The 114,798-nt window shown below is 60.7% G+C and carries 100 protein-coding genes and 4 pseudogenes (1 of these 104 running past the window's edge); 55 read left to right on the top strand and 49 right to left on the bottom strand.

What is annotated here, in order from left to right; translation table 11 throughout:
• A protein-coding gene (locus L6D81_RS11720) for a DUF2254 domain-containing protein (RefSeq protein ID WP_236179674.1) crosses the window boundary here: on the bottom strand, positions 1-1,024 show its 5' portion. 272 nt of this gene lie to the left of the window's left edge; only the first 1,024 of its 1,296 coding nucleotides appear in the window; it begins with the start codon at positions 1,022-1,024; its stop codon lies beyond the left edge, outside the window.
• 189 nt (positions 1,025-1,213) lie between these two features.
• Between L6D81_RS11720 and nhaA the strand changes: the two genes are divergently transcribed.
• Both nhaA and L6D81_RS11710 read left to right on the top strand, forming a co-directional pair.
• Positions 1,214-2,590 carry a Na+/H+ antiporter NhaA gene (gene nhaA / locus L6D81_RS11715; protein ID WP_373874300.1) on the top strand — a complete coding sequence of 459 codons (1,377 nt, stop codon included), beginning with the start codon at positions 1,214-1,216 and terminating at the stop codon, positions 2,588-2,590.
• Positions 2,591-2,961: 371 nt separating this feature from the next.
• Entirely contained in the window at positions 2,962-4,416 is a 1,455-nt protein-coding gene (locus L6D81_RS11710) for a TrkH family potassium uptake protein (protein WP_236179518.1), read from the top strand.
• 593 nt (positions 4,417-5,009) lie between these two features.
• Here the strand turns inward: L6D81_RS11710 and L6D81_RS11705 are convergent.
• The 8 genes and pseudogenes from L6D81_RS11705 to L6D81_RS11665 form a co-directional block, all read right to left on the bottom strand.
• Positions 5,010-5,411, bottom strand: a complete 402-nt coding sequence (locus L6D81_RS11705) for a hypothetical protein (RefSeq protein WP_236179516.1) — start codon at positions 5,409-5,411, stop codon at positions 5,010-5,012.
• Entirely contained in the window at positions 5,398-5,844 is a 447-nt protein-coding gene (locus tag L6D81_RS11700) for a hypothetical protein (RefSeq protein ID WP_236179515.1), read from the bottom strand. The genes L6D81_RS11705 and L6D81_RS11700 overlap by 14 nt, the downstream gene beginning before the upstream one ends.
• Positions 5,845-5,913: 69 nt before the next feature.
• Entirely contained in the window at positions 5,914-8,199 is a 2,286-nt protein-coding gene (locus L6D81_RS11695; RefSeq protein ID WP_236179513.1) for a TonB-dependent siderophore receptor, read from the bottom strand.
• A gap of 324 nt (positions 8,200-8,523) precedes the next feature.
• Positions 8,524-9,345 (bottom strand): AraC family transcriptional regulator, encoded by an 822-nt coding sequence (locus L6D81_RS11690; RefSeq protein ID WP_236179511.1) that lies wholly within the window; start codon positions 9,343-9,345, stop codon positions 8,524-8,526.
• 376 nt (positions 9,346-9,721) lie between these two features.
• Positions 9,722-10,372 (bottom strand): paraquat-inducible protein A, encoded by a 651-nt coding sequence (locus L6D81_RS11680; RefSeq protein WP_236179509.1) that lies wholly within the window; start codon positions 10,370-10,372, stop codon positions 9,722-9,724.
• Positions 10,369-10,965, bottom strand: a complete 597-nt coding sequence (locus L6D81_RS11675; protein WP_236179507.1) for a paraquat-inducible protein A — start codon at positions 10,963-10,965, stop codon at positions 10,369-10,371. Before L6D81_RS11675 ends, L6D81_RS11680 begins: the two co-directional genes overlap by 4 nt.
• A 209-nt stretch (positions 10,966-11,174) precedes the next feature.
• Complete coding sequence (locus tag L6D81_RS11670) at positions 11,175-11,672, bottom strand: DUF4381 domain-containing protein (protein ID WP_236179505.1); 498 nt, start codon at positions 11,670-11,672, stop codon at positions 11,175-11,177.
• Positions 11,669-12,238 (bottom strand): annotated as a pseudogene (locus tag L6D81_RS11665) (DUF58 domain-containing protein); the annotation flags it as partial. The gene L6D81_RS11670 and the pseudogene L6D81_RS11665, both read right to left, overlap by 4 nt.
• Positions 12,239-12,596: 358 nt before the next feature.
• Between L6D81_RS11665 and L6D81_RS11660 the strand changes: the two are divergent.
• A complete protein-coding gene (locus L6D81_RS11660) occupies positions 12,597-13,112 on the top strand; it encodes a cupin domain-containing protein (protein WP_236179503.1) in 516 nt (171 codons plus the stop codon).
• Between the two features lie 438 nt (positions 13,113-13,550).
• Here the strand turns inward: L6D81_RS11660 and L6D81_RS11655 are convergent.
• Positions 13,551-13,907: pseudogene (locus L6D81_RS11655) on the bottom strand (DinB/UmuC family translesion DNA polymerase); the annotation flags it as partial.
• Between the two features lie 232 nt (positions 13,908-14,139).
• Between L6D81_RS11655 and L6D81_RS11650 the strand changes: the two are divergent.
• The 3 genes from L6D81_RS11650 (at position 14,140) to dctM (ending at position 17,115) form a co-directional block, all read left to right on the top strand.
• Positions 14,140-15,135: a TRAP transporter substrate-binding protein gene (locus L6D81_RS11650; RefSeq protein WP_373874299.1), complete on the top strand. Its 996-nt coding sequence runs from the start codon at positions 14,140-14,142 to the stop codon at positions 15,133-15,135.
• Between the two features lie 67 nt (positions 15,136-15,202).
• Positions 15,203-15,835 carry a TRAP transporter small permease gene (locus tag L6D81_RS11645; protein WP_236179501.1) on the top strand — a complete coding sequence of 211 codons (633 nt, stop codon included), beginning with the start codon at positions 15,203-15,205 and terminating at the stop codon, positions 15,833-15,835.
• Entirely contained in the window at positions 15,832-17,115 is a 1,284-nt protein-coding gene (gene dctM, locus L6D81_RS11640; protein ID WP_236179499.1) for a C4-dicarboxylate TRAP transporter large permease protein DctM, read from the top strand. The genes L6D81_RS11645 and dctM overlap by 4 nt, the downstream gene beginning before the upstream one ends.
• Before the next feature lie 65 nt (positions 17,116-17,180).
• On the opposite strand, the pseudogene L6D81_RS11635 reads toward dctM, so the two are convergent.
• Together L6D81_RS11635 and L6D81_RS11630 are read right to left on the bottom strand one after the other, a co-directional pair.
• Positions 17,181-17,363: pseudogene (locus L6D81_RS11635) on the bottom strand (DUF1850 domain-containing protein); the annotation flags it as partial.
• A 303-nt stretch (positions 17,364-17,666) separates the two neighbouring features.
• Complete coding sequence (locus L6D81_RS11630) at positions 17,667-18,326, bottom strand: carbonic anhydrase (protein ID WP_236179497.1); 660 nt, start codon at positions 18,324-18,326, stop codon at positions 17,667-17,669.
• A gap of 434 nt (positions 18,327-18,760) precedes the next feature.
• Between L6D81_RS11630 and L6D81_RS11625 the strand changes: the two genes are divergently transcribed.
• Positions 18,761-20,224 carry an aldehyde dehydrogenase family protein gene (locus L6D81_RS11625; RefSeq protein ID WP_236179495.1) on the top strand — a complete coding sequence of 488 codons (1,464 nt, stop codon included), beginning with the start codon at positions 18,761-18,763 and terminating at the stop codon, positions 20,222-20,224.
• Between the two features lie 62 nt (positions 20,225-20,286).
• On the opposite strand, the gene L6D81_RS11620 is transcribed toward L6D81_RS11625, so the two are convergent.
• The 3 genes from L6D81_RS11620 to gabT all read right to left on the bottom strand — a co-directional run bounded on the left by L6D81_RS11620 (position 20,287) and on the right by gabT (position 22,866).
• Positions 20,287-20,775 carry an Lrp/AsnC family transcriptional regulator gene (locus L6D81_RS11620; protein ID WP_236179493.1) on the bottom strand — a complete coding sequence of 163 codons (489 nt, stop codon included), beginning with the start codon at positions 20,773-20,775 and terminating at the stop codon, positions 20,287-20,289.
• A gap of 45 nt (positions 20,776-20,820) precedes the next feature.
• Positions 20,821-21,477 carry an HAD family hydrolase gene (locus L6D81_RS11615; protein ID WP_236179491.1) on the bottom strand — a complete coding sequence of 219 codons (657 nt, stop codon included), beginning with the start codon at positions 21,475-21,477 and terminating at the stop codon, positions 20,821-20,823.
• Positions 21,478-21,573: 96 nt separating this feature from the next.
• Positions 21,574-22,866, bottom strand: coding sequence for a 4-aminobutyrate--2-oxoglutarate transaminase (gene gabT, locus L6D81_RS11610; protein WP_236179489.1), 1,293 nt, complete (start codon positions 22,864-22,866; stop codon positions 21,574-21,576).
• A gap of 286 nt (positions 22,867-23,152) precedes the next feature.
• On the opposite strand from gabT, the gene L6D81_RS11605 reads away from it, so the two are divergent.
• Entirely contained in the window at positions 23,153-24,079 is a 927-nt protein-coding gene (locus L6D81_RS11605; RefSeq protein WP_236179488.1) for a 2-hydroxyacid dehydrogenase, read from the top strand.
• A gap of 54 nt (positions 24,080-24,133) precedes the next feature.
• Here the strand turns inward: L6D81_RS11605 and L6D81_RS11600 are convergent, their stop codons facing one another.
• The 12 genes from L6D81_RS11600 to L6D81_RS11545 all read right to left on the bottom strand — a co-directional run bounded on the left by L6D81_RS11600 (position 24,134) and on the right by L6D81_RS11545 (position 38,215).
• Positions 24,134-25,213 carry a tartrate dehydrogenase gene (locus L6D81_RS11600; RefSeq protein WP_236179486.1) on the bottom strand — a complete coding sequence of 360 codons (1,080 nt, stop codon included), beginning with the start codon at positions 25,211-25,213 and terminating at the stop codon, positions 24,134-24,136.
• A gap of 27 nt (positions 25,214-25,240) precedes the next feature.
• Positions 25,241-26,698, bottom strand: coding sequence for an NAD-dependent succinate-semialdehyde dehydrogenase (locus L6D81_RS11595; protein ID WP_236179484.1), 1,458 nt, complete (start codon positions 26,696-26,698; stop codon positions 25,241-25,243).
• Positions 26,699-26,821: 123 nt separating this feature from the next.
• The gene (argE, locus tag L6D81_RS11590) at positions 26,822-27,979 is read right to left on the bottom strand and encodes an acetylornithine deacetylase (protein WP_236179482.1); all 1,158 of its coding nucleotides are present in this window, start codon (positions 27,977-27,979) and stop codon (positions 26,822-26,824) included.
• A complete protein-coding gene (locus L6D81_RS11585) occupies positions 27,976-29,130 on the bottom strand; it encodes an NAD(P)/FAD-dependent oxidoreductase (protein WP_236179480.1) in 1,155 nt (384 codons plus the stop codon). The genes argE and L6D81_RS11585 overlap by 4 nt, the downstream gene beginning before the upstream one ends.
• On the bottom strand, positions 29,127-30,503 hold the full coding sequence (locus tag L6D81_RS11580; protein ID WP_236179471.1) for an FAD/NAD(P)-dependent oxidoreductase: 1,377 nt from the start codon (positions 30,501-30,503) through the stop codon (positions 29,127-29,129). Before L6D81_RS11580 ends, L6D81_RS11585 begins: the two co-directional genes overlap by 4 nt.
• Positions 30,485-30,793: a (2Fe-2S)-binding protein gene (locus L6D81_RS11575; RefSeq protein WP_236179459.1), complete on the bottom strand. Its 309-nt coding sequence runs from the start codon at positions 30,791-30,793 to the stop codon at positions 30,485-30,487. The genes L6D81_RS11580 and L6D81_RS11575 overlap by 19 nt, the downstream gene beginning before the upstream one ends.
• Positions 30,790-32,631, bottom strand: a complete 1,842-nt coding sequence (locus L6D81_RS11570) for an ABC transporter ATP-binding protein (RefSeq protein ID WP_236179457.1) — start codon at positions 32,629-32,631, stop codon at positions 30,790-30,792. Before L6D81_RS11570 ends, L6D81_RS11575 begins: the two co-directional genes overlap by 4 nt.
• Before the next feature lies 1 nt (position 32,632).
• The gene (locus tag L6D81_RS11565; protein WP_236179455.1) at positions 32,633-33,508 is read right to left on the bottom strand and encodes an ABC transporter permease; all 876 of its coding nucleotides are present in this window, start codon (positions 33,506-33,508) and stop codon (positions 32,633-32,635) included.
• Positions 33,505-34,461 carry an ABC transporter permease gene (locus tag L6D81_RS11560; protein WP_236179452.1) on the bottom strand — a complete coding sequence of 319 codons (957 nt, stop codon included), beginning with the start codon at positions 34,459-34,461 and terminating at the stop codon, positions 33,505-33,507. Before L6D81_RS11560 ends, L6D81_RS11565 begins: the two co-directional genes overlap by 4 nt.
• 46 nt (positions 34,462-34,507) lie before the next feature.
• Positions 34,508-36,145 carry an ABC transporter substrate-binding protein gene (locus L6D81_RS11555; RefSeq protein WP_039768550.1) on the bottom strand — a complete coding sequence of 546 codons (1,638 nt, stop codon included), beginning with the start codon at positions 36,143-36,145 and terminating at the stop codon, positions 34,508-34,510.
• A gap of 94 nt (positions 36,146-36,239) precedes the next feature.
• Complete coding sequence (locus L6D81_RS11550; RefSeq protein WP_236179450.1) at positions 36,240-37,514, bottom strand: NAD(P)/FAD-dependent oxidoreductase; 1,275 nt, start codon at positions 37,512-37,514, stop codon at positions 36,240-36,242.
• A gap of 32 nt (positions 37,515-37,546) precedes the next feature.
• Positions 37,547-38,215, bottom strand: a complete 669-nt coding sequence (locus tag L6D81_RS11545; protein WP_085730903.1) for a haloacid dehalogenase type II — start codon at positions 38,213-38,215, stop codon at positions 37,547-37,549.
• A 593-nt stretch (positions 38,216-38,808) separates the two neighbouring features.
• Between L6D81_RS11545 and L6D81_RS11540 the strand changes: the two genes are divergently transcribed.
• The gene (locus L6D81_RS11540; protein ID WP_236179443.1) at positions 38,809-39,663 is read left to right on the top strand and encodes a GNAT family N-acetyltransferase; all 855 of its coding nucleotides are present in this window, start codon (positions 38,809-38,811) and stop codon (positions 39,661-39,663) included.
• 61 nt (positions 39,664-39,724) lie between these two features.
• A complete protein-coding gene (locus tag L6D81_RS11535) occupies positions 39,725-40,432 on the top strand; it encodes a cupin domain-containing protein (protein ID WP_236179442.1) in 708 nt (235 codons plus the stop codon).
• A gap of 2 nt (positions 40,433-40,434) precedes the next feature.
• On the opposite strand, the gene L6D81_RS11530 is transcribed toward L6D81_RS11535, so the two are convergent.
• Genes L6D81_RS11530 through L6D81_RS11520 form a run of 3 tightly spaced genes read right to left on the bottom strand, consistent with a single transcriptional unit; the run spans position 40,435 to position 43,522 of the window.
• Positions 40,435-41,823: an LLM class flavin-dependent oxidoreductase gene (locus L6D81_RS11530; protein ID WP_236179440.1), complete on the bottom strand. Its 1,389-nt coding sequence runs from the start codon at positions 41,821-41,823 to the stop codon at positions 40,435-40,437.
• A 35-nt stretch (positions 41,824-41,858) separates the two neighbouring features.
• Positions 41,859-42,704, bottom strand: coding sequence for an amino acid ABC transporter permease (locus L6D81_RS11525; RefSeq protein ID WP_236179438.1), 846 nt, complete (start codon positions 42,702-42,704; stop codon positions 41,859-41,861).
• Entirely contained in the window at positions 42,701-43,522 is an 822-nt protein-coding gene (locus L6D81_RS11520; protein ID WP_236179436.1) for an ABC transporter substrate-binding protein, read from the bottom strand. Before L6D81_RS11520 ends, L6D81_RS11525 begins: the two co-directional genes overlap by 4 nt.
• Positions 43,523-43,681: 159 nt before the next feature.
• Here L6D81_RS11520 and L6D81_RS11515 point away from each other — a divergent pair, with 159 nt between their 5' ends.
• The 6 genes from L6D81_RS11515 (at position 43,682) to tspO (ending at position 49,849) form a co-directional block, all read left to right on the top strand.
• The gene (locus L6D81_RS11515) at positions 43,682-43,948 is read left to right on the top strand and encodes a hypothetical protein (RefSeq protein ID WP_236179434.1); all 267 of its coding nucleotides are present in this window, start codon (positions 43,682-43,684) and stop codon (positions 43,946-43,948) included.
• A 54-nt stretch (positions 43,949-44,002) separates the two neighbouring features.
• On the top strand, positions 44,003-44,164 hold the full coding sequence (locus L6D81_RS11510) for a hypothetical protein (protein WP_236179433.1): 162 nt from the start codon (positions 44,003-44,005) through the stop codon (positions 44,162-44,164).
• A gap of 375 nt (positions 44,165-44,539) precedes the next feature.
• The gene (locus L6D81_RS11505) at positions 44,540-45,082 is read left to right on the top strand and encodes a DUF3833 domain-containing protein (protein WP_236179431.1); all 543 of its coding nucleotides are present in this window, start codon (positions 44,540-44,542) and stop codon (positions 45,080-45,082) included.
• Between the two features lie 25 nt (positions 45,083-45,107).
• Complete coding sequence (locus tag L6D81_RS11500; protein WP_236179424.1) at positions 45,108-46,646, top strand: cryptochrome/photolyase family protein; 1,539 nt, start codon at positions 45,108-45,110, stop codon at positions 46,644-46,646.
• A 157-nt stretch (positions 46,647-46,803) separates the two neighbouring features.
• A complete protein-coding gene (locus L6D81_RS11495) occupies positions 46,804-49,365 on the top strand; it encodes a PAS domain-containing protein (protein WP_236179422.1) in 2,562 nt (853 codons plus the stop codon).
• 37 nt (positions 49,366-49,402) lie between these two features.
• Positions 49,403-49,849: a tryptophan-rich sensory protein TspO gene (gene tspO / locus L6D81_RS11490; protein WP_236179668.1), complete on the top strand. Its 447-nt coding sequence runs from the start codon at positions 49,403-49,405 to the stop codon at positions 49,847-49,849.
• A 94-nt stretch (positions 49,850-49,943) separates the two neighbouring features.
• Here tspO and L6D81_RS11485 read toward each other — a convergent pair whose 3' ends face one another.
• The 4 genes from L6D81_RS11485 to L6D81_RS11470 form a co-directional block, all read right to left on the bottom strand.
• The gene (locus L6D81_RS11485) at positions 49,944-52,343 is read right to left on the bottom strand and encodes a TonB-dependent receptor (protein ID WP_236179420.1); all 2,400 of its coding nucleotides are present in this window, start codon (positions 52,341-52,343) and stop codon (positions 49,944-49,946) included.
• 68 nt (positions 52,344-52,411) lie between these two features.
• Positions 52,412-53,359: a FecR domain-containing protein gene (locus L6D81_RS11480; RefSeq protein WP_236179418.1), complete on the bottom strand. Its 948-nt coding sequence runs from the start codon at positions 53,357-53,359 to the stop codon at positions 52,412-52,414.
• Positions 53,359-53,868 carry a sigma-70 family RNA polymerase sigma factor gene (locus L6D81_RS11475; RefSeq protein ID WP_236179416.1) on the bottom strand — a complete coding sequence of 170 codons (510 nt, stop codon included), beginning with the start codon at positions 53,866-53,868 and terminating at the stop codon, positions 53,359-53,361. Before L6D81_RS11475 ends, L6D81_RS11480 begins: the two co-directional genes overlap by 1 nt.
• Before the next feature lie 99 nt (positions 53,869-53,967).
• A complete protein-coding gene (locus L6D81_RS11470) occupies positions 53,968-54,876 on the bottom strand; it encodes a helix-turn-helix domain-containing protein (protein WP_236179414.1) in 909 nt (302 codons plus the stop codon).
• A gap of 161 nt (positions 54,877-55,037) precedes the next feature.
• Between L6D81_RS11470 and L6D81_RS11465 the strand changes: the two genes are divergently transcribed.
• The 5 genes from L6D81_RS11465 (at position 55,038) to L6D81_RS11445 (ending at position 61,192) form a co-directional block, all read left to right on the top strand.
• The gene (locus tag L6D81_RS11465; RefSeq protein ID WP_007951306.1) at positions 55,038-56,396 is read left to right on the top strand and encodes a glutamine synthetase family protein; all 1,359 of its coding nucleotides are present in this window, start codon (positions 55,038-55,040) and stop codon (positions 56,394-56,396) included.
• A 73-nt stretch (positions 56,397-56,469) separates the two neighbouring features.
• Positions 56,470-57,558 carry a polyamine ABC transporter substrate-binding protein gene (locus tag L6D81_RS11460; protein WP_236179412.1) on the top strand — a complete coding sequence of 363 codons (1,089 nt, stop codon included), beginning with the start codon at positions 56,470-56,472 and terminating at the stop codon, positions 57,556-57,558.
• A complete protein-coding gene (locus L6D81_RS11455) occupies positions 57,555-58,856 on the top strand; it encodes an NAD(P)/FAD-dependent oxidoreductase (RefSeq protein ID WP_236179410.1) in 1,302 nt (433 codons plus the stop codon). Before L6D81_RS11460 ends, L6D81_RS11455 begins: the two co-directional genes overlap by 4 nt.
• 112 nt (positions 58,857-58,968) lie before the next feature.
• Positions 58,969-60,624, top strand: coding sequence for a PqiB family protein (locus L6D81_RS11450; protein WP_236179409.1), 1,656 nt, complete (start codon positions 58,969-58,971; stop codon positions 60,622-60,624).
• A gap of 16 nt (positions 60,625-60,640) precedes the next feature.
• Positions 60,641-61,192 (top strand): PqiC family protein, encoded by a 552-nt coding sequence (locus tag L6D81_RS11445; protein WP_236179400.1) that lies wholly within the window; start codon positions 60,641-60,643, stop codon positions 61,190-61,192.
• A gap of 14 nt (positions 61,193-61,206) precedes the next feature.
• On the opposite strand, the gene L6D81_RS11440 is transcribed toward L6D81_RS11445, so the two are convergent.
• Positions 61,207-62,052 carry a site-specific integrase gene (locus tag L6D81_RS11440; RefSeq protein WP_236179665.1) on the bottom strand — a complete coding sequence of 282 codons (846 nt, stop codon included), beginning with the start codon at positions 62,050-62,052 and terminating at the stop codon, positions 61,207-61,209.
• A 447-nt stretch (positions 62,053-62,499) separates the two neighbouring features.
• On the opposite strand from L6D81_RS11440, the gene arnB reads away from it, so the two are divergent.
• Genes arnB through L6D81_RS11395 form a run of 9 tightly spaced genes read left to right on the top strand, consistent with a single transcriptional unit; the run spans position 62,500 to position 71,899 of the window.
• A complete protein-coding gene (arnB, locus tag L6D81_RS11435; protein WP_236179397.1) occupies positions 62,500-63,648 on the top strand; it encodes a UDP-4-amino-4-deoxy-L-arabinose aminotransferase in 1,149 nt (382 codons plus the stop codon).
• The gene (gene arnC, locus L6D81_RS11430; RefSeq protein WP_236179395.1) at positions 63,645-64,667 is read left to right on the top strand and encodes an undecaprenyl-phosphate 4-deoxy-4-formamido-L-arabinose transferase; all 1,023 of its coding nucleotides are present in this window, start codon (positions 63,645-63,647) and stop codon (positions 64,665-64,667) included. Before arnB ends, arnC begins: the two co-directional genes overlap by 4 nt.
• A complete protein-coding gene (gene arnA / locus L6D81_RS11425; protein ID WP_236179384.1) occupies positions 64,664-66,670 on the top strand; it encodes a bifunctional UDP-4-amino-4-deoxy-L-arabinose formyltransferase/UDP-glucuronic acid oxidase ArnA in 2,007 nt (668 codons plus the stop codon). Before arnC ends, arnA begins: the two co-directional genes overlap by 4 nt.
• Positions 66,670-67,554 (top strand): 4-deoxy-4-formamido-L-arabinose-phosphoundecaprenol deformylase, encoded by an 885-nt coding sequence (gene arnD / locus L6D81_RS11420; protein ID WP_236179377.1) that lies wholly within the window; start codon positions 66,670-66,672, stop codon positions 67,552-67,554. Before arnA ends, arnD begins: the two co-directional genes overlap by 1 nt.
• Entirely contained in the window at positions 67,551-69,200 is a 1,650-nt protein-coding gene (gene arnT, locus L6D81_RS11415) for a lipid IV(A) 4-amino-4-deoxy-L-arabinosyltransferase (RefSeq protein WP_236179375.1), read from the top strand. Before arnD ends, arnT begins: the two co-directional genes overlap by 4 nt.
• Positions 69,197-69,541, top strand: a complete 345-nt coding sequence (gene arnE, locus L6D81_RS11410; protein WP_236179368.1) for a 4-amino-4-deoxy-L-arabinose-phosphoundecaprenol flippase subunit ArnE — start codon at positions 69,197-69,199, stop codon at positions 69,539-69,541. Before arnT ends, arnE begins: the two co-directional genes overlap by 4 nt.
• Positions 69,538-69,942, top strand: a complete 405-nt coding sequence (arnF, locus tag L6D81_RS11405; RefSeq protein WP_236179366.1) for a 4-amino-4-deoxy-L-arabinose-phosphoundecaprenol flippase subunit ArnF — start codon at positions 69,538-69,540, stop codon at positions 69,940-69,942. Before arnE ends, arnF begins: the two co-directional genes overlap by 4 nt.
• Entirely contained in the window at positions 69,939-71,318 is a 1,380-nt protein-coding gene (locus tag L6D81_RS11400; RefSeq protein WP_236179364.1) for a UDP-glucose dehydrogenase family protein, read from the top strand. The genes arnF and L6D81_RS11400 overlap by 4 nt, the downstream gene beginning before the upstream one ends.
• A gap of 53 nt (positions 71,319-71,371) precedes the next feature.
• Positions 71,372-71,899, top strand: coding sequence for a GNAT family N-acetyltransferase (locus L6D81_RS11395; protein ID WP_236179362.1), 528 nt, complete (start codon positions 71,372-71,374; stop codon positions 71,897-71,899).
• Here the strand turns inward: L6D81_RS11395 and L6D81_RS11390 are convergent.
• Positions 71,883-72,848: a LysR family transcriptional regulator gene (locus tag L6D81_RS11390; protein ID WP_236179360.1), complete on the bottom strand. Its 966-nt coding sequence runs from the start codon at positions 72,846-72,848 to the stop codon at positions 71,883-71,885. The genes L6D81_RS11395 and L6D81_RS11390 overlap by 17 nt on opposite strands.
• Before the next feature lie 308 nt (positions 72,849-73,156).
• Here L6D81_RS11390 and argH point away from each other — a divergent pair, with 308 nt between their 5' ends.
• The 11 genes and pseudogenes from argH to L6D81_RS11335 all read left to right on the top strand — a co-directional run bounded on the left by argH (position 73,157) and on the right by L6D81_RS11335 (position 84,871).
• Complete coding sequence (argH, locus tag L6D81_RS11385) at positions 73,157-74,584, top strand: argininosuccinate lyase (protein WP_236179349.1); 1,428 nt, start codon at positions 73,157-73,159, stop codon at positions 74,582-74,584.
• Between the two features lie 60 nt (positions 74,585-74,644).
• Positions 74,645-75,523, top strand: coding sequence for an amino acid ABC transporter permease (locus L6D81_RS11380; protein WP_236179341.1), 879 nt, complete (start codon positions 74,645-74,647; stop codon positions 75,521-75,523).
• A 10-nt stretch (positions 75,524-75,533) separates the two neighbouring features.
• Positions 75,534-76,298 carry an amino acid ABC transporter ATP-binding protein gene (locus L6D81_RS11375; RefSeq protein ID WP_039768627.1) on the top strand — a complete coding sequence of 255 codons (765 nt, stop codon included), beginning with the start codon at positions 75,534-75,536 and terminating at the stop codon, positions 76,296-76,298.
• Between the two features lie 38 nt (positions 76,299-76,336).
• On the top strand, positions 76,337-77,161 hold the full coding sequence (locus L6D81_RS11370) for an ABC transporter substrate-binding protein (RefSeq protein ID WP_236179320.1): 825 nt from the start codon (positions 76,337-76,339) through the stop codon (positions 77,159-77,161).
• 141 nt (positions 77,162-77,302) lie between these two features.
• Positions 77,303-78,151 (top strand): polysaccharide deacetylase family protein, encoded by an 849-nt coding sequence (locus L6D81_RS11365; protein ID WP_236179318.1) that lies wholly within the window; start codon positions 77,303-77,305, stop codon positions 78,149-78,151.
• Positions 78,144-79,034 carry a polysaccharide deacetylase family protein gene (locus tag L6D81_RS11360; protein ID WP_236179316.1) on the top strand — a complete coding sequence of 297 codons (891 nt, stop codon included), beginning with the start codon at positions 78,144-78,146 and terminating at the stop codon, positions 79,032-79,034. Before L6D81_RS11365 ends, L6D81_RS11360 begins: the two co-directional genes overlap by 8 nt.
• Positions 79,031-80,381 (top strand): annotated as a pseudogene (locus L6D81_RS11355) (MmgE/PrpD family protein). The gene L6D81_RS11360 and the pseudogene L6D81_RS11355 overlap by 4 nt, the downstream one beginning before the upstream one ends.
• 16 nt (positions 80,382-80,397) lie before the next feature.
• Positions 80,398-81,576, top strand: a complete 1,179-nt coding sequence (locus L6D81_RS11350; RefSeq protein ID WP_236179314.1) for an MFS transporter — start codon at positions 80,398-80,400, stop codon at positions 81,574-81,576.
• A 157-nt stretch (positions 81,577-81,733) separates the two neighbouring features.
• Entirely contained in the window at positions 81,734-82,420 is a 687-nt protein-coding gene (locus L6D81_RS11345) for an HPP family protein (RefSeq protein WP_236179312.1), read from the top strand.
• A 189-nt stretch (positions 82,421-82,609) separates the two neighbouring features.
• Positions 82,610-83,716 carry an enoyl-CoA hydratase/isomerase family protein gene (locus tag L6D81_RS11340; protein ID WP_236179301.1) on the top strand — a complete coding sequence of 369 codons (1,107 nt, stop codon included), beginning with the start codon at positions 82,610-82,612 and terminating at the stop codon, positions 83,714-83,716.
• 3 nt (positions 83,717-83,719) lie between these two features.
• The gene (locus L6D81_RS11335; RefSeq protein WP_039768643.1) at positions 83,720-84,871 is read left to right on the top strand and encodes an acyl-CoA dehydrogenase family protein; all 1,152 of its coding nucleotides are present in this window, start codon (positions 83,720-83,722) and stop codon (positions 84,869-84,871) included.
• A 37-nt stretch (positions 84,872-84,908) separates the two neighbouring features.
• On the opposite strand, the gene L6D81_RS11330 is transcribed toward L6D81_RS11335, so the two are convergent.
• The 6 genes from L6D81_RS11330 to L6D81_RS11305 form a co-directional block, all read right to left on the bottom strand.
• Positions 84,909-85,682: an enoyl-CoA hydratase gene (locus L6D81_RS11330; protein WP_236179286.1), complete on the bottom strand. Its 774-nt coding sequence runs from the start codon at positions 85,680-85,682 to the stop codon at positions 84,909-84,911.
• 14 nt (positions 85,683-85,696) lie between these two features.
• Entirely contained in the window at positions 85,697-86,824 is a 1,128-nt protein-coding gene (locus L6D81_RS11325) for an acyl-CoA dehydrogenase (RefSeq protein WP_236179274.1), read from the bottom strand.
• 9 nt (positions 86,825-86,833) lie between these two features.
• Complete coding sequence (locus L6D81_RS11320; RefSeq protein WP_236179272.1) at positions 86,834-88,024, bottom strand: acetyl-CoA C-acyltransferase; 1,191 nt, start codon at positions 88,022-88,024, stop codon at positions 86,834-86,836.
• 12 nt (positions 88,025-88,036) lie between these two features.
• Complete coding sequence (locus L6D81_RS11315; protein ID WP_236179271.1) at positions 88,037-88,798, bottom strand: SDR family NAD(P)-dependent oxidoreductase; 762 nt, start codon at positions 88,796-88,798, stop codon at positions 88,037-88,039.
• Between the two features lie 16 nt (positions 88,799-88,814).
• Positions 88,815-90,479, bottom strand: a complete 1,665-nt coding sequence (locus L6D81_RS11310) for an AMP-binding protein (protein WP_236179269.1) — start codon at positions 90,477-90,479, stop codon at positions 88,815-88,817.
• A gap of 219 nt (positions 90,480-90,698) precedes the next feature.
• Entirely contained in the window at positions 90,699-91,715 is a 1,017-nt protein-coding gene (locus L6D81_RS11305; RefSeq protein ID WP_236179267.1) for an AraC family transcriptional regulator, read from the bottom strand.
• A 179-nt stretch (positions 91,716-91,894) separates the two neighbouring features.
• Here L6D81_RS11305 and efeU point away from each other — a divergent pair, with 179 nt between their 5' ends.
• From efeU to efeO (L6D81_RS11285), 4 genes are read left to right on the top strand one after another with little or no spacing between them, the layout of a single operon-like run.
• Positions 91,895-92,734, top strand: coding sequence for an iron uptake transporter permease EfeU (gene efeU / locus L6D81_RS11300; RefSeq protein WP_236179265.1), 840 nt, complete (start codon positions 91,895-91,897; stop codon positions 92,732-92,734).
• Between the two features lie 8 nt (positions 92,735-92,742).
• Positions 92,743-93,942 (top strand): iron uptake system protein EfeO, encoded by a 1,200-nt coding sequence (gene efeO / locus L6D81_RS11295; protein ID WP_236179258.1) that lies wholly within the window; start codon positions 92,743-92,745, stop codon positions 93,940-93,942.
• A 17-nt stretch (positions 93,943-93,959) separates the two neighbouring features.
• Positions 93,960-95,258: an iron uptake transporter deferrochelatase/peroxidase subunit gene (efeB, locus tag L6D81_RS11290; RefSeq protein ID WP_236179256.1), complete on the top strand. Its 1,299-nt coding sequence runs from the start codon at positions 93,960-93,962 to the stop codon at positions 95,256-95,258.
• 25 nt (positions 95,259-95,283) lie between these two features.
• Positions 95,284-96,108, top strand: coding sequence for an iron uptake system protein EfeO (gene efeO, locus L6D81_RS11285; RefSeq protein ID WP_236179254.1), 825 nt, complete (start codon positions 95,284-95,286; stop codon positions 96,106-96,108).
• 63 nt (positions 96,109-96,171) lie between these two features.
• Here the strand turns inward: efeO (L6D81_RS11285) and pssA are convergent, their stop codons facing one another.
• Positions 96,172-97,515 carry a CDP-diacylglycerol--serine O-phosphatidyltransferase gene (gene pssA / locus L6D81_RS11280; RefSeq protein WP_236179252.1) on the bottom strand — a complete coding sequence of 448 codons (1,344 nt, stop codon included), beginning with the start codon at positions 97,513-97,515 and terminating at the stop codon, positions 96,172-96,174.
• Positions 97,516-97,755: 240 nt separating this feature from the next.
• On the opposite strand from pssA, the gene L6D81_RS11275 reads away from it, so the two are divergent.
• The 3 genes from L6D81_RS11275 to L6D81_RS11265 all read left to right on the top strand — a co-directional run bounded on the left by L6D81_RS11275 (position 97,756) and on the right by L6D81_RS11265 (position 99,837).
• The gene (locus tag L6D81_RS11275; RefSeq protein WP_236179237.1) at positions 97,756-98,322 is read left to right on the top strand and encodes a TetR/AcrR family transcriptional regulator; all 567 of its coding nucleotides are present in this window, start codon (positions 97,756-97,758) and stop codon (positions 98,320-98,322) included.
• 53 nt (positions 98,323-98,375) lie between these two features.
• Complete coding sequence (locus L6D81_RS11270) at positions 98,376-98,855, top strand: nuclear transport factor 2 family protein (RefSeq protein WP_007951263.1); 480 nt, start codon at positions 98,376-98,378, stop codon at positions 98,853-98,855.
• A gap of 202 nt (positions 98,856-99,057) precedes the next feature.
• Positions 99,058-99,837 carry a TSUP family transporter gene (locus L6D81_RS11265; protein ID WP_027611974.1) on the top strand — a complete coding sequence of 260 codons (780 nt, stop codon included), beginning with the start codon at positions 99,058-99,060 and terminating at the stop codon, positions 99,835-99,837.
• Here the strand turns inward: L6D81_RS11265 and nudC are convergent.
• From nudC to L6D81_RS11250, 3 genes are all read right to left on the bottom strand, one after another.
• The gene (nudC, locus tag L6D81_RS11260) at positions 99,805-100,635 is read right to left on the bottom strand and encodes an NAD(+) diphosphatase (protein WP_236179235.1); all 831 of its coding nucleotides are present in this window, start codon (positions 100,633-100,635) and stop codon (positions 99,805-99,807) included. The genes L6D81_RS11265 and nudC overlap by 33 nt on opposite strands.
• 6 nt (positions 100,636-100,641) lie before the next feature.
• Positions 100,642-101,454 carry a crotonase/enoyl-CoA hydratase family protein gene (locus L6D81_RS11255; RefSeq protein WP_085745575.1) on the bottom strand — a complete coding sequence of 271 codons (813 nt, stop codon included), beginning with the start codon at positions 101,452-101,454 and terminating at the stop codon, positions 100,642-100,644.
• An 82-nt stretch (positions 101,455-101,536) separates the two neighbouring features.
• Positions 101,537-102,310 carry a class I SAM-dependent methyltransferase gene (locus tag L6D81_RS11250; protein ID WP_236179233.1) on the bottom strand — a complete coding sequence of 258 codons (774 nt, stop codon included), beginning with the start codon at positions 102,308-102,310 and terminating at the stop codon, positions 101,537-101,539.
• A gap of 158 nt (positions 102,311-102,468) precedes the next feature.
• Between L6D81_RS11250 and L6D81_RS11245 the strand changes: the two genes are divergently transcribed.
• The 3 genes from L6D81_RS11245 to L6D81_RS11235 all read left to right on the top strand — a co-directional run bounded on the left by L6D81_RS11245 (position 102,469) and on the right by L6D81_RS11235 (position 104,302).
• A complete protein-coding gene (locus L6D81_RS11245; RefSeq protein WP_236179226.1) occupies positions 102,469-103,002 on the top strand; it encodes a tetratricopeptide repeat protein in 534 nt (177 codons plus the stop codon).
• A 62-nt stretch (positions 103,003-103,064) separates the two neighbouring features.
• The gene (locus L6D81_RS11240) at positions 103,065-103,550 is read left to right on the top strand and encodes an RNA polymerase sigma factor (protein ID WP_373874302.1); all 486 of its coding nucleotides are present in this window, start codon (positions 103,065-103,067) and stop codon (positions 103,548-103,550) included.
• Entirely contained in the window at positions 103,547-104,302 is a 756-nt protein-coding gene (locus L6D81_RS11235) for an anti-sigma factor family protein (RefSeq protein ID WP_236179224.1), read from the top strand. Before L6D81_RS11240 ends, L6D81_RS11235 begins: the two co-directional genes overlap by 4 nt.
• On the opposite strand, the gene L6D81_RS11230 is transcribed toward L6D81_RS11235, so the two are convergent.
• Complete coding sequence (locus L6D81_RS11230) at positions 104,286-106,553, bottom strand: hypothetical protein (protein ID WP_236179217.1); 2,268 nt, start codon at positions 106,551-106,553, stop codon at positions 104,286-104,288. The genes L6D81_RS11235 and L6D81_RS11230 overlap by 17 nt on opposite strands.
• Before the next feature lie 221 nt (positions 106,554-106,774).
• On the opposite strand from L6D81_RS11230, the gene pncA reads away from it, so the two are divergent.
• On the top strand, positions 106,775-107,401 hold the full coding sequence (pncA, locus tag L6D81_RS11225) for a bifunctional nicotinamidase/pyrazinamidase (RefSeq protein ID WP_236179204.1): 627 nt from the start codon (positions 106,775-106,777) through the stop codon (positions 107,399-107,401).
• A 59-nt stretch (positions 107,402-107,460) separates the two neighbouring features.
• Here the strand turns inward: pncA and L6D81_RS11220 are convergent, their stop codons facing one another.
• Together L6D81_RS11220 and L6D81_RS11215 are read right to left on the bottom strand one after the other, a co-directional pair.
• Positions 107,461-108,762, bottom strand: coding sequence for an ATP-binding protein (locus L6D81_RS11220; RefSeq protein ID WP_236179201.1), 1,302 nt, complete (start codon positions 108,760-108,762; stop codon positions 107,461-107,463).
• A gap of 4 nt (positions 108,763-108,766) precedes the next feature.
• Positions 108,767-109,468, bottom strand: a complete 702-nt coding sequence (locus L6D81_RS11215) for a response regulator (RefSeq protein WP_236179191.1) — start codon at positions 109,466-109,468, stop codon at positions 108,767-108,769.
• A 203-nt stretch (positions 109,469-109,671) separates the two neighbouring features.
• Between L6D81_RS11215 and L6D81_RS11210 the strand changes: the two genes are divergently transcribed.
• From L6D81_RS11210 to L6D81_RS11200, 3 genes are all read left to right on the top strand, one after another.
• Positions 109,672-110,829, top strand: coding sequence for an efflux RND transporter periplasmic adaptor subunit (locus tag L6D81_RS11210; RefSeq protein WP_236179184.1), 1,158 nt, complete (start codon positions 109,672-109,674; stop codon positions 110,827-110,829).
• Between the two features lie 15 nt (positions 110,830-110,844).
• On the top strand, positions 110,845-113,943 hold the full coding sequence (locus tag L6D81_RS11205; protein WP_236179157.1) for an efflux RND transporter permease subunit: 3,099 nt from the start codon (positions 110,845-110,847) through the stop codon (positions 113,941-113,943).
• A 114-nt stretch (positions 113,944-114,057) separates the two neighbouring features.
• Positions 114,058-114,699: a DUF1345 domain-containing protein gene (locus L6D81_RS11200; protein WP_236179151.1), complete on the top strand. Its 642-nt coding sequence runs from the start codon at positions 114,058-114,060 to the stop codon at positions 114,697-114,699.
• Positions 114,700-114,798 lie beyond the last annotated feature (99 nt).

The raw sequence follows: 114,798 nt of genomic DNA, 5'->3' as shown, positions 1-114,798 counted from the left end.
AGACTCGTTCGCACCCTGCATCCACTTGCTCCATCTTTTCTGGTGGCTTGCTCCAGCAGGTGAGACTCCTGACTCCACGGCTCAGTACGTCAATCGCAGTTCCGGGGTCATTGACAGCAGGCGACAAGGCCCTTGAGGCGATCTCCGACAGCACCGAAAGCCCGAACCGGGGGTCATGCTCAAAGGTTCGACGTACGCCAATGGTCAAGGCGCCAAGGATCTTCTGAGTACAGGCGTCCAGTTCGTCGATGCGTTCATTGCTTAAAATCGCGACCAAGGCCAGTCGCATGCCTTCATGCACAAAGGTGCCAGGAAGAATGTCGAGATAAATCTGCGTCCGGTGCTCTTGAGCAATTGCACCTAACGCACGCACGTCGATATGTTGGACATACCCGGTCTTGGGGCTGGTGATGGCTCTAGAGGAGTACGGAACAATACCGTCGGCAGGGTAGGGGGCTCCCCCCAGATAAGGCCTGTTGACACGATTGTTGATCGCATTGATGGTGGCTTCTTCGACGCGATCAATGGTTTCACCCACGCGTCCCAGTCTCGACAGATGATCGATCCAACGCAGAAGGGTGTACACGATCAAGATCACTACGACGATGGTCACCGCAAAAAGCAAAACCCTTCCCTGTGCACCGTAGGCACCGGTACTTAACGCAATGATCCCCACCAGGCTGAACAGAAATGAGCCGATAAAGGTGGCGAGGGCATTTTGGGTTGTGCGGTCTTCCATCACCAGCGTGGTGGCACGGGGTGTTACGCCACTGCTTGCGGCACCGTAGGCCGTCACCATTGTGCTGAGCGAAAAGGTGGTCACAGCGAGCATGCTGGAGGCGATGATGCCCAATATCTTGTCGACAGCGTCAGCGCCGATTCGCGCGGGCAGTGAGGCAGGGATGTAGTCTTTGAAGATGACGGCGAGCAATGCGGTCGCCACTCCCAGGACAGAAAACAAACTGGCTCTGAACCAAAGCCGTTTCGTCATCTGATGTAGCAGCCAGCGCCAGCGAGCGATCATCGTCAATACCTTCTGCAGCGACTTCATTGAGCCGCGACGCCTGTTCAGTCTGTCGATGCGGCCACCTGATTATCATCGATGGAGTGTAATTGTCGACGGAAGGTTCAGTGCCGGAGTCATTTGCTTCTCACTGGCAAGATACCTATCATCGTGCCGGGTGCGTTGCTGCATAAGGCACATCGCAGGTTAATGCTCAAGCGCTGGTCGGGCCGCCAGCGGAGAGTCAATGTGCCTGATAAAAACGCGACGTCCCCCTCCATTCCACGTCCCCAGTTGTTGACCGCCCGGGCGCTCACGGCGATCGAGCGGTTTTCCCATGTCGAAGCCGTCAGTGGTGTCGTGCTGCTACTCGCAGCGTTGGTTGCGCTGATCTGGGCGAACAGTCCGATTGCCGACTCCTACGAGCACTTCTGGAATACCCAGCTCACGTTGGGATTAGGCGAGTTCAAGATCGCTTGTTCATTGCACTTTTTGGTCAATGACGGGTTGATGACAATTTTCTTCCTCGTGGTGGGGGCGGAGATACGTCAGGAGATTCATAACGGCGCGCTGGCGAACTTCAAGTTGGCGACCCTGCCTCTAGGCGCCGCGTTGGGCGGCGTGTTGATGCCGGCGATCATCTACATGCTGTTCAATCATGGCACCGAGGGTAGTGCCGGTTGGGCCGTGCCGACCGCCACTGATATCGCATTTGCAGTGGGCGTTCTCGCGCTTCTGGGGAAGTCGATCCCGGGCGGTGTTCGTGTGCTGCTGTTGTCACTGGCCATCATCGACGACATTGTCGCCATCCTCATCATCGCTGCGTTCTATACCTCCAGCCTGGATTATCTCGGTTTGGTGGTGGCGCTGAGTGGGCTGCTGCTCGTGCTGGCTTTTCAGCGAATGGGGATCAGCAAGGCTTACGCGTACATACTGCCTGGCGCCATTGTTTGGTTTGGTCTCCTGAAGACCGGGGTGCACCCAACGCTCGCAGGGGTAATTCTCGGGCTGATGACACCGATCAGCTCCAAGCCCACAACGGAGCGTCCGCTGGACACCATCGGGCGTACGCTCCATGAACTGATGGATCGACTCTCCCAGTCCGGACATAGTCCGCAAGCGGTGGCGGCACCACTGAAACAACTCCGGCACGCCGAGCGCGAAGTGCTGCCCCCGGTACAGCGAGTACAGGCGGGATTGCATTCGTGGGTAGCGTTTGGGGTGATGCCTCTTTTTGCACTGGCGAACGCAGGGGTGAATCTGGAGGGCAACAGCCTGGGCGAAGCGGTTTCCTTGAATGTGTTCATTGGGGTTGTAACGGCACTGGTACTAGGCAAGCCTCTTGGAATCATTTTGGCCAGTGTCACCCTCGTCAAACTCAACATTTGTGAGCTTCCCGAAGGGGTGACGTGGGTGGGGGTCGGCCTGGTGGGACTGTTGGCGGGTATCGGATTCACCATGTCCATTTTCATTGCGTCGTTGGCCTTTCCAGATCCGGCGTTACTCTCAGCGGCAAAACTGAGTGTGCTTGCGGCGTCTGCCTTGGCTGCACTCTCCGGGTTGATGTGGGGAAAGTTGAAGTTCTAAGCATTTTTGCCATATGCCAGTTTCAGCGCTAATCACCACGGGGCAATGACAACCCAGCCATTGCCCCCGTGGTGATTACAAGCGCGCCCGACTTACAGCCAATCGTCGCAACCTCTTGGACGAGTCGATTGCTTTAAAAAACGGCCTTTGGCACTATCCGCAACCTGTGCTTCTTTGACCGTTCTCCATCCCTCGCAGTTGGAAGCTGTTCAAGAGCATGAGTAACCCGGCCCAGTGCCGGGTTTTTTGTTCGCTGCCCAAGACTTCGCAACTCAAAGCGCGGCTCCGGGCGGGTTGAATGAGCCAAGAACTGATGGAATTTGCGGTTGAGCGGCCGATTCTGCGCGGCGCTCATTTGACAGGCTATTTATATGTCCCTCGCGGCAATGCGACTTATCGGCTTTATCCTGGGTGTTTTTCTGATCACGCTGGCCGCCAGCATGGCGATTCCGATGATCACGCTCCTGATCTACGGACACAGCGATGATGTTCCCGCGTTTCTCTGGTCGAGTCTGATCACGTTCATCTGTGGTCTTTTGTTGGTCGTTCGTGGGCGTCCTGAGGCCGTGCAACTTCGCCCCAGAGACATGTACCTTCTGACGACGGGGAGCTGGGTAGTGGTGTGTGTTTTCGCCGCATTGCCCATGGTGTTCATCAGGCACATCAGCTACACCGACGCTTTCTTTGAAACCATGTCCGGTATTACCACGACGGGTTCAACAGTCTTGACCGGTCTGGATACGGCTTCGCCGGGACTACTGATCTGGCGTTCGATGCTGCATTGGCTGGGCGGTATCGGCTTTATCGGTATGGCGGTGGCGATTCTTCCCCTGTTGCGCGTTGGCGGCATGCGCCTGTTCCAGACGGAGTCGTCAGACTGGTCGGAAAAAGTGACGCCGCGCTCCCATGTGGCCGCGAAGTACATCTTGTTTTTGTACGTGGGGCTTACAGGCGCCGGGACTCTGGCGCTGTGGATCGCGGGAATGACACCGTTTGAAGCGATCAATCATTCAATGTCTTTAATTTCCACCGGCGGATTCTCCACGTCGGATGCCTCACTTGGGCACTGGACTGAGCCATCCATACATTGGGTGGCGGTGCTCATCATGATATTGGGCAGCCTGCCTTTCACCCTATACGTCGCAACACTACGCGGTCATCGCCGCGCGCTATTGAAGGATCACCAGGTGCGCGGGTTTGTCGGGTTCCTGATCGTGACCTGGCTGGTAATAGGGACCTGGCTGTGTCTACACAGTGATTACGGCTGGTGGGATGCCTTTCGCATCGTAGCCGTCAACGTGACATCGGTTGTCACGACAACGGGCGTCGCAGTGGGTGACTACACACTGTGGGGCAGTTTCTCCATGCTGTTATTTTTCTACCTGACCTTCGTGGGTGGATGTTCGGGTTCAACCGCCGGCGGCCTGAAGATCTTCCGCTTTCAGGTTGCTGCCGCGTTGCTCCTCAGTAGCCTGAAGCAACTGATCCATCCTCGCGCCGTGATCCAGAAAAAATACAACGGTCACCCCATTGATGAGGAAGTCCTGCGTTCGCTGTTGACCTTCTCATTTTTCTTCACTACCACCATTGCCGTGATCGCATTGGGCTTGGCATTGATCGGATTGGATTGGACGACGGCCCTGAGCGGGGCCGCCACCGCCGTATGTAATGTTGGCCCAGGGCTTGGCACGATCATTGGGCCGGCGGGCAATTTTGCTTCGTTGCCCGACACTGCCAAGTGGCTGCTGACCGTCGGAATGCTGCTGGGGCGGCTGGAAATTCTGACGGTGCTGGTGATTTTGACTCCTGTGTTCTGGAGATATTGATTGCTTTGCCTTTGCGTTTCCCGGACGCCCGTTTACCAGCCCTGGCGTCCGGATTTGCAATCTCAGTTGTGACAATTTCATCGTGTGCGTTAGCGAGAAGCCCAACTTGGTCCAGCTATCGAGTTTTAATAAATGTCCAAGTGGCTTGCCTTGATAAAGGGTGTATGGCTGCGCAATACTGCACCAAGACCAAAGGATTTGGTTCCCCTTCGACAGAAAGCCCGCCATGCGCGGGCTTTTTGTCGTCTGGATATTCGCAAGCCTGTCGGCGAGTACTGAATCGCCCCCGATTTTTTGGCCTGTTCTGGCGGGCAGCTATTGGTCCAGAGTGTGTATAAACGCTCATGGACCTGATCTCCACACTCACTGTTCACCTCGGGGCGATTTTTAATCCTCCGAACTGGCTTTGGAGTTTTGACACATTCTGGGCCGTTAGCCGCTCATGCACGCCCACACCGCACTGATACCTGATAATCACCCGCAAGTGCCACGGCCAACCTAATCGTTTTGCAAGAGCGAGTTCACGGCAATTTACCGGACGAAGTTTCCGAGAGTAAGGTTGTAGTGACTGGGTCCGTTTCAGTCATTCCCCCTCAGCGCCGATAGCTGCCACTCTTGCGCAGTAGTTCGTTTGCCATCTCTATGGCCTGTTCCCGTGAGGCTGCAAACAGCAGCGGGTAGCCCCAGACCTTGGCGAACAGGCCGGCAAAGGCCTTGAAGCCCACGCGCCTCGTCGTGCTTGGTTCAACCATGATCAGGGCCAGAACCAGGCTGCGCAGTTGCGCCTTGTGCTTCTTCATCCACAACGTGGTGCGTTTCTTTTCTTCTGGTGAGTGCTCATGGTCATCGCCAGGTGGCGTTTCGCTGAGCAGCACGAAGGGTTCGCCGCGCTGCAGGTTGGCTGCGAACTCGTCGAAGTCCTTCTGGGTATCGTGCCCGGGCTCGTGAGCGAAACTCATCCACACCAGCGGGAATTCAGTGCTATTCATCGGCATGGCGGGTTCCTTTGCGGTTGAGGTGACGCCAGCTGGCGGCGATGGCGCACAGGCCGGGCAGGGTGATGAAGAATACCGCCGAGAAGGCGACGTACCAGCCGTCGCGCAGCCCGTCACTGATTCCTCCGAGGGTATTGAGCAAGACAAGCAGGCTGCCGAAGATCAGGACAGCCCACTGGGTCTTGCGGGTTTCGATCAGGGCGAGGAGCACCGTGACGATCCAGGAACCATAGAAGGCGGGAAACACCCACAGCACGCCAGGCTCGAAGGTGATCGCCGGAACCGTGCCCTGTGCCCTCACGAAGTCGTTTACGTAGAAGAACAATTGGAAGGTCACGAAGAGCACCGCGCCAACGGTAGTCGTCAACCAGAACAAGGTGACCTTGTTCGAGTGGTGTATGGCCAATACTTCAGCCGGGTTTACGGTAGGCATGAGCATGTTCTCGATATTCAAGGTAGTAGGGACGCGAATCGCCAGCGGCGAAGCGCGTCCTGCGAGTAATCAGTAGCGGTAGTCCAGCGTGGCCATCAGGTTGCGCGGGGCGCCATAGGTCACGGTGTCGAAGTCCCCCTTCTGCAAGGCGTACTTCTTGTCGAGCAGGTTGTTGACGTTGAGGCCCAGGTCGATGTTCTTGCTGAGGGCGTAACGCCCCATCACCGAGGTCAGTGCATAGGCGCTCTGTTCGCCGCCCAGCGTGCTGGTGCCGACCCCCGGCACCTGGTAGAAGCGGCTCTGCCACTTCACCCCCGTGCCCAGGGTCAGCTTGTTCCACGCATCGGGCAGCCGATAAGTGGTGAAGAACTGGGCCGTGGTGCGCGGTAGTTGAGCATTCAGGCGCTCGCCATCGCCATCTTCGGCGGTGAAGTGGGCGACACCGGCGTAGATGTTCCAGCCATTGGCCAGCTCGCCCTGCAGGTCGAACTCGATACCGCGCGATTTGGTGCCATCGGCACCGGTATAGGCATTGGCTCCGCCTGGGGTGAACGCGCCGGGGACCAGTTGCGCGGCGTTGTCCAGCGTGGTCTCGAACACCGCCACGGCAGCATTCAGGCGCCCGTCCAGGTAGGCGGCCTTGAGGCCGACTTCCTTGGTCTTGCCCTTGGACGGTGTGAGCACGTTGCCGGTCGTGTCGCGGAAGTCGGTTTGCGGGTTGAAGATTCCCGTGTAGCTGACATAAGCCGAGTAGGTGCTGTCGATGTCGTAGACCAGTCCGGCGTACGGGGTGAATTCGTTGTTCTTCTTGTAGTGCAGCGTGCTGCCGTTGGCGTCGTCGTCGACCTCGTAATAGTTCAGGCGCCCGCCGACGATGAGCTTCAGCGGATCGGCCAGGGAGAAGCGGGCCGCGCTATAGATGCCGTTCTGTTTGATCTCGGTGCGGGTGGGGAGATGCGGTATGGCATCAAAGTTGGGCCGTGGCGTGCCTGGGCTCAGGGTATGGATGTTGATCGGCGTAAAGCCTGCGAAGAACGGCGCTACATCGTCCTGACTGGCCTTGCGGCGTGAACTTGTCGCTCCGACCACCAGATCGTGCTGGCGGCCGAGCATTTCGAAGGGGCCGCTGGCCATCACGTCAAAAGTGTTCTGGCGGCTACGCCCCTCGGACGCCAGTGCAAACGGGAAGGCGCCCAGCCCCGTGGCGGGGTCAGGCCGGCCACCCAGGGAGACCAGTTCGGCTTCGGTTTCGGTGCGGTACTGGTTGAACACGCCCTTGAGCGTCCAGCCATTGTCGAAGCGGTGCTCGACTTCGGCAAAGGCCGTCTTCAGGGTGTTGTCGAATTGGCTCCAGTCCTGCCCATAGCTCTTGGAGCGCGAATAATCGATCTGCGAACCGTTGCTGTACCACAGCGGCAAGCCGCCCCAGGTGGCACCCTTTGGCGTCATGTCTTGATAGTCATAGCCCAGACTCACCGTGGTATCGGTGGTCAGGTCGGCCTCGACGATGCCGTAGAATGCCTTGCGCTCGGGCTTGTATCCGTCAAGGTAGGAGTTGCCGTCCTGATAGGTGCCTACCAGGCGCGCGCGGATGCGGCCGTCCTCGGTCAGCGGTGTGGAGACGTCGCCCATGCCGCGATGGGTATCCCAGCTCCCGGCGCCGAGGGAAGCGGATGCCGCGAATTCAGGCGTTGGCCGTTTGCGCACCAGATTGATGGCGGCCGAAGGGTTGCCGGTGCCGCTCAGCAGGGCCGAGCCGCCACGCACCACCTCGACACGGTCATAGAACGCGGTGTCCAGGGCGCTGATGCCGCTGCCGTTGACGGTGTTGCCGATCACGGTGGGGATGCCGTCGTACTGCACGTTGTTAATCAGCAACCCTCGCGAATAGAAGCTGGTGCGCTCGCTGTCGGCCTGGCGCGCGGTGACACCATTGGTGTTCTCCAGCACGCTCTGCACCGTGTTGAGTTGCTGGTCGTCCATGCGCTGGCGCGTGATCACGGTCACCGCCTGGGGCGTTTCCTTCAGCGTCATCGGCAGGCGCGTCGCCGCTGCCGTCTCGCCGGTGGTGTAGGAGCCGGTTCCCTCGGTGATCGCGTTGTTCATTTGGCCTGTCACGCTGATTGCCGGCAGGGCCACTTCCTCGCGGGAGGAGTCTGCTGCCTTGTTCTGCGACTGCGCCGCCTCGACGGCAAGTGCGCCCGACGCATTGAGCAGTAGTGTTGCCGCAATCGCCGAACCAAAAGCGTTGCGCTGCGCGTTTTTGTAGCGCCCGGCGAGCGGCGAACAGGCGGCGGGATCGGCGTACAGAGAAATAGCCGAGCAGGACCTTCCTGTATTGGTTGACACTTTCATTTAGCAATACTCATTTGCATTTAGATATTGCATTTAACGACATCGGCAATGCGTCATGATGGTGAAATCAGGCCAGAGTGTTATTCGATTCGGCCAATAGTGAGCACGCCCGCTGCGTTGGCCGTTTTGAAAAAGAGATCTGGTTAATTGCGGCGGCTGGACCGGGTCCGGGAGGCTTGTCTAAAGCGGAAGCGGTCAGCGTGACGCGCGGCCATGTTGGCGTGGGCGGGCGGTAGGCGAACGGCGGCATCGCTATAAGCGCGATTTCTTGATAGAGCAGCGAGGTGGATTGGCTTAGAGTGCGATCAGGCCTGGGACCATGATTCAGTGCGCTGCAGCCGTCAGCGCGCCGCTGGTGCGATCCGAGAGGTAGCGGGCCGGCGGCTTGCCCACCGCTTTGCGGAACATGGTGACGAAGCCGCTGGCGTTTTCGTAGCCCAGTTCCAGCGCTACCGTTTGCACGCTGTCACCCTTGGTCAGTCGTTGCAGCGCCAAGACCACGTGCAACTGGCGGCGCCAGCGCCCGAAGCTCATGCCGATTTCCTGCAGAAGCAGCCGGCTCATACTGCGCTCACTCATGCCGATGCGCGTCGCCCAGACGGTCTTCGAGGTCTTGTCCGCCGGCGCTGCCAGAATCATTTCCGCGAGGCGACGCAGGCGTGGGTCGTGGGGCATGGGCAGGTGCAGGTCTTCCACTGGCGCCGCCACCACTTCGTCGAGCAGCACTGCCAGCAGCCGTTCCTCCCGTCCGCCCAGGGCGTACAGCTCGGGAACGGCAGTCGCCTTGAGCAGCAACTCCCGCAGCAGCGGCGATACCGAAAGTGTGCAGCAGGTGGGCGGCAGATGCGGCACGGCATCCTGCTCAACGAACAGGCAGTAGCACTCCACTTCACCGGAACCCCAGGCTGAGTGGGGCAGGTCGCCAGGGATCCACAAGGCGCACTGTGGCGGCACGATCCAGACACCATCTTCGATTTCGCAGTTAAAGATGCCGCGAACCGAGTAGATCAGTTGCGCCTTGCGATGCTGATGGGTGGCATTTTCCCAATCCTTGGCGACCAATGAGGCACTCACAGCCAAAACCGGCCGCAAGACACTGTCAACGTCAATGGTGGAGGTAAAATCGGTAACGGCAATGCTCGACATGAGGTGTAGAGACTCGGATGGAGAAGGGGGCCATGGCCTGGCTGGAAACTATCCCGAGCCATTAGTGTAACGACATCCGGCCATCGTACGCTTTTGGCCGATTCTGTTGAAAAAGTAGCTCCCCATGTCTGGCCTGCGACAAAATCTCGACGTTGGTCAGCAGGGAAGCACGAAGCATGATGGGACAGTTATCGAGTGGGCAGGAGCGACTGTTTTACTCGTTCAACCTTGAAGATCACATCCCAGCCAATCATCCTTCAAGAACGAGCGTTCGCATGTCACCAAAGCCAACACCATCATCTTCCGACCCAGACAGACCAACGATACGCCGAATCGACGCGTCTTGAGCAGGGCCTGTCCCGGGCTATGCGGCTTGTCATTGGTGGATGACTTCATCCATGAACTCCCTGTCTTGCCGATTTTGTGAGTCCCAGATAAGGCGAGGGTCGAAACTCATCGCCGAAAGCATGGTGAAGACCACCACCAAGCCAAAAAACAGAATGCCGGCACGTGGCTCGATGTCAGCCAGTGCGTCGAACTTCACCAATGACGCGACCAGTGCCACGACGATGACGTCGAGCATCGACCAATACCCGATGACCTCAACAAACCGGTACAAGCGGGAGCGCTCCTTGAGTGCCCATTGGCTTTCGCGCTGCACCGTGACCAGTAGCAGCGTGATGACGACAAACTTGATACCGGGCACGGCGATACTGGCAATGAAGATGATCAGCGCGATATCCCAGGCTCCGGCCTCCCAGAACTCCAGCACGCCGCTCATGATCGTGCTGTCAGCGCCGTTTCCGACCATTTTGGTATTCATGACCGGCAGCAGGTTGGCCGGAACATAGAACGCCAGCGCCGTGAACATATAGGCCCAGGTCCTCGTCAGCGAGTCGGGCTTGCGGCGATGCAGGGGAGCCCCGCAGCGTTCGCACTCATGGGGTTCGCCCGTCATGTCGCACGCCTGGCCGCAACTGTGGCAAAGACACAAGTTGAGGTCATTGGCATTGGGCGGCATGTTCATAGGATGTCCCACAGTTCGCGGATATCGCGTCCGGCGATGCGGATCATCATCAGGCTCAACACTGCGAGAGCGAACAGGCCAATACCCGGCAACACGTCCAGCAATCCGGCCAGTTTGATCACCGCGACCATGGCCCCAAGAAGGCAGACTTCAAGCATGCTCCAGGGTCTGAGTGTTTCCAGCCAGCGCATGCAGAAGCGGAAACCGGGGGAGCGCTTCGATTTCAGTGCGAAGCCCAGCACCCAGACCAGCAGCAGCAACTGGATAATTGGCGCAATGATCATGGCTACTGCGGCTACGAGTGCTATGAAAGTGATCGGCCCAAGGCTCAACGCCACGACAGAATCCCATAGCGTCGCACTGTTTTTCAGACCTTTGAGGCTGATGCTCATCACCGGATAAAAATTGGCGAAAATCCACACCACCAGCGCTGTAAGAGTCAGCGCCAAACGCTGCTCAATCGTCAGTCCGTTATAGCGCTGGAGCACGCCGCCGCAGCGCACGCACCAAGACTTCTGATTCTTGACGAGTACGCTGCGCTCATAAACGCCGTCGCAGTGCTCGCAAATGATCCATCCCTTGTCATTTCCCATCGGATACGCTCGGCGGACTTTAGAGACTGGAAAACTTCAATGAGGATAGAAGCGCTTCACGGTTCAGCAACTTTTTTTATTTCAGTATTTGATGAAAAGCATGAGATTTACTTCGATTGGCGATCAGGGTAAAAAGTTGAGCTATACATAAACAGCTCGTCTATTGGCTCATCAAAAGCCAGGACGTTTGCAGCCATAACCACGGATACTCAAACTGCCACATGATGTCGCTCCACCCAGAGTTTGCAGGTATCAAACATTGCATCGCGGCAGGGGGCGAGCAGGGTGGCGTCAGGGGCATAGGCCAGCGTTGCGAGCTGCTGCGCGAACTCGTCGGGGAGCTGTTGATCGACATGTGTTTGAAGGAAAGTCTGCCACTCAGAACTCTCCAACGTTGCAGCCGCGGCTCTAGAGGTGAGAGATTTTGGTCCCTGCATAGACAGTGCTACACGCTTGAGCAGTTCAGGCAGTTCCCGGAGCGCATGCAACTCGTCAATATTGGTGCGCAACTGCTCCAGCTGTGCCAGCGCCTCGCGCCGGTAGCGATCGCGACGCCATTGAATCAAGCGCCTGGTGCCAATGATTACGGCAGCCAGAAGCAGAATCGCCAATAGAAACCACCAACCCCAGGTTTGCGGTGAATAGCTGACGGGCAGGGGCAGCGCCAACTCCTTGAGTTGCGCGATACTCGGAACGTTCCCGCTCATGGTCGTCCCCCCGGTTGTTTGCCCAGCTCTGCCCGCAATTGAGTGAGCGACTCTTCGGCAGTACTGAACATCATCAACGGTACCCGGCTGCGGCGGAGCAGGGTGGCAACATCCTTGAGCCGTCCGCCGAGATAGTCACCCAGTGGTTGATGCACCTGACGGCGGCCCACCGCCAACTCCACCTGTAATTCGCCTTGAGTTACCAACAACCTGCCGTCGGTTGGCAGATTTATCGCAATCGGGTCATAGACTTGCATGGCAATCACGTCATTGTGTGCTGCCAGTTGCCGCATCAGTTGCAACGTACGCTCGCCCGCACCTGCGAAGTCGCTGACGATGCATATCAAGTGGTCATGGCCGGCCAACGCCAGGCAACGCTGCAGAACCTTGTCGAGTTGATCGGCATCTTCGGCATCGGGACTGGACGCATCAAGCTCCTGATTCTGCGCAGCGATACGACTGCATAATGCCTCCACGCGCTTGCGGCTGCGCAAGGGTGAAATGCTGTCGATACGGGAGTCGTTGAACACCAGGCCACCCACGCGGTCGCCGGCGTTGAACACAATACCCTTATGAAATGGAGGCTCAAGGCTTGCGCATTAACGAATCGTCGCAAACAAAGATAGGTCAGGAATTTGATCAGTGCCTGTGTATCGGAAAAATTGAGGCGGGTCATGACCCGGTCCGAATCTGCGCCTTAAACCCGCGGGAGCCGATCTGTAAGAAAAAAACAACATGGAGTGGTTCGAGCCAGGACCTCCGCTATGATCGCGATAGTGGGTTAGAACAATGTTTGGCTTGCAGGTGCAGGTGGGTATTCTTTAACTAATGGAAACAGTTAGTTTTAGGAAGCCTTCTATAGCTCAACTAAACGACCATTTAGTAGAGTTATTACGTAATGTATTAATTCCCACGGAGCAGGTCATGAATCCACGCCTGATTACTGCGTCGAATCTGGTTGCTGCATTGGACCTTGAGCCTCACGTCGAAGGGGGTTTCTTTCGCAGAACCTACCAGGCCGATCATCGGGACATGCTCGAAACCGAAGGTGGCCAACGATTTCTGATGACGTCGATCTACTACTTGCTGACTTCGGAATCGCCAGTCGGCCAGTTCCATTTCAATCATTCCGACATCCTGCATTATTTCCATCTGGGCGACGCCATCGAATACAGCCTGATCCTTGCAGACGGTTCACTGCAGACGATGGTCATGGGCAGCGATATTCTGGCCGGACAACAACTGCAATTGCACGTACCGGGCGGAATCTGGAAAGCCTCCAGATTGCTGAATGGCTCGAACGGGTTTGGTTTGATCAGCGAAGCGGTTTCACCAGGATTTGATTTCGCCGATATGGAAATGGGGAATCGACAAAAGCTCACAGCACAGTATCCGCAGCATCGAGCACTGATTGAAAAGCTGACGCGTGGTGAAGGTTGAGAGCCGCGTTTTTCAAACCGAGGGATCGGCAGTCATCAAGAAAGAGATCCTTTGGGAGCGATGCTGGAGATTGAAATGGTGTGCGCAACCGGGCGTGCTTCGCAATATCTTGTTACGTGTAATGTATATTATGTTAAACGAGGTGCTATGTTAGAAATGTTCATGAGCATCGCAAGGTCTTGATTCGACAAAACTGCTTCTGACGTCCACTCTGTCTGTGAGCGTTGAAAATAAAACGGAATCCTGTTGCATCACCGGAAACATTCCCTCCTCAACACGTTGCCCACCACAGCTCATGTGATACCTGAGATGCGATCCGGCCACTGACGGAATCAAATCGGAACATTTCGGCCTGAACCATGGACCCACCCAATGTAGCCTCTCGTTTTTCCAGTCCTGACCTGTCGTAAGTAAAACGGAAAAATGTTCAACCCCTCAATATTTGGCTTCCTCCGGATTGAACATGCCGGTACGAATGCTCACCCGAATCTTCTTGGACAATGACTGCTGAGCCCTGAGCTTCTCCGTGGCTCGCATCATGTAAGTTGCTACGGCCTCTTTGATCGGAGCAACATCCGTGAGACGTTTGCCGAACATTCGGCTGCAACAGATTTCCTGCTTGGGTGGGTCGGGCTCATCGAGTTCAAGGCAAGGTGTGCCTGCCAACTCCCGGGCCGTCTTTTCGATCACCACGCTGATTTTTTTGCGCAACATCCATGGATCGGTTCTGGAGAGATCCTAAGCTGTCTTGATGCCCATCCCCTCCAAGTGCAAAGTCATCTTCCGCCCTACTCCCCCAGCACCACGATGGGCGTCTTCGCTAGGTCTGGGCGGAAGACTCGCTCACAGCACGCTTAAACATCAATTGTAAGAGTTTATTTCCAAGGTGAAGAGCTTGATTTCTTACTACATTCAGCCATCACCCTCCAAATTCCAGTTTTCTGCCTAGACTTGTTCTTGTCCGCCGTACACATGCTTTTCAGAGCATGGAACTGTACGAAAAACGAAAACAAGAGGAATCCCCCCAATGTTCAAACCTATGTGGAAAGCAGTTGCGTGCGCCCTTGCCCTAGGCACCATAAGCATGGCCATGGCTGCAGATCCGGTAATTATAAAATTCTCCCACGTCGTTGCAGAGCAGACACCCAAGGGCCAGGGCGCCCTGTTATTCAAGAAACTGGTGGAAGAACGCTTGCCCGGCAAGGTCAAGGTCGAGGTTTACCCGAACTCCTCGTTGTTTGGCGATGGCAAAGAGATGGAGGCCTTATTGCTCGGCGACGTACAGATGATTGCACCGTCGCTGGCCAAGTTCGAGCACTACACCAAGACCGTTCAACTGTTTGACCTGCCTTTCCTCTTTGATGACATCACGGCGGTTGACCGCTTCCAACTGAGCCCGCAGGGCCAGGGACTGCTCAAGTCCATGGAAGACAAAAACATCACTGGACTGGCCTATTGGCACAACGGGATGAAACAACTGTCCGCGAACAAAGCGCTACGAGTGCCGGGTGATGCCCGTGGCCTGAAGTTTCGGGTACAGGCCTCTGCCGTGCTTGAAGAGCAGTTCAAAGTCATACGCGCCAATCCGCGCAAGATGAGCTTCGCCGAGGTTTATCAGGGCTTGCAAACCGGTGTCGTCAATGGCGCGGAGAATCCTTACTCGAACATCTACAGCCAGAAAATGCATGAGGTACAGAAGTACATCACCGAATCCAACCACGGTGTTCTGGACTACATGCTGATCACCAACACCAAGTTCTGGAACGGTTTGTCGCCGGAGCTTCGCAGCGAGCTGGACAAGATCCTCGTCGAAGTCACCGCTCATGTGAACAAAGAGGCCGAGAAACTGAACCAGGATGCCAAGCAGAGCATCATCGCGGCCAAAACCACCGAGATCATTACCCTGACTCCTGAGCAACGCGAACAATGGCGTGTCGCGATGAAGCCGGTGTGGAAAAAATTCGAAGGCGATATCGGCGCCGAGCTGATCACTGCCGCTGAAGCTGCCAACCAGGCCCAATGAGCGGTCGTCGGCAAGTGTTGCCGCCTTGGCAACACCTGCCTGTCGTCCGCTACAGGAGATGACATCCATGAATGCTCTTCGGCGCATCTGGGAACACTTTGAGGAAGGTTTCATCGTCTTCCTTTTGGCCGCAATGACGTTGGTAACATTCGTCTACGTTGTCCTCAACAACCTCTACACCCTGTTCTACCGCCTCGCTGAGAGCTGGGAAGGCGCCAGCGAATCGCTGTTCGCCATCGGCGACGGCGTCATGGGTCTGGCACAGGCAATGACTTGGAGCACCTCTCTGACCAAGGCCTTGTTTGGCTGGCTGATTTTTTTTGGGTTGTCGTACGGCGTCCGCACTGCAGGCCATATCGGCGTCGACGCCCTGGTCAAGCTGGCCAGCAAACCGGTGCAACGGTTCATTGGCATCATCGCGTGCCTTTTCTGCCTGTCTTATGCCGGACTGCTCAGCATTGCCAGTTTCGGGTGGATCCAGACCCTGATGATTGCGCGCATAGGTGCCGAAGACTTGGGTCAGTACGGGATCATGCAATGGCACATCGGGTTGATCGTCCCCGTAGGGTTCGCCTTGGTCTTCATCCGTTTCGCTGAAATTCTCGTGCGCATCCTGCAAAACAGGCAGACCGGCCTGGGCTTGGCCGATGAAGCCGCAGATGCGATGAAATTGACTGAACACGAGGATGACAAGTCATGACCATTGCCTTCCTGTTTGCATCACTGTTCGTGCTGATGTTGATCGGCGTTCCCATTGCTATCTCCCTGGGGTTATCGGGCTCACTGACCATCGTTTTATTCAGCCCGGACTCCGTGCGCTCACTGGCGATCAAACTGTTCGAGACGTCGGAGCACTACACGCTGCTGGCCATCCCGTTCTTTCTGCTCGCGGGGGCCTTCATGACCACCGGTGGCGTCGCTCGGCGGCTGATTGACTTTGCCAATGCCTGTGTCGGCCATATCCGTGGTGGTCTGGCTATCGCTGCCGTGTTGGCGTGCATGCTGTTCGCTGCCCTTTCCGGATCGAGCCCAGCCACTGTAGCGGCGGTGGGTTCAATTGCCATTGCCGGCATGGTCCGCTCCGGTTATCCGCAGGCCTTCGGTGCGGGGATCGTCTGTAACGCCGGGACCTTGGGTATCCTGATTCCACCCTCGATTGTCATGGTGGTCTACGCAGCCGCGACCGAAACGTCTGTCGGCAAACTGTTTATGGCGGGCGTGTTACCAGGCCTGCTGCTGGGGCTGGCGTTGATGGTCGCGATCTACATCGTCGCCGTGAAGAAAAAGCTGCCCGCCATGCCGCGCGCGACGTTCCGTGAATGGCTTAGCACGGCACGCAAGGCGATCTGGGGTCTACTGCTGATGTTAATCATCTTGGGAGGTATCTACTCCGGGATGTTTACCCCGACCGAAGCTGCGGCGGTGGCGGCCGTGTACTCGGCCTTCATCGCCTTGTTCGTCTACAAGGACTTAACATTCCGCGAAACGCCAAAGGTCCTGCTGGACTCGGCCAAGCTGAGCATCATGCTGATGTTCATTATTGCCAACGCCATGCTCTTCGCGCACGTTTTGACCACTGAGCAGCTACCGCAACAGATCACCGCGTGGGTGATCGAAGCAGGGTTGACACCGGTGATGTTCCTGCTGGTGGTGAACATTGTGCTGTTGATCGCAGGGGCCTTTATGGAACCCTCGGCCATCATCCTGATCCTGGCACCGATCCTCTTCCCCATCGCCATGAAGCTGGGTATCGATCCAATTCACCTGGGTATCATTATGGTGGTGAATCTGGAGATCGGCTTGATCACGCCGCCCGTGGGTCTGAACCTGTTCGTGACCTCTGCTGTGACGGGGATGACGCTGCCGGCAACCATCAGAGCCGCCATGCCGTGGCTAATGATTCTGCTCCTGTTCCTGATTCTGATTACCTACGTGCCTTGGATTTCCCTGTTTTTGCCAAACTGGCTGGGCATGAGTTGAAGCCCGCCTGTCCGGGTAATGGACGTTCATACCCGGACAGGGCTTTCGCGCTTGCTTGTGGCTACTTATTGTTGTCCCGAGTCCGTCCAGCAACTCCATAACTCCACTGAGGACGGATGGCTGACGGGTTGCCCTAGCCACTCGCTCATCTCGTGACATTGCTGTTGGAAGCATAACTGGTAGTCACCTGCTTGCGGGGTGCGTCCCAGACTCAGAGGCTGCAAGGGCGGCAGGTGACGTTGATGATGCGGCGGGCTTGCTTTCGAACATTACCGCATACTACGTCCTGAAGAATAAATTACACATTCTATCAATGGATGAATACGACCTTATTGCTAGCCTTGACAACAAGACAAAAAACAATAAACGCACGAGTTGGTGGTAGTGCCCAGGTGTGCGTTCCGGCGATGCCCCCAGGAGGCCTCCCTCTACGGGAGGCTTTTGCTGGCTTGGTCGTGAAGTTGATGGTGAGTCATCGGTGGGTCCTTTAATTCGGCCTGGGACCGATCGCCCGGAACGAAACTCTCCCCATTTCGATCTGTCTGTCGCCGTTACATCTGCCCAACGTTGCGCGCAGCGACAGCAACGGTGGTCGGTGAATCGGAAAGAGGAACGAAGCGTCGAGTGGCTCCATCCAGCGCATCGATGCAACCCGCCTCGATGTCATAGACCCAGCCATGCAAATTCAAGCGTCCTTGCTCAAGTGCAAGCGCCACCGATGGATGAGTCCGCAGGTTTGCCAGTTGGGCGATCACGTTTTCACGAACAAGGCCATCGAGCTTGTCGCGGGGCGTGTCGAACTCATGCGCCGCATTGATCGCTTTCGCGGCGTCCGAATGACGAAGCCAGTTGGCAACTGCCGGAAGATGATCCAGACACGTGCAGCGTGAAATCGCGCCCATCGCTCCACAATCCGAGTGGCCGCAGATCACGATGTCCCGTACGCCGAGCACTGCAACCGCATATTCGACGGTGGCCGAAACACCACCGGGTTCAGGACCATATGACGGCACGATGTTGCCGGCGTTGCGGATCACGAACAACTCGCCCGGTTCGCGCTGTGTAAGGAGTTCAGGCACTACACGACTGTCCGAGCAGGTGACGAACAACGCCTTTGGGTTTTGCTCTGTCGCGAGTTGCTTGAAAAGCTCCACGCGTTGTGGATACACCTCTCGCTGAAAACGCAGAAAGCCATCAATAATGTCACGCATAAAGTCCTCCAAAGCCTGATTCCGGATGCCGAGACGAATACTCGACATGCCTTCGCACTTCACTGGGTCGTCATTATCGCAGACGTCGCATGCATTAGCAGTCCCTACGACTGTCGAAGTCGCATGATCGCATCACGAAGTGCTTGTGCATGAGTGTCCAAGGTTTCCATCGCCAATTTGGGCATCGCGTTTTCAGCATCACTGAGCATTAGCTATCGGCTTTGAAAGGCTCGATCGCACAGAGATAACGTCAGCCCCCTGAGATACAGCAGATTATCCCTTGCCGACTTCAAGAACGGCATATTTCGGCTGGGTGCTTTTGCTAGCTTATTCAAACCACAGGGCACCGTATGTACAGGTGTCCCGGCGTTGCTCTGACCTCCCTCCGTCCCTGCTGTTAACAGCCACCATCAGTCCTCTAAGGAGCTAGTTGGATGACAACACAATCTTCTAATATCCACGCCGTGGATTCGCATTCGGCTCAACAGTTTTATATCAACGGTGGCTGGTGTTCGCCGGCAACGCCTGGCAGTTTGCCCGTGGTCAATCCGGCGACTGAAAGCGTGGTTGCCGAGGTTGCCAGCGGATCGGTCGAAGACGTTGATCGGGCCGTCGCTGCAGCACGTGCGGCGTTTCCTCGCTGGTCTGCGACCTCCGCCGAAGCACGCGCGGGTTTCCTTGGAAAGATTTACGACCTGATCCTTGAACGAAAAGAGCCGCTTGCGCAGGCGCTCTCTCAGGAAATGGGTGCTGCCATCGGTTTCGCCCGAGCGATGCAAGTGCCCTTGGCGGCCGAGCACGTTCGGATTGCCCGTGACCTGCTGTCCACCTATCGATTCCAGACGATTGAAGGCGCAACCGCGATTGAGCGCGAACCCATCGGCGTCTGCGGTCTCATCACCCCTTGGAACTGGCCGTTGTATCAAATCACCGCCAAAGTGGCCCCGGCGATTGCCGCCGGATGCACAGTGGTGCTGAAACCCAGCGAACTGTCACCGCTGAGCGCCCTTCTTTTCGCCCAACTGGTGCATGACGCCGGCCTGCCACCGGGCGTCTTCAATCTGGTCAATGGCACGGGCTCCGACGTCGGCGGCGCCATGGCTGCGCACCCGGATATCGATATGATTTCGATCACCGGTTCAAACCGTGCAGGTGCGCTGGTCGCACAGGCAGCCGCCCCAACAGTGAAGCGCGTCACTCAGGAGCTGGGCGGCAAGTCACCCAACGTGCTGCTGCCCGATGCCGACTTCGCCAACGTCGTGCCACTGGGCGTGATGACGGCGTTTCGCAATGTCGGGCAATCCTGCAGCGCACCGACCAGAATGATCGTACCAAGGGACAGGCTGGCGGAAGTCGAGGCGCTGGCCGCCGCAACCGCCAACGCGATCATCGTGGGGGATCCACAATCGGAAGAGACGGTACTTGGTCCGATAGCCAATGAGGCCCAGTTCAAGCGCGTGCAAGCCATGATCGAATCGGGCCTGAGTGAAGGGGCCAAACTCGTCTGCGGCGGACCAGGACGCGTGCCTGGTCATGAAACAGGCTTCTATGCCCGACCGACTGTCTTTTCCGAGGTCGACTCGAGCATGCGCATTGCCCAGGAGGAAATCTTCGGGCCAGTGCTGTGCATCATTGCCTATGAAACACTCGATGAGGCTGTCGCGATCGCCAACGACACGGTGTACGGACTGAGCGCCCACGTTCAATCCCGCGACCTTGATCATGCACGCGCCGTTGCCTCACGCATCCGCGCCGGACAAGTGCTGCTGAACCACCCGGCCTGGAATCCCATGGCCCCATTCGGTGGCTACAAACGATCCGGCAACGGTCGTGAATTTGGTGTCTACGGCTTTGAGGAATATCTGGAAACCAAAGCCATCGTGGGCTTTGGTGGCTAGCACACAATGGGGGACAGTCAGCTGTCCCCCTATTGGTTCGCGCCTGATGGATGTAGGGAACTTCAGTGCCGCAACAACTTGCGCAACGGCACACCGTCCTTGAGCACCGGGGATTTGATGACGATGTAGCTGAAGTACTTGGAAATGCCGATGTTTTTATCCAGCAGGCTTTCAATCACTTCCTGATAGTGCTGAATACTGCGCGTCATGAAACGCACCAGATAATCGTAGCCACCGCTGATCAAATGGCACTCGAGCACCTCATCCACCAGCCGAATGTTCGACTCGAACTTGGCGAAGTCTTCACGCTTGTGGTCACTCAGGGTGATTTCGGTGAAGACCGTAACCGATTCGGTGATCTTCGCCAGGTTCAGGTGTGCCTTGTAGCTGGAAATGTACCCGGCCGCTTCCAGCCGTTTGACCCGTTGCAGACAGGGGCTGGCCGACAATCCCACGGCATCGGCCAGGCTGACATTGGTCATGCGCCCGTCCCTCTGCAACTCAACCAGGATACTGATGTCGATGCGGTCCAGTTTGACTAAACCTTCCATTGCGAACCTCTTGACTGCCATTTGTAGGACAATCTACTAGCAAAATCAGCGCCGTAAACACTGCTGATGCTGTGCGACCAGGTCAGCCATGCTGTTGATGCAATAATCCGCAGCGCATGGGGTCGGCTGTTTGCCTCGTTCGCGACCGATAAGACACACATCGGTCAGCGCCCCCCCGCGCGCGGCCGGGCGGGTCACCCGCAGTATGTGCTGCGGCTTCAGCTCGTTGGCATTCAACCAGTTCTCGTCCCGCAGCGGATCGCTGGCCAGCGAAATAAAGTCATCGGCCACAATTCCCAGATGCTCGCACAACACGGCGCGATCCTCGGCATCCCGGTCACCCACGACCAACAGGCGATAAAACTTGCGCAAGTACAGCATCGCTCCCGGCGCGTCTTCGAACAGTGACCAGTTGGCAGCAGAGCGCGCGAAACTCATGCCCTCCTCCCAACTGGCGTTCAAGCTCCAGCGCTCGGCCAGCTGGCGATGGGCAAAACACAGCAATCCACTGAAGCCCAGTTCGGCAAAGCGCGGATAGAGCCCCTGCACCACCTCGCGAAATTCGCCCAGCACCTGTTCCTTGTCCGGGCGCCCGCCCCGGCTGTCGAGCAACGGCTGCAGCGCTGTCCAGACACCCGAATCACGGTCAACCAGGACTTCATCGCAATCGATGAGCAGTGCTCGATAATCAGTCAGCCCCATGGTGTACACAGCCTCCGATGATGCGTTTCATCAATCCGTGCGCCAAAAAGGTTCAGCGACGCTGGCCAGCGACCGCGCCGCTGAACCCGGCGGACATCAGTTCAATACCCGTGCCAATGCAGCCTGCAGAATCTGCAACGCTTCATCGATCTGCGCTTCGGTCGTCACCAGTGGCGCGAGGAAGCGCAAGACGTTGCGATAGACGCCGCACTTGATCACCAGCAAGCCACCCTTGCGCGCTTCATCGATCACACGCTGGTTCAGATCAGCGTCCGGGGAGCGCGCTTCATCGTTTTTGATCAGCTCGATGGCCAGCATAAAACCGGTGCCGCGTACGTCACCGATCTGCGGGTGACGGCGCTGCAACTGCAGCAAACCTTCACGCAGGCGCTTGCCCAATGCATCGCCGCGTTCGAGCAGTTTCTCTTCTTCATAAGCCTCGATTACCGCCAGAGCCGCTGCGCAGGACAGTGCGTTGCCGCCATAGGTGCCGCCGAGGCCTCCGGGCAATGGCGAATCCATGATTTCGGCTTTGCCGACCACGCCCGATAACGGCAGCCCCCCGGCCAGGCTCTTGGCGACGGTGACCAGGTCAGGCTGGATGCCGGCGTGCTGGAAACCGAACCACTTGCCGGTGCGGCCGAATCCGGTCTGGATTTCATCGAGGATCAGCACGATGCCGTGCTTGTGGGTCAACTCGCGCAATGCCTGGAGGAATTGTGCCGGCGCCGCAAGGAAACCACCGTCGCCCTGCACAGGTTCAATGATGATCGCCGCAACCCGCTCCGGCGCAACCTGAGTGGCGAGCAACTCGTCCAGCGCCTTGAGCGCCATCTCACTGGTGACGCCGCGATAGGCATTTGGATAGGGCGTGTGAAACACCTCCGGCGCGAAGGGTCCGAAGTTCTGTTTGTAGGGCTGGCTCATGCCGGTCAGTGTGGTGCCGAGCAAGGTGCGCCCATGGAAACCACCGCGAAAGGAGATCACCGCAGAGCGGTTGGTGTGAGCGCGCGCGATTTTGACCGCGTTCTCCACGGCTTCAGCCCCGGAGGTGAAGAACGCCGCTTTGTAGTGTTCCTCGCCACCTATCATTTCGCACAACCGCTGGGCCAGATCCAGATACGGCTTATAGGCCACCACCTGGAAGCAGGCGTGCGAGACCTTATGCAATTGTGCCTGCACCGCTGCAACCACTTTGGGATGGTTATGGCCGATGTTCAGCACGCCGATGCCGCCGACGAAGTCCAGATAACGCTGGCCGTCCACGTCCCACAATTCAGCCCCTTGGGCGCGATCAATCACCAGTGGATGAGCGGTGACGAGTCCGCGTGGCACGAACTGATCACGCTGACGGAGTAAATGAGGCGTTTGGTCGACTTGGCTGTTCATGGCATTTCCCTTCGTGAGTCCGGCAGCCCGGAGTGAATGCAGGAGGTGGTTACAGAGGGTCTTAAGATTAAGGCTTGCGCGAAACGAACTACGCCGAACTTGGTGCCTGAGAAATCCGGATCGACTGTTTTCACCCTGCAAAACGGCAGATTCCTTCAGGCCGCCGAATCTGCCGGGCGCGTGCGTATATGACGTGGCGCGCAGTGTTCGCAGCGCTGCTTTCGACAGATCCTGCTCTAGCGTTGGGCGATGATGGGAGCACCTTCAACCTCCTCAGGAATTGACCATGGCCCTGCTCTACAAAGCTGACCCCGTGCGCGGCGAACAGTGGAAAGCGCTGTTCGCCGAACATGCCCCGGATATCGAATGGCGCGCCTGGCCGGACATCGGCGATCCCACAGACATCAAGTACTTGGCGGCGTGGCAGGCGCCGGAGGATCTGCAGACGTTGCTGCCAAATCTACAGGTGTTGTTTGCGTTGTCGGCCGGCGTCGATCAACTGGATCTGAGCCGTATCCCGCCGAGTCTTCCGGTGGTGCGTCTGCTCGATCCCGGGATCACCCAAGGCATGTGCGAGTACGCCAGTTTTGCCGTGCTCGCTTTGCACCGGGACATGTTGCGCTATCGCCAGCAGCAGATGGCGCGGTGTTGGCAGGCGCACCTGTTGCAGCCGGCGCATCAGCGTCGGGTGGGGGTAATGGGCCTCGGTACTCAGGCGCAGCAGATTCTCGCCACCTTGCAGCCCCTGGGCTTTGCCCTCAAGGGGTGGGCGCGCAGTGTGCATCGGATTGCCGGCGTCGAGTGTTTTGCCGGTCGCGAGCAACTGCCGGCGTTTCTGAGCCAGTGCGACATTGTGATGTGCGTATTGCCGCTGACCGAGCAGACCCGTGGCATTCTCGACCGTGAGTTTTTTCGCCAATTGCCGCGTGGCGCGGCACTGATCAACATGGGGCGCGGTGGGCATCTGGTGGAAGAGGACCTGCTCGAGGCGCTGGACAGCGGGCAACTCAGCGGCGCGGTGCTGGATGTGGTGCTGAACGAACCGGCGCCGGCGGATCATCCTTTCTGGGGCCACCCGCAGATTCTGCTGACGCCGCATATCGCGGCAATGACCCAGCCGGAAAGCGCATTTGCTGTCCTGCTGGAGAACATCCGCCGCTTCGAACGCGGCGAGCCCATGAACGGTCAGATCGACCGCAACAAGGGCTACTGATTCAGACCCTCTGCATGAGCGAGCAGGCTCACTCATGCAGAGGATGACGATGCTTCAGAGGAATTCGGCGATGGCCCTGCCAACATCCTGGGTCGAGCCCTTCCCGCCCAGGTCCGGGGTGATCGGGCCCTCGGCGATCACCCGCTCGATCGCCTGCAGGATCCCATCGTGTGCTGCACGATAACGCTCATCACCGTTGCCCAGGAAATCGAGCATCAGCGCCCCGGACCAGATCATCGCAATCGGGTTGGCGATGTTCTGCCCATAGATGTCCGGCGCCGAACCATGGACCGGCTCGAACAGCGACGGAAAGCGTCGCTGCGGATCAAGGTTGGCCGACGGCGCAATCCCGATGGTTCCGGCACACGCCGGCCCCAGATCGGAGAGGATGTCGCCGAACAGGTTCGACGCCACCACCACATCGAACCGATCCGGTTGCAGTACGAACCGCGCGCACAAGATATCGATGTGCTGCTTGTCCCACGTCACCTGCGGGTACTGCGCGGCCATCAGCGCAGTGCGCTCGTCCCAATAAGGCATGCTGATCGAAATGCCGTTGGACTTGGTTGCTGCGGTCAACCGCTTGCGTGGCCGGGTCTGGGCCAGGTCGAAGGCAAACTTGAGAATCCGGTCGACACCCCGGCGGGTGAAGATCGATTCCTGCAGCACGAACTCATGCTCGGTGCCTTCAAACATCTTGCCGCCGACCGATGAATACTCGCCTTCGGTGTTCTCGCGAATCACCACGAAATCGATATCCCCCGGTTCGCGTCCGGCCAACGGGCATGGCACCCCGGGGAACAAACGCACCGGGCGGATATTCACGTACTGGTCGAAGTCGCGACGGAATTTCAGCAGCGACCCCCACAAGGAAATATGATCCGGCACTTTCTCCGGCCAGCCCACGGCGCCGAAGTAAATCGCGTCGAAATCCTTGAGCTGTTCAAACCAGTCCTCGGGCATCATCTGCCCGTGTTCCAGGTAATAATCGCAATGCGCCCAGTCGAGCACTTCAATGCTCAAGTCCAGCTGCCATTTCTTCGCGGCCTGCTCCAGGACCCGCAGCCCCTCGGGCAGCACTTCCTTGCCAATCCCGTCGCCGGCAATCGCGGCGATCTTGAAGACCTTGCTCATCAGTTGTGGCTCCCCGTTGTTGTGAAGTTACAAGCCGCCGATGTGGAAGGCTTTGACTTCAAGGTATTCGTCGAGACCGTATTTGCTGCCTTCACGGCCCAGGCCCGATTGTTTGATGCCGCCGAACGGCGCGACTTCCATGGAGATGATTCCGGTGTTGAGGCCGACCATGCCGAATTCCAGCGCTTCGCCGAAACGCCATGAGCGACGCAAGTCTTGAGTGAAGTAATAAGCGCCGAGGCCAAACGGCGTGGCGTTGGCCAGGGCCAAGGCTTCGGCTTCGTCGGTGAACCGCATCAGCGGCGCGACCGGGCCGAAGGTTTCTTCGTTGGCCAGGAGCATGCCGGCGTGGGCATCACCAAGCACCGTCGGTTGCACAAATTGACTGTCGCCCTCGGGAACGCCGCCGCAAAGCAGTTGCGCACCCTGGCTCAAGGCATCATTGATGTGTCGGGCCACCTTGCTCACGGCCGCCTTGTTGATCAGCGGGCCGATGGTCACGTTGTCCTGCAGGCCATTGCCGACCTTGAGTTTGCCGACCTCCTCGACCAGACGCTGGGCAAAACGCGGGTAAATGCCGTCCTGCACCAGAATCCGGTTGGCGCAGACGCAGGTCTGCCCGGCGTTGCGAAACTTGCTCAGCATGATCCCGGTAATCGCCTGCTCAAGATCAGCGTCGTCAAACACAATGAACGGTGCGTTGCCGCCGAGCTCCAGGCTCAATCGCTTGATGTGTTCGGCGCTTTGGCGCATCAGCAAACGGCCCACCGCAGTGGAACCGGTGAAGGAAATCTTGCGCACCGTCGGGTTGCCGGTCAGCTCTTCGCCAATCCCGGCGGGCATGCCGGTCAGCACATTGAACACCCCGGCCGGAATGCCGACGCGCTCAGCCAACACCGCCAATGCGAGGGCTGACAGCGGCGTCAGATCCGATGGTTTGACGATGATCGGGCACCCCGCCGCCAGGGCCGGTGCACACTTGCGGGTAATCATTGCGTTGGGGAAGTTCCAGGGCGTGATCGCCGCGCAGACACCCACCGGTTGCTTGAGGGTCAACAGTCGGCGGTCGCCGCTGGGCGCCGGCATGGTTTCGCCGTAAATCCGCCGAGCTTCTTCGGCAAACCATTTGACGAAACCCGCGCCGTAGCGGATTTCACCTTTGGCTTCATTCAGCGGCTTACCTTGTTCGCAGGTCATGATCAGCGCCAGATCGTCGAGGTTGTCGATCATCGCCTGATACCAGCGCTCCAGCAGCGCCGCACGTTCGGCGGCCGGTCGTGCCCGCCAGGCGGGCCAGGCCTGTTCGGCGGCGTCGATGGCGCGTCGGGTTTCCACGCCTTGCATGGCGGGCACGCGGCCGATCAATTCGCCGCTGGCCGGGTCGACGACATCCAGGGTCGCGCGGTCATCGGCGCCGATCCACTGGCCGTTCACATAAGCGAGTTCTGCGAGAAGACCGGGGTCTTTCAAACGGTTCTTGAGCATGGTCGAGTCCTGATCCGAGACAGCTTCCAGTCTAGGGAGACTCGACGGATAAGGATGCTGAAAGCGCGTAGCGGACAGTGTCGGCTGCTGAAATTGGCGGTGGAACAGCAGAACTGCTGTTTTCTATCGCTTCAGCGAACCGAGCAGGCCATCCAGAAAGCGCTCCCCCGCTTCCATCTGGCTGATCTCGATAAACTCGTCGGGCTTGTGCGCCTGTTCGATCGAACCAGGCCCACAGACAACCACCGGCACATCCAGACGCTGCTTGAACAACCCGCCCTCCGTACCGAACGAAACCTTGGACGTCGCAGTATCCGGCGCCGCGAAATTTTTCAGGAACCGTACCGCTTCGACGCTCGGATGGGTGTCCAGTCCGGGATAGACGTTGACCGTTTCAATCTCGATGGCCGCCACGCTCGAGAGCTTCTGCGCCTCGCGCACGATCACCTCGGCACGCGCCTGCATCTGCGCGAGGATCTGTTCCAGATCATCGGCCGGCAAATTGCGCACTTCAAAATCCACCGTGCACAGGTTCGGCACGATATTCAGCGCCCGGCCACCGCCGATCTGGCCGACGTGCACGGTGGTGTAAGGCACGTCGTAATCGGCATCCCGGGCGCCCTGCTCCTGCAGTTGGCGCTGGGATTCACGCAACGCTGCAATGAAATCGCAGGCCACGTGGATCGCGTTGACCGAGCGCGGCGCCAGCGAAGAATGCGCCTCCAGCCCCCGACAATAGGTGCGGTACGAGCCCTTGCCCTTGTGCCCCAGCACAAACTGCATGTTGGTCGGTTCGCCGATCAGGCACAGGAACGGCCGCACCGGCGCCAGATGCAGCACATCGAGCAAACGCCGCACGCCAACGCAGCCGATTTCCTCGTCGTGTGACAGCGCCAGCTGCAGCGGACGGCTGAGGGAATGTTCAGCAGCGTCAAGCATCGCGTCGATGGCCAGCGCGATAAAGCCTTTCATGTCGCAACTGCCGCGCCCGTAAATCCGCCCGTTCTGCTCCGTCACCTGAAACGGTGGAACCGTCCACGCCTGCCCCGCTGCTGGCACCACGTCGGTGTGTCCGGACAGCAGAATGCCCGGTTGGTCTTTCGGACCGGTACTGGCAAACAGATTGGCCTTCTTGCCGCTTTCGTCCTTGACGATCAGCGACTCGATGCCCTTGCTCAGCAGCAGCTCGCGAACGTACTCGATCAACGCCATGTTCGATTCCGACGACACGGTATCGAACGCAATCAATCGTTTGAGAATTTCCAGTACACGGGGTTTCATGAGGCTTTGCTCCGTTGCTCGGCCAAGGGGGCGAACCGGCGTATGGAAAAGGATTCAATCAACGTGGAGGTGCTGCCGGTGCTGATCAACTCAGCCATGACATCACCGACGCCCGGCCCCAACTGGAAGCCATGGCCACAGAAGCCGAACGCGTAATACAGGCCATCGACCGTACCGCTTGGCCCCATGATCGGCAGCGAATCCGGCAGATAGCTTTCGATGCCGCTCCAGACCCGAATGATGTTCAAATTGCCGACGCCCGGCAGCAGTCGGCGCATTTGCCGGATCTGGTTGAGAATGCTGCGCGGCTCGACATAGGCGCGGCGATTGACCATGTCCGGTTTGCTGCGATAGCCGCCGCCAATGATGATGTTGCCGCGCGGAATCTGCCGGAAATAAATGACTTCTTCAGGGATTTTGGTGAACACGCCAATCACCGTCGGCAAGGCGTACGGCACCGGTTCCGTCACCGCCATCTGCGGGCCATGGGTGTCCAGCGGTACCGGTTCGCCGAATTGCGCGGACAGTTTCTCTCCCCAGGCACCGGCGGTGATCAGCAGTTGTGCGGCGCGATATTGCCGGCCATCGGTGGTGGTGACGCTGAACTCGCCTGCGGTTTTCTGCACTTGGGCCACTTCGGTCTGTTCTTCGATACGCGCACCGATCCGCCGCGCCGCCCGGGCAAATGCCGGCGCTGCCAGACGCGGGTTGGCGTGACCGTCGTGCGGTGCGTAGGAGCCCCCCTTCACATCCGGCCCCAGAAACGGAAAGCGCCGGTGCAGTTCAGCGCCGCGATAGACCTGCAGATCCAGTTGGGCCGCCTCCGGTGCAGCGGCATACGCCTCGAGCTCGGCAATTTCGTCTTCGCGGTAACACACGCGCATGTGGCCGCTGGCGATGAATTCCAGATCGTCGTCAATCAGCTCCGGCAAGCGCTGCCACAGCGCAAACGAACGGTTGGCCAATTCCAGTTGCCCCAGATAACGACCCTGACGCCGTACGTTGCCGAAGTTGACGCCGCTGGCGTATTGGCCAATCAGGTCGCGCTCGAGCAGAGTCACGGAGTGCCCGCGCTGGCGCAGAAAAAACGCTGACGCCGCGCCCATGATGCCGCCGCCGATAATCAATACATCACTTTTCTGCGGGTTCATGACGGCTCCTCGATGATTACCATCGGCAACGGTTTGACGGGGGCCTGGCCGCGTTGGCGGCCGACCTGTTGCACACTGACGCCGGCCGCGGCGGCAATCACTTCGGCGCCGGCCTGCGAGCAGTAGCGGCCCTGGCACCGGCCCATGCCGACCCGACTGAAGGCCTTGGCCCGATTGACTTCACACGCGCCTTTTTCACTGACCGTACGGCGCAGTTCGCCCGCGCTGATCATCTCGCAGCGACAGACGACCGCCGAATCCGGCAAGGCTCCGGCCTGTTCGGCGGGCCAGGGAAATGCCTGCGCCAGACCGAGGCGGAACTGATCCATCACCGCCAATGCGCGCCGTTGCTCCGCGCGCAAACCGGCATCCACCGGTTGTTGCTGATCCTCCAGCAGCGCCATCGCCACCAGACGTCCGGCATGTTCAGCCGCATCGGCACCGCGAATCTTTGCGCCGTCACCGGCGGCATACACACCGCTGACCGAAGTGCGGCCCTCTTCATCAAGCGCCAGCCACCACTGGCCGGACGCCTCATCAAAACGCATGCGACACCCGGCCAGATCGGCCAGCTGGGTTTCCGGACGCAAGTGATACCCCAGGGCCACGGCATCGCAATCGATGTCCAGGGTTTCGCCTTTGGCTGAGCGCACGCGCACGCCGCTGACACCGCGGGTGGCATCTCCCGATATCTGCTCCGGCTTGATCCCCAGGTGCACCGGAATGTTCGCCTGATATAACTGGGCCAACAGTTTCATCCCGGTGAACAATACCCCGGGCCGCGCGAGCATCTTCGGCAGTGCGACGATGCGTTTGCGCAGTGGCGATGTATCAAGCACCGCGGCAACGTTGGCGCCGGCCTTCACATACTGACTGGCCACCAGATACAGCAGCGGACCGCTGCCCATGAACACCACGCGATGTCCGATGGAAACCGCCTGCGACTTGAGCGCGATCTGCGCCCCGCCGAGGCTGTAGGTGCCCGCCAGCTGCCAGCCCTCAATGGGCATCAAACGGTCAGTGGCGCCGGTGCACAGGATCAGTGCGTCGTAGTCCACCGTCGTATGCTGCCCCTGACTGACGCAGCACAACTGCCTGGGTACCAGATTCCACACCAGCGTGTCGGGACGGTAATCGATGTGTGGGCGCAAGCGCTCGAAACTCTCGTGCAGGTCGCGCGCCTTGGCCGCTTCAGTGCCGTACAGCGCGCGGTAGTCGCGGGTAAAACCTTCGGGTTGGCGCCGATAGATCTGTCCACCATCGCGGCGATTTTCATCGATCAGGACCGGTTTGAAGCCGGCCTTCACCAACGTCTCGGCGCAGCGAATCCCCGCTGGGCCGGCGCCGACGATAACTACCCGTGCAGTGGCCATGTCGCCTCCGGTTGTGTGGTGACGAGATCCAGCCCTTCACGGACTTCATTGGAGCACGCACGCAGACGTTCGCCGCTGCGCGTCCACACCCAGCAATCCTGGCAGGCCCCCATCAGGCAGAACCCGGCACGTCGACCGCTATCGAATTCCGACTGGCGTAGCGCATCGCCCTGAGTGAGCAATGCGACCATCAGTGTGTCGCCCTGCAACGCCTTGATGGGCACGCCATCCACGGTTAACCCGACGGTCACCCGGCCCTGCTCGGCCAGTCTCACAAAACGAGCGCTCATGCATAGGCTCCCTGATTGAAGGTGGTCACGTCCCGCTGGGTTTTCAGCAGTTCGACGCTGTCGTGGTGGCAAAGAATTTCACTGCCACCGTCGATGATTCGGCGGTTGGGTGCCGTACGGTTGCACAGGCCATCGACACGCACCGGGCAGCGATTGAGGAAGGTGCACAGCTCGGCGACATTCGCTTTGGGCCCGATGGGTGGCAGTTCCCCGCACGTCGTCCCGCAGGTTTCCAGCCAGCCCTGGCGCAGCTCCGGCACCGAGTGAATCAACAGATCGGTGTAGGGATGAAACGGTGCCTGCGCAAACGACTGGCGGCTGCCGGCCTGAACCTTGTGGCCGCTGTACATCACCACCACGTCATCGCACAGAGCACGCACGGTGGAGATGTCATGACTGATGAACAGGTAGGACACGCCAAGCTGCTGACGCAAATCGCGGAGCAATTCAAGAATCGCTGCACCGACCACGGTGTCCAGCGCCGAGGTCACTTCATCGCAGAGGATCAGATCGGGTTTGGCCGCCAGTGCCCGCGCCAGGTTCACCCGCTGCTTCTGCCCGCCGGACAATTCACTCGGGCGACGCTCGGCCAAGGCTCGCGGCAGGCGCACCAGATCCAGCAATTCGCCGATACGCTCACGCAACGCCGCGCCTTTGAGGTTGAAATACATCCTCAGCGGCCGACTCAGAATCGTGCTGATGCTGTGCATCGGATTGAGCGCCGTGTCGGCGTTCTGGAACACCATCTGGATCCGCCGGAATTGCTCGTCGCTGCGTTCGGCCAGACAACCGCCCAGCGGTTGCCCGTCAAAGGTCAGCCCGCCCAATGCCGGCGTGAGCAGGCCGGCCACCACGCGGGCCAGCGTTGACTTGCCCGAACCCGACTCGCCGATCACGCCAATCGCCTGGCCCCGGCGCACGGTCAGATCAATGTCTTCCAGTACACGAATGGCCGGCATGCCCTGGGTGTTCTTGTTGCCGTAACCGGCGGTCAGGCCACGAATGGTCAGCAGCGGGGTTTCTTCGGCCATACCGCCAGGTGGGCGAATTGTCGTGTCCGGCCGCGCGGCCGCCAGCAAACTGCGGGTGTATTCATGACTCGGGCCTTTGAGCAGCGCCGCCGTGGCGCTTTGTTCGAAGATCTGACCGCCATTGAGCACGACGATCTGATCAGCCATTTGCGCCACCACGGCCAGGTCATGGGACACATACACCGCTGTCGCACCACGGTCACGCACCACGCGCTTGAACGCACGCAACACGTCGATCTGGGTCGTCACATCGAGCGCCGTGGTCGGTTCGTCGAGGATGACCAGCAACGGATCACTGATCAGCGCCATTGCCGCCATCACCCGCTGCAGTTGCCCGCCGGACACCTGGTGCGGGTAACGCTGGCCGATGTGATCCGGGTCTGGCAGGGCCAAATCGCGGAACAGCTCAATGGCCTTGGCCTCAAGGGCGGCGCGGGTGCCGAGGCCGTGAATCAAGGCGCCCTCCACCACTTGGTCGATCAGCTTCTTCGCCGGGTTGAAAGCTGCCGCGGCGCTCTGCGCGATATACGACACCCGATTACCGCGCAGGCCCTGCAATTGTTGCTCGCTGAGCGCGAGCATGTTGTGCTCGCCGACCTGTACCACGCCGCCGGACAACCGACAGCCCCGTCGGGCATAGCCCAACAGAGCGAGGGCAATGGTGGTCTTGCCCGAGCCCGATTCGCCGATCAACGCCAGCACTTCACCTTGTTTCAGGGCAAAGCTCACGCCTTTGACGATCTCCGTTTCACCGTGCTCGCCGCACGCGACCACGCGCAAGTCTTCAACTCGAATCAATTGGGTCATTTCAATGGCCTCCGGTGCGGCGACTGCGTCGCGACGACACTCTGTCGATAAACAGATTCACGCCGATGGTCAGGGTACCGATGGCCAGCGCCGGGATGACGATGGCCGGAGCGCCCTGATTGAGGCCGCCGATGTTTTCCCGCACCAGCGAACCGAGGTCGGCATCCGGCGGTTGCACGCCCAGCCCGAGAAAACTCATGCCGCTGAGCAGCAGCACGATGAAACCAAACCGCAAGCCCAGGTCTGTGAGCACCGGGTTGAGCATGTTCGGCAGGATCTCCACGCACGCGATGTACAAGCGCCGCTCGCCACGGGTTCGGGCGACCTGCACATACTCCAGCGCTTCAATGTTCACCGCCATGCTGCGGGCGATACGAAACGCACCCGGGGCGAAGCTCAACACCGCCGTGCTGATCAACAGGGTCACCGAAGAGCCGAACGCCGAGACCATGATCAACGCGAGCATCTTGCTCGGAATCGAGATAAAGGCGTCCATCAAGCGGCTGATCACTTCGTCCAGCCACTTCGGCGACACCACCGACAGCAACGCGCAACCGGTGCCCAGTGCACTGGCCAGCACCGCCGCAATCAACGCCAGGCCCACGGTGAAGCGCGCGCCGACGAGCACCCGGCTGAGCATGTCGCGGCCCAGATAATCAGTGCCGAACGGGTACAACGCGCTGATGTTGTCGAACACGTTGCCCGAGACCACCTCACCGACCGGATGCGGCGCCAGCCATGGGCCAAATAACGCAACCAGCAGCCAGATAACGCAGAGGGAGGCGCCGATGAGTCCCAGCCACGCGGGCCCGTGAGACACCTTGCCGGCTGACAGATCAGGGGCTGCGGGCGTCGGTTTCACAATGAGATTGTTCATTGGTTTCTCAGCCTCGGATTGGACAGAATCGCGCACAGGTCGGCAATCAGCACCAGACCCAGATAAGCCGTACAGAACAACATGGTGCAGGCCTGCACCAGTGCCATGTCGCGGTTGGTCACGGCATCGACCATCAGGCTGGCGATGCCGGGATAGTTGAAGATGGTTTCGACAATCACCACCCCGCCGAGCAGATACGACAGGCTCAACGCAATCGCATTGGCAATCGGCCCGATGGCATTGGGCAAAGCGTGGCGCATTACGATGCGGATCGGACTGACGCCTTTGAGCCGGGCCATTTCCACATAGGGGCTGTCGAGCTGGTCGATCACTGCCGCGCGCGTCATCCGCGCCATTTGCGCAACGATCACGCAACACAGCGTCATCACCGGCAAGGCGTAGGTGCGCATGAATTGCCACGGCGAAGTGATGTCGCTGGCATAGGACAGCGCCGACAACCAGCCCAGGTTCACCGCAAAGATCAGCACCGCGAGGGTCGCCACCAGAAACTCCGGCACCGCGACCATGGCCAGGGTGGTGAAACTCAGAACACTGTCGATCCGCCCGCCCCGGCCCATTGCCGAGCCGATGCCGAGGACCAGCGCCACCGGCACTGACACCAGCGCTGTGGCGGCCGCCAGCATCAAGGTGTTGGGTACGCGCCCGGCCATCAGCTCAACGACCGGCATGGCGTTGGATACCGACACGCCCATATCGCCACTGAGCAGGCTCATCAACCAGTGCAGATAACGCACCACACCGGGTTGATCGAGCCCCAGTTTCAGACGCAGCGCCGCCACCTGTTCCGGGGTGGCAAACTGGCCAAGGGATTGTTGTGCCGCGTCTCCAGGCAGTACCGCCGTGATCGCAAACACGACCATCGATACGATCAACAAAGTCACGATCGCGGCGCCCAGCCGCCGTCCGATCAACCACAGTGTGTTGCTATTCATCGCCTACCTCCTGCACCTGGCTTGCCGTTCATGTCGACGGCTCTGTTCAAGCGTCCAGCCAGACCTGCTCGGCGAACATGTAACCCATGAAACCGCCGAGCGGGTTGCTGCCGTAGCCCTTGATCCGTTGATCGACGCCGTCGATGTTGCTGATGAACACCGGTATGCCGATGCCACAGTGGTCGTGCACCAGGGTCTGCATGTCCGCGTACATCTTGCCGCGCTTGGCATCATCGGTTTCGCCGCGGGCGAGCATCAGCAACTGATCGAACTGCTCGTTCTTCCAGCCGGACTCGTTCCACGGCGCCTTCGACTGGAAGAACTGCGAGAACATTACGTCGGCGTTCGGGCGTGGGTTGATGTTGCCGAAGCTGATCGGGTGCTTCATCCAGTGGTTGGACCAGTAGCCGTCGCTCGGCAGGCGCTTGACGTCGAGTTTGAGCCCGGCCTGTTTGGCCGACTGCTGCAACAGCACTGCGATATCGACAGAACCCGTTGCGGCAGGCGAAGCAAACAGCTCCATGCTGATATTTTCCATGCCCGCTTTTTTCAGCAGGAACTTGGCTTTTTCCGGGTCGTAGACGGTTTGCGGCAGGTCGCTGTTGTAGTAGCGCGAGCCAGGCGCGATCGGATGATCGTTGCCGACCACGGCAAAGCCACGAAACACCGCCGACTTGATCTGTTCGCGATCGAGCAGGTACTTCATCGCCTGGGTGAAATCGGCGTTCTGACCCGGCAGCTGATCCTGACGGATGATCAAATCAGTGTAGTTGCCCGACGGCGCATCAACGACCCGGTGCCTGGCGCTGGCCTTGATTCGGTCGGTGGAGCGCGGGTTGACCTCGTTGATCATGTGCACGTCGCCGGACAACAACGCGTTGACCCGCGACGGCTCGTCGCCAATGGCGATGAATTCGATTTCGTCGAGGTACGGCAGGCCAGGTTTCCAGTAGCCCGTGTTGCGTGCGGCCACCGAACGCACACCCGGTTTGAACTCCTTGACCTTGAACGGCCCGGTGCCAATGCCCTGGTTGAAGTCAGTAGTGCCTTCGGGAACGATCAGCAGATGCGAGACGGCCAGAATCGACGGCAATTCGGCGTTCGGTGCAGTCAAGCGAATCTGAACCTCGTTGGCGCCGGTGGCCTTGATTTCGGCGAACTGCTCCATCAGCGGCATGACCTTGGAGCCGGTCAGCGGATCCTTGTGTCGTGACAGCGAGAACACCACATCGGCCGCGCTGAGGGTTTTGCCGTTGTGGAACGTCACGTCCTTGCGCAGGGTGATCGTCCACAGGGTCGCGTCGGTGTTGTCGATGCGCTCGGCCAACTCCAGTTGCGGCACCAAGTGCGCGTCGAAACGGGTCAGGCCGTTGTAGAACATGTAGTGCCGCACATAGTCGGTGGACAGCGCGCCTTTGGCCGGATCGAGGGTGTCGGCGGTGGAGCTGGACATACCGGCGACTCGTATCCGCCCACCCTGCTTGCCTTTGCCCGGTGTCGCCGTGTCGTCGGCCAACAGCTTGCCGGCGGCGCCGAACAGGCTGCCGGCGCCGGCAGCCGCTACACCGGCCACACCGAGCATTTGCAACGCGTGACGGCGTGACATGCCGCGATTGAGGCCTTCGAACACCCGCAGGCTTTCTTCGCCCGAGATCAGCGGTGAGTCGTTCTTGTGATCAGTCATTTCAGTGCTACCTGTCGAAATTAAGAAGGCTCAAGTGTTCCGGTTGGCCGGAACGTCCTGGAAACGCAAACGACGGTGAAGCCACAACATCAGCTCAATGCAAATAGTCCTGAAAGCGGTAGTAGGCGCCCACGAAAGGCAGGAACCACGGCTTGCCGAAATGCCCGGGGATCGCCGGCCATTCGAGTTCACGCCACGGGTTGGCCTCGGTATTGCCGGCCATCACGTCAGCCATCACCTGCCCCATGTGCACCGACATCTGCACGCCGTGACCGCTGTAGCCCATCGAGTGGAATACGCCGCCGTGCTGACCGGCTCGCGGCAAACGGTCGGAGGTCATGTCCACCAGGCCGCCCCAGCAGTAATCGATCCTGACGCCGGCCAGTTGCGGGAACATCTGGATCATCGCCGCCTGCAGCACCTTGCCGCTCTTGGCATCGTTGACACTGTCGGACATGGCAAACCGCGCACGCCCGCCAAACAGCAGGCGGTTGTCCGGGGTCAGGCGGAAGTAGTTACCGATCATTCGGCTGGTGACATAAGCGCGGCGCCCCGGCAGCAACTGGTCGATCAACGACCGCGGCAGGACCTCGGTGGCAATCACGAAACTGCCCACCGGCACAATCCGCCGCCGATACCAGCCCAGACCACCGTGCTGACAGGCGCCGGTCGCCAGCAGAACCTGCCCGGCGTGCAGCGACCCCTTGCTGGTGTTGACCTGATAACCACCGGCTCGGGCTTTCCAGTCGAACACCGGGGTGCCCTGATGGATCAGCGCACCGTGACGCACCGCCGCTTCAGCCAGACCGACGCCGAAACGGCCGACGTGCATCTGCACGCCATTGCGCTGCAGCAGGCCGCCATGGAACTGCGCAGAGTTGACTTCGGTGCGGGTCTGCTCGGCAGACAGCAATTCAACATCGGCATCGACTTCGTTGCGAATCAGCTCGCAGGTGCGGGCCAGCCCTTCGTAGTGCAGCGGTTTTGCCGCCAGTTTCAGCTTGCCGTTGCGCAACAGGTCGCAGGCGATCTGCTCCTGTTCGACCAGCGACACAACGCTTTGCACGGCACTTTCGTAAGCCTGGTAATAGGCTTTCGCCCGGTCGGCACCGAGACTGGCACTGAGGCTGGCGTAATCCTGCGCCACCCCCGTGTTGCACTGCCCGCCATTGCGGCCCGAAGCCTCGCCGATCACGCGCCCCGCTTCCAGCACCACCACACTGGCGCCTTTGAGCGCCAGGGTCCGGGCTGCCGCCAGCCCGGTGAAACCACCACCGACGATGGCCACATCGACTTGCCCGGGCAAACCGCCGAGCTGTGCGCCGGTGAAGGCCGGTGCGCTGTCGAGCCAGTAGGATTCACTGCCCATGTTCAATCCCGCCTTTGCCAATGAGGATGTCGTTACAGGCCGACCAGTCCGGCCAGACCGCCGATGTCCGGGATCTGGTGGTAGCTGTAGAAGGCATTGCCCGGTACTTCGTGGCCGCGGGCAACGAAGGCCTTGTTCTTGATCTTCATGTCGTGCGCCGGCATCAGGTCGTAACGGAAGCTGGAGGACACATGCAAGATGTCTTCCGGGCCGCAGTTGAGGTTGTCGAGCATGTACTCGAACGCCGCCAGACGTGGCTTGTAGGCTTGTGCCTGTTCGGCCGTGAAGACTTTGTGAAAAGGTGCGCCGAGTTTTTCGACGTTGGACATGATCTGGCTGTTGCTGGCGTTGGAGAAAATCACCAAGGGAATCTTGTCGGCGATTTTCGACAGGCCGGCCGGTACGTCCGGGTGCGGCCCCCAAGTCGGAACGGCGTCGTAATACAGTTGGCCTTCTTCGCGGTATTCGATTCCCCAGCGCTTGCAGGTACGCGCCAGAGCGGTCTTGAGAATCTCGTCATACGGCATCCAGTCGCCCATGACCTGATCCAGGCGATACGCCGAGAAATCCTTGACGAACTGATCCATCTGCTCCGCGGGAACACGATCGGCAAAGAGTTCGCGGGTCATCGTGCCCATGTGGAAATTGGTCAGCGTTCCGTAGCAGTCGAAGGTAATGAATTTGGGGCGAAGAAAGCTCATTGAGTGCGTTCCTGAAGTTCGTTGAGGTCAATGGCGCTACAAGCATTTGTCTGGTTTGCGCAGTAGCGATGCAACGCTGCAGCACACCGTCATTACAACACCGTGAAATCAGCAGATGGCGTTAAAAGCGACCTCCGTTCGATACAAATCACCGTTTTGGTCACGCCGCTCAGCAGACTTTGCGGTGCGCTCCAGCCTTGGGCAAAGCCCCGGTTTATGCGCACTTATGGACCTTTATCAGCCGCTTTGGATTTCGGACAGCGACTTTGCCCGCAGAAACTGCGCCCCACCGCAGCCGTGGCGTCAGTTGCTGCGGCGCACGTCAGTCCGGTTCTTGATTGAAGCGATTGAAGGCGCATCCAGTGCCTTGAGCGACGAGGCTCGGCACAAGCCTTTTATAGGGTAAATAAGCCCAAGCATTTGCTGCCGGCAGAAGCCTCCGATTAAGTAGTAAGTGTGGTCTTCGGGACCGCACTTTGCGGAATCTGCCGAATATTCCCTGCCCCCTTGTCAGGCTTTCATCCAGATGGGATACAGGCGTCACCTCGCCGGCAAACCCGGCGCACGCGCACACTCTTGATCGGAGAATCGCCATGTCCACCCCGCGCCCTTCCTACGTCTATCGGCCGATGACTGCCGACGACCTGCCCAAGGCCCATGCACTGTCCGTGCAATTGAAGTGGCCCCATCGACTCGACGACTGGGCCATGCTGCAAAGGGTCAGCAAGGGCTTTGTCGTACTTGATGGCGAGCGTTTGATCGGCACCGCATTCGCCTGCCCGCAAGGTGATTTCACGACCATTGGCCTGGTCATTGTCAGTGACGATTATCAGGGCCAGGGCATCGGGCGAAAGCTCATGGAGCACGCACTGCAGGCTTGCCAGTCAAGCACGGCGATATTGAATGCAACCGTGGCCGGCGCACCGCTGTATGCCAGCCAGGGTTTTGTCGAGTTTGGCCGAATCCAGCAGCACCAGGGCCAGGCGCAAGCCCCTCTGCCTGGCGCATTGGCCGATGGTGAAGAATGCCGCCCACTGCGCGTAGCGGATCATGTGCGGGTGCTGGAACTGGCCAGTGCCGGGAGCGGGCTGGATCGGCAAGCGGTGCTCACCGATCTGTTCTCTGTCGTAGAGCATTCGGTGGGCATTGTGCGCGACGGTCAGTTGCGCGCCTTCGCCCTGCTGCGCCCGTTCGGTCGCGGTCGTTGCATCGGCCCGTTGATCGCCGAAAACCTTGGGCAGGCCCAACATCTGATCGCCACATTGCTGGCCAGGGTACCGGACGCCTTTGTGCGCATCGATATTCCAGCGGATTGTGGCCTGGCCGACTGGCTGGAAGCAGCCGGCCTGAAAAAGGTCGACACCGTGGCCCAAATGTCCCGCGGTGCCGCACCACAAGCAAACAATGGCGTTCGGCAGTTTGCCCTGGTCACTCAAGCCATTGGCTGACTATCGGGGTGGCGCTTGTCGCCTCCCAAGAAATTCCCTCAATACCTGGAGCGTCACCCGTATGTTCGAACCTTGCATCATGCTGTTGGCTCGCGCCGATGGCAGTCGCGTCGACACCTCTTTCCAACAGCAACCCTTGAACGCTGCAGACCCCTTCTCGACTGGACGTCTGGTCGCCTGGTCAGGGAGCGACGGCATATCTGCAGGCATCGTCGAAGCAGGCGAAGGCCTTGATATCGAGGACTTCCCGCACACCGAAGTGATCGTGGTTCACGCGGGGCGCGTGACGTTGAAAACCCGCGAGCGGACGCTGGAACTGGCCGTCGGCGCCAGCGCGATCATCGGCCGGGGCACGGCCCTGCGGATCGAAGCACAGACCGGCACCCGGTGGGCGTTTTGCGCCATGGCCACCGCAGCCGCGACACCCGGCCTGACCTTGCTCGACCCGCTGGCGCACCTGTCGCCCTCCGCCGCGCCGGAGCAGCAGATACTGATCGGTCCGACACCGCAATGCCGGTCACGTAATGCCTTCGAAGACGCCACAACCGATCTGCGTGTCGGCGTGTGGGACTCGACGCCCTACGAACGTCACGGTCGCCCGCACAAGCTCAATGAGCTGATGTATCTGATCGAAGGCAGCGTAACGTTGCAGACGTCTGAGGGCTTGAGCGTGACTGTCAATGCCGGTGACAGCGTATTTGTTGCGCGGGGTGCACAGTGCGCCTGGAAAAGCACGCGCTATGTACGCAAAGTGTACGCGGTCAAATAGCGTCAGCCATGAAGCGCCTTGTCAAAACGGAACGAAGCCCCATAGGCCGAGTCAGGCAGGTGGTTGGAATGATCTGCCCGTAACCGCGAGCGGAAAGTGCCGCTTTGCGGTTGAGTCCGGTACAGCCCACGCTTTTGCAGTTCTGGAATCACCCGTTCGACAAAGTCCTCAAGGCTGCCTGGGCTGATCAACGGGTTGAGCATATAGCCGCTGGTGCCGGAAATGCGCGCGTGCTCTTCGATGCGATCGGCGACTTGCTGCGGTGTACCGACGAGGATGAGGTCGCTGCCACGGGTAACGCTGGCGAAGCGCTTTTTGACATCACCCGCCGTCAGCGGCTTTCCACTGCCATCCGGGCGCATCACGTAAGAGGTCAGGCCTTCGGTGTGCGTCGAGAGCGCATCGCTGTCGGCGTAGCGGCTGATGTCGATACCGGTGTCGCCGGCGTAACTGACCAGTTGTGCCTGCAAGTGATAGTTGCTTTGCAACTCGTCGTATTTGCGCTGGGCTTCGATTTCGGTTTTGGCCGTGACGATGCGCAATACCGTCAACGATTTCACGTCTTCACGTTGACGCCCACGCGCCTGAGCCTGGGCCCAGATGTCTTCCAGACCCTGACGGATTTCCTGCGGGTTGGATTTGGCGATGAAGATCAGTTCCGCATGCTTGGCGGCGAACTCTCGACCGCGTCCCGACCAGCCCGCCTGGATCAGCAACGGTGTGCGCTGCGGGGACGGAGCGGTCAGGTGCGGCCCGGCCACGCGATAGTGCGCACCCTCGTGATTGATCGGTCGCACCCGGTCGCCTCTGGCATAGCGCTGGCGGGCCTTGTCGGCCACCACGGCGTCGTCGGCCCAACTGCCTTCCCAGAGTTTGTACACCACATCGAGAAACTCCTCGGCGCGTTCATAGCGATCGTCATGCTTGATCATTTGCTCCAGCCCGAAATTGCGGGCGGCGCTGGACAGGTAAGAGGTGACGATGTTCCAGCCCACTCGCCCATTGGTGAGGTGATCAAGCGTGCTGAAGCGCCGGGCGTGGGTAAACGGGTGCTCATAACTGGTGGTCACCGTGACACCAAACGCCAGGTTTTCCGTCACGGCTGCCAATGCCGGAATGATCATCAACGGATCGTTGGCCGGTGCTTCCACCGCCCACTTCATGGCCGCATCGGCGTTGCCGCCGAACACATCGTAGAAGCCCAGCACATCACCAAAGAACAACATATCGAGGTGCGCCTGATCGGCAATCCGCGCCAGGTTTGACCAGTAGCCCAGCGAGTTGATCGCCAGGCGTTCGTCAGCCGGGTGTGTCCACAGACTCGGCGCACCGCCACACCCGACACTGGCTTGTTCATAGAGTGCAAACAGCAGAGGTTTAGGATCGGACATCTTGGTTCCTGCAAGAAATCATTTAACGGAATGGCTCAGCGCTGATGCTTGAAGCCTCTGCCGTAATGGCGTTCGAGGCGATGCTGGATCAGTTCGAGACCGATGGATAACAGCCAATAGATGGCGGCTGCGGTGGTCAGCATTTCAATGTAACGGTAGGACGAACGCCCGTACGACTGCGCCAGAAACATCACTTCCCAAACCCCCATGACCGAAATCAGGGACGAGTCCTTGAGCATCGAAATGAACTGGCTGGTGGTCGGCGGAATGATCGTGCGCATGGCTTGCGGCAGGATGATATGGATGAATGTCGCGGCCGGTCTCAAGCCCAGTGCGGCGGCTGCTTCGCGCTGACCCGGGGCAACCGCGAGGATGCCAGCACGAAAAATCTCACTGAGATAAGCCCCGTAATTGAGCGACAGCGCGATGATCCCGGCGCTGATTGCACCTGGCACCACGCCCAGCTGCGGCAGCCCCAGATAGATCAACAGGATCTGGATCAACAGCGGCGTGCCGCGAAAGAACGAGGCGTAGAAGCTGGCGATACCAAACGCCACGGCGCTGCTCGACAGCCTGGCCAACGCGGTGACAAAGCCCAGCAATAACGAAAACCAGATCGAGCAGAAACACAGGAATATCGTCAGCGCGGCGCCTTGCAAGAATCCGTTCGGCCCCAGATGCAGGCCGACCAGGTTTGGCCACTTTTCCAGAATGATCGAAAACTTCAGATCGAAGCGCATGAAAAACCACACGCCCAGACCCGACAGCGCCGCCCACGTCAGATACAGGCGCGTGCGAAAGCCGAACAGCTGACGTGTCAGTGGCGGCTGCTTTTGCGGGCTGACAGCCGCTTTGGCCGGATGCGTATTGATGGCTGTCATTGGCTGATATCAGAACCGATCCACTTGCGGGATATTTTGCTCAACGTGCCGTCAGTCTTGAGTTGCGCAATGACCTCGGTGACTTTCGCATTCCATTGCGGATCGCCTTTTTCGACCGCCACCACGTTCGGTTCGGCATACAGTGAGTCCCCGGCAATCTTGAAGCGCGGATCCTGAGCGATGCGTTCACGCGCGGTGATGAGGTTGGTGACCATGGCATCCAGGCGCACGCCGATACCCAGTGCGAGATCCTGGAAGGCTACGGTTTCGTTGTCGTAAGGTGCGATCTGGACACTGTCGAACGGATAGCTCAACGGTTTGTCCTCGGCGCCTTCAATGACCAGATCCTTGTTCAGATAGGCCTCATAGGTCGATGCACTAATCACACCGACTTTTTTGCCGGACAAGTCCTTGCCACCGACAATCTCCTTGTCCTTTGCATTGACCACGATCACTGCCGGTGACTGGTAATACTCCACGGGGAAGTCGAACACTTCGGCCCGCGCCTTGCTCGGTGTCATCGAGCACACGCAGATGTCGTATCGACCGTTCCAATGCCCCGCAGCAATCACGTCCCAGGAAGGGGTTTCAAGTTTCAGCTTGACCCCAAGGCGCTCGGCGACAGCTTTAGCCACATCCACATCGAAGCCGTCGAGCTGGTTCTGGTCATTGAGAAAAGAGAACGGCGGGTAACTCTCCATCAGGACACCGGTGAGTTCACCTTTTTGCGTCACGCGATCAAGGGTGGGCCCCGCGAAGGCTGCAGCGCAACTGATGGCGAGCGCCAGGCCAAGTGTCAAATGTGTCGGGATCTTCAAGTGCGAATGCTCCAATCAGGAAAAGCCTGGTTAGATTAAAACGCACTATAAAATTAATATGAACTTCATTTAGGGAATAAAAGGCTACGCTTGGGCTATATGGATTCCTGCTCTCGATCGTTTCGTGAGTATCGAAACAATATTGCCGCGCAGCCAAGGATGCGCGGCATTCAATCCCTTTTGCTGGCTTCTGCCTCGCCGATGCGGCCTTCGGCCTTTCTCGATGAGCTCCAGAAATCCGGCGACTCCGTGCTGATTCACACCGCAGCCGGCGGTGTCGGCCCCGCCGCCGGGCAACTGGCGTATGCCACCGGCGAATGGAGTCGTCCGGTAATGCAGGGAAATCATCCTGACCATGCGTCCGGAAGATTCGCCGTAACACACCCGAAGCGTTCAAGGATGAACATTCGTTCATCGAAAACATGATTGGGAGCGTCTAGTCTGCTGGTTACGACATAGTGACTACAGGAGTAACCCACCATGTTCTCGCACGAAAGCATCCCGCTGATCATCCTCTTCACCATCCTGCTGCTTGGCGTACTGACTGCCGTTCTTCATCCCGTGCATGCGTTCTATAGTTGGCTCCAGAGGCGCAGGGAAAGATCCGCTGCCGAGGCTGCGAGCGAGGTGGATTCGCACTGATGTGCATGACTGGCCCGGAGGAATTCGGGCCTTTTTTTGCCTGCTGGCGACAGCACCGGAAACCGCAGTGAACACTATTCGCGCCCTCTCCCCGCTACCCAAGCAAGCCTTCAGCTTGTGATGTCAGTTCTGCGCATTTACACGAAAAAATTGCCGCTTGATTGTCAGGTGGCTTTTTTCCGCCTATCGTGCATAAAACCTATACAGAGCTACTATCTTCGTACAATAATTTTGGTTACTGATCCGCCATCCCGCGCAAGTCTGCCGCGACAAAGCGAAATTAGACGGCCACAACCCTGTACACCCGCCTCATGGCGTACAAGAAAGCGTTTCCAGCGCTGTCCCTCGACCCCCTCTGCCTCAGGGAGTAAAGCAATGACTCGATTAGTGCTGTTACTGACACTGATACTCAGCATCGCAAGCTGCACCAGCGTGGATGTCAGCCGTTATGCCGATCAACAACCAGCCCTCGATCTGCATCGGTTTTTCAGCCAGCCCGTCAAGGCCTGGGGAATGTTTCAGAAGCGCGGCGGCGAAGTGACCAAGCGTTTCGAAGTCAACATTGTCAGCCGTCGCGAAGGCAACAACCTGATTCTCGACGAGCGCTTTCTGTACAGCGATGGCACCCGCCAACACCGCGTATGGACACTGACGCCCGAGGGCCAGGGACGCTGGAGCGGCCGCGCCGGCGATGTGGTCGGCGTTGCCCAAGGCCAGGTGGCTGGCAATGCATTTCACTGGCGTTATCGGCTGAACGTGCCGGTCGACGACTCGACCTATGAAATGAGCATGGACGACTGGATGTACTTGATGGATGAGGACACGTTGATCAACCGCACCCGCATGTCCAAGTTCGGGGTCGAAGTCGGCCAGGTGACCTTGTTCTTCCGCCGCCAGGGCGCCGGAGCCAATCCGTGAACCGGGCGAACCGGAGCTTGATTGAATGAACATGACCCGCCGCTTGTGCCTGGTCCTGGGCGACCAGTTGTCCTTCGACCTGGCTTCTTTACAGGCACTCGACATTGAGCGCGATACGGTGCTGCTGGTCGAGGTCATGGAAGAAGCCAGCCATGTGCCCCACCACCCTCAAAAGATTGCTCTGATCTTCAGCGCCATGCGCCATTTCGCTCAGGCATTGCGAGACCAAGGCATACGTGTTGAATACGTCACCCTGGATGACCCGGAAAACAGCGGCTCGGTGCCGGGTGAGCTGCATCGCTGGCAAGCGCTGTTGCAGGCTGAGCAAGTGCACATCACCGAGTGTGGCGACTGGCGGCTGGAGCATTCGATCAAGGAATGCGGTTTGCCCATCCACTGGCACGCCGATGCGCGTTTTCTGTGCAGTCGCGAAGAGTTTGCCGCATGGGCCGAGGGCAAGAAACAGCTGCGCATGGAGTTTTTCTACCGTGAGATGCGTCGCAAGAGCCGCTTGCTGCTCAATGGCGACGGTTCACCAGTGGGTGGCGCGTGGAATTTCGATGCCGAGAACCGCAAGGCGTTGCCCAAAGGCGTGAAAGCGCCCTACCCGGCACGCTTCAATAACGACACCATCACCCGCGATGTGCTGGCACTGGTCAAGGCGCGCTTCAGCCAGCACTACGGCGTGCTCGATGACTTCAACTATCCCGTCACCCATGCCGATGCACAGGCGCTGTGGGCGTACTTTCTTGATTATGGTCTGGCGGGGTTTGGCGATTACCAGGACGCCATGGCCAGTGACGAGCCGTTCCTGTTTCATGCGCGCATCAGTGCGGCGCTCAACATCGGCCTGCTGGATCTGCGGCAGCTGTGCAGTGATGTGGAGTCGGCGTACTGGGCCGGCAGCGTTGCGCTCAATGCCGCCGAAGGCTTCATTCGGCAACTGATTGGCTGGCGGGAATATGTGCGGGGCGTGTACTGGCTGAGAATGCCGGATTACGCGCTGGGCAATTCGTTCGGCAACAGCCGGCCACTGCCTGAGTTCTACTGGACGGGTGACACCCAGATGAACTGCATGCGCCAAGCCATCGGGCAAAGCTTGCAGCACGCCTACGCCCATCACATTCAGCGGCTGATGGTCACCGGCAACTTCGCCCTGCTCGCCGGCATCGCGCCGAGCCAGATCTGCGAGTGGTATCTGGCGATCTACATGGACGCCTTTGACTGGGTCGAGCTGCCCAATACGCTGGGCATGGTGATGCACGCCGACGGCGGTTATCTCGGTTCCAAACCCTATTGCGCCAGCGGCCAGTACATCAATCGCATGTCGGATTACTGCCACGGTTGCGTGTACAAGGTCAGCGAAAGCACGGCGGACAATGCCTGTCCGTTCAACGCGCTGTATTGGCATTTTTTGATGCGCCACGGTGAGCGGCTGCGCGGCAATCAACGCATGAGCATGATGTACAGGAACCTCGACCGCATGCCGGAAGCAAAGCAACAGGCACTCTGGCAACGTGGCCAGGCACTGTTGGCGCGCCTGGATAACGGCGAATCGATTTAAAAAAGGGTTCGCCCGAAGCGACCTTGTTTCATCAGTGAAACTTAACGACGACGCAACCTGTCAACGGATGAGCAACCACAGCGCCACACCGCTTCGCGCTGATGATGGCACCTGACGGGCATACCCGCCCCATGAAAAACCTGACCAAGAAGGTGAGATGGACACCCTCAAACACCTTAGTCGTGAAGCGCTCGAGTCCGAGGTCAAGCGATTACGCGCCGCGCTGTCTGGCAATGAGGCCGACACGGAGCAACGTGTGGCGGCTGCGCTGCACGCCAGTCGCACCGCCCTCGCCCGCAGTGAGGAACGCTATCGACTGGCCGTCATGGCCACCAGCGATGCGGTGTGGGACTGGGACCTGCAAACCAACCAGATCATCTGGAACCAGGCGTTGCAACAGGCGTACGGTTTCCCGCTGGAGAACGTTGATCCCAGTGGTGACTGGCGGTTCGCCCGGCTCCATCCGCAGGATCAGGCGCGGGTGCAGGCATCGATCCGCGCCGCCATCGATGGCGACGGCACGACATGGAGCGCGGAGTATCGGTTCTGCTGTCAGGACGGCTCCTACGCCGAGGTGCTCGATCGCGGCCACCTGATCCGCAATCCCGCCGGCCAGGCCGAACGCATGATTGGCGCGATGCTTGACCTGACCCGCTCGCGCAGTGCCGAAACGGCGTTGCGCCAGAGTGAGGAACGCTTCAGTACCATCCTGGAAACCATCGAGTCAGCGTTCGCTATCGTCAAAGTCAAATTCGACGCCAGCGACGAGCCTGTCGACTACTACTTCGTCGAGGCCAACCCGGCGTTCGAGCGCCAGTGCGGGGTCAACCTGCGCGGTAAATGGGTCACCGAGTTCGCGCCCAATCTGGAGCGCTTCTGGTTCGAAACCTACGGCCACGTGGCCAAGACCGGCGAGCCGGCGAACTTCGAGAATTACGCCAATACGTTTGAGCGCTGGTTCGATGTGCGTGCGGTGCGGGTCGGTGACCCGGCCGACCGGCAGATCGCGATCCTGTTCAACGACGTCACCGAGCGGCGCGCGGCAGAAGACCGCTTGCGAGCCAGTGAGGCGATCGCCCGGGAAAACGTAGAGCGCGTGCAACTGGCGCTCGCGGCCGGCGCCATTATCGGCACCTGGCACTGGGACCTGCTCACCGACCGTTTTGCCATCGACGAAGGCTTCGCCCAGGTGTTCAATCTCGACCCGGCACTGGGGCGTGAAGGCTTAAGCCTCGAACAAGTCATCACCAGCGTGCACCCCGACGACCGCGATAGCCTGACCGCGGCCATCGACGAAGCCATTGGCCGCGGTGGCGCCTATTCCCATCAGTACCGCGTGCGCCGCGAGGACGGCAGATACCAGTGGATCGAAGCTAACGGGCGCGTTGAGTGTGCAGATGACGGAGTTCCCCTGCGCTTTCCCGGCGTGCTGATCGACGTCGAGGAGCGGCGCACCGTCGAGGCGGAGCGCGACCGGGCTATTGCCGCGTTGCGTTCGCTCAACGACACCCTTGAACAACGAGTGTCATCGCGCACCGCCGAGTTGATGCAGGCAGAGGAAAAACTGCGTCAATCGCAGAAGATGGAAGCGGTCGGCCAACTGACGGGAGGCCTCGCTCACGATTTCAACAACTTGTTGGCCGGCATTTCCGGCGCGCTGGAATTGATGGGTGCGCGGATCAACCAGGGCCGTTTGAACGAAGTCGACAAGTACATGGTGACCGCACAGGGCGCGGTCAAGCGCGCCGCCGCCCTCACCCACCGCCTGCTGGCCTTCTCCAGACGCCAGACCCTCGATCCACGACCAACCGACGTCAACACACTGATGACGGGCATGACCGAACTGATCCAGCGATCGGTGGGCCCGAGCATTCTCCTGGAAACCATTGGCTCGCCGGTGCTCTGGCCAACACTGGTCGATGCCAGTCAACTGGAAAACGCGCTGCTCAACCTGTGCATCAACGCCCGCGATGCGATGCCCGATGGCGGACGCATCACCATCGAGACGGCCAATCGCATCATCGACACCGAGATCGCCGGCGCGCTGGACATGCCCGAGGGCGAGTATGTGTGCCTGTGCGTGACCGATACCGGCACCGGGATGTCGGCCGATGTCATCGCCAAGGCCTTCGACCCGTTCTTCACCACCAAGCCGCTGGGCCAGGGCACCGGGCTGGGCTTGTCGATGATCTACGGGTTCGCCAAACAGTCCGGTGGCCAGGTGCGCGTGCATTCTCAGGTCGATCGGGGCACCACAATGTGCATTTATCTGCCTCGTCACAGTGGCAATCCCGTGCAGGGCCACGATGACAAGCACATCGCACCGGCGATGGTGCCCAAGGCCAGCGAAACCATTCTGGTGGTGGACGACGAACCGACGGTGCGCGCGCTGGTGGCCGACGTGCTTGGCGATCTCGGCTACAACTTGCTCGAGGCGGGCGACAGTGTTGCCGGGTTGAAGGTGTTGCAATCGAACGTGCACATCGACCTGCTGATCACAGACGTCGGTCTGCCGGGTGGCATGAACGGTCGGCAACTGGCCGACGCCGGCCGGGAGATCCGCCCGAACCTGACGACCCTCTTCATTACCGGTTACGCGGAAAACGCAGTGATCGGCGCCGGCCAACTGGGTCCCGGCATGCAGGTGCTGACCAAGCCCTTCGCGGTCGACACGCTGGTGGCGCGGGTCAGTGAACTGATGTGCTCAAGATCCGAATGAACGACCGCTGCGGCGTGCGGCCAAGGAGTATGAAATGGTGACTTTCCTGATTTTTCTGATCGCGTGCGGTGCGGCCGCAACCACCGGCATGGTTTTCAAGCCCGGCCAATGGTACGCGCAACTCAACAAACCGACGTTCACGCCGCCCAACTGGGTGTTTCCGGTGGCCTGGACGACGATCTATCTGCTGCTGGCCTGGGTTGGCTATCGCTTGACCCTGATTCCCGGCAGCGAACAGGTGCTGGCATTGTGGGCGGCGCAGATTGCGCTGAACACGCTGTGGACGCCGGTGTTTTTCGGTGCGCAGCGGATCGTTGCCGCGATGATCATCCTCGTACTGTTGTGGCTGGTCGTCGCAGCGATGGTGGTCCTGGCCTTGCGCCTGGATGTGATCACCGGGTTGATCCTGTTTCCTTATCTGGCCTGGCTGTGTGTCGCTGCGGCGCTTAATTTTTCGATCATGCGCAATAACCGGATTGGTTAGTGTGCGCCCGTCACGAGGATGACGGGCGCTTCAACTAGCGCGGGCTACGCCGGCTACCCGTGACCAATCCCGGCGCGCTCGCTGAATTTAACGCTCAGAAATCCACCGTCGCCGACAGCAGATAAGTTCGCGGCGTCGCCAGCGTCAAACCCGGCTCGCTGTCATCCGAAGCCCCGGCGGAGCTCCAGTAACGCTTGTCCGCCACATTCTCCACGTTGGCCCGCAGCGTGATGGTCTTTTCGTCGACCCTGAACGCGTACCGTGCGCCCACATCAAAGCGCTCCCAGGCGTCAATTTCCTTGTTGTTGGACTGATCCAGATACTGCGAGCTGGAATAGATCCCCCGCCCGGTCAATGTCAGCCCCTGCACGTTCGGCACGTCCCACTCGGCGCCCAGGTTGACGTTGTACTTGGGCGTCGCCGGTGCACGATTGCCGTCGAACGTGCCGTTGGTGGTATGGGTCAGTTCACTGTCGATATACATGACGCCACCCAGCAGTCGAAAGCCTTTGAGCGGTTCGCCGAACACAGACAGTTCCACACCGTCGTTCTGCCGTTTGCCGTTGGGGCCGAACACCCGCGTGACGGCATTGGTTTCGTAAGCCGGCTGCTTGATCCGGAACACCGCCGCGGTCAGGCCGAACGAGCCGGCGTCGTACTTGGCGCCCACCTCGACCTGGCGACTGATGAAGGGCGGGAAGATTTCGTCCTCGTTCACAGAGGTCGACGGTGCGATCTTGCCTTGGCTCAAGCCTTCCATGTAATTGGCGTACAGCGACAACCTGTCAGTGGCTTTGAACAGCAGGCCACCCGACGGAGAAACCTTCTCTTCATCGTAAGCCGTGTCGCCCTTGACGTTGTCGGACCAGTCATCAACCCTCACGCGTTGCCAGCGGGCACCAAGCGTCAGCAGCAGGCGGTCATCGAAGAAACCCAGGGTGTCGGCCAACGCCACGCCGCTGAAGCGGTTCTCGGTGTAGACCTCGGGGTCCTGTCGTGTTGGACGCACCGGTGTCGGCGTTTCCACCGGGTGATAGAGATTGCTCGGAGCCGCTGCGTAACGCGCGCCACCGTTTTCGAAGTCCATGTAGAAATAGCTGGCGGCCAGATTGATCTCGTGGCTCACGGGTCCGGTGTGAAACCAGTTGCGCACACCGGCCGTTGCCGTACGGACGTTTTCGTCACGGGTGAAATCCCGGGGCTGGACGCTGAAGTCTCCCGCATTGTTGGTCACCGAAACCGCGTGCCGAAGAAAATCGTGATTGCTTTTACGTGCGCCGACACCGCCGTACACCATCGTCGAATCGTTGACATCGAATTCGGCGTTGACCGTACCGAACGTATCCTTGGTACGCGCCTTGCTCCAGGGTTGCGCGTAGTTATGGCGCACATCACTGGCGCTCGGGATCCGCGCATTGGCGCCCACCTGAACACGCTCCTGCGGCGCATCGGTGTCACGTTCAGTGTGCCCGACATCAGTCGAGAGGCGCAGGCGCTCACCGCGAAAGTCCAGACCCAGCACCGCCATGTCACGATCGACACGTTGATGATCCCACTCGGTATCGCCGGATTGTTTCACGCCGTTGAAGCGCAGGCCGAACTGATTGTCTTCGCCAAACCGCCGGCCGACATCCACCGCGCCGCCGACCTGGTTGTTCGACGCGTAGTTGGCGGTCAATGAGGTGATCGGCGTGTCGGCCGCGCGTTTTGGCACGACGTTGATGCCGCCACCGACGCTGCCGCGCGGAGAGATACCGTTGATGAGTTGACTCGGGCCCTTGAGGATGTCGACGCGATCGGCCATTTCCATGTCGATCGTGTACGTCGGCAGCACGCCGTAGAGGCCGTTGTAGGCGACATCGCTGTTGAAGAGGCTGAAACCGCGAATGGTGAATTGCTCGTAGCGGCCGCCGGCCGGGTTGGTTGCGCGGACGGAGGGATCGCTGGCGATCAGATCGCCCAGGGTACGCGCCTGCTGATTCTTCACCGCCTCGCTGGTGTAGGTAGTCATGCTGAACGGTGTTTCCATGAAATCCCGCGAGCCCAGCAAACCTTGCGAACCCCGTCGTGCCACCTGGCCGCCGGCGAATACATCCCCTCCACCTGCGTCCTGGGTCCCAAGAATTGAGGTCGGCGCCAGTTGCAGGCTGCCGCCTTGAGGTGCCGGTACCAGAATGTAGGCTTGCTCGCCCACCGGTTGCAGTTGCAGGCCCGAGCCCGACAGCAGCCGGGCGAAGCCTTCTTCCACCCCGAAATCACCGGCCAGCCCCGAACTGCTGCGCCCGCTGACCAGCGCCGGGTCCACTGACAGATTGACGCCGGCCAGTCCCGCGAAACGGGTCAACGCGGCACTCAGGCTGCCGGCCGGCACTTGATAACTACGACGGGCGTCGTCGGCCCGGCTCTCGGACATCAACAACGGGCTGGTACTCAGACTCAGCATCAGGCTCAACTGCAACAATGGACGCATACGGCTGGGAAATACTGCGGACATGGGGAGAAGCTCTCGTTTTCAGTTCACTTGACTGAAATGACCAGCGAGGAGAAAAAAAGGGACAGGCTTCAACCGATATTTTTCCGTGGCACCAAAGTGACCCAGTAACGCGTACGAGATTGCACGTCCAGCGGCAAGCTCGCGGCCAGCAGGGCCAGCACGCGATCGGTGTTGTCGAGACGGAAACTGCCAGTGACACGCAGGGTTTCCAGCGCCGGATCCCAGCGCAGCAATCCGGATCGATACCGGCCCAGCTCACGCAGAAAATCCCCAAGCGGCTGGTTTTGCGCCATCAGAACACCGCTGCGCCAGTCCGGCAGCATGGCGTCGAACGTGCCAATCGGGCCAGCACCACTGGCTTGCAGGCTGATCCGTTGCCCCGTATGCAAGGTCAATCCCGGCCCTTGCAGGGGTTGCAGCTGCACAGCCCCGCTGACCACCGCAACCTGACAAGTGCGCTCGTCGAGCCGCACGCAGACTTCACTGCCGCTGACCGTGATCCGACCGTATGGCGAGCGGATCGCCAATGGCGCGCTGACCGACACCCTGAGCGCCATTTCACCGCGCACCAGGGTCAACTGACGGGCCGCGAGATCGACGTTCAGCGCACTGTCGGTATTGAGCTGCAGCGAGCTGCCATCGGCCAGCGGCCATTTTTTGCGTTCACCAGTACCGGTGTGCAAATCGGCGCGCCAGACATCCAGCGGCAATTGACGACTGATCAGCCAGGCCGCTGGCGCCAGTGCGGCAACACCGAGCATGCGTTTGAGCGCTGCACGCCGTGCGGGGTCTGGTCGGTCCAGGGTGGCCATCGCCAGCACCGGGGGCAGTTCGCAGAAGCGTTGACGCAACAGTTGGGCTTTTTGCCAGGCGTTTTCGTGACTGCTGTGACTGTTACGCCACGTTTGCAATCGGGCGTGATCGGCGTCCGTCGCCTCGCCGGATTCAAACAACGCCAGCCAGTGTGCAGCGGCCCGTGCGACCTCGCGGGCCTCGCTCGACGGTGCCGTGCGCATTACATGTCCACCAGCAGACAGTGTTCGTAAGCCTGGGCCATGTAGCGCTTGACGGTGCGTTCGGACACTTGCAGGCGTTCGGCAATTTCGCGGTAGCCCAGGCCTTCGAGCTGACTCCACAGAAATGCCCGGCGTACGGCGCGCGGCAGGCCATCGAGCAATTCATCGAGCGCCTGTAGGGTTTCCAGCAGAATCCAGCGCTGCTCCGGGGACGGCACGCAGTCTTCAGGGAACTGTGCCAGAGCATTCAGATAGGCCTGCTCGAGGCTGCGCCGGGTGTAGAAATTGCTAAGCAGGCGCTTGCCGACCGTCAGCAGATAGGCGCGGGGCTCACGCATATCGACGAGCGCTTGCGAACTGCCGAGCACCCGCAGAAACGTATCCTGACTCAGGTCAGCGGCATCCCACGCATTGCCCATGCGTCGGCGCAGCCAGTTTTCCAGCCAGCCTCGATGATCGCGATACAGGTCGTGCAGGCTGTGTTCCGGTGGCTTGGCCGCTTCAATCATCTCAACAGATCCTGCCTGAAGGATACAAATGAGAGTGATTCTAATTAATATGGTGAAGTGAAACCACGTTCTTTTCCGGCGATTTCAAGCAAGCACCTGTCAGGAGGCCGACGAGCGCTTCAACGTCTCGCTCGGCAACTCCTTGAACAACGCTCGATAACTGCTTGAAAAACGTCCCAAATGCCAGAACGACCAGTTCATCGCCACTTCCGCCACGGTGGTCTCTGCAGGCGAACGCTTGAGCAATTCACGCCGCGCACTGTTGAGCCTGCGCAACCGTAGCCAGTGGCTCGGCGACATCCCCGTATAGGCCTTGAAGGTCTGCTGCAACTGGCGCAGGGAAACCCCGGCGACCCGCGCTAACTCGAGCAGATTGAGGGTTTCTTCCGGCGAATCCGCTGCCCACTCGCCCACACGTTTGAGGGTGATTCGCTCTTCGGCGCGCCGCTGCAAACCACCGCCGTCCAGGCACACGCTCGCGTTGTCGAGGATGAACAGGCAGTCCTCCAGCAACTGTTGGGTCAGTGCTTCTTTGCCTGACTGATCAAGGGGTTGCGACAACCTGGTGAGGGTCGAGCTTAACCAACGGCTGAACAACCCGTTCTGCGCGCCATTGAGCGGCGCCATGAACAGACCTTCCAGCCTGGCCACGTCCAGACCGTTGCGCTGGACGAAGTCCGGGCCGAACACCACGGCGATTTCCTGGTAGTTCTCCGGGGTGATCCAGATGTTGCGGCTCTCTTCATTGAGCAGATAGAGCGCGTTGTCGCTGCGATCGAAACAGAACGCCAGCGCCCCTTGCGGCGCGCTGAAATTCTGCTCGACGCGGGTGTTCATCTGTTCTTCGTAAACCTCCACACCCTGCAAATCCAGATAGCGGATCTGCCCGGCGAAATGCCCCGGCGACATCTGCTGGTAATGCTGAACCCAACCCGGCGTGGCGCGGATTTGCTCGGTGACATCGGCGGTGTTGAACGCTTGAACCTGTAGCGGATTACACGTTGTCATGGGAGACCTTGCGCACTCTTTTGGTGCGCTTTGGTGCTGCTGAAAGTGGATAGATGGAACGGCAAGGCCCGCCCAAGATAGTCGTCAACGCGCCACAGGGGAAGCCTGCGAAAGATGAAATCGCATTCCCCCGCGTCAACAAAACCAACGACGAGGTCTTTATGAATGCCCCTTTCGATCAGCTGTTCACATGGCTGAAAGATCACAAGATTACCGAAGTGGAATGCGTGGTCAGCGACCTGACCGGCATCGCCCGCGGCAAGATCGCACCGACCAACAAGTTCCTGCATGAGCGAGGCATGCGCCTGCCGGAAAGTGTGCTGCTGCAAACGGTAACCGGGGATTTTGTCGACGACGACATCTACTACGACCTGCTCGACCCGGCCGACATCGACATGGTCTGCAAACCGGTGAGCGATGCGGTGTACGTGATCCCGTGGGCCATCGAGCCCACGGCCATCGTGATCCACGACACCTTCGACAAGTTCGGCAACCCGATCGAACTGTCGCCGCGCAACGTGTTGAAGAAAGTCCTGCAGCTGTACACCGACAAAGGCTGGAAGCCGATCGTGGCGCCGGAAATGGAGTTCTACCTGACCCAGCGCTGCGAAGACCCGGACTTGCCATTGAAGGCACCGCTGGGGCGCTCCGGTCGCGCCGAAAGCGGTCGTCAGTCGTTCTCCATCGACGCCGCCAACGAATTCGATCCGCTGTTCGAAGATGTCTACGACTGGTGCGAACTGCAAGGTCTGGATCTGGACACGCTGATCCACGAAGACGGCCCGGCACAGATGGAAATCAACTTCCGCCACGGCGATGCACTGGATCTGGCCGACCAGATCACCGTGTTCAAACGCACCCTGCGTGAAGCGGCGCTCAAGCACAACGTCACCGCAACCTTCATGGCCAAGCCGATCGGCGATGAGCCCGGCAGTGCCATGCACCTGCACCAGAGCGTGGTCGAGATCGCCAGCGGCCAACCGATTTTCGCCAATGCCGACGGCAGCATGAGCGACCTGTTCCGCCATCACATCGGCGGCCTGCAGAAGTACATCCCGAAAGTGCTGCCGATGTTCGCGCCGAACGTGAACTCGTTCCGCCGCTTCCTGCCGGACACCTCGGCACCGGTCAACGTCGAATGGGGCGAAGAAAACCGCACCGTCGGCCTGCGTGTACCGACCTCCGGGCCCGAGGCGATGCGGGTTGAAAACCGTCTGCCGGGCGCCGACGCCAACCCTTACCTGGCCATCGCAGCGAGCCTGCTGTGCGGCTACATCGGCATGGTCGAAGGCATCGAACCGAGCGCCGCTGTCGAAGGCCGGGCATACGAGCGGCGCAACCTGCGCCTGCCGATCACCATCGAAGAAGCCCTTACCCAAATGGAAGAGTGCGACACCGTCGCGCAATACCTGGGCAGCAAGTTCGTGCGCGGCTACGTCGCGGTGAAACGCGCCGAACATGAAAACTTCAAGCGCGTGATCAGTTCATGGGAGCGGGAGTTCCTGTTGCTGAGCGTTTAACCCAAACAAAAACAACCAACCCAACGATCGTTCCCACGCTCCGCGTGGGAAGATCAATCGAAGAGGTGTCGATATGCGTCTGTTGAAATCCCTGATCCCCGCCGCTCTGGCCCTGGCGTGCAGTGCCGGTGCCCTCGCCCAACCCCAGGTCAGCGTCTACAACTGGACCGATTACATCGGCGAAACCACCCTCGCCGACTTCCAGTCATCCAGCGGGATCAAGGTGATCTACGACGTTTTCGACTCCAATGAAACCCTCGAAGGCAAACTGCTTGCCGGGCGCACCGGGTATGACGTGGTGGTGCCGTCCAACCACTTCCTCGCCCGTCAGGTAAAGGCCGGCGCGTTCCTCAAACTGGACCGCTCGCAACTGCCGAACTGGAAAAACCTCGACCCGAAACTGCTGGCCCTGCTTGAGAAAAACGATCCGGGCAACGAGCACTCGGTGCCGTACCTGTGGGGCACCAACGGCATCGGCTACAACGTCGACAAGGTCAAGCAGGTGCTGGGCATCGATCACATCGACTCCTGGGCCGTGCTGTTCGAACCGGAGAACCTGAAGAAACTCAGCCAGTGCGGTGTGTCGATGATGGACTCGGCCGATGAAGTGTTCCCGGCGATCCTCAACTACATGGGCATGGACCCGCGCAGCGAGAAACCCGAAGACTACAAGAAGGCCGAAGAGAAACTACTGAGCATCCGGCCGTACATCACCTATTTCCATTCCTCGAAATACGTGTCCGACCTGGCCAACGGCGACATCTGCGTGGCCTTCGGTTACTCCGGCGACGTGTTCCAGGCCGCCAACCGCGCCAAGGAAGCCAAGAACGGCGTGAACATCGCGTACTCGATTCCCAAGGAAGGCGCGAACCTGTGGTTCGACCTGCTGGCGATTCCCGCCGATGCCGGCAACACCCAGGAAGCCCACGCCTTCATCAATTACCTGCTTGATCCGCAAGTGATCGCCAAGGTCAGCGCTTCGGTCGGCTACGCCAACCCGAACCCGGCGGCCAAGCAATACATGGATCCCGAGCTGGTCAACAATCCCGAGGTCTACCCACCCCAGGAAGTCCTCGACAAGCTCTACATCTCCTCTACCCCGCCCCAGTCGATCATGCGTCTGATGACCCGGTCCTGGAGCAAAGTGAAGTCGAACAAATGAATCAGTACACCCAGGAACACGCCCACTCCTATTACGCCGCGTCGGCCCGGGCCAGCACACCCTATCCGGAGCTGACGGGTGATCTGATCGCCGACGTCTGCGTGATCGGCGGCGGTTTCACCGGCGTCAACATGGCAATCGAACTGGCGCAGCGCGGGCTTTCGGTGATTCTGCTTGAAGCCCGGCGCATCGGCTGGGGCGCCAGCGGGCGCAATGGCGGGCAGTTGATTCGCGGGATCGGCCATGACGTGGAAGGTTTCTCACGGCATGTCGGCACTGAAGGCGTGCGCTACCTGAACCGCGCCGGGATCGATTCGGTGGAGCTGGTGCGCCAGCGCATCACCGACAATGGCATCGAGTGCGACCTGCGCTGGGGCTTTTGCGAACTGGCCAACACGCCAGCGCAGTTCGACGCCTTCAAGGCCGAGCAGGACAGCCTGGCGCAACTGGGCTACCGCCATGAAACGCGGCTGGTTGCCCCCGAAGACCTTCGCCGGCAGGTGGTGAACGCAGGTGTCTACAAGGGCGGCCTGATCGACATGGGCTCGGGGCATCTGCACCCGCTGGATCTGGTGCAGGGCGAAGCACGGCTGGCAGCCTCACTCGGGGTGCGGATTTTCGAACAGAGCCCGGTGCTGGAAATCCTCCACGGCCCGACCGCTCAAGTGCGCACCAAGGCCGGCACGGTGCGCGCCGGCAGTCTGGTGCTTGGCTGCAACGCGCACCTGGACGAACTCGAACAGCAACTCAGCGGCAAGGTCCTGCCCGCTGGCAGCTACATCATCGCCACTGAACCGCTGTCGGCGGAACGCGCCGCCGAATTGATCCCGCTGAATCTGGCGCTGTGCGACCAGAAAGTCGGCCTCGATTACTACCGGCTCTCGGCGGACCGGCGCTTGCTGTTCGGCGGCGCCTGCCATTATTCAGGACGGGACCCGGCGGACATCGCCGCGTACATGCGACCGAAGATGCTCAAGGTATTCCCGCAACTGGCGGATGTGCGCATCGACTATCAGTGGGGCGGCAAGATCGGCATCACGGCCAACCGTTTCCCGCAGGTCGGCCGACTCAAACAGCACCCGAACGTGTTCTACGCCCAGGGCTATTCCGGTCACGGCCTCAACGTCACCCACTGGTGCGCCAGGCTGCTGGGCGAAGCGATTCACGCCGGCCACAGTCAGGGCATGGACGTATTCAGCGGCGTGCCGCACATGACCTTCCCCGGCGGCCCGGCGCTGCGCTCGCCCCTGCTGGCACTGGGCATGTTCTGGTATCGCCTGCGAGAACTGCTGGGATGATGCCGACGGGCTAAAGCGTTTTGCACATTTGCTCTATCGCAAAGCACTTCTATATTGAGGAAGTGCTTTTGCGTTCCTGACGCTCAGTGCCCACACACCCTGGAGGTCATGGATGGAGTCGTCAGCTGTCGATCAACCGCGAGCGCCCGGCCAGGCACCGGTCAAGACCCGGCGTTTCAGCATTTCGCTGGTGTGGATCGTACCGATCGTCGCGGTTCTCGTGGGCCTCTCGCTGGTGGTGCACAACCTGATGCAGGAAGGCCCCACCATCACCGTCACCTTCAAGACCGGCAGCGGCCTGACCGCCAACAAGACCGAAGTCAAATACCGCAACGTGGTGATCGGCCAAGTCACGGACGTCGAACTGAGCGACGACCAGAAAAGCGTCAACGCCACGATCAAACTGGCCAAGCAGGCCGAGACCTTCACCCGCGAAGACTCGCAGTTCTGGGTCGTGCGCCCACGCATTGGTGCGGGCGGCGTCTCGGGCATCGACACATTGCTGTCCGGTGACTACATCGGCGCCGACATCGGTCAGTCCAACTCGCGTTCGAAGCACTTCAAAGGCCTGGAGAACCCGCCGCCAATTACCTATGGCGAACCGGGCAAACGCTTCAATCTGCACGCTTCGGATCTCGGCTCGCTGGACATTGGCTCGCCGGTCTATTACCGCAAGATCCCGGTCGGCCAGGTGGTGGCCTACGCGCTGGACGCCGATGGCAAAGGGGTGAACATCGAGGTGTTCATCCACGCGCCGAACGATGCCTACGTCACGGAAAACACCCGGTTCTGGAACGCCAGCGGGATTGATGTCAACGTCGGTGCCAACGGCTTTGCAGTGAAAACCGAATCGTTGTCGACCTTGCTGGTAGGCGGCATCGCGTTTCGCGCGCCGGAGTACAGCCCCAACGACGTTGCCGCCGCTGAAGAAAGGACTTACGACCTGTTCGACGACCAGCAAACCGCCCTCGCCCCGCCCAATGGCAAGGCGCAATACCTGAGCCTGCGTTTCGATCAGGCCCTGCGTGGTCTGAAAGTCGGGGCTCCAGTGGAATTCCTCGGCATCGAGATCGGCCGGGTGGTCAGCGTCAACCTGGATTTCGACGCGAAGAAACGCAGCTTCCCGCTCAACGTCGGCATCGTGATCTACCCGCAGCGCCTCGGCCAGGCCCATATCAAGATGCTCAAGGTACTCGACCACAATCCGGACGATGAAGCCGCTGCCGTGCGCCTGATCGGCACCTTTATCGACAACGGTCTGCGTGCCCAGGCTCGCAGCGGCAATCTGCTGACCGGCCAGTTGTACATTGCTCTGGACTTCTTCCCCAAGGCCGAAAAAGTCGCGTTTGATCCCGGTGCACGCCCGATCAGCGTTCCGACCGTCCCCGGCAGCCTCGAACAGTTGCAGGAAAAACTCGAAGCAATGATCGACAAGCTCAACAAGCTGCCGGTGGAACGGATTGCCGGTAACCTCGACAGCAACCTCGTGGAATTGCGCAAAGGCCTCACCCAGTTCAACGCCAAGACCCTGCCCGGCGTGCAAAACACCCTCGCCGACGTGAGCAAGACCCTGCAATCGGCCAGTTCAACCCTGGCCGAGGATTCGCCGCAACGCGAACAACTGTCCCAGACCCTCGACGAACTCGGGCGCATGTCGCGTTCGCTGCGTGAGCTGTCCGATTATCTGGGCCGTCATCCGGAATCGTTGATTCGCGGCCGCCCCGACAACGCCGCGCCGCTGGACCTCAAAGGGCCGCCGCGCAACTGAGCACAGGAGCTGTCCCATGGCTTTACCGCTGAAGTTCACCGTGCTCGCCATTGGCCTGCTGCTCGGCGCCTGCAAAAGCGCTCCGATCAGCTTTCATACCCTGACGCCGACGCAACCGATGGCCGGCCGCGCCGGTTCGGAAATCACCCTCGAAGGCATCAGCGTGCCGCCGCAGGTCGACCGGCCGCAGATCGTCATCCGCCAGGGCAACAGCGGCCTGGCGATCCTGGAGACCGAATGGTGGGGCGCCAGCCTCAGCGATGAGTTGCGCAGCGCGCTGGTGGATCAGCTCAGTAATGCCGGCGCCCCGCGTAAAACCTCGGTGCGCATTGATGTGCAACGCTTCGATTCGATTCCCGGGCAGTACGGGCTGATCGACGTCAAATGGCGCCTGCGCCAGGCCAACGCCGGGGACGACGCCCTGCTCGTCTGCCGCTCGCTGCTGCAAACCCCGTCCGGGCCGACCATCGACGATCTGGTGATCGCTCAGCAGACCAACGTTAAACGCCTCGCCGCGCTGATCAGCCAGGCGTCCACCGGCTCACGCGGCTGCCCGCCCGGCTCCTGATCGAAACGCAATGCCTACAAGTCGAAACGATCCACCGCGCGGCGCCGCTCGTTGTCGTCGCGCACGTCGTAGTTGGCGGTCGTCTGGATATTGCTGTGATGGGCCAGCTTCTGGGCGATCGACAGGTCGTGCTCTTCGATCACCCGGGTGATGAACGAACGCCGAAAATCATGGGGCATGATCTTCACCCCGACCTGGGTGCCGCGCTGGCGAGCGATGTAATAGATCGCGTGCTTGGTGATGCGCTCGCGGGTGATGTGGCTGCCACGGCGAATACGGTTGAACAGAAACGCGTCGTCACTCTCGCCTTCCTTGAGTTCCGAGCGACGAAACTCCAGCCAGGCATTCAGCTTGGCGAACGCCCAGGCCGGCGCGTACTTGATCAGCTGTTTGTTGCCCTTGGCGGTGACGCACAGACTGCGTTCGGTGAAATCCACCTGATTGAGGTCCAGATCCACCGACTCCGACTTGCGCATGCCGGTGCCGTACAACAACGCAATCACCGCCGCATCGCGCAAACCTTGTGGCCGTGGATCGGCCGCGCAAACGTCCATCAATTCATGAATCAGCGTGCGCTTCAGATTGCGTCCCTGAGACAGTCGCGTACCGCCAATGCCTTTGACCGAGCGCATTTTCAATAGATGGTCCTGGCTGATCAGACTCATGCGCCAGGCTTCGTTCATCACGCCGCGAATGGCGTTGACGTACAGCGAAGAGGTATTCGGTGCGTAGTTGTCCGCGCGCAACGCAGCGACCAGGGCCACGACATCTTCCGGTTGTAGCCCGTGCCAGGGAATGTCCTCGAGGTTCACATCTTCGAAACCGAGACGGTCGGCAGCGTCCTGCAACACGTAACGCATGGTCAATTGGCTGGAGGGCGCCAGGCGCGCCAGATAAACAGTCAGCGGATTGCTGTTGGAGGGTGTGGATTGAGTACTCGACAAGTCAATCAAACGAAACGGCCTTGATTAAGAAACAGTTCAACAAAACAACTAAAAACAGCAACAAAACTTAAATAAGACGGGGCACTTTCGTAGGACTTTTCTACTAAAAACGCCGATGGACGGAAGAAGTCTGAACGGTGGCTGTATAAGTTTCAGATAGACGATTTGCCAACCGCTTTTTCATGTCCCTTTCACAAAAACGCGCATAACCTTACTTGCATCCGGTGGGCCCCGAATGGCTCACAACGTGCCGTCCGGGGACGCAAAAGTCAATCAGGCATTCCCCGGGCGGTACTTCAAACCCTTGAAAACATGTGTTTTTCAGACAATTGGCTGAAGGATGGCTGTCGCCCCGAGGTTCTTATGAGTCAAGCGTTTCTCCCGTTTTCCCGCCCCCGTATCGGCGAAGAAGAAATCGCCGCCGTCGAACAAGTACTGCGTTCGGGCTGGATCACCACCGGGCCGAAGAATCAGGCATTGGAAGAACACTTCGGCAACTATGTCGGTTGTCGTCATGCTGTGGCACTTTCCTCGGCCACCGGGGCCATGCATGTAACTTTGCTGGCCCTGGACATCGGCCCCGGCGATGAAGTCATCACCCCATCGCAAACCTGGGTGTCGACCGCCAACATGATCTCGCTGCTCGGCGCCACGCCGGTGTTCGTCGATGTCGACCGCGACACCCTGATGACCGACGCCGCACGCATCGAAGCTGCCATCACCCCTCGCACCAAAGCGATCATTCCGGTGCATTACGCCGGCGCCGCGTTTGATCTCAACCCGCTCTACGCGCTGGCCGACAAGCATGGCATCGCCGTGATTGAAGACGCCGCCCACGCCGCCGGTACCCGCTACAAGGGTCGCCACGTGGGCTCCCAAGGCACCGCAATCTTTTCTTTCCACGCGATCAAGAACATGACCTGCGCCGAAGGCGCGATGTTCGTCACCGATGATGAAACTTTGGCCAACCGCGTGCGCATGCTCAAGTTTCATGGTCTGGGTGTTGATGCCTACGACCGCCTGACCCATGGCCGCAAACCCCAGGCCCAGGTGATCGAGCCTGGTTTCAAATACAACCTGGCCGACATCAACGCCGCGATTGCGCTGGTGCAACTGGAGCGTCTGGACGCAATCAACGCCCGCCGCACCGAACTGGCCACGCAATACCTGCAAAAACTCGAAGGCCTGCCCGTGCAACCGCTGGCCGTGCCGAACTACCCGCAACAGCATGCCTGGCACCTGTTCATCCTGCGCATCGACCGCGAACGCTGCGGCATGGACCGCGAAGCCTTCATGAAGGGTTTGCAGGATCAGGGCATCGGCACCGGCATCCACTTCATCGCCACCCACCTGCACACCTGGTACCGCCAGCGTGACCCGCACCTGTCCCTGCCCGACACCGAATGGAACTCGGCGCGGCTGTGCTCGATTCCGTTGTTTCCCGACATGACCGACCAGGATCTGGACCGGGTCGTCGGGGCCATTGCACACCTGATGGGGAAACGCCCGTGAGACCTTATCCGATTCATTGCGTGTCGATCGTCATCCCGGTCTACAACGAAGAAGACAGCCTGCCGGAACTGCTGCGCCGCACCCAAGCCGCCTGCCAGCAACTGCGTCATGACTACGAAATCGTGCTGGTCGACGACGGCAGCCGCGACACCTCCGCGCAATTGCTCGAAGACGCCGCGTCAGTCGAAGACAGCCCGTTTGTGGCCGTCATCCTCAACCGCAACTACGGCCAACACGCGGCGATCATGGCCGGTTTCGAACAGTGCAAGGGCGACGTCGTGATCACCCTCGACGCCGACCTGCAGAACCCGCCAGAGGAAATCCCCCGGCTGGTCGCCGAGGCGGAAAAAGGCTTTGACGTGGTCGGTAGCGTGCGCGGCAACCGTCAGGATTCGGCGCTGCGCCGCTACCCCTCGAAACTGATCAACCTCGCCGTGCAGCGCTCCACCGGCGTCGCCATGAGCGACTACGGCTGCATGCTGCGCGCCTACCGCCGCACCATCATCGACGCGATGCTCGCCTGCCGCGAACGCAGCACGTTCATTCCGATCCTCGCCAACAGCTTCGCCCGCCACACCACGGAAATCACCGTGGCCCACGCCGAGCGCGAACACGGCGATTCGAAATACAGCCCGATGCGCCTGATCAACCTGATGTTCGACTTGATCACCTGCATGACCACCACGCCCCTGCGCCTGCTGAGCATCGTCGGTTTCGCCATGGCCGGGCTCGGCGTGCTGTTCGCGGCGGCGCTGATCGTCATGCGCCTGGTCTTTGGTGCCGGGTGGGCCGGCGATGGCCTGTTCGTGCTGTTCGCCGTGCTGTTCGTGTTCACCGGCGGCCAGTTCATCGGCATGGGCCTGCTCGGCGAATACCTGGGCCGGATGTACAGCGATGTGCGCGCCCGCCCGCGGTTCTTCATTGAAAAAGTCCTGCGCGGCCATCCCGCCACGCCGGCCCCTGCCATCACCGTTGACGGCCTCACTTCCAACTCCACGTCCGATCAGGTTCTCTCATGAGCGCAAAAACTGTTGTCTTCGCTTACCACGATATTGGCTGCGCCGGCATTCAAGCCCTGCTCGACAGTGGCTATGACATTGCGGCGGTGTTTACCCATGCCGATGACCCCAAGGAGAACACCTTCTACGCCTCGGTTGCACAACTGTGCGCCAACAAAGGCATCGCGGTTCATGCACCGGAAGACGCCAACCATCCGCTGTGGATCGAGCGGATTGCCAAGCTCGACCCGGATTACCTCTTCTCGTTCTACTATCGCAACCTGCTGAGCGAGCCATTGCTGGCGCTGGCCAAAAAAGGCGCGTTCAACCTGCACGGCTCCTTGTTGCCGCGCTACCGTGGCCGCGCGCCGGCCAACTGGGTGCTGGTCAACGGCGAAACCGAAACCGGTGTCACCCTGCACCGCATGGTCAAACGCGCCGACGCCGGCGCCATCCTCGCCCAGCAACGCGTGGCCATCGAACGCAGCGACACCGCGCTGAGCCTGCACGGCAAACTGCGAATCGCTGCCAGCGACCTGCTGCGCGATGCTCTGCCGGCGATGCTGCACGGCACACTGCGGGAAACCCCGCAGGACGAATCCCAAGCCACGGTGTTCGGTCGCCGTACCCCGGCGGACGGCAAACTGGTTTGGTCCCAACCCGCCGAGCAGCTGTTCAACCTGGTGCGGGCCGTCACTCAACCTTACCCCGGCGCGTTCTGCGCCGTGGGCGAGCACAAGCTGATCGTCTGGAGCGCCGACGTGGTCAAGGGCAACGAAGGCCAGGCGCCGGGCCGGGTCATCAGTGTCGATCCGCTGCGCATCGCCTGCGGTGAAGACTCGCTGGTGATCAACGCCGGCCAGCGCAATGACAACGGCCTGTACCTCAGCGGCCCGCAACTGGCCAGTGAACTGGGTCTGGTGGACGGTTCGCTGCTGCGCGGTGCCGAATCCGGCCGTGGCCCGCGTCGTACACGGGTGCTGATCCTCGGCGTCAACGGTTTCATCGGCAACCATTTGTCCGAGCGCCTGCTGCGTGACGAGCGCTACGAAGTCTATGGCCTGGACATCGGCTCCGATGCTATCGACCGTCTGCGCAGCCACCCGCGTTTCCACTTCGTCGAAGGCGACATCAGCATTCACTCGGAGTGGATCGAGTACCACATCAAGAAATGCGACGTGGTGCTGCCGTTGGTGGCCATCGCCACGCCGATCGAATACACGCGCAACCCGCTGCGGGTGTTCGAGCTCGACTTCGAAGAAAACCTGAAACTGGTGCGCTACTGCGTCAAGTACAACAAGCGCGTGATCTTCCCGTCGACCTCGGAAGTCTATGGCATGTGCCAGGACAAACATTTCGACGAAGACCGCTCGAACCTGATCGTCGGCCCGATCAACAAGCAGCGCTGGATCTATTCGGTGTCCAAGCAACTGCTGGATCGGGTGATCTGGGCCTACGGCGCCAAGGGCCTGAACTTCACCCTGTTCCGTCCCTTCAACTGGATGGGCCCACGGCTGGATCGCCTCGATTCGGCGCGTATCGGCAGCTCCCGCGCCATCACCCAGTTGATCCTCAATCTGGTGGAAGGCACACCGATTCGTCTGTTCGACGGCGGCGAGCAGAAACGCTGCTTCACCGACATTGCCGACGGTGTCGAGGCACTGGCGCGGATCATCGATAACGACAACGACGTCTGCAACGGCCAGATCATCAACATCGGCAACCCGGACAACGAAGCGAGCATTCGGCAGTTGGGCGAAGAACTGCTGCGCCAGTTCGAGGCTCACCCGTTGCGCAGCAACTTCCCGCCGTTCGCCGGTTTCCGCGACGTGGAAAGCAAGGCGTTCTACGGTGCCGGTTATCAGGACGTCGAGCACCGCAAGCCGAGCATCGCCAATGCCAAGCGCCTGCTGGACTGGACGCCGACCGTGGAAATGCGCGAGACCATCGGCAACACGCTGGATTTCTTCTTACGCGAGGCGATGCTCGAAATCGAGAGGCCTTCCAATAAAGGGGCATGTTGATGCAGGCCGGTTTGCGCATCGACGTCGACACCTTTCGTGGCACCCGCGAAGGCGTGCCGCGCTTGCTGGAAATTCTCGATGAAGCGCAGATCAAAGCGACGTTTTTTTTCAGTGTCGGCCCGGACAACATGGGCCGGCACCTGTGGCGCCTGATCCGTCCGCAGTTCCTCTGGAAGATGCTGCGCTCCAACGCCGCCGGCCTGTACGGCTGGGACATCCTGCTGGCCGGAACGGCGTGGCCGGGCAAGCCGATCGGCCGCGACCTCGGGCACCTCATGCGTCAGGCCCGGGCCGCCGGCCACGAGGTCGGCCTGCACGCCTGGGATCACCACGGTTGGCAGGCCAATGCCGGGCACTGGAGCGCTGCGCAACTGGTCGAGCAGATCCGTCAGGGCGTCGACACCTTGGGCGACATCCTGGGCGAAAAGGTCACCTGTTCAGCCGCCGCCGGTTGGCGCGCAGACGAGCGTGTGATCGAAGCCAAACAGGCCTTCGGCTTTCGCTACAACAGCGATTGCCGTGGGCAGCGACTGTTCCGACCGTTGCTGGCCGATGGCTCGGTCGGTGCGCCGCAGATTCCGGTGGACTTGCCGACCTTCGATGAAGTGGTCGGGCCGAGCGTGGCAGCGAAGGATTTCAACGCCTTCATCCTCGACCGGTTCCGCCCTGAAAACCTCAACGTCTACACCATTCACGCCGAAGTAGAAGGGATTCTGATGGCCGAAGACTTTCGTCGACTGCTGGCCGATGTGCGTCAGCGACATATCCACTTTCAGCCCTTGGGCGATTTGCTGCCCGAATTTCTCAACACCTTGCCCGTCGGCCGTGTGCAACGCGGCGCCCTCGAAGGCCGCGAAGGCTGGCTGGGAGTGCAAGGCGCATGAGCAAGCGCTGGGCATTGCCGCTGTTGCTGGGGATTTTTCTGCTGGCTTATCTGCTGCCGCTGGGCAGCCATGGTTTGTGGATTCCCGATGAAACCCGTTATGCGCAGATCAGCCAGGAGATGCTGCTGAGCGGCAACTGGGTGTCGCCGCATTTCATGAACCTGCGTTACTTCGAAAAACCGGCGGCCGGTTACTGGATGATCGCCCTCGGCCAGGCCGTGTTCGGCCAGAACCTGTTCGGCGTGCGGTTTGCCTCGGCCCTGAGCACCGGGTTGAGCGTGCTGCTGTGCTTCCTCATCGCCCGACGTTTGTGGAACGAGCCGCGCAAAAGCTTCGTCTGCGCCCTGCTCTACATGAGTTTCGTCATCGTCGCCGGCCAGGCCGGTTACGCCAACCTCGATCCGCAATTCACCTTTTGGGTCAACCTGAGTCTGGTGGCGCTGTGGTTCGCCCTCGACAGCCGCGCCAACGGCCAACGCCTGGCCGGCTGGGCGGTGTTGGGCCTGGCGTGCGGCATGGGCCTCATGACCAAGGGTTTTCTCGCCTGGTTGTTGCCGGTGCTGATCGCGTTGCCGTGGATGCTCTGGCAGAAACGCTGGAAGGAATTGCTGCTGTACGGCCCAGTGGCCATCGCCGTGGCGATCATCGTCAGCCTTCCATGGGTGCTGGCGGTGCACGGTCAGGAACCGGATTACTGGCGGTTCTTCTTCTGGCACGAACACATCCGCCGGTTTGCCGGCGACGATGCCCAGCATGACGCGCCGTGGTGGTTCTATCTGCCGCTGCTGGTGGCGTTCAGTCTGCCGTGGGTCGGGATGTTGCCGATGGCATTGAAGCAGGCGTGGCAAACCCGCCGCGAAACCGCCATCGCGTTTCTCGGGCTGTGGCTGCTGATGCCGCTGCTGTTTTTCAGCCTGAGCAACGGCAAGCTGCCGACCTACATCCTGCCGTGCCTGCTGCCGCTGGCGTTGCTGATGGGCCACGCGCTGGCTGATCGCTTGCGTCTGGAGCAAGGCCGGGCGCTGGGCCTCAATGGCCTGCTGAATCTGTTGCTGGGCATCGTCACGCTGGTCGGTCTGGTCTACGTGCAGCTCAAGCGTCCGCTGTACGACCACGAATTGCACAGTCTGGTGCTGGTATTCATCGCCCTGACCGGCTGGATCATCAGCAACCTGCTGCAAGCCTTCCGCCCGTTGCAGTGCTGGGCGGCGCCGGCGGTGGGCAGCCTGCTACTGATCGCCTTGCTGCCGGCGGCAATGCCCAAATCGGTGGTCGCCAACAAGATGCCCGATCAGTTCGTCCTCGCCCATCAAGCGGAACTGGGGAGCACCACGCACCTCTTGAGCAACGACCTGGGGGCCGCGTCGGCCCTGTCCTGGCGGGTCAAACGCCCCCAAGTGGCGATGTACAACACGATAGGCGAATTGAAATATGGGCTTGCCTATCCTGACGGCATTCGACAACGGGTCGATCCCGATCAGGTGCAACAGTGGATGCGCGAAGCCCGCAAGACCGGTTCGGTCGGCGTGGTGATGCGGATCAAGGGGCAAGACGAACTGGACGAACTCGACAGACTGCCCAAGGACGGCGTTCGTTATGAGCAAGGCAATCTGGTGATCATGATTCTTCCGCAGGAGGCGTCATGAGCCTGTGGCTGCTATTGCTCGCCTGCCTGTTGACCTGCCTGGGCCAGGTCGCGCAGAAATTCGCCGTCGAGCGCTGGCGCGGCGCGAGCCTGTCGTGGTCGCGCAAAGTGCGTTCGCCGTGGCTGTGGCTGGCCCTGCTCGCCCTCGGCTCGGGCCTGCTGGTGTGGCTGCTGGTGTTGCAGCGCCTGCCGGTCAGCATCGCCTATCCGATGCTCAGCCTCAATTTCGTGATCATCACCCTGATCGCTCGCTTCGTATTCAGGGAGCCCGTCGACGTTCAGCACTGGTTCGGTGTGTTGCTGGTGATCGGTGGCGTGGCGCTGTTGGGGCAACAGTCATGAACTCGCGTCGTGGAATCTTCTTCGCCCTGGCCAGCGTGCTGCTGGTCAGCGTGGCGCAACTGAGCATGCGCTGGAGCATGACGCGCCTGCCTCGCCCGGATCAGTGGCTGGCCATGCCCAGCGTCGATTCAGGCGCGCTGGCCGTGGTGCTGGCGGCGATCTTCGCCTACGCCCTGTCAATGCTCTGCTGGCTCGCCGTCCTGCGCGATCTGCCGCTGGGCCGGGCCTATTCGCTGCTGAGCATCAGCTATGCGCTGGTGTACGTGCTGGCGGCCAGCCTGCCGCTGTTCAACGAATCCTTCAGTTTCTCTAAATCACTGGGCGTGGCGCTGGTCATGCTCGGGGTCATCACCATCAACACCCGTCCGGCCCGTGCGCCCGAGTTGAGGAGTTCGCCATGAAAATCACAGTGTTTGGTAGCGGTTATGTCGGCCTGGTGCAGGCCGCCGTGCTGGCCGAAGTCGGCCATGACGTGGTGTGCATGGACATCGACGAGAAAAAAGTCGAACTGCTGCGCCAGGGTCACGTCAGCATCTTCGAGCCGGGGCTGGCCACTCTGGTCCGCGAAGGCCTGGACGCCGGACGCCTGCAATTCACCTGCGACGAAAAACTCGCGGTGCAGCATGGCAAGGTCGCGTTCATTGCCGTTGGCACCCCGTCCAAAGAAGACGGCTCGGCGGACCTGCGTTACGTGCTGTCGGTGGGTGACGCGGTGGCCCGGCACCGTGAACAGCCACTGATTCTGGTGGAAAAATCCACCGTACCCGTGGGCACCGGCGACACCTTGCGCACGCACCTGGACAAAGCCCTGGTCAAGGCCGGGCGCCTGTTGCAGTTCGATATCGTCTCCAACCCGGAATTTCTCAAGGAAGGTTCGGCGGTCGCCGATTGCCGCCGGCCGGACCGGATCGTCATCGGTTGCGAACGCGAAGAAGTGCGCGACGTGATGCGCGACCTGTACTCGCCGTTCAACCGCAACCACGATCGAATCATGTTCATGGACCTTCGCAGCGCGGAGCTGACCAAGTACGCCGCCAACTGCATGCTGGCGACCAAGATCAGCTTCATCAACCAGATCGCCGAGCTGGCCGAACACCTGGGCGCGGACATCGAATCGGTGCGCCAGGGCATCGGCGCCGACAGCCGCATCGGCTACCACTTCATCTACCCCGGTTGCGGTTACGGCGGTTCGTGCTTCCCCAAAGACATGCGCGCGCTGATCCACAGCGCCGAAGAAGCGCACTGCTCCAGCGATCTGCTGCAAGCGGTGGAAGCGATCAACCAGCGGCAGAAACACAAGCTGTTCGAACGGATCAACGCGTTCTACAAGGGCGAGTTGCGCGGCAAGACCTTCGCCGTCTGGGGACTGGCCTTCAAACCGAACACTGACGACATGCGCGACGCGCCGAGCCGTGTCCTGCTCGAGTCGTTGTGGGCCGCCGGCGCCAATGTACGGGCGTTCGACCCGGAAGCCATGCAGGAAACCCAGCATTTGTACCCGGACGAAACAAAACTGATGCTGATGGGCACCCCGGAATCGGTGCTCGCCGGTTCCGATGCACTGATCATCTGCACCGAATGGCAGCAGTTCAAGGCGCCGGACTTCGACCTGATCCAGCAACGCCTCAAGGCCCCGGTGATCTTCGACGGTCGCAACCTGTACGACGCTGAACGCCTGGCCCGTAAGGGTTTCCATTACTTCCCGATGGGCCGTGGCGAATCGCGTACCTTGCCGATTCCGTTGCAGCAATGGCCACACGCCTCTGACGTGGCTTGAAATCGCTGGCGAAAGATCGCAGCCTTCGGCGACCTTTCCGATAGCGAGCGACCATGACGATACGCATACGCGCCGCAGAGACGGCCGACGCCGATGCCCTCCCCGCCATCGAGCGTTCGGCCGCCGCGCTGTTTCGCCTCGACCCTTCACTGGCCTGGCTGGCGGATGCCGCCGTGCCGCAGGCCACGGCGCATTTACCGGCCATTGAACGGGGCGAACTGTGGGTGGCGCAAAACAACGACGGGCAACTTGCAGGTTTTTTAAGGGCGGTGACGGTCGACCATCAGTTGCACATTGAGGAACTGTCCGTCAGCCAACACTTTCAGGGCCGTGGCGTCGGTCGCAAGTTACTGTTGGCGGCGATTGAACAGGCGCGTCTTTGGCAACTTCGCGCAGTGACGCTGACGACCTTTCGCGATCTGCCGTGGAATGCGCCGTTCTATCAACGCATGGGTTTTGCGCGATTGAACGCCAAGGACACCGATGCGCGTCTGAACCAAGTATTGCGCGATGAAATCGCTCACGGATTGCCCGCCAAGCGACGTTGCGCCATGCGCCTGATGCTCACGCCATCGCCTTGAGATCAACCCCCAGCGCCTGGGCAAACGCCTTGACCAACGGACTGCGCACGGTGTTGTGGCGCAGGATCAGATTGAACGGCGTGACGAAGTGGATCAGCTCCGGGCACACCGCGCGAAACTGCCCGGCGGCCACCAGTGTGGCGGCGTAATGCTGCGGCAGAAAGCCCACGAAACGCCCGGTCTTGATCAACAATGCCACCGCTTCGACCTGGGTCGCCGAGGCGGAAAAACTGTCGTAGCGGGCGAAGTTGAGCTTGTCGCGATGGATCGCGTAGCGGTGGTTGATGCACTCGTAATCCTGCAGCACGTTGCCGCCCATCTGCTCCGCCGGCATCTCGAACAACGGGTGGCCGACGGCGCAGTAGGCCTGCGAGCGTTCTTCATAGAGCGGGTAATAATCGAACTCTTCGCGCTTTTGATATACCGGCACTATTCCAGCAACTAAGCGCCCCTCGACCACGCCTCTTTCCACCTCATCCAACTGGGTCGCCTGAAGTTGAAACCTTACTTTCGGCGAGTGTTCATTTATCGCTCTAAGCGCAGCAACTAACGGGGAATTATCATCACTGATGGTGTTATCGATCACCCCCACTCCGAGATCGCCGATAAGTTCATTCTGTGCCGAACTAAGCCGATCACGAAAGTTGTCGACCGAGGCAAACAGATCAATCGACGCCTGATACACCAGACGCCCTTCTTCGGTCAGGTGAAACCCTTCGCGCCCCCGGGTACACAGGCGCATGCCGATGCGGATTTCCAGGTCTGAAATCTGTTTGCTGATGGCGGCCAGGCCCACGTTCAGCTCGTTTTGCGCCGCGCTGAAGCCACCGGCCTCGACCACCGCCTTGAACACCTTGAGCAGTTTGAAGTCCAGTCCGCTGAGGGCCAAAGGTGCCCGGTGAGCGGTTTTGACCGGTGGGTTTCCGGAATTGGAAAGTGGGGTTTCCATAATGCTGATTTACCTCTGGCGCAATGTTCAACAATCTGTGTCCAACAACAAAAACATCGCCGACTAATAATAATGACCACAGAAAACAGGCCTTGGCAACCGCCAAAAAATCTCGAACATCAGTGCCAACTCACTGATCGCCAAACATTAAAAGCTGACACTTCGATCAGCTCTTGTCTCTTTGCAACTGCCCTCTTGAAAACTGCTTTGGCCTGATTCTGTCTGCTGCTGTTCGCTAAATAGCCAGCGCGATTTTCAGGGCCATGCACACCGATTTCAGTTCGCGTTACCGACGAGGAAAACAACAAATGTCTCAAACCACCGACCGTCTATGGGGTGCCCGTTTCAAAAGCGGCCCGTCCGCAGCCCTGGCGGCCCTGTCCCGTTGCCCCAAGCGCTATTTCCGCCTGACGCCGTACGATCTGGCCGGCTCCAAGGCCCACGCCGGGGAACTGCAACGTGCCGGCCTGCTCGACGAGCAGGAAACCCGCACGATGATCGAAGCCCTGGACGGCATCGGTGCCGATTTCGCCGCCGGGCGCATCGCCCCGACCCTGGACGACGAAGACGTTCACACCTTTATCGAGCGCCTGCTGACCGAACGCCTCGGCGCTCTGGGCGGCAAGCTGCGCGCCGGCCGTTCGCGCAACGACCAGACCGCCAACGACCTGCGCCTGTTCCTGCGTGATCACGTTCGCACGTTGGCCGTGGAAGTGCTGGCCCTGCAAACGGCGCTGGTGGATCAGGCCGAGCAGCATGTCGAGAGCATCTGCCCGGGCTTCACCCACTTGCAGCAAGCGCAACCGATCGTGTTCGCCCACCACCTGCTGGCCCACGCGCAATCGATGCTGCGTGACGTGCAACGCCTGGTGGACTGGGACGCGCGCACTTCGCTGTCGCCCCTCGGTGCCGCAGCCATGGCCGGTTCCGCCATTGCTCGCCAGCCGCAGCAGTCGGCCAAAGAGATGGGCTACGCCGGGGTCTGCGAAAACTCCATCGACGCCGTGGCCAGCCGCGACCACGTCGCCGAATTCCTGTTCATCGCCAGCATGCTCGGGATCAACATCTCGCGTCTGGCCGAAGAGTTCTGCCTGTGGTCGTCGCGCCAGTTCCGCTGGGTCGATCTGGACGACGCCTACGCCACCGGCAGTTCGATCATGCCGCAGAAGAAAAACCCCGACATCGCCGAACTGGCCAGGGGCAAGGCTGGCCGTCTGATCGGCAACCTGACTGGCCTGCTGTCGACGCTCAAATCCCTGCCGCTGTCGTACAACCGCGACCTGAGCGAAGACAAAAACGGCGTGCTCGACAGCGTCGACACCCTGCTGCTGGTGCTGCCGGCGATGGCCGGAATGGTCGCGACCATGTCCGTCAACGTCGAGGAACTGCGGCGTCAGGCGCCACTGGGTTTCACCCTCGCCACCGAGGTCGCCGACTGGCTGGCGGTGCGCGGCGTGCCGTTCAAGGAAGCCCACGAAATCACCGGTGCGCTGGTGCAGGCCTGCGAGAAACACGGCATCGAACTGTGGGAAGCCTCGCCGGCGCTGCTGGCCGAAATCGACCCGCGCCTGACGGCAGACGTGCGAGACAGCCTGACCCTGGAAGCCGCCATCGCTGCCCGCAGCGGTTGGGGCGGCACCGCGCCGCAACAGGTGCGCGAGCAGATCGGCCGACTGAAAACCGCCCTCGCCGCGCAGCAACAGTGGACCGAAAACTACCAGGGCTTCCGCCTCTAAGCCGCCCCCCCCTCCCACCGGGAGGGGGTGATCGATAAGTACAGTGTACGGAGAAACACCATGAGCCAGACTCAGGCAGAACGACTCCAGGCGGAGCGCAAACTGGCGGAAAACCAGTTCGACATTACCCAGTACCAGCACGTGCCACGGCGCTATTACGGGCGGATCTTCTTCGCCACCGTGATCGTCATCGCGATCATCGGTCTGGTACGGGCCTTCGCCGAAGGCAAGATCGAATGGTCGTACATCGGCCAGTTCCTGACCTCCCAAGCGATCATGTGGGGCCTGTTCAACACGATCATCATGGCCGTGCTGGCGATGGCGCTGGGCATCGTGTTCGGGGTGATCACGGCGATCATGCGCATGTCGGCCAACCCGATCCTGCGCTACGTGGCGCTGACCTACACCTGGCTGTTTCGCGGTACGCCGCTGATTCTGCAACTGCTGTTGTGGTTCAACCTGGCGCTGATCTTCCCCACCATCGGTATTCCCGGCCTGTTCCAGCTCGACACCGTGAGCCTGATGACCCCGTTCGTGGCCGCTCTGCTCGGCTTGAGCATCAACCAGGGCGCCTACACCGCTGAAGTGGTACGCGCCGGCCTGCTGTCGGTGGACACCGGCCAGTACGAAGCCGCCAAGTCGATCGGCATGCCGCGCCTGCAAGCGCTGCGCCGGATCATCCTGCCCCAGGCCATGCGGATCATCATTCCGCCGGTGGGCAACGAGTTCATCGGCATGGTGAAAATGACCTCGCTGGCGAGCGTCATCCAGTACTCGGAACTGCTCTACAACGCCCAGAACATTTACTACGCCAACGCCCGGGTCATGGAGCTGCTGATCGTCGCCGGTATCTGGTACCTGGCCACCGTCACCGTCCTGTCCTTTGGTCAAAGCCGTCTGGAGCGTCGTTTCGCTCGCGGCGCCGGCAAGCGTTCTTGAGGAATCCGTCATGAGAAACATCGTCAAGGCCGTGAGCCTGAACAAATATTACGACCAGTACCACGCGCTCAAGGACATCAACATCGAAGTCGAGCAAGGTGAAGTGCTGTGCATCATCGGCCCGTCCGGCTCGGGCAAGAGCACCCTGCTGCGCTGCGTCAATCAGCTGGAGAAGATCGACAAGGGCGGCCTGTGGGTCGACGGCGAACTGGTCGGCTACCGCGTCGTCGGGCACAAACTGCACGAACTCAACGAGTCGCAGATTGCCCGCCAGCGCCTGGCCACCGGCATGGTGTTCCAGCGCTTCAACCTGTTCCCGCACATGACTGTGCTGCAAAACATCATCGAAGGCCCGTGCCAGGTGCTCAAGCGTTCGCCCAAGGAAGCGCACGAAGAGGCCCTGGAACTGCTGGCCCGGGTCGGCCTGGCCGACAAACGCAACAGCTACCCGATTGAACTGTCGGGCGGTCAGCAGCAACGGGTGGCGATTGCCCGCGCCCTGGCCATGCGCCCCAAGCTGATGCTGTTCGATGAACCCACTTCGGCACTCGACCCGGAACTGGTCGGTGAGGTGCTGTCGGTGATGCGCGATCTGGCGCAGACCGGCATGACCATGATCGTCGTCACCCATGAACTGGGCTTCGCCCGGGAGGTTTCCAACCGCATGGTGTTCATGGACGGCGGGCAGATCGTGGAGGCTGGAAGCCCCGAAGAAATACTAATAAGTCCGCAAAACCCACGCACCCAAAGCTTCATTTCTGCCGTTCGAACCTAGGCCCCTTTGGCCTTCACAACACTCATAAGAGAACGTCCATGAAGAACTTCGTCATTCCAGCAGTACTCACCTCCCTCATGTCTTGCGGTGTCGCCGTGGCCGCCGAGTTACCGGCCAGCATCAAGGAGAAAGGCGAGATCGTCGTCGCGATCATGCCCAACTATCCGCCGATGGATTTCAAGGACCCGGCCACCAACACGCTCACCGGCCTGGATTACGACCTGGGCAACGCCCTGGCCGAACGCCTCGGGGTGAAGATCAAATGGCAGGAAACCGGCTTCGAGCAAATGATCAACGCCCTGACCACCGAGCGCGTGGACATGGTCCTGTCGGGCATGACCGACACCGCCGAACGTCAGGCCAGCGTGACCTTCGTCGACTACTTCACCAGCGGCCCGCAGTTCTACACCTTGCAGAAAAACACCGCGACCAACGAGATCATCGACCTGTGTGGCAAGAAAGTTGGCACCAGCCGCCGCACCACGTTCCCGGCGGAAATCGCCGAGTGGAGCAAGGCCCACTGTGAAGCCGCGGGCAAGCCTGCAATCAACGTGATCGGCACCGAAGGCTCGGCCGACGCCCGCGCCCAACTGCGCCAGAGCCGTATCGACGCGGCGATGCAGGGCAGCGAAACCCTGTCGTACCTCAAGACCCAGGAAAAGGACATGTACAAGACGGTCGGCCAGCCGATCTCCGTGCAGTTCACCGGGCTGGGTGTGAGCAAGAAGAAGCCTGAGCTGAGTGAGGCGGTGAAGGTGGCGCTGCAGAGCATGGTGGATGACGGCAGCTACAACGCGATCCTGAAGAAATGGGATCTGGAGCTGGGTGCGATCAAGAACGTGACCATCAACGCGGGCAAGTAAGGCCTCGCCACTGATGCCCGCTGCGATCTTTTGATGGATCGTTCCCACGCTCTGCGTGGGAATGCAGCCAGGGACGCTCTGCGTCCCGAACAAAGATCGCAGCCTTCGGCAGTTCCTACAGATGAGTATCGGAGCGCTGTGATGTCCTCCCCACCCCAACCCACCTGGCCCGCCCCGCACAAAGCCTGCCTCGCCCTGGCCTTCGACCTCGACGGCCCGACCGGCGACGCCATGCTCAACAACTCGATCTGGCACAAACCCGAATACTTCGGCTTCGGCGGCTACGGCCCCTACCGCGCCTTGCCACGCCTGCTGGATCTGCTCGACGCCTTCAAGATCCCGACCACCTTCTTCGTCCCCGCGTGGGTCGTGGAAAACTGGCCGAAACAGTGCCAGGCCATTGTCGAGCGCGGTCATGAAGTCGCCTACCACGGTTACAAACACGAATCCTTCTACAGCCTGACGCTGGACCAGCAGCAGGCCGTGATGAACAAGTCCCGCGACGTGTTCTGGCAATACCTGCACATCCGCGCCGAAGGTTTTCGCACCCCGTCCGGCGACTGGCGCGCCGAGACCCCGGCGATGCTGGCCGACAACGGTGTCATCTATTCCAGCAGCATGCGCGGCGACGATCGCCCGTACCTGGTCAATGTCCCCGGCCACGACACACCGCTGGTGGAGATCCCGGGTCGCTGGGAAATGGACGACTACGCCTCCCTCGCCTACATCCGCGCCCCGAACTTCCCGTCCGGGCTCGACCGCACCGCCAGCTACGAGCTGACCCTCGACAACTGGAAGCGCGAGTACGACGGCGCGATGGACGAAGGCCTGTGCCTGACCACCCTGTTCCACCCGAAAATCACCGGCAAACCGGGGCGCATCCTGTTGCTGGAAAAACTCTTCGAACACATGCGCCAACGCGATGACGTGTGGTTCGCTACGTGCCGCGACGTCGCCCGCTGGTGGCTGAAGGAGCATCACCATGGCTGACGCTGACAACCTCTGGCCCGCCGGCAAACGCTGCGCGGTGGTGCTGACCGTCGATTACAACGATATCCACGGCATTCTCACCCAGGCCCCGGAGGTCGCCGGGCGCGACAAGACGCTGTCGGTGTGGCGCTACGGCACGCAACGGGGCGTCGAGCGTTTGCTCGGTCTGTTCAGGGAACTCGGGGTACGCAGCAGTTGGTTCGTGCCCGGCATCGTCGCCGAGGAAAACCCGCAGCACATCGCGACGATCCAGGCTGACGGCCATGAAATCGCCTGCGCCGGCTACCGCCATCAGGATTACGACACGCTGGATCTGGCGGAGCAAAGCGCGGACGTCGCCAAGGGCTGCGCAGCGCTGCAAGCGTTGACCGGCGTGCATCCGACCGGTTTCCGGATTCCGGCGGGCAACGGCGCGCCGGGCTTCATCGAAGCCTTGAACGGTCATAGCATTCACTGGTCGTCATCATGGCGTGGCGATGATCTGCCTTTCTTGCACCCGACCGCGCCCGAAGTGGTCGAGTTGCCGCTGCATTACGAACTGGAAGACGAACCCTATTTCGCCTTCAACCTGAGCCCGGCCGTGCCGCCGGCGCAATCACGGATCGCCTCCTACAGCCACACCCTGGGCAACCTGCAAATGGACTTCGCCGGGTTCCATCGCTTCGGCCTGTGCTACGTGCTGCGTCTGCACCCGGAAATCATCGCCACACCGGGGCGCATCGGTGTGCTGCGCGAATTGCTGCAAGGCATTCAGCAGCATGACGACGTGTGGATCGCCACCGGCGCCGAAGTCGCGCAGTGGTGGGCGCAAACCGCGGCGCCGGTTGCGCAGGATCATCCGGCGTCGGTGTATGAGCGCCATTATCGGGACTACCTTGTATGACCGAACGCATGCAGCGGCTGGCGCAGTTTTGCGTCGATACGCGGTTTGAAGACCTGCCGCCAGCATTGGTGGAGCAGGCCAAGCGACACATTCTCGACACCTTCGGCGCAGCACTGGCCGGGGCCGAAAGCGCGGTGGCGCTTCAGGCGCGGCAGGTGTTCGGCGCAGAGCCGGGCACCGCGCTGGTCTGGGGTTCGTCATTGCGGGTCGGCGCGGGACATGCGGCGTTGCTCAACGGCATCGCCGCCCACGCACTGGAGCTGGACGACACCGGCGGTTGCGATCACTCCGGCGCGGTGGTGTTGCCAGCGGTGATGGCGGCTTTGTCATTGGTGGATCGGCCGGTGGACGGTCGCGAGTTCATCACCGCCGTGGTCATTGGCTACGAGATCGGCCGACGGGTGCTGGAAGCCTGCGGCAGTTATTCGGCGCACAACGGCGCCGGCTGGCATTCCACCGCCACCTGCGGCGTGTTCGGCGCGGCGGCGGCCTGTGCGCGGATCTTTGCGCTGGATGCGGCGCAAACCGTGTCGGCGCTGGGCATCGCCGGCAGTTTCAGCGGCGGCTTGTGGGCGTTCATTCATGACGGCTCGCAGAGCAAGAAACTGCACAGTGGCCGGGCGGCCGAGGGCGGTTTGCTTGCGGCGCGTTTTGCCCGCGAAGGCGTCAGTGGGCCGTCGGTGTTGTTCGAGGATGTCTGGGGTGGTTTTCTCAAGACCCTGGCGCCGGGCAGCGCCCAACCGGATGCGCTGGATGCTGAATTGGGCCAGGTCTGGAAACTCGCGCGCTGTTCGATCAAGCCCTACGCCGCCTGCCGTGGCACTCATTCGGCCATTGATGCGCTCGGGGTGTTGTTGGAACAGTTGCAGGTCGGCGCGGATCAGGTGGAAGACGTCCAGGTCAACCTGTGCGGGTTTCTGCTCGACATGTGCGGCGGTCGCGACACTCGCAGCCTGGCCGCCGCGCAGATGAGCCTGCCCTACGCCCTCGCCGCACGACTGGTGCATGGCCAGCCAGCTAGAGGCTTACGATGAGCAGCCACGCAACGATCCGCAAATCGCCCACTGGCTGACGCGCATTCGCCTTGAAGTGGATGAGCGACTGGCGGAGGATGGCGAGCCGCTGGTCGTTGTTCGAACCCGCGACGGGCGTCAGGCGAGTCTGTGTGTCGAGGTGCCGCTGGGGGCGCCGGGCAATCCGTTGAGCGAGGCGGCGCTGGAGGCGAAGTTTTTCAGTCTGGCGTTGCGAGTGCTTTCACCGCTCAAGGCCGAGCCGTTACGGGCGCAACTGCGGCAACTGCAAACGCTGGATTCCGTGCGCGATCTCGAGCACCTGTTAACCGAATAAGGACATTTGATTTTCCGTGGCCACCTACTCGCTCGTTATCCGCCGCCTGATGATCGTCTCGCTGACCATCGTCGTCAGCCGCGCCATCACCAGTCCGTTGCTCACGCTGTTTTTGAGTCACAAACTCGGCCTCAACCAACAGGATGTCGGGTTGTTGCTGGGCATCGCGGTGTTCATCGCCACCCTGCTTGCGCTGTACGGCGGCTACATCATCGACCGGCTGGAGAAACGCCGGTTGCTGATTCTGGCGATGCTCTCCAGCGCCGTCGGCTTCGTGCTGCTGACCTTCGCCCAAGACCTGTACCTGACGACCGCCACCCTGGTCATCACTGAAACCGCCTCGGCGCTGTTCCTCATCGGCTCCAAGGCGATCCTCAGTGAAAACCTGCCCATGAGCCAACGGGCCAAGGCGTTTTCCCTGCGCTATACGCTGACCAATATCGGCTACGCCACCGGCCCGATGCTCGGCGTGGTAATCGCCGGGGTCTACCCGATTGCGCCGTTCCTGATGGCTGCGGGCATCGCTTTCGGCAGCATCTTCCTGATGATCGGCATCCCGAAGGACGCCAGCCCGGTCGCCGCCATCGGCCAGCCGCAAAGCTTCCTGAAGACCCTGATCACCCTGAAAAACGACCGCACGCTGATCATGTTCACCTGCGGCTGTCTGCTCAGCACCGTGGTCCATGGCCGCTTCACCCTGTACCTGTCGCAATACCTGCTGGTGGTCGAGGATTCGCAGCGTGCGTTGCAAACCATGGCCGCCCTGCTCGCCTGCAACGCCATCGCGGTAATCCTGCTGCAATACCAGATCGGCCGCTTCCTCAATCGGGAAAAACTGCGTCACTGGATCGCTGCCGGCACTGGCCTGTTCATCGTTGGGTTGATCGGCTTCAGCCTGGCCGACAGCCTGGTGACGTGGTGCATCGCGATGTTCATCTTCACCCTCGGCGAGATGATCATTTACCCGTCGGAATTCCTGTTCGTCGACACCCTGGCCCCGGAAGAACTGCGCGGCAGCTATTACGGCGCGCAGAACCTCGCGGCCCTCGGCGGCGCGCTGAGCCCGGTGATCTGCGGCTTCCTGCTGATGCACACGCCGGCGCCGACCATGTTCTACGCCCTCAGCGCACTGACGGCGATGGGCGGGTTCCTGTGTTTCATGAGCGGGCGGCGCGTGGATTTACTTCATAAATAATGCACTGAAACTGCATTTATATGAATTTGTCAGCATCGTGATTGCTTGGCACACTGTGCGCGTTCCTCCCCCAATAGCTGGAACACTTCGAAGGACTTTCCGCATTGACGGACAAGTCCTTTTTTTTGCCCTGAATTTCGCAAAGGATCGATTCTGCATGCTCGCTCGCTGGTTGCCCGCCGCCATCAACACCCGCCCCACCGAATGGAGCCGCGCCGCCATCGGCATGGCGCTGGGCACGTTGTTCAGCGTGTGGGCGTGCAGTCAGGTGTTCGGCATTGAAGTGGCCTACCACCTGATCGGCCCGCTGGGCGCCTCGGCGGTGCTGCTGTTCGCGGTGTCCTCCGGCGCCCTCGCCCAGCCGTGGTCGATCATCGGCGGCTACCTGTGCGCCGGTGTCGTCGCGTTGCTGGTGGCCCATGTGCTCGGCCGAACCCTGGGCAGTGCGTGCCTCGCGGCGGGCATGGCGCTGATCCTGATGTGCTGGCTGCGCTGCCTGCACCCGCCGGCCGGCGCCGTCGCGTTGACCATGGTGCTGGCCGACCCGATGACCATCGCCATGGACTGGAAAGCCCTGGAACCGGTGATGCTCAGCGCCGCCTGCCTGCTGCTCGCCGCACTGGCTTACAACAACCTGACCCGCATCCGCTACCCGAAACGCCCTGCCGAACCCGCGCCGGCTGTGGCCCCGGTGGATATTCAGTCCATCACGGCGCAAGATCTGAAATTGGCGCTGGCGGAGATGGAAGCGTTTATCGACGTCACGCCGGAGGATCTGGAGCAGTTGATTCATGCCAGTGAACGGCACGCCAGGCGGCGGAGCATTGGCCAGGTGTTCAGCTGAGTCCGGGCCTGTCCCTGTCAGCGTTGTCGATTGAAAAGAAGCCGCGATCCCGTGCATTTGGCCTAAGGTAAAAATGCAGACAGCCCGTGCACATATCCCCGTTGTACACGGCAAATTTGCACTGTTACGATCGGCTAACGCTCGCGTGCGAGCTTCTCGAATAAAGACAATAAAAGCAGGGAGTTAGTGATGACTGCTCAGGCTTCATCCCCGCGGACTTCGTCCATGGATGCCACGCCACACGAAGTGCTGGCCGAGGTTCGCAACCACATCGGTCACCTGACCCTCAACCGCCCCGCCGGCCTCAATGCCCTGACCCTCAACATGGTGCGCCAGCTCCAGCAGCAGCTGGATGCCTGGGCCGCCGATGCCGATATCCACGCGGTGGTGCTGCGCGGTGCCGGCGAAAAAGCCTTCTGTGCCGGTGGCGACATTCGTTCCCTGTACGACAGCCATAAAAGCGGCGACACGCTGCACGAAGATTTCTTCGTCGAGGAATACGCCCTCGACCTGACGATCCACCACTACCGCAAACCGGTGCTGGCGCTGATGGACGGTTTCGTCCTCGGTGGCGGCATGGGCCTGGTGCAAGGCGCCGATCTGCGGGTGGTCACCGAGAAGAGCCGTCTGGCGATGCCGGAAGTGGCGATCGGGTATTTCCCGGATGTCGGTGGCAGTTATTTCCTGCCGCGCATTCCTGGCGAACTGGGGATTTACCTGGGTGTCAGCGGCGTGCAGATCCGCGCGGCGGATGCGCTGTATTGCGGGCTGGCCGACTGGTACCTGGACAGCAGCAAACTCGGCACCCTCGACGAACAGCTCGACCAGTTGCAATGGCACGACACGCCGTTGAAGGATCTGCAAAGCCTGCTCGCCCGCCACGCCGTGCAAACCCTGCCGGACGCGCCGCTTCAAGCCTTGCGCCCGGCCATCGACCACTTCTTCGCCTTGCCTGACGTGCCGAGCATCGTCGAGCAACTGCGTGCCGTGACCGTCGCCGACAGCCACGAATGGGCGACCACCACCGCCGACCTGCTGGAAACCCGCTCGCCGCTGGCCATGGGCGTGACCCTGGAAATGCTCCGTCGCGGCCGTCATCTGAGCCTGGAACACTGCTTCGCCCTCGAACTGCATCTGGATCGCCAGTGGTTCGAACGCGGCGACCTGATCGAAGGCGTGCGCGCCTTGCTGATCGACAAAGACAAATCACCACGCTGGAATCCGCCGACCCTGGCCGCGCTGCACGCCGAACAGGTCGAGAGTTTCTTCCACGGTTTCGCTGAGAGCGGGAGCTGAGCCATGCACGATCTCGAATTGACTGAAGACCAGGTCATGATCCGCGACATGGCCCGGGACTTTGCCCGTGGCGAAATCGCACCCCATGCACAAGCCTGGGAAAAGGCTGGCTGGATCGATGACGGCCTGGTGGCGAAAATGGGCGAGCTGGGCCTGCTGGGCATGGTGGTGCCTGAGGAATGGGGCGGCACTTACGTTGACTACGTGGCCTATGCGCTGGCAGTGGAAGAGATCTCCGCCGGTGACGGCGCCACCGGCGCGTTCATGAGCATCCACAACTCGGTGGGCTGTGGGCCGGTGCTCAACTACGGCAGCGAAGAACAGAAACAGACCTGGCTGGCGGATCTGGCCAGCGGCGCGGTAATCGGCTGTTTCTGCCTGACCGAACCCCAGGCCGGCTCCGAAGCGCACAACCTGCGCACCCGCGCCGAACTGCGCGACGGCCAATGGGTGATCAACGGCGCCAAGCAATTTGTCAGCAACGGCAAGCGGGCGAAACTGGCGATCGTGTTTGCCGTGACCGATCCGGATCTGGGCAAGCGTGGGATCTCGGCGTTTCTGGTGCCGACCGACACGCCGGGCTTCATCGTCGACCGTACCGAACACAAGATGGGCATTCGCGCCTCCGACACCTGCGCGGTGACACTGAACAACTGCAGCATTCCCGAAGCCAATCTGCTGGGTGAACGCGGTAAAGGTTTGGCGATTGCCCTTTCCAACCTGGAAGGCGGACGCATCGGTATCGCGGCGCAAGCATTGGGCATCGCCCGTGCAGCGTTCGAAGCGGCGCTGGGTTACGCCCGTGATCGGGTGCAGTTCGGCAAGGCGATTGTCGAACACCAGAGCATCGCCAACCTGCTGGCGGACATGCAGATGCAGATCAACGCGGCACGCTTGATGATCCTGCACGCGGCGCGGCTGCGCACGGCGGGCAAACCCTGTCTGTCGGAGGCTTCGCAGGCCAAGCTGTTTGCATCGGAAATGGCTGAGAAGGTGTGCTCGTCAGCGATTCAGATCCATGGCGGGTATGGGTATCTGGAGGATTACCCGGTGGAGAAGTATTACCGGGATGCGCGGATTACCCAGATTTATGAGGGGTCGAGCGAGATACAGCGGATGGTGATTGCTCGGGAGTTGAAGAACTACCAGCTCTGACTGATCGCCCCCACGCAAAGCGTGGGGGCGAACTCCATTACTTGCCCTGGAACTCAGCGGGCCGCTTCGCCACAAACGCCGCCATCCCTTCCTTCTGATCCTGCGTCGCAAATGCTGCATGGAACACCCGGCGCTCGAATCGCACGCCTTCAGTCAGATTCACTTCAAACGCGCGGTTGACGCTTTCCTTGACCATCATCGCAATCGGCAGCGATTTGCTGGCGATCACCGCCGCGACGTTCAGCGCCTCATCCAGCAACTCGGCACTCGGCACGATCCGCGCAACAATGCCGCAGCGCTCGGCTTCCACGGCGTCGATCATGCGGCCGCTCAGGCACATTTCCATGGCCTTGGCCTTGCCCACGGCGCGGGTCAGGCGCTGCGTGCCGCCCATGCCCGGCAGCACGCCGAGGTTGATTTCCGGCTGGCCGAATTTGGCGTTGTCGCCGGCCAGGATGAAGTCGCACATCAGCGCCAGTTCACAGCCACCGCCGAGGGCAAAACCGTTGACCGCCGCGATGATCGGCTTGCGGCGGTTGGCCACGCGGTCGCTGTCGCTGAACAGGTCGTCCATGTAGATCTGCGGGTAGGTCAGATCAGCCATTTCCTTGATGTCGGCGCCGGCGGCAAAGGCTTTGGTCGAGCCGGTGATGACGATGCAGCCAATGTTCGCGTCGGCTTCGAAACCATCGAGCGCGCGGTTCACTTCGCTGACCAGTTGCGCGTTGAGGGCGTTCAGTGCCTGCGGGCGATTGAGGGTAATCAGGCCGACGCGGCCATGGGTTTCCAGCAAAATCGTTTCGTAACTCATGTGCAGATTCCTTCTCAAAGATTGCGCGAAATGACCATGCGCTGAATGTCGCTGGTGCCTTCGTAGATCTGGCAGACCCGCACGTCGCGGTAGATGCGCTCCAGCGGGAAGTCGTTGAGGTAACCGTAACCGCCGAGGGTTTGCAACGCCATGGAGCAGACTTTCTCGGCCATTTCCGAGGCGAACAGTTTGGCCATCGACGCTTCCACCAGCGCTGGTTGACCGCTGTCGCGCAGGGCGGCGGCGTAATGCACCATCTGCCGTGCCACGGCGATCTGGGTCGCCATGTCCGCCAGACGGAACGCCACAGCCTGGTGCTCGATGATGGGCTTGCCGAAAGTATCGCGCTCGCGGGCGTAATCACGCGCCGCTTCGAACGCGGCGCGGGCCATGCCCACCGCTTGCGAAGCGATGCCGACGCGGCCACCTTCGAGGTTGGCCAGGGCAATCTTGTAGCCCTCGCCCTCCTCACCCAACCGATTGGCCACCGGCACGTTCACGTCTTCGAACAGAATCTGGCAGGTGTCCGAAGCGTGCTGGCCGAGCTTGTCTTCGATGCGGGCGACTTTGTAGCCCGGCGAATCGGTCGGCACGATGAAGGCGCTGATCCCGCGCTTGCCGGCGCTCGGGTCGGTGACGGCAAACACGATCACGATCCCGGCGTTCTGCCCGGAGGTGATGAACTGTTTGCAGCCGTTGAGTACGTAGTGATCGCCTTCCAGCCGTGCACGGGTTTTCAGGCTGCTGGCGTCGGAACCGGCCTGCGGTTCGGTCAACGCGAAGGCACCGAGCATCGCGCCGCTGGCCAGCGGTTTAAGGAAACGCTCGCGCTGGTCGTCATTGCCGAACGTGAGGATCGGCACACAACCCACCGAGTTGTGCACGCTCATGATGGTCGAACAGGCGCCGTCGCCAGCGGCGATTTCTTCCAGGGCCATGGCGTAGGCCAGGTAACCGGTGTCGCAACCGCCCCACTGCTCTGGCACCAGCATGCCGAAGAAACCCAGTTCGGCCATTTCGCCGATGGCTTCTTTCGGGAAGCGGTGCTCGCGATCCCATTCGGCGGCGAACGGTTTGAGCCGTTCCTCGGCAAACTGCCGGGCCATGTCGCGGATTTGTTGTTGGTCGTCATTGGGAATCATGGCAAATCCTTAAATGCATTCCACCGCCATCGCCGTGGCCTCACCGCCGCCGATGCAAATCGCCGCGACACCACGTTTCAGGCCTTTCTGGCGCAGGGCCGAGAGCAAGGTCACCAGAATCCGCGCACCGGAGGCACCGATCGGGTGGCCCAGGGCGCAGGCGCCGCCGTGAATGTTGAGCTTGTCGTGAGGGATTTCCAGGTGGGTCATCGCCGCCATGCCGACCACGGCAAAGGCTTCGTTGACTTCGAACAGATCGACCTGATCCAGCGACCAGCCGGTTTTCTTCATCAGCTTCTTGATCGCGCCGATCGGTGCCACCGGGAACAGGCCCGGGGTGTCAGCAAAGGCTGCGTGGCCGTGAATCACCGCCAGCGGTTTCAGACCTTGTTGCTGCGCTTGCGACTGGCGCATCAGGACCAGTGCGGCGGCGCCGTCGGAGATCGAGCTGGAGTTGGCCGCCGTCACAGTACCGCCCTCGCGGAACGCCGGCTTCAGCGAGGCGATCTTGTCCAGTTTGGCTTTTGGCGGCTGCTCGTCGTTGCTGATAACGACTTGCTCCTTGCCCACGGTCACGGTCAGCGGAACGATTTCGTCCTTGAAGCTGCCATCCTTGATCGCCTGTTGGGCGCGGGTGGTCGAGGCGATGGCGAAAGCGTCCTGAGCCTCGCGACTGAAGCCGTTGGTTTCGGCGCAATCCTCGGCGAAGGTGCCCATCAGGCGGCCCTTGTCGTAGGCGTCTTCGAGGCCGTCGAGGAACATCGAATCCAGCACCCGGCCGTGGCCCATGCGATAGCCGGCGCGAGCGCGGTCCAGCAAGTACGGCGCGTTGGACATGCTTTCCATGCCGCCGGCGATTACCACGTCGGCGCTGCCGGCCAGCAGCATGTCGTGGGCCAGAATGGTGGTTTCCATGCCCGAGCCGCACATCTTGTTGACCGTGGTGCAACGGGTGGACTTGTCCAGCCCGGCGCCCAGTGCGGCCTGACGCGCAGGCGCCTGACCGAGGCCGGCCGGCAATACGCAGCCGAACAGCACTTCATCGACTGCATCGGCGGCGACACCGGCGCGTTCAACCGCCGCCTTGATCGCGGCAGCGCCGAGTTGTGGCGCGGTCAGGCTTTTCAGTTCGCCCTGAAAACCGCCCATCGGGGTGCGGACGGCGCTGACGATGACAATCGGATCGTTGGAGATGGTCATGGGAAATCCTCCTTACTTGGCGGCCATGCGCAAGGCGCCGTCGAGACGGATCACCTCGCCGTTGAGCATGCTGTTTTCAATGATATGCCGCACCAGCGCGGCGTACTCTGCAGGTTTGCCCAGACGCGGCGGGAACGGTACGCCGGCGGCCAGCGAGTCGCGCACTTCCGGGGTCATGCCGGCCATCATCGGGGTTTCGAAGATGCCCGGGGCGATGGTCATCACGCGGATGCCGAAGCGCGCCAGTTCGCGGGCGGCAGGCAGGGTCAGGCTGGCGATGGCGCCTTTGGACGCGGAATACGCCGCCTGGCCGATCTGACCGTCGAACGCCGCCACGGAGGCGGTGTTGATGATCACGCCACGTTCGCCGTCAGCGTTGGCTTCGCTTTCGGCAATCGCTGCGGCTGCCAGACGTAGCATGTTGAAGCTGCCGATCAGGTTGACGTTGATTACCTGAGCGAAACTGGAAAGCGCATGTGGGCCATTCTTGCCCAGGATCTTCTCGCCGCGAACGATGCCGGCGCAGTTCACCAGCCCGTTGAGGCTGCCGAAGGCTTTTAGGGTCGCCTGCACGGAGGCTTCGGCGGCGGCTTCGTTGCTGATGTCGGCCACTACGCTTTGCGCGCCAAGGCGCTGGGCCTGGGCGGCGACGGCGTCGGCGTTCAGGTCCACCAGCATCACTTTGGCGCCGCCGCTCACCAGCAACTCAGCGGTGGCGGCACCCAGGCCGGACGCGCCGCCGGTGACGATAAAAACCTTGTTCTCGATCTGCATGACGGTTTCCTTGGATTCAAGCTGAAACGTTGTGCGCCGCGGCCTCTTGAGCCTTGGCGATTTCCTGGTTGCGCAAGATAAAGCGCTGCAATTTGCCGCTCGGGGTTTTCGGCAACTCGCTGACAAATTCGATTTCACGGGGGTACGAATGCGCGGCCAGACGTTTGCGCACGTGCTGGCGCAGTTCTTCGGCCAACGCCGGTTCGGCACGGTATTGCGGGTTGAGCACAACGAACGCTTTGACCAGTTCGGTGCGCTCCGGATCGGGTTTGCCGACCACTGCCGCTTCAACGACGGCAGGGTGTTCGATCAGTGCGCTTTCCACGTCGAACGGGCCGACCCGGTAGCCGGAAGTGGTGATGACATCATCGCTGCGGCCAACGAAGCTGATGCTGCCGTCCGGGTTCCACTCGACGGTGTCGCCGCTCAGGTAGTAATCGCCGACGAAGGCTTTGGTCGGTGCGCCTTCATAACCGGCGAACCAGCACATCGGCGACTGTGTGCGGTCGATGGCGAGAATGCCGGGCTGGCCGACGCCGAGTTCGTTGTTCTGCTCGTCAAGCACCACGATGCGATGGCCCGGCGAAGCGAAACCGGCGGCACCGAGGTGGATCGGGTGTTGCAGGCCGTGGTGGTTGCACAGGACCATGCCCAGTTCGGTCTGGCCGTAGTGGTCGTGAATGACCACGCCGAGGTTGTCGGCGAACCAGCGGATCACTTCCGGGTTCAACGGCTCACCGGCGCTGCTGACGATGCGCAGCTTGCCCTTGATCGATTGGGCGAACTCATCGCCGCCGGCAATCAGCAGGCGATATGCCGTGGGCGAACCGGTGAGGTTGGTGATGCCGTACTTGTTGATGACCCGGCAGGTACTTTCGAGGGTGAACGGGCCATCGTAGAACGTGATCGGATGACCCATCGACAACGGGCCGGTCACACCGAAATAAATGCCGTAGGCCCAGCCCGGATCGGCGACGTTCCAGAAAGCATCTTCCGGGCGCAGATCCACGGCATCGCGGGTGTAGCTCTGGAACGCGACGATGGCCTTGAGCGGCACCGACAGCGCTTTTGACGGGCCGGTGGTGCCGGAGGTGAACATCAGCAGGAACGGGTCTTCGCCGGTCAGCATCAGCGGTTCGCAGACATTGGAATGGTTGGGCAGCTCGGCCCAGAAACTGAAGTCGCCACGGACGATGCCCTGGCCTTTAGGACCGCCGACCGTGACCAGCGTGGGGCAATCGGCAACTTCGGCGAGTTTCGGCCGGTTGACGGCGTCGGTGACCACCACTTTGGCGCCGGAGCTGTTCAGGCGATGCTCGAGGGCTTTGGGGCCGAACGCGGTGAACAGCGGTTGATACACCGCGCCGATGCGCCAGGTGGCGAACACGGTGATCAGCAATTCGATGTTGCGCGGCAGCAGGCCGGCGACCTTGTCGCCTTTCTGCACGCCCTGGGCGAGAAGGAAATTGGCGAAGCGCGCGGCTTTGTCCTGCAGATCGTTGAACGTGTACGTTGCACTGGCGCCGTCGCGGCCTTCCCAGAACAGCGCGATGCGCCCCGGCAAGGCGTGGCGGTCACAGCATTCGACGCAGGCGTTGAGCGCCTCGAGCGTGCCGCTGAGCGCGGCGTCCACGGTGTGCTGATAATCAAACTGTGCGGTGGCAGACAAGTAATCGCGCATTGCCAGAATCCCTCTGTTCTTATTAGGTTGGGGAAGCGTAAACAACAGGGGAATACTCGCGCCGCAGGCCGGCTGCGGCAATGGTCAAAGCCCTCAAAGTGGATGACTGGTTTGGCCAAGGTTCCGGACTTTGATCGCTCCCACACGGTAGCGCGATGATCGTTCCCACGCAGAGCGTGGTAACGAGAGTTGGCGGTGAGTCAGTGAGTCGGGGCCGGATCAGACCGCCTCGTTGAGGATCAAGCTGCGATAGTGCCCCGGATTGGTTCCTGACCACTTGCGAAACGCCTTGTAGAACGAACTGGCATCGGCAAACCCCAGCCGCGTGGCGATGTCGGCAAAACTGATCGCAGGCTCCGCCAGCCAGGTGATCGCCAGCTCCTTGCGCACGCTGTCCTTCAGGCCCTGATAGGTCTGACCTTCTTCCGCCAGACGTCGGCGCAGGGTCGAGGCCGACATGCACAACTGCTGGGCCAGCGTATCGGTTTCCGGCCAATGTTCGGCGGGCAGCTGCCGCAGATCCTGCTTGATACGGCTGGCCAGGCTTTCCGGGTCGCGGTACTTCACCAGAATGTTGGCCGGGGCATGGGCCAGGAAGCGTTTCAACTCTTCGGCGCTGCGCTTGATCGGCAGATCCAGCACATCGGCGGCGAAAATCATCCGCGTGCGTGGCCGGTCGAAGCGCAGGTTCTCGGAGAACATCACCCGATAGTCATCACAGAAATCCGGTGCCGGACAGCGCAGCTCGATGGCCAGGATCGGAATCCGCCGCCCCGCCAGCCAGCACGCCACGCCGTGAACGATCATCCAATACGTGAAGTAAGTGAAGGCGCGACGCGGCTCGGGGTCGTCCTCCAGCAGGACGATCTCCGCCAGACTCTGCTGGTGCACCAGTTGCGCCGGCATGCGTTCGAGCATCAACGACAGAAAATTCAGACCGCTGCTCAGCCCCGCAGCCAGATTCGGCTGGGCCATGGCGCTGCGGCAGAGGAACGCCAGGCTGCCGGATTTCAGCTTGCGCGGGTCCATGCCAAAGAACTCGTCATCGCCGCGCCGCGCCAACAGGCGCCACAACCGCGCGTACTGACTGGCCGGCACGCGGGCGTCATCGGTGGACAGCAGCGCCGGTTCAATCCCGACCTTGCTCAAGACTTCGTCCGTGGCCACGCCCGGGGCACAACTTTGCAGCAGTGCTTCGCGCACCAGTTGAATGGCGATGGTGTCTTTTTCCGACATGGAACCCGCTGAATCCTGTTGTTGTTCGAGTGGCGGGCATCTTAGCGCAGCTGACGGGGCGACGTGGATGTTCAGACTTGTTCAGCTGAGGTTCAGGTAAATGCCAATGAATGCCATGTGAGAATGACTTTCATTATGTTACAACTTGTAACCTCAATTCGTTACACAGTGATCGTCGAATGCTCGTTCCCTTTTTGATCATGTTGCGTGAAGGCATCGAAGCCGCGCTGATCGTTGGCATCATCGCCAGTTACCTGCAACAGACCGGCCGTGGCCAGTGGATGCCCGCGGTCTGGATCGGGGTGTTTCTCGCCGCTGCGCTGGCCTTGCTGGTCGGTGGTGGCCTGGAACTGGTCAGCGCCGAATTCCCGCAAAAGCAGCAGGAACTGTTCGAAGGCGTGGTCGGGCTGGTGGCCGTGGGCATTCTCAGTTCCATGGTGTTCTGGATGCGCAAGGTCGCGCGTTCGATCAAGCACTCGCTGCAAGCTTCCCTCGACCAGGCGCTGACCGCTTCGAAGCATCAGGTCATCGCGCTGATCGCCATGGTGTTTTTCGCCGTGGCCCGTGAAGGTCTGGAAACCGTGTTTTTCCTGCTCGCCGTGTTCCAGCAGAGCGAAGGCCCGGCCGCACCGATCGGCGCCCTGCTCGGCCTGATCCTGGCGGTCGTCGTCGGCTTGCTGATTTACAGCGGCAGCATGCGTTTGAACCTGTCGGCGTTCTTCCGCTGGACCGGGCTGTTCATCCTCGTGGTCGCCGCCGGGATTCTCGCCAACTCGGTGCAGGCCCTGCATGAAGCCGGGGTGTGGAACCACCTGCAAACCGTGCTTTTCGACTTCAGCGCGACGCTGCCGATGGATGGCCCGCTGGGCTCGGTGCTGGCCGGCATGTTCGGTTATCAGGATGCACCAACCGTCAGCACCCTCGGCGCGTACCTGATTTATCTGCTGGTGGCGCTGGTCATGTTCTTCATGCCCGCGCCCAAGCCTGCTGCCCAATCGTCTTCCGTTTCCAGCCAATAAGGGCCTTCATGTCAAAGCCTAATACTCCTCAGGCCTCGCCTCCCCGCGCCTTGCGCTGGGCGGTGGCCGGTTCGGTGGTCGTGATGATCGCCGCCGGTGGCCTGTTCTACTACGCCTCGAAACTGGCCGCCGCCAAACGTCAGCACAACCGCGACGAAGTGGTGGTGAACATCCATCCGCACCGTTGCGAACCGAACGCCCTGACGGTGCCGGCCGGCCGCGCCAGTTTCCGCATCGTCAACCGCTCCGACCGGGCGGTGGAATGGGAAATCCTCGACGGCGTGCTGGTGATCGAAGAGCGCGAGAACATCGCGCCGGGCCTGAGCCAGGTCATCAACGCCAACCTGCAACCCGGCGACTACGCCATCACCTGCGGCCTGCTGAGCAACCCGCGCGGCACCCTGCACGTGACGCCAACCGCCGCCTCCGATGCGGCCGCCAAGGCCAAGCCATCGATGGTGGCCTTCGTCGGCCCGTTGTCGGAATTTCGCGTCTACCTTGCCAGCCAGGGCAGCGCGCTGATCAAAGCCGTGACGGCGCTCAATCATGCCATCGACAGCGGCGATCTGGCCCAGGCCCAGGCGTCGTATTTGCCGGCCCGTGCCGCGTATCAGCGTCTGGCGCCGGCCGCACAACGCCTGGCGGAGCTGGACAACCGCATCAACGCCCGCGCCGATTACTTCGAAAAACGCGAGCAGGATCCGGCCTTCGTCGGCTTCCATCGCCTCGAATACGCGCTGTTCCAGCAACGCAAACTCGATGGCCTGACACCGATTGCCCAAGGCTTGCTCGACAACGTCACCACGCTGAAACAGCAACTGCTGGCCCAGTCGCTGCCGCCGGAACAACTGGTGCAAATCGTCGTGCGCAACCTCAACACCCTCGCCGACGTGCGCGCCGCCAGCGGCGAAGAGGAACGCTACAGCCACGGTGATCTCAACGGCTTCGCAGCCAACCTGGAGACGGCGCACAAAGTCGTCGAATTGCTGCGCCCGCTGCTGAGCAAATCCGCCGCCGACCTGCTGCCGAAAATCGACGGCGCGCTGGCTGATTTCGATACCACGCTGAACGGCTTCAAGGTCAAGGACGGCTACGCCAGCTACGACACCGTCAACGGTGAGCAACGCAAGCAGATCGCCGACAAGGCCAAGGCTCTGGCCGACGCCCTCGACGCCATTGATCCCGCCCTCGGCCTCTCCGGCCTGTAAGCAGAAGACGAATACCGATGAACGATTCCGAACACTTCAACCTGCAACGTCGCCGCGTACTGATGGGCATGGGCGCCGCCGGTGTCGCCCTGGCCGGCACGGCGTTGAGCTGCCCGGCGATGGCCGCCGCGCCTGCGCAAGTCACCGAAGCGCCGAGCAGCGACAAAACCCAGGACCATCACGATTTTCATGGCGTGCACCAGAGCGGCATCGTCACCCCGCGTCCGGCGGCCGGCATGCTGGTGTCGTTCGATGTGCTGGCCAGCGACCGTGACGACCTCGAGCGCCTGTTCCGCACCCTCAACGAGCGCATCGCGTTCCTGATGAAGGGCGGCCCGGTGGCGCAGATCGATCCGAAGCTGCCGCCACCGGACTCCGGCATCCTCGGCCCGGTGGTGACGCCGGACAACCTGACCATCACCGTGTCCGTCGGCGAATCGTTGTTCGATGAGCGCTTTGGCCTCGCGTCCGTCAAACCCAAGCGTCTGGTGCGCATGGTCGGTTTCCCCAACGATGCGCTGGAAGCCGACAGCTGCCATGGCGATCTGAGCCTGCAGTTCTGCTCCAACACCGCCGACACCAACATTCACGCCCTGCGCGACATCGTGAAAAACCTGCCGGACCTGTTGCTGGTGCGCTGGAAACAAGAAGGCAGCGTGCCGCCGCAAGCCCCGGCCAAACCCGGTGTACCGGCGCAATCGGCGCGTAACTTTCTGGGCTTTCGCGACGGTTCGGCCAACCCGGATTCCAACGATGGCAAAGCCATGGACCGCATCGTCTGGGTGCAACCGGGCAGTGACGAACCGGCCTGGGCGGCCCACGGCAGTTACCAGGCGGTGCGGATCATCCGCAATTTCGTCGAACGCTGGGACCGCACGCCGTTGCAGGAGCAGGAAAGCATCATCGGCCGGGTCAAAACCACCGGTGCGCCGATGGGCGCCAGCCATGAAACCGAAGTCCCGGACTACAGCAAGGACCCGGAAGGCAAGCTGACCAAGCTCGACGCGCACATCCGCCTGGCCAACCCGCGCACCGCCGCGAGCCAGGCCAACCTGATCCTGCGCCGGCCGTTCAACTACTCCAACGGCGTGAACAAGAACGGCCAGCTCGACATGGGCCTGCTGTTCATCTGTTACCAGGCCGACCTGGAAAAAGGCTTCATCACCGTGCAGACCCGCCTCAACGGCGAACCGCTGGAGGAATACCTCAAGCCGGTCGGCGGCGGTTACTTCTTCACCCTGCCGGGTGTCACGGGCGACAAGGACTTCATCGGTCGCTCGCTGCTGGCTGCCACCCAATCCAACACCACCGCATAACAACAGTCACATCAGGAGCCGCCCCATGAAAAAGACGCCCCTCGCGTTATTGCTGACCTTAGGTTTGCTCAACACCCCTCTGTCGGCGTTCGCCGCGACCGCGCCACTGGATCTGGTGGGGCCAGTGTCGGACTACAAGATCTACGTCACCGAACAACTGGATGAACTCGCCGGCCACACCCAGCAGTTCACCGACGCGGTGAAAAAAGGCGACCTGGCCACCGCGCAGAAGCTCTACGCGCCGACCCGCGTTTATTACGAGTCGATCGAGCCGATCGCCGAGCTGTTCAGTGACCTCGACGCGTCCATCGACTCCCGCGTCGACGACCACGAGCAAGGCGTGAAAGCCGAAGATTTCACAGGTTTCCACCGCATCGAATACTCGCTGTTCTCGGAAAAGAGCACCCAGGGTCTCGACGCCCTGGCGGACGGCCTGAACAAGGACGTGAAAGACCTGCAGACCCGCGTCGCCGGCCTGACCTTCCCGCCGGAAAAGGTCGTCGGCGGCGCCGCTGCACTGCTCGAAGAAGTCGCCGCGACCAAGATTTCCGGTGAAGAAGACCGTTACAGCCACACCGACCTCTACGACTTCCAAGGCAACATCGACGGCGCGAAGAAAATCGTCGACCTGTTCCGTCCGCAGATCGAGAAACAGGACAAGGCCTTTGTCGCCAAAGTCGACAAGAACTTCGCCACCGTGGACAAGATCCTGGCCAAGTACAAGACCAAGGATGGCGGTTTCGAAACGTATGACAAAGTGAAGGACAACGACCGCAAGGCACTGGTCGGCCCGGTCAATACCCTGGCCGAAGACCTGTCGACATTGCGTGGCAAGCTCGGTCTGAACTGAGTTCTGCGCATAAAAAATCCCCCGGACGCGTCCTGCGTTCGGGGGATTTTTTGTGGGCCGGTATTAGAGAATGCGATAGAGCAACCGCTCGACCCGCACCCGGCTCACGCGCTTGAGGAACTTGGCCACACCCGCCGGGTAATCCGGCAAGGCTTCCAGATCCTGGAAACGTGCGATCCGCGTGGTGTGAACGAAGATGTTCGCCAGCTCCGCACGGCGCGGTTCCAGCCACTCGCCTTTCGGATCATCGATCAGCAAGGCGTTTTCCAGATCCAGACGGAACGCCCGCGGGTTCAGGTTGTTGCCGGTCAGCAGCGTGTAGCGCTGGTCGATCCACATGCCCTTGAGGTGATAGCTGTTGTCGCCCTCGCGCCATAGGTGCAGGTTCAACTGGCCGCTGTCGATGTTGCGTTGATGGCGCTTGGCGAAACGGCGCAGGCTGATCTCGTAGAGATACGGCAGCGCGGCAATGACCTTGAACGGCTCGCTCGGCGGGATGTAGAAATCGTTGGCCGTCTTGTCGCCGACCACGATGTCGATCTTCACGCCGCGCGCCAGCGCCCGGTTGATCTCGCGGATCACGCCAAGCGGCAGGTTGAAGTACGGCGTGCAGATGGTCAGTTGCTTCTGCGCACTGGCGATCAGTTCCAGAATCACCCGGTTCAGCGGGTTGTTCTTGCCCACGCCGAGCAACGGACTGACCGACAGACCCGTGTGCGCCGTGCTGCCGGCGCTGGTGTCGTACGCCGCATATTTGAGGCGGCTGCGCAGGTCGCCGATGTCGTTGCGCAGGCTGCGGGTGGTCGGCAGGTTCGGCAGGTCGAGGCGATGCACCGCTTTCGATTCGATCAGGCCGTGCTTGACCAGATGGTGCATCGAGTCCGCCAGTTCACGGCTCTGCAGCACGTGATAACGGTCGAAACGGTACTTGTCGAATTTGTGCAGATAGACGTTGTTCAGGCTCGCACCGCTGTAGACCACGCAATCGTCGATCACGAAGCCCTTCAAGTGCAGCACGCCGAACAGCTCGCGAGTCTGTACCGGCACGCCGTAGACCGGCACCACGCTCGGGTGGGTACGGGTCATCTCCTGATACCACGCCGAGTTGCCCGGCTGCTTGCCGGCACCGATCAAGCCGCGCTGGGCCCGCAGCCAGTCGACGACCACCGCGATTTCAAGCTCGGGACGCTTGAGTTTGGCGGCGTGCAAGGCATCGAGAATTTCCTGGCCGGCCTCATCGTGTTGCAGATAGAGCGCGACGAGGTAGATGCGCTGGGTCGCCTGGGCGATTTTCTCCAGCAGGCAACGGCGGAAATCGGCGGCGCCGGGCAGGATCGTCACGGCCTCGGCGGTCAGCGGAAAGCTGCGCAGTTTGGGCAGCAGAGAGCGTTTGAAAAGCAACGGCATAGGGCTCGCAATGGGTCGAATCCGAAGAACCCGAGAGCTTACACCATCAACTCCTTCGGGTCTTGTGAGCGTCTGTAATGATCGTTCCCGGGCCCTGCGTGGGAATGCAGCCCGGGACGCTCCGCGTCCCTTCCAGAGATGGAACGCAGAACGTCCCTCGAGGCATTCCCACGCACAGCGTGGGATCGATCAAAAAATAATTGCTTGACCAAGTAGAACGATCGTTCTACTGTACGCCACATGAACGAAATCACTAGCAACGACACGACCCGAGACATCATTCTGGATGTCACCGAAAAGTTGATCTACAAGAGTGGCATCGCTGCCACCGGGATGGATCTTCTGGTGAAAACCGCCGGTGTTTCCAGAAAAAGTATCTATCGCTACTTCACCAACAAGGAGGAGTTGACCGTCGCCGCCCTGCAACGCCGCGACGTGCGCTGGATGCACTGGTACAGAAGCGCCGTCGATCAGGCCGAGACCCCGGCCGATCGCCTGCTCAACCTGTTCACCGTGCTCAAGGGCTGGTTCGCCTCGGAAGGCTTCCGGGGCTGCGCCTTCATCAATACCAGTGGCGAGACCGGCGATCCCGAGGATCCGGTCCGCCAGGTCGCCAAAGACCACAAACAGAAACTGCTCGACTACGTGTGCGAGTTGTGTACCGAACATGGTGCCGAGGACCCGCAGTTGCTGGCCAAACAATTGCTGATCCTGATTGACGGCGCCATTACCGTAGCGCTTGTGATGGGTGATCACAGTGCCGCCGATAATGCGCAATGCATGGCGCGAAAGTTATTGGACCTGTAACGCCTTAATAAGCCTGACACGTTGTTTAACTGTTAATAGATCGGGAGACAAACATGTCTACTGCAGCCGAAGTTCGTCCGCCATTGCCACCGTTCAACCGTGAATCAGCCATTGAAAAAGTTCGCCTGGCCGAGGATGGCTGGAACTCCCGCGACCCGGAGCGCGTGTCGCTGGCCTACACCCTGGACACCAAATGGCGTAACCGCGCCGAGTTCGCCAACAACCGCGAAGAAGCCAAGGGCTTCCTGACCCGCAAATGGGCCAAGGAACTGGATTACCGCCTGATCAAGGAACTCTGGGCCTACTCCGACACCCGCATCGCCGTGCGCTACGCCTACGAATGGCACGACGATTCGGGCAACTGGTTCCGTTCCTACGGCAACGAGAACTGGGAATTCGACGAGCACGGCCTGATGTTCCAGCGTTATGCCTGCATCAACGACATGCCGATCAAGGAAAGCGAACGCAAGTTCCACTGGCCGCTGGGCCGACGCCCGGATGACCATCCGGGGTTGTCCGAACTGGGTCTGTAAAAATGTATCTGCAGGGGCTGCACTCAGCAGCCCCTGCAGTTTCTCAGCTGATCATGTCTGATTGACGAAGATCGTAGATAACCCTTGGATTGGCAAAGGCTCGCTGACAGAGCCGAGACAGGTCGCCGCAACACCTGGAAATGAGTAACATGACGGCCCTCCCCGCAGCCCAGCTCTGCAACCTGCCGAATAAGCCGATTCCATGCCTTTCGAACTCAGTGTTGACCTCACCACCCTGGCCGTTCTGGCCCTTGTCGCTTTCATTGCCGGATTCATCGACGCCATTGCTGGCGGTGGCGGTCTGTTGACCACACCGGCGTTGCTCACCGCCGGTCTGCCGCCGCATCTGGTGCTGGGCACCAACAAGTTGAGTTCGACCTTCGGATCGGCCACCGCCAGTTTCACCTTCTATCGGCGCAAGCTGTTTCATCCCAGGCAGTGGATGCACGCCATCGTCGGCACCCTGGTCGGCGCGCTGACCGGCGCCATTGTCGCCCACTATCTGCCGGCGGAATGGCTGAACAAGATGCTGCCGGTGATCGTCTTCGCTTGCGGCCTGTACCTGTTGTTTGGTGGCACGCCGAAAGCGCCGCTGGACAGCGACGCACCGATCAAGAAGAAATGGCAATCGACCCAGGGCTTCAGCCTCGGTTTCTACGACGGCGTGGCCGGCCCCGGCACTGGTGCGTTCTGGACGGTCAGCAGCCTGTTGCTGTACCCCATCGATCTGGTCAAGGCCAGCGGCGTGGCGCGCAGCATGAACTTCGTCAGCAACATTGCGGCGCTGTCGGTGTTCGTGTTTTCCGGGCAGGTGGACTGGATCATCGGCCTGAGCATGGGCCTGTCGGTGATGGTCGGCGCATTCTTCGGGGCGCGCACCGCGATCAGCGGCGGCGCCAAGTTCATTCGTCCGGTGTTCATCACCGTGGTGTTGGGGTTGACCGTGCGTCTAGCCTGGCAGCACTGGTTCAGCGTGGCCTAAGCGCCGCGCCACGTAGACATCGATCAGGTACCGGGCAATCGATTTTGACGCCGGCAACGGCGGCAAATCGTGCACGTTGAACCACTGGGCGTCTTCGATCTCGTCTTCCTGGCAGACAATCTCGCCACCGGCGTATTCGGCATGGAAGCCGAGCATCATCGAGTGTGGAAACGGCCAGCACTGGCTGCCCATGTACTGAATGTTCTTCACCTCGATCTGCACTTCCTCGCGCACTTCGCGAATCAGGCAATCCTCGGCCGACTCCCCCGGTTCGGCAAACCCGGCCAGCGTGCTGTAGACCCCGGTGACGAAACGCGGTGAGCGCGCCAGCAGGACTTCATCGCCACGGGTCACCAGCACGATCATGCTCGGCGAAATGCGCGGATAACTGCGCAGATCGCAAGGCTGGCAATACATCGCCCGCTCCCGTGGCACCTGGGTCATGGCCTGACCGCAATTGCCGCAGAAACGGTGCTCACGGGCCCAGGTCCCGATTTGCGCCGCGTATCCCAGGACCTTGTAGATCGTGTGATCGCCATCGAGCATGAACGCCCGCAGGCCTTTCCAGTTGCAGCCCGGCACCTCGCTGGCGCTGTGCAGTTCCAGCAGATACACCGGTTCGCCATCGAGGTGACCAATGCCGTGCTCGGCAAGAATCGACAAGTCCTGACGCTTGAGCCATTCCCGGGGGAACAGCGCGCCGTTGTCATCGAACAGGAAACCCTCGGGGCTGCGCGCCACGGCCCAGCCGCCAGGTTGATCGGTGTCCAGTACTGCAGTGGTCCAGCGAGATGTCATGGTTTCTCAATCCAGAAATTCGGGTTTCTGTTTGCTCATATGGGCGGCCATGGCCACGCGCAAGTCGTTGGATTGCAGCATGGCGGCGTTCCAGGTGGCAACGTACTCAAGACCGTCGTCGATGCGATGGTCGCGCATGTAGCTGATCATTTCCTTGGTGCCGGTGACCGCGATCGGCGACTTGCCGGCGATGTCCCGGGCAATGTCCATCACGCCTTCGATCAGGCTGTCCTTGTCGCTGTAGACGCGATTGACCAGACCGATGCTGCGCGCTTCTTCGGCGCCAAAGGTGCGACCGGTGTAAGCCAGCTCACGCAGCATGCCGTCACCGATGATCCGTGGCAACCGTTGCAGGGTGCCGACGTCAGCCGCCATGCCGATGTCGATTTCCTTGATCGAGAACTGCGCGTCTTCGGCGGCGTAGCGCATGTCGCAGGCCGCGATCAGGTCGATGGCGCCGCCCAGGCAGTAACCCTGGATCGCCGCCAGTACCGGTTTGCGGCAATTGTCGACAGCATTGAACGAGGCTTGCAGGGTCAGGATCTTTTTGCGCAACAGGCGCGCGTTGCGGCCCACGTCCTTGCCCAGCTCATTGGCCACACCGGCCAGCATCATCAGGTCGATGCCCGAGGAAAAGTGTTTGCCGGCACCACTGAGCACCACCACCCGCACTTCGTCGGTGTCGTCGATCCACTGGAACACCTCGACGATTTCGCTCCAGAACGCGGCGTTCATCGAGTTGATCTTTTCCGGCCGGTTGATCTGCACATGGGCGATGTTGTCGGCCAGTTCGACGCTGAAGGCGGTGTATTGAGTCATGGCAGAAATCCTTTACCGGGCTGAAGATGAGGCCCGAACTATAACAAGGCATCAGCACGGCGGTTCGGCCAAATGCGGGACTCTAGCCGTTCTTCAGCGCAACGAAGGCAGCGGTCTCGTAAGGCACGGTCACCACCTCCCTGCCCCGCAACTGCGGCTCGCCGGCAATCAGCTCGGCAATCTGCGCATCGATCTTCGCGCGCTGCTGATCGCTCAACGCGGCAATGAAGCTGGTGGATCGCACCCGGTTGAAAATCACATCTTCCGGCGCGCCGGTATGCCCGTGCTGGAAATGCTGCGCCTGTAACGGGCCGAACGCCGGATGGGGAAAAGCCTTGCGCCATTCGCCGGTGTAGAAGCGCGGCGTGTCGCCCTCCAGTGCGTTGACGATGGCGTCCAGTCTGGGCACCCAGTCGATCCGGGTGTCGCGCAGGTTCCAGATCAGGCCCAGCTTGCCGCCCGGTTTGAGGACCCGGGCGATTTCATCCAGGGCTTCGGTACGGGCAAACCAGTGAAAGGCCTGCGCGCACACCACGGCATCCACCGACGCATCGGGCAGCGGCAAATCCGTTGCCGTGCCGCTGACGGCCAACACCTGCGGCCAGGCCAGCGACAGTTTTTCCAGCATCGGCGCCACCGGCTCCACGGCAATCACCTGGGCGCCGGTCGCCACCAGCCGTCCGGTGAACTTGCCGGTGCCGGCACCGAGGTCGATAACCGTCTTGTGGGCATCGAGGCCGACGGTGCCCGTCAGCCATTCGGCGACGGCCGGCGGGTAGTCGGGCCGGCCTTTGACGTAGGTGTCGGCAGCGGTTTTGTAGCCGCTGGCGGCCGAGTGGTGAACCTGATCTTTCATGGCCAAACTCCCAGGGTAGAACTGCAGATCGACAACGAATGCTGACGAGCATAGCGCCGGAAAAAGGGCTTTCCTTTAACAAAGCCTGACAAACCAATGAATAAATGTTCACCCTGCGGTGTTCAAAGTGAAACACGACCCCTTGTGGAGCCTTGCCCATGACTATCCGTTCCGTTATGTTCGCGGCCCCGTTGCTGGTGGCCGCCGCTTTTGCGAGTCCGCTTGCCTTCGCCAATGGTGATGAAGAGGCGCCGGTGCAGAAACCCAACTGCCCCAAAGGCCAGGTGTTCGACACCAAAACGCAGAAGTGCGTAATACAGACCAGCCATCTGGTACCCGACGCCGACCGGACCGATTACGCCTACCGTCTGGCCAAGGCCGGCCGTTACGAAGAGGCCCTGGCCCTGCTCGATACGCTGGAACAACCGAACACCGCCAAGGCTCTCAACTATCGCGGTTACGCCACGCGCAAACTGGGGCGCACCGACGAAGGCATCGGTTATTACCTGCAATCGGTGAAGCTTGATCCGCAGTACGCGCAGGTCCGTGAATACCTGGGCGAGGCTTACGTCATCAAGGGCCGCGTCGATCTGGCGCAGGAACAGTTGCAGCACATCCAGAAGATCTGTGGCACGACCTGCGAGGAATACCGGGACCTGGCCGAAGCCATCAACGATTCATCGAAAACCTGACACGACACGCGGAGGCGAACATTTTCAGCGATCAGGCCTTCAGAGCCGAACTCGGGCAACACCTGGCGCGCCTGTGGCGCTACGGCTTGCTGCTGTCGCGCAACCGGCACGTGGCCGAGGATCTGGTGCAAGCCACCTGCGTGCGGGCGCTGGAACGTTCGGGCCAGTACGTGGCCGGCACGCGCATGGATCGCTGGCTGCTGAGCATCCTGCATTCGATCTGGCTCAACGAAGTGCGCGCCCGTCGGGTGCGCCTGGGCCAGGGCGTGACGGACGCCGACGGTCAGCTGACATTCGATGGCGAATACGCCGCGCAGACTCATGTGATGGCCTCGCAGGTGATCCGCCGGGTCGATGCATTGCCGGAAACCCAGCGCGAAACGGTGTATCTCGCGTACGTCGAGGGCCTGTCCTACCGCGAAGTCGCCGAGATCCTGCAAGTGCCGATCGGCACAGTCATGAGCCGCCTGGCCACCGCGCGCCTGAAACTGGCCGAATACCCGCCGCTGCAAGCGGTCCCGAACAGCCCCGCAGGAGACCGGCAATGAATACGCCTTCCGACGAGCAACTGGTGGCGTATCTGGACGATGAACTGGACCGTGACCAACGCAGCCAGCTCGACAGCCTCATCGCCGACGATCCGCTGCTGAATCTGCGGGTGCAATGGCTTGACCGCAGCAGTCTGCCGTTCAAGGCTGCTTATGACGAACTGGTGCAACAGGCGCCGCTCGATCGCTTGCAGGCTCGGCTTGATGCTGCGCCCTCACCGCAGAAGCCGGGTTTCAGCCGACGCTGGTTCCTCGGTGCGGCCGCAGCCGGTGCGGCGCTCGCGGGGGTGGCGGCAGACCGTTTGTTCCTGACCTGGCAAGCACAGCAAGCGCACAACTGGCGCGCGCGGGTGGGCGATTACATGGCGCTGTATGTGCCGCAGACCCTCGAACACTTGCCCACCGACGAGGCCTCACAATGGGCGCAATTGCGATCCATCGATGCGCGACTGGGCCTGAGCCTTTCGCCCGCCAAGCTGAAACTGCCCGGTGCCGTGTTCAAGCGTGCGCAAATACTCGAATACGACGGCGTACCTATTGCACAGATCGTTTATCGGGACGCCAGATACGGCCCGCTGGCGCTATGCGTGACGCGCTCGAACAGTGGCAGTCTTCCCGTGGAGCAGGAACGTCGACACAAAATGAATGTGGTGTACTGGACCGTCCACGAACATGCGTGGATGTTGATCGGATACAACCCGACATCCGAGCTTCACGGTCTTGCCCGAAACCTGATCAATATTCAACTTTGATCATGTCGAGGGAGAACCAGTCTGCTTTCGGACAGACAATCCGGATGATTTTTATCCCCTCTGCCTCATGCAGCAGGCTTTGTGGCGTGCTGTACGACGTGCCGAGAGACTTGCTTGCAAGCAGGGTTCTGTCCGCAGACAGACACTCCACGAAACTGTCCCCATAGTTGCTGCTTAAATGCCAGAAACTGACGCGGGAGCAGGCATTTTTCAACTCCAGCTCTACGATAACGGGCTCTGGGGGAGAGCTGTCACGACCAATGCTCAACACCTGACCTTCAACCCGTCCGGCGAATGATTGGCCGATATCGGCACGTGGCATGATTGCGCACTCGCCACTGCCCGACACAAAACTGATTCGCAGGTTGGCGGTTTCCATGACGCCCCCCTTCGTCACCGCTTGCGCGGGTGCCTGCTTGAAGTCCTCCAATACCATGGCCGGCAGGCTCAGGACCTGATACTCGCGGGTTTTGAAAACCACGGCGGAGCGCTCGTCGTTATTACCGTCAAATGCCACCTTCAGCTCCAGGACCACCGTGGTTCCCGGCTTGAATTTCAGCAGCAGATCACGCATCAGCGCATTGTCCAGACCGGCGGTTGTTTCCGGCACCGTGACCGGAGCACCCACGGCAATCGTGATCTCATAGTCCCCGTCATCAAGACCGGTCCCGCGCATATGAAACCAGCGTAACTGCCCCACAGCCATCCCAGGCCAAGGTTTGCAGGTTGCCTGAGCGTGCCCGCTGAATGCGCCCAGATCGAGCATTTCATCACCCAGAGCCTGTGGCAACCCCGGGGTTGGCAAGCGCCAATCGGCGTCTTCGATCCTGTGGACGGTGACCTCCCGCTCACCCGATGGCTGCGTGCCTTGCGGCCGCAGCAACTCCCAAGCCAGTTTCATCGTTCGGCCGTGATTGGCCACAAGCACTTCAGGCTTGAGTACGAAATTGGCACGGTGATTCTTGTTGAAGTTGACCGCCTTGAACTCCGGTGAGCCAAGCCCTGGAGCCCCGTTGACCAGCAGACGAGCCTGATCGCCGTCACGGGCCTCGAGGAACTCGACACGAGCGGTCACACCGTCGGGAAAGTCCAATGGATGAAACTGGTAGCCAGTCCCGACGAGGGTTGGAGGCATTAGATCACTGGTGGCGGCACCAATGACGCGGACCGTCAGCGTCGCGGATCGATCCAGCGCCACCCCACCACTTACCCGGGTGTATCGGAATGTCGCCTTGCCGCCCAAAGCGGCAACCAGAGACTCGTTCGGTACGGAGAACGCGTACATGAACGGCTTGTTCTTGACCGTCTCGATCAACGTCAATGACTGCACGTCACCTTCCGCACCCTGGAAGCGGCAGTCCAGATGAATGTCGTCACCTTTCATCCAGTTGCCAGACACGTACACCTGCGCAGTCGCGGGACCGCCGGCAAGCTTGTCCAGGTCGATCGTATCGGGGTCATCTTCGGCGTCGGCAGGGTCTTCACTGACAATCGGCGGGTCGTACCATTGCCCCAAAAGGTTGACGTACAGAGACAACGCGCCCGAGTACGGATTGTCGGTGTCCGGACTATTGCCAACACAATCGGTCACCGTGAACTTCAACGGAAAATCCGCCGCGTCGCCCGCTTCGATGAACGTCGCTTCATTGATCGTGATCACCAATGGCTGTCCGTTATCGACGTCAGCCTGGGTCACAAGCCACGTCAGGATCACGCCGTTGCAATCAAGTTGCACGTTGTCGAAAACTCTCATCAACGGATAGGAAAGCGTGACATCAACGCCTTCCCGTGCGCGTTCGGGATTGACGCCTTCATCGAGTACCCCTTGCTCGACGCTCAGCTTCAGCTCCGAATGACCCTCCTCCTCGGGAAAACGATCCACCAGTCCCGGACGCTTGCTGTGGAGCCAGACCCGCAACGGGTGTGAAGTTTCAATCTCGACGCCGGCTCGTTCCAGGCCGTAATCCAGTGTGTTAAGCCCGTCCTTCCAAAGCTTTGCCTGCACATACAGGACCGCACGCAGGGACTCTTCACCAGTGACAATCGGTTTGGCTGCCACCAGAACACCGTCAATTCGCAAGACAAGCCTGTCATCCGCAACCATACCTGCTGCAGGCTCGATGAACACCTTGACACCCTCGGGATAGAGATAAGTCAGCGCCAACGGCAGTCCGGCATCGACCGGCTGCGGCGCGGACACCGGTTGTTTCATACCGGGAATACGAGGTTGAACAAGTGTAGGGACGGCCATCGTCTTCAGTCCTTTGCCAACGGATCGAAAGGGATTGATCAATGCAGCATCGCGTGGCCGCCATCAGACACCCATGCAGCGAAGGCCACAACTGTCATATGTGACAGGTGTTTTCTCGAAGAAATTGATCAAGAATTGCCGTTGGATTGCGCTCGCCCGATCAAGCGTACGAGGCACGCTGTACTATGCTGGACCAGTGACTTTTCAAGTAAGGATTACCGATGTCGACCACGCCTCGTAGTGCATTGCTGGTCATCGATGTACAGAACGACTTCATTCCCGGCGGCCGACTGCCGGTGCCCGAAGGAGATCGGATAGTGCCGTTGGTCAACGATCTCGCCCTTCAGTTCAAACAGATCGTGATCACACAGGACTGGCACCCTGCCGGCCATGCATCGTTCGCCTCCAGTCATCCCGGCCACAAGCCCTACGACGTGATTCAACTACCCTACGGCGAACAGACCCTCTGGCCGGATCATTGTGTGCAGGCCAGCGGAGGTGCCGAACTCCACCCGGAATTGCACCTGCCCCATGCGCAATTGATCATCCGCAAGGGCTGCAACCCGGACATCGACAGCTATTCGGCGTTTCTGGAAGCGGACCGCGTCACGACCACAGGTCTGGCGGGTTATCTGAAGGAGCGCGGCATCGACACGGTGTACATGGTCGGCCTGGCGCTGGATTTCTGTGTGATGTTTTCCGCACTGGATGCACGGGCGGCGGGGTTCAACACGTTTGTGGTGCTGGATGCGTGTCGAGCGATTGATCTGAATGGATCGCTGGCGGCGGCGATCGAGCGGATGCAAGTGGCCGGCGTTGGCCTGATCCAGTCCACTGAACTGCTTTGACTGGCGCTCACTCCCACCCAACGCACTGATCATTCCCGCGCTCCGCGTGGGAACGAGCGCTAAACGGGGGTTGGCAGCCAAAGCCTGAACCGCGCCCCACCCAACGGCGAACCTTCCACCGTCAAGGCTCCGCCCTGCGCCTCCAGCGCACGACGGCTGATCGCCAGCCCCAGGCCAAACCCGCCAGTCGCCCGGTCGCGGCTGCGATCCAGTCGATAGAATGGTTCGAAAATCCGCTCCCGCTCCTCTTCCGGGATGCCGATCCCGTCGTCATCCACCCAGATCTCACAGCCCTTCGGGCAGACCTGCACGCCGATCTGAATGCGTTTTTCGCAGTAGCGCATGGCATTGCGCAGCAGGTTCTGAATCGCGCGCGCAGTCAGGCGCGGGTCGAGGGAGAAGCGTTCCAGCTGATTGTGCAGCAGCACATCGATGACAATTTCCGGAGATTCCAGCTCTTCGTCGACGCTGCCCAGAATGCTGTCGATGAACTCGTCCAGCGATACTTCGACCTGCTCCGGCAACTTCGCCGGATTCTGCAGGCGACTGTAGGACAGCAACTCCAGCACCAACTCATCGAGTTCGCGGATGTGCGCGACCAGCCCTTGCAGACGTTCGCGGCTGGCTTGCGGCAAGTCGTCGGACAGTGCCAGCGCCAGGCCGAAGTCCAGGCGTGTCAGCGGCGTGCGCAACTCGTGGGACACGGCATTGAGCAGATCCCGTTGCTGATTGAGCAGGTTTTCGATGTCACCGGCCATGGTGTCGAACACGTGGGCCAGGCTGCCGATATTGGAACTCGGGCCGATTTGCGTGCGCTCGCTCAAATGGCCCTTGCCGAAACGTTCGGCGGTGCCCTTGAGGCGTTCCAGATCACGCCAGTGCGGACGAAACCAGAGCAACAGACACGCCAGCAGACTCGCGCCGATCAGCACGTTGATGCTCCAGTACAACAGACTCACGTCCATCGGATCCGGCGGCACCACCATCTGCACCGCCATCTCGTCGTTCAACGGCGTGACCGCCAGCGTGCGCCAGCCCCAGTCGCCCACCCGCACCATATTCTCGCCGCGCCGCAGACGCTCTTGCTCGATAGCGGTGAAGCCAGGGTCATCGATACGGGCCAGAACGATGTGCAGCGGCTGGAAATCCTTGTCCATCGATGCCGCGAGCGCCGGCCACTGATCCTGCGGCACCGCGCGAAACTGCTTGGTGATCAGCGATTGCAGGCCACGGGAATAGTCGAGGTTGTAGGTAACGAATCGCTCCCTGAACGCCATCACCACCAGATCCGGCACCAGATAGATCGCCGCGCTGTAGGAAACGATCGTCACCAGATAGAGGCGAAACAGGATTCTGAACATCGAATCAGCATTCCCACTCGGAGCGGCTGAACAGGTAGCCCTTGCCCCACACGGTCTTGATCTTGCGCGCCTCGCCCGCGTGGTCGTCGAACTTGCGCCGCAGCTTGGAAATCGCCACGTCCACCGAGCGGTCGGTGCCGTTGAACTCGATGCCGCGCAGGCGCTGCAGGATCTGGTCGCGGCTCAGCACTTCTCCAGCATGACGGGCCAGCACCACCAGCAGGTTGTATTCACCGCTGGACAGTTCGACCGGCTGTTCACGCCAGGTCACCGTGCGTTCGGACAGATCGATGCACAGATTGCCCATCAGGATCCGGTCGTTGGCAGTCATCGGTTCAGCGAGGCTGCTGCGCCGTAGCAAAGTCCGGACCCGCGCCAGCAGGACTCGTGGCTCACAGGGTTTGGTGACGTAGTCGTCGGCGCCCATTTCCAGGCCCAGTACTTGATCGTGGCTGTCGTCGCGGGCGGTGAGCATCAGGATTGGCAGCGTTGCCGAGTCGGCGCGCAACAGGCGGCAGACTTGCAAGCCGTCAAGGCCTGGCAGCATCAGGTCAAGAATCACCAGATCCGGCGGATTGAGCCTCGCCCGTTCACGCACATGGTCGCCTCGGCCGATCACGCTGACGGAATAACCGTTGCGTTCGAGGTAACTGGAGATCAGTTCGGCGAGGGCGGTGTCGTCTTCGACCAGGAGGATGTTGGGCATTGATGATCCAGAAAGTGCTGTGGCGACTGGCTTGCCCGCGAAGGCGGCATATCTGTCGCAATAAATTTCAAGGCGTAAAGGATATACGCCCTCACTCGTCCCTGAGCAAAACCCTTACACAATTTCACACAGCGCCTACAAAGCTTCACCGCTAACCTCGGCGACTGTCCGTAGGATGCGCAGATCAATATTGGGGGTTGTACATGTCGAAGAATCTGCTGGCCGGGCTCGGCCTGATCGCATTGGCGCTGACGCTGAGTGCCTGTGATAAATCCTCGAACGCCGAGGAACAGGCACCGCCGGCCACCGTGCGAATCGAAACCCTTGAGGCACACCCCCTGTTGATCAGCAGCGAACTGAGCGGGCGCATTGCCGCGCCGCGGATCGCCGAAGTCCGTGCCCGAGTGGCCGGCGTGGTGCTGCAACGCACTTACCGCGAAGGCAGCGACGTGAAAAAGGGCGACGTGCTGTTCCGCATCGACCCGGCTCCGTTCAAGGCTGACCTCGACAGCGCCGAAGCCGCCCTGCGCAAGGCCGAGGCCAACGCGTTCCAGGCAAAACTGCAGGAGCAGCGCTACGCCCAGTTGATCGACGACAAGGCCATCAGCGCTCAGGACTACGACAATGCCCGCGCCAACGCCCGGCAGACCGCCGCCGACGTTGCAGCCAACAAGGCTGCCGTCGAGCGCGCCAAACTGAACCTCGGTTACGCCACCGTCACTGCGCCGATCTCCGGGCGCATCGGTCGTGCTCTGGTGACAGAGGGCGCGCTGGTCGGTCAGAACGAAACCACACCGCTGGCGCTGATCCAGCAACTGAACCCGATCCACGCCGACCTCACCCAGTCGACCCGTGAATTGAATGAGCTACGCCGGGCCTTCCGTTCCGGGCAGTTGCAGCAGGTTGGCCAGGATGAAGTCAAGGCCACGCTGATCCAGGACGACGGCAGCCTTTATCCGCTGCCGGGCAAATTGCTGTTCAGCGACATCACGGTCGATCCGGGCACCGGTCAGATCATTCTGCGCAGCGAGTTCCCCAACCCGGATCTCGATCTGCTGCCTGGCAGCTACGTGCGTGTGCGTCTGGAACAAGGCGTGATTCAACATGGCCTCACCGTTCCCCAGCGTGCGGTGCAACGTGACAGCGCCGGCGTGGCGCAGGTCCTGACCCTCGACGATCAGATGCGCGTCGCCCAACAGCCGGTGCAACTGGGTGCGGTGCAGAACGACCGCTGGATCGTCACCGGTGGCCTCAAGGCCGGCGACCGCATTGTCATCGAAGGCCTGCAACACGCCCGGCCGGGCGAAGTGGTGCAGATCGACGACACCCCTCTTCCACTTGCCCAGACCTCTGGTCAGTAAGCAGGACGCTCTTCTATGCCGCAGTTCTTTATCGACCGCCCGGTGTTCGCCTGGGTCGTCGCGTTGTTCATCCTGTTGGCCGGTGCGCTGGCCATCCCGCAATTGCCGGTGGCGCAATACCCCGACGTCGCGCCGCCGCAGATCGAAATCTATGCCGTGTACCCGGGCGCCTCGGCGCAGACCGTCGACGAAAGCGTGGTCAGCCTGATCGAGGAAGAGCTCAACGGCGCCGATCACCTGCTGTATTTCGAATCGCAAAGCAGCCTGGGCAGCGCCACGATCAAGGCGACGTTCCAGCCGGGCACCAACCCGGAACTGGCACAAGTCGATGTGCAGAACCGGCTCAAGGTGGTTGAGTCGCGCTTGCCGCAAGCGGTCAATCAGCAAGGTTTGCAGGTGGAAAAAGTCTCCGCCGGTTTCCTGCTGCTGATCACCCTGACCTCCAGCGACGGCAAGCTCGACGACGTGGCGCTCAGCGACTACCTGGCGCGCAACGTGATGAACGAGATCAAGCGCATCGACGGCGTCGGCAAGGCCCAGCTGTACGGCGCCGAGCGGGCGATGCGGATCTGGGTCGATCCGCAGAAGCTGATCGGTTTCAACCTGACGCCGGCCGACGTCAACGCCGCCATCGTCGCGCAGAACGCCCAGGTCTCGGCGGGCAGCATCGGCGATCTGCCGAACCCGAGCACCCAGGAAATCACCGCGACGATTCTGGTCAAAGGTCAGCTTTCGACGCCGGAAGAATTCGCCGACATCGTACTCAAGGCCAATCCGGACGGCTCCACCGTGCGCATCAAGGATGTGGCGCGGGTCGAGATCGGCAGTCAGGAATACCAGTTCGGCACCCGTCTGAACGGCAAGCCGTCCACCGCCGTCGGCGTGCAACTGTCGCCCGGCGCCAACGCGCTCAGCACCGCAACCTTGATCCGGGCGAAGATGGATGAACTGTCGCGCTATTTCCCGGCGGGCGTGGAATACAAGATCCCCTACGACACTTCGCCGTTCGTGAAGGTCTCGATCACCAAAGTGATCTACACCCTCGGCGAGGCGATGTTGCTGGTGTTTGCGGTGATGTTCCTGTTCCTGCAGAACATCCGCTACACGCTTATCCCGACGCTGGTGGTGCCGGTGGCGCTGATGGGCACCTTCGCCACCATGTTGGCACTGGGATTCTCGATCAACGTGCTGACCATGTTCGGCATGGTGCTGGCCATCGGCATTCTGGTGGACGACGCCATCGTGGTGGTGGAAAACGTCGAGCGGATCATGGCCACCGAAGGCCTGTCGCCCAAAGAAGCGACGCGCAAGGCGATGAGCCAGATCACCGGAGCGATCATCGGCATCACGCTGGTGCTGGTCGCGGTGTTCATTCCGATGGCGTTCATGCAGGGTTCGGTCGGTGTCATCTACCGCCAGTTCTCACTGTCGATGGCCACCTCGATCCTGTTCTCGGCGTTCCTCGCCCTGACCCTGACCCCGGCGCTGTGCGCCACCTTGCTCAAGCCGATCGCCAAGGGTGAACACCACGAGAAATCCGGGTTCTTCGGCTGGTTCAACCGCCGCTTCGAGCAACTGAGCGATCGTTATCAGGGCTGGGTTGGTCATGCGCTGAAACGCACCGGTCGTTATCTGCTGATCTACGTTGTGTTGCTGGTCGGACTGGGCCTGTGCTTCGCGCGCCTGCCCTCCTCGTTCCTGCCGGTCGAGGACCAGGGTTACACCATCACCGACATTCAACTGCCACCCGGTGCGAGCAAGAACCGCACGGTGCAGGTGGTCGAGCAGATCGAAGCGCACAACGCCGGCGAACCAGGCGTGGGCGACAGCACCGTGATTCTCGGTTTCAGCTTCTCCGGTAGCGGGCAGAACGCGGCGTTGGCGTTCACCACACTCAAGGACTGGTCGCAGCGTGGCAGCGACGACTCGGCCAGCTCGATTGCCGACCGCGCCAACATCGCCCTCAGCCAGATCAAGGACGCCGTGGCCTTCGCCGTGCTGCCGCCGCCGGTGGATGGTCTCGGCACGTCCAGCGGCTTCGAGTTCCGCCTGCAGGATCGCGGCGGCCTCGGCCATGCGACCTTGATGGAAGCCCGTACCCAGCTGCTGGCCGCTGCCGAGAAAAGCCCGATCCTGATGAACGTCCGTGAAAGCGCACTGGCCGAAGCGCCACAAGTGCAGTTGGAAGTGGACCGTAAACAGGCCAATGCCCTGGGTGTTGCCTTTGCCGATGTCGGCAACGTGTTGTCCACTGCCATCGGCTCTGCGTACGTCAACGACTTCCCTAATCAGGGGCGGATGCAACGGGTTGTTGTGCAGGCTGAAGGTGACCGTCGCAGTCAGGTCGATGACTTGTTGAAGATGCACGTACGCAACGATGCCGGGCAGATGGTGCCGCTGTCGGCGTTCGTCAGAGCCACATGGACCCAGGGCCCGGCGCAGCTGACCCGCTACAACGGCTACCCGGCGATCTCGATTTCCGGCGAGCCGAAGCCCGGCCACAGCACCGGCGAAGCCATGGCGGAGATTGAAAGGCTGGTGGCCCAGGGGCCGAAAGGTCTGGGTCAGGAATGGACTGGTCTGTCGTTGCAGGAACGTTTGTCCGGCAGCCAGGCGCCGATCCTGCTCGGGTTGTCGCTGCTGATCGTGTTCCTGTGTCTGGCGGCGCTGTACGAGAGCTGGTCGATTCCAACATCGGTGTTGTTGGTTGTACCGCTGGGCGTACTCGGCGCAGTGCTGGCAGTGACCTTGCGCGGGATGCCCAACGATGTGTTCTTCAAGGTCGGACTGATCACCATCATCGGTCTGTCGGCGAAGAACGCGATTCTGATCATCGAGTTTGCCAAGAGCCTGTATGACGAAGGTCATGATTTGATTGACGCCACGCTGCAAGCGGCACGCCTGCGTTTGCGGCCGATTGTCATGACCTCGCTGGCGTTCATTCTGGGCGTGGTGCCGCTGGCGATCGCCACGGGCGCCAGTTCCGCGAGTCAGCAGGCGATCGGGACCGGGGTGATTGGCGGGATGATTACGGCCACATTGGCGGTGATTTTTGTGCCGGTGTTCTTCGTTGTCGTGATCAAACTTGTACGCAGGTTTGCCAAACCCCAGTGATCCCGACTGAGGGAGCGGGCTCGCTCCCTCAGGGTTTTGCAAACATCCGGCGTTGTGGCCACACCTGCCAGCGCTGGGCTAAGGTGTCTGCACACCCTGGCCCATCGAGTTCCCATGCGCTTCCTCGCCCGCACCCACCCTCGCCTCTCCGCTGCCGCGTTATTCGGACTCGCCGTCGGCCTGCTGGCCCCGGCCGACTCCGTCATCAGCAAAATCCTCATCGGCTGGAACACCGGCGTCTGGACCTATCTGATCCTGATGTTCTGGCTGACAGCCCGGGCAAAAGCGCCGGACGTCAGGCGCATCGCCGAAGTCGAGGACGAGAACGCCGGACTGGTGTTGTTCGTGGTGTGTATCGCAGCGCTGGCCAGTCTGGCAGCCATTACCCTGGAACTGGTCGGCAGCAAGGATCTGCAAACTTCCCACAAGCTCCTGCACTACGGCTTTACCGCGTTGACGGTGATTGGCTCATGGTTGCTGATCGGGGTCATTTTCAGCGTCCACTACGCCAGGCTGTTTTATACCTGGGACGGCAAGGAGCCGGCGCTGCGCTTTGCCGAAGGCCTGACAACACCCAACTATTGGGACTTTCTGTACTTCTCGTTCACCATCGGCGTGGCCGTGCAGACGGCGGATGTTGGCGTCGCCACGCGGGAAATACGCAAGATCGTGCTGGCACAGTCGTTGATCGGGTTTGTGTTCAATACGGCCATCCTCGGGTTTTCGATCAATATCGCAGCCGGGTTGTTCGGCTGAAGTCGGCGATCACACCCGAGCGCCATTAGTCGGCGACTTACGAATGTCTCCCGATCATTCACTTGACGATCGAATCGCTTCTGGTGTTTCCTGAAACCG

It is taken from the genome of Pseudomonas sputi (assembly GCF_021603585.1).
Classification (GTDB): domain Bacteria; phylum Pseudomonadota; class Gammaproteobacteria; order Pseudomonadales; family Pseudomonadaceae; genus Aquipseudomonas; species Aquipseudomonas sputi.
The sequence above is the reverse complement of the archived record's forward strand: the minus strand, read 5'-3'. Positions and strand labels throughout refer to the sequence as shown.

Bases quoted from the DNA above. Each gene is read 5' to 3' on its own strand.
- L6D81_RS11560 (WP_236179452.1), bottom strand. From the start codon at position 34,461: ATGAATAGCAACACACTGTGGTTGATCGGACGGCGGCTGGGCGCCGCG.
- L6D81_RS11515 (WP_236179434.1), top strand. From the start codon at position 43,682: ATGCGCGGCATTCAATCCCTTTTGCTGGCTTCTGCCTCGCCGATGCGG.
- L6D81_RS11660 (WP_236179503.1), top strand. From the start codon at position 12,597: ATGAATCCACGCCTGATTACTGCGTCGAATCTGGTTGCTGCATTGGAC.
- L6D81_RS11320 (WP_236179272.1), bottom strand. From the start codon at position 88,024: ATGACCATCTCCAACGATCCGATTGTCATCGTCAGCGCCGTCCGCACC.
- pssA (WP_236179252.1), bottom strand. From the start codon at position 97,515: ATGCCGTTGCTTTTCAAACGCTCTCTGCTGCCCAAACTGCGCAGCTTT.
- L6D81_RS11650 (WP_373874299.1), top strand. From the start codon at position 14,140: ATGTTCAAACCTATGTGGAAAGCAGTTGCGTGCGCCCTTGCCCTAGGC.
- arnB (WP_236179397.1), top strand. From the start codon at position 62,500: ATGAGTCAAGCGTTTCTCCCGTTTTCCCGCCCCCGTATCGGCGAAGAA.
- L6D81_RS11400 (WP_236179364.1), top strand. From the start codon at position 69,939: ATGAAAATCACAGTGTTTGGTAGCGGTTATGTCGGCCTGGTGCAGGCC.
- L6D81_RS11395 (WP_236179362.1), top strand. From the start codon at position 71,372: ATGACGATACGCATACGCGCCGCAGAGACGGCCGACGCCGATGCCCTC.
- L6D81_RS11620 (WP_236179493.1), bottom strand. From the start codon at position 20,775: ATGGAAGGTTTAGTCAAACTGGACCGCATCGACATCAGTATCCTGGTT.
- L6D81_RS11555 (WP_039768550.1), bottom strand. From the start codon at position 36,145: ATGACTGATCACAAGAACGACTCACCGCTGATCTCGGGCGAAGAAAGC.
- L6D81_RS11600 (WP_236179486.1), bottom strand. From the start codon at position 25,213: ATGAGCAAGGTCTTCAAGATCGCCGCGATTGCCGGCGACGGGATTGGC.
- L6D81_RS11375 (WP_039768627.1), top strand. From the start codon at position 75,534: ATGAGAAACATCGTCAAGGCCGTGAGCCTGAACAAATATTACGACCAG.
- L6D81_RS11545 (WP_085730903.1), bottom strand. From the start codon at position 38,215: ATGAGCTTTCTTCGCCCCAAATTCATTACCTTCGACTGCTACGGAACG.
- L6D81_RS11275 (WP_236179237.1), top strand. From the start codon at position 97,756: ATGAACGAAATCACTAGCAACGACACGACCCGAGACATCATTCTGGAT.
- pncA (WP_236179204.1), top strand. From the start codon at position 106,775: ATGTCGACCACGCCTCGTAGTGCATTGCTGGTCATCGATGTACAGAAC.
- L6D81_RS11630 (WP_236179497.1), bottom strand. From the start codon at position 18,326: ATGCGTGACATTATTGATGGCTTTCTGCGTTTTCAGCGAGAGGTGTAT.
- L6D81_RS11345 (WP_236179312.1), top strand. From the start codon at position 81,734: ATGCTCGCTCGCTGGTTGCCCGCCGCCATCAACACCCGCCCCACCGAA.
- L6D81_RS11465 (WP_007951306.1), top strand. From the start codon at position 55,038: ATGAATGCCCCTTTCGATCAGCTGTTCACATGGCTGAAAGATCACAAG.
- L6D81_RS11215 (WP_236179191.1), bottom strand. From the start codon at position 109,468: ATGCCCAACATCCTCCTGGTCGAAGACGACACCGCCCTCGCCGAACTG.
- L6D81_RS11370 (WP_236179320.1), top strand. From the start codon at position 76,337: ATGAAGAACTTCGTCATTCCAGCAGTACTCACCTCCCTCATGTCTTGC.
- L6D81_RS11645 (WP_236179501.1), top strand. From the start codon at position 15,203: ATGAATGCTCTTCGGCGCATCTGGGAACACTTTGAGGAAGGTTTCATC.
- L6D81_RS11205 (WP_236179157.1), top strand. From the start codon at position 110,845: ATGCCGCAGTTCTTTATCGACCGCCCGGTGTTCGCCTGGGTCGTCGCG.
- L6D81_RS11245 (WP_236179226.1), top strand. From the start codon at position 102,469: ATGACTATCCGTTCCGTTATGTTCGCGGCCCCGTTGCTGGTGGCCGCC.
- L6D81_RS11235 (WP_236179224.1), top strand. From the start codon at position 103,547: ATGAATACGCCTTCCGACGAGCAACTGGTGGCGTATCTGGACGATGAA.
- L6D81_RS11500 (WP_236179424.1), top strand. From the start codon at position 45,108: ATGAACATGACCCGCCGCTTGTGCCTGGTCCTGGGCGACCAGTTGTCC.
- L6D81_RS11705 (WP_236179516.1), bottom strand. From the start codon at position 5,411: ATGCCGATGAATAGCACTGAATTCCCGCTGGTGTGGATGAGTTTCGCT.
- L6D81_RS11485 (WP_236179420.1), bottom strand. From the start codon at position 52,343: ATGTCCGCAGTATTTCCCAGCCGTATGCGTCCATTGTTGCAGTTGAGC.
- L6D81_RS11675 (WP_236179507.1), bottom strand. From the start codon at position 10,965: ATGGGAAATGACAAGGGATGGATCATTTGCGAGCACTGCGACGGCGTT.
- L6D81_RS11270 (WP_007951263.1), top strand. From the start codon at position 98,376: ATGTCTACTGCAGCCGAAGTTCGTCCGCCATTGCCACCGTTCAACCGT.
- L6D81_RS11335 (WP_039768643.1), top strand. From the start codon at position 83,720: ATGCACGATCTCGAATTGACTGAAGACCAGGTCATGATCCGCGACATG.
- L6D81_RS11550 (WP_236179450.1), bottom strand. From the start codon at position 37,514: ATGGGCAGTGAATCCTACTGGCTCGACAGCGCACCGGCCTTCACCGGC.
- gabT (WP_236179489.1), bottom strand. From the start codon at position 22,866: ATGAACAGCCAAGTCGACCAAACGCCTCATTTACTCCGTCAGCGTGAT.
- L6D81_RS11680 (WP_236179509.1), bottom strand. From the start codon at position 10,372: ATGAACATGCCGCCCAATGCCAATGACCTCAACTTGTGTCTTTGCCAC.
- L6D81_RS11255 (WP_085745575.1), bottom strand. From the start codon at position 101,454: ATGACTCAATACACCGCCTTCAGCGTCGAACTGGCCGACAACATCGCC.
- L6D81_RS11445 (WP_236179400.1), top strand. From the start codon at position 60,641: ATGGCTTTACCGCTGAAGTTCACCGTGCTCGCCATTGGCCTGCTGCTC.
- L6D81_RS11455 (WP_236179410.1), top strand. From the start codon at position 57,555: ATGAATCAGTACACCCAGGAACACGCCCACTCCTATTACGCCGCGTCG.
- L6D81_RS11510 (WP_236179433.1), top strand. From the start codon at position 44,003: ATGTTCTCGCACGAAAGCATCCCGCTGATCATCCTCTTCACCATCCTG.
- arnE (WP_236179368.1), top strand. From the start codon at position 69,197: ATGAGCCTGTGGCTGCTATTGCTCGCCTGCCTGTTGACCTGCCTGGGC.
- arnF (WP_236179366.1), top strand. From the start codon at position 69,538: ATGAACTCGCGTCGTGGAATCTTCTTCGCCCTGGCCAGCGTGCTGCTG.
- L6D81_RS11595 (WP_236179484.1), bottom strand. From the start codon at position 26,698: ATGCTCAAGAACCGTTTGAAAGACCCCGGTCTTCTCGCAGAACTCGCT.
- arnT (WP_236179375.1), top strand. From the start codon at position 67,551: ATGAGCAAGCGCTGGGCATTGCCGCTGTTGCTGGGGATTTTTCTGCTG.
- L6D81_RS11470 (WP_236179414.1), bottom strand. From the start codon at position 54,876: ATGACAACGTGTAATCCGCTACAGGTTCAAGCGTTCAACACCGCCGAT.
- L6D81_RS11305 (WP_236179267.1), bottom strand. From the start codon at position 91,715: ATGTCGGAAAAAGACACCATCGCCATTCAACTGGTGCGCGAAGCACTG.
- L6D81_RS11535 (WP_236179442.1), top strand. From the start codon at position 39,725: ATGTTCGAACCTTGCATCATGCTGTTGGCTCGCGCCGATGGCAGTCGC.
- L6D81_RS11330 (WP_236179286.1), bottom strand. From the start codon at position 85,682: ATGAGTTACGAAACGATTTTGCTGGAAACCCATGGCCGCGTCGGCCTG.
- arnD (WP_236179377.1), top strand. From the start codon at position 66,670: ATGCAGGCCGGTTTGCGCATCGACGTCGACACCTTTCGTGGCACCCGC.
- efeO (WP_236179258.1), top strand. From the start codon at position 92,743: ATGTCAAAGCCTAATACTCCTCAGGCCTCGCCTCCCCGCGCCTTGCGC.
- L6D81_RS11575 (WP_236179459.1), bottom strand. From the start codon at position 30,793: ATGAGCGCTCGTTTTGTGAGACTGGCCGAGCAGGGCCGGGTGACCGTC.
- L6D81_RS11495 (WP_236179422.1), top strand. From the start codon at position 46,804: ATGGACACCCTCAAACACCTTAGTCGTGAAGCGCTCGAGTCCGAGGTC.
- L6D81_RS11540 (WP_236179443.1), top strand. From the start codon at position 38,809: ATGTCCACCCCGCGCCCTTCCTACGTCTATCGGCCGATGACTGCCGAC.
- efeB (WP_236179256.1), top strand. From the start codon at position 93,960: ATGAACGATTCCGAACACTTCAACCTGCAACGTCGCCGCGTACTGATG.
- L6D81_RS11525 (WP_236179438.1), bottom strand. From the start codon at position 42,704: ATGACAGCCATCAATACGCATCCGGCCAAAGCGGCTGTCAGCCCGCAA.
- L6D81_RS11605 (WP_236179488.1), top strand. From the start codon at position 23,153: ATGGCCCTGCTCTACAAAGCTGACCCCGTGCGCGGCGAACAGTGGAAA.
- L6D81_RS11615 (WP_236179491.1), bottom strand. From the start codon at position 21,477: ATGGGGCTGACTGATTATCGAGCACTGCTCATCGATTGCGATGAAGTC.
- L6D81_RS11690 (WP_236179511.1), bottom strand. From the start codon at position 9,345: ATGTCGAGCATTGCCGTTACCGATTTTACCTCCACCATTGACGTTGAC.
- L6D81_RS11365 (WP_236179318.1), top strand. From the start codon at position 77,303: ATGTCCTCCCCACCCCAACCCACCTGGCCCGCCCCGCACAAAGCCTGC.
- efeO (WP_236179254.1), top strand. From the start codon at position 95,284: ATGAAAAAGACGCCCCTCGCGTTATTGCTGACCTTAGGTTTGCTCAAC.
- L6D81_RS11390 (WP_236179360.1), bottom strand. From the start codon at position 72,848: ATGGAAACCCCACTTTCCAATTCCGGAAACCCACCGGTCAAAACCGCT.
- L6D81_RS11340 (WP_236179301.1), top strand. From the start codon at position 82,610: ATGACTGCTCAGGCTTCATCCCCGCGGACTTCGTCCATGGATGCCACG.
- L6D81_RS11480 (WP_236179418.1), bottom strand. From the start codon at position 53,359: ATGCGCACGGCACCGTCGAGCGAGGCCCGCGAGGTCGCACGGGCCGCT.
- L6D81_RS11710 (WP_236179518.1), top strand. From the start codon at position 2,962: ATGTCCCTCGCGGCAATGCGACTTATCGGCTTTATCCTGGGTGTTTTT.
- nhaA (WP_373874300.1), top strand. From the start codon at position 1,214: ATGCTCAAGCGCTGGTCGGGCCGCCAGCGGAGAGTCAATGTGCCTGAT.
- nudC (WP_236179235.1), bottom strand. From the start codon at position 100,635: ATGACATCTCGCTGGACCACTGCAGTACTGGACACCGATCAACCTGGC.
- L6D81_RS11220 (WP_236179201.1), bottom strand. From the start codon at position 108,762: ATGTTCAGAATCCTGTTTCGCCTCTATCTGGTGACGATCGTTTCCTAC.
- L6D81_RS11700 (WP_236179515.1), bottom strand. From the start codon at position 5,844: ATGCCTACCGTAAACCCGGCTGAAGTATTGGCCATACACCACTCGAAC.
- L6D81_RS11530 (WP_236179440.1), bottom strand. From the start codon at position 41,823: ATGTCCGATCCTAAACCTCTGCTGTTTGCACTCTATGAACAAGCCAGT.
- arnA (WP_236179384.1), top strand. From the start codon at position 64,664: ATGAGCGCAAAAACTGTTGTCTTCGCTTACCACGATATTGGCTGCGCC.
- L6D81_RS11325 (WP_236179274.1), bottom strand. From the start codon at position 86,824: ATGATTCCCAATGACGACCAACAACAAATCCGCGACATGGCCCGGCAG.
- L6D81_RS11475 (WP_236179416.1), bottom strand. From the start codon at position 53,868: ATGATTGAAGCGGCCAAGCCACCGGAACACAGCCTGCACGACCTGTAT.
- L6D81_RS11670 (WP_236179505.1), bottom strand. From the start codon at position 11,672: ATGAGCGGGAACGTTCCGAGTATCGCGCAACTCAAGGAGTTGGCGCTG.
- L6D81_RS11310 (WP_236179269.1), bottom strand. From the start codon at position 90,479: ATGCGCGATTACTTGTCTGCCACCGCACAGTTTGATTATCAGCACACC.
- L6D81_RS11570 (WP_236179457.1), bottom strand. From the start codon at position 32,631: ATGACCCAATTGATTCGAGTTGAAGACTTGCGCGTGGTCGCGTGCGGC.
- L6D81_RS11200 (WP_236179151.1), top strand. From the start codon at position 114,058: ATGCGCTTCCTCGCCCGCACCCACCCTCGCCTCTCCGCTGCCGCGTTA.
- L6D81_RS11315 (WP_236179271.1), bottom strand. From the start codon at position 88,798: ATGCAGATCGAGAACAAGGTTTTTATCGTCACCGGCGGCGCGTCCGGC.
- L6D81_RS11625 (WP_236179495.1), top strand. From the start codon at position 18,761: ATGACAACACAATCTTCTAATATCCACGCCGTGGATTCGCATTCGGCT.
- L6D81_RS11360 (WP_236179316.1), top strand. From the start codon at position 78,144: ATGGCTGACGCTGACAACCTCTGGCCCGCCGGCAAACGCTGCGCGGTG.
- L6D81_RS11250 (WP_236179233.1), bottom strand. From the start codon at position 102,310: ATGAAAGATCAGGTTCACCACTCGGCCGCCAGCGGCTACAAAACCGCT.
- argE (WP_236179482.1), bottom strand. From the start codon at position 27,979: ATGAAACCCCGTGTACTGGAAATTCTCAAACGATTGATTGCGTTCGAT.
- L6D81_RS11580 (WP_236179471.1), bottom strand. From the start codon at position 30,503: ATGGCCACTGCACGGGTAGTTATCGTCGGCGCCGGCCCAGCGGGGATT.
- L6D81_RS11265 (WP_027611974.1), top strand. From the start codon at position 99,058: ATGCCTTTCGAACTCAGTGTTGACCTCACCACCCTGGCCGTTCTGGCC.
- L6D81_RS11695 (WP_236179513.1), bottom strand. From the start codon at position 8,199: ATGAAAGTGTCAACCAATACAGGAAGGTCCTGCTCGGCTATTTCTCTG.
- L6D81_RS11450 (WP_236179409.1), top strand. From the start codon at position 58,969: ATGGAGTCGTCAGCTGTCGATCAACCGCGAGCGCCCGGCCAGGCACCG.
- L6D81_RS11585 (WP_236179480.1), bottom strand. From the start codon at position 29,130: ATGAACCCGCAGAAAAGTGATGTATTGATTATCGGCGGCGGCATCATG.
- L6D81_RS11380 (WP_236179341.1), top strand. From the start codon at position 74,645: ATGAGCCAGACTCAGGCAGAACGACTCCAGGCGGAGCGCAAACTGGCG.
- L6D81_RS11440 (WP_236179665.1), bottom strand. From the start codon at position 62,052: ATGCGTTACGTGTTGCAGGACGCTGCCGACCGTCTCGGTTTCGAAGAT.
- L6D81_RS11230 (WP_236179217.1), bottom strand. From the start codon at position 106,553: ATGGCCGTCCCTACACTTGTTCAACCTCGTATTCCCGGTATGAAACAA.
- argH (WP_236179349.1), top strand. From the start codon at position 73,157: ATGTCTCAAACCACCGACCGTCTATGGGGTGCCCGTTTCAAAAGCGGC.
- dctM (WP_236179499.1), top strand. From the start codon at position 15,832: ATGACCATTGCCTTCCTGTTTGCATCACTGTTCGTGCTGATGTTGATC.
- L6D81_RS11505 (WP_236179431.1), top strand. From the start codon at position 44,540: ATGACTCGATTAGTGCTGTTACTGACACTGATACTCAGCATCGCAAGC.
- L6D81_RS11565 (WP_236179455.1), bottom strand. From the start codon at position 33,508: ATGAACAATCTCATTGTGAAACCGACGCCCGCAGCCCCTGATCTGTCA.
- L6D81_RS11210 (WP_236179184.1), top strand. From the start codon at position 109,672: ATGTCGAAGAATCTGCTGGCCGGGCTCGGCCTGATCGCATTGGCGCTG.
- efeU (WP_236179265.1), top strand. From the start codon at position 91,895: ATGCTCGTTCCCTTTTTGATCATGTTGCGTGAAGGCATCGAAGCCGCG.
- L6D81_RS11460 (WP_236179412.1), top strand. From the start codon at position 56,470: ATGCGTCTGTTGAAATCCCTGATCCCCGCCGCTCTGGCCCTGGCGTGC.